Below are 113109 nucleotides of genomic sequence, written 5' to 3'. Positions count from 1 at the left end.
CGAAGTTCCTGGCAGGCCAGGGCTACGACGTCGCCAACCTCGACGGGGGCATGACGCAGTGGATCGCCGAGGGTCGCCCCACCGCCTGACGTCGTCTCCTATTTGCCACGCAGATACCCCTGCCCCGTACCGTACTGAGGAGCCTTCCGTGCAGATCGACATCATCGAGACCACCGGCCTCGGCGACCGCAGCTACCTGATCAGCGACGGCGGGATCGGCGTCGTGATCGACCCCCAGCGCGACATCGACCGCGTGCTGGCCCTGGCCGAGAAGCGGGCCGTCCGCATCGCGCTGGTCCTGGAGACCCACCTGCACAACGACTACCTGACCGGTGGCCTCGAGCTCTCCGGCCGCGTGGGCGCCGACTACGTCGTCCCGGCCGGTGACACCGTCGCCTACGACCGGGTGCCGGCCGCCGACGGGGACGTCCTCGATGCCGGCCCGATGCGGCTGCGCGTGCTGCACACTCCCGGGCACACGCACCACCACGTCAGCTACGTCGTCGCGGACGCCGACGGTCAGGTGCAGGCCGTGTTCACCGGCGGTTCCATGCTGTACGGCGCCACCGGCCGCACCGACCTGGTCGGTCCGGAGCACACCGATGAGCTCACCCACGCCCAGTACCACTCGGTGCGCCGGCTCGTCGACGAGCTGCCCGCCGGCACTCCGGTCTTCCCCAGCCACGGCTTCGGCTCGTTCTGTGCGGCCACCCCGACCAGCGGCGACTCCTCCACCGTCGGCGAGCAGGCCAAGGTCAACCCGGCCCTGACCCGGGACGAGCAGACCTTCGTCGACGAGCTGATCGCCGGCCTGACGGCGATTCCTGCTTGGTACAGCCACATGGGGCCGGGCAACGCCGCCGGCCCGGCGCCCGTGGACCTCTCCGCGCCGCGACAGGTCGACCCCGCCGAGCTGGCCGGACGGCTGGCCGCCGGCGAGTGGGTGATCGACCTGCGTACCCGCACCGCGTTCGCCGCCGGCCACCTGCCCGGGGCCCTGAACTTCGAGCTGGCCATCGCCAACTTCGTCACCTACGTCGGCTGGCTCATCCCATGGGGCGGACCGATCACCCTGATCGGCGAGACCGAGCAGCAGGTCGCCGAGGCCCGCCGCGAGCTCGTCCGCATCGGCATCGACCGGCTCGCGGGTGCTGCGATCGGCAGCCCCGAGGCCCTGGCCGCCGGCCGCGAGCTTGCCTCCTACCCGGTCAGCGACTTCTCCGGCTTGGCCGCGGCGCTGGGTTCTGACCCGAACCTTGTCGTCCTCGACGCGCGCCGCGACGACGAGCGCGCCGGAGGCGGCGTGCGCGGCTCCCGGCACATCCCGATCCACGACCTGCCCGGCCGCCTCGACGAGGTTCCCGACGGCGACGTGTGGGTGTACTGCGGCTCGGGCTACCGCGCCTCCATCGCCGCCTCGATGCTCGCTCGCGCAGGCCGCCGGCCCGTGCTGGTCAACGGCGGCTACGGCGATCCCGACGTCGGTGCGGCCGCCGTGGGTCTGCACGACGACTCCGCCGCTCGCTGACTCGGCGGCCGTCGCCGGCCGCCACCCACTCCCCTTCTGACGAAAGCGACTCATCCGTGACCACGACGGCGACCAGCCGCCAGCCCGACTCCGTATCCACGTCATTCCGCCCTGGCCCGCTCGGCCGGCTTGGGGTCTGGGTCACCGCCCACGCCAGGACGACGACCGTCGTCTGGCTGCTGCTCATCGTCGGCCTGGGCTTCTTCGCCCCCCGCGTCGAGGCCGCACTGTCCGGAGCCGGCTGGCAGGCCGACGGCTCCGAATCCGTCGCCGCCCGCGAACTCGCCGTCGACCACTTCGGCGGCAACGCCAGCTCGGCCATCCAGGTCGTCGTCCACAGCTCCGACGGCCCGGTGACCGAGGGCGCCGGGGCGGACGTCCTCGCCCGCGCCACCGAGCTCCTCGCCGGCGAGGATCGCATCGGCGAGGTCCTCCAGCCGCAACCCGGCGCGACACTCAGCCCGGACGGCAGCACCGCCGTCCTGCTCGCGGGCGCAGGCGCCGACACGAACGAGATGGTCCGGGCCGCCGACGACCTCAAGGGACCTCTGGAGGCGATGTCCACCGGGTCGGTGGAGGTCAACCCGACCGGCGCTTCGCTGCTGTGGTCGGACTTCAACGAGGCCAACCTCGACGCGATGCTCAAGTCGGAGATGCTGTCCTGGCCGGTGACCCTGGGCATCCTGGTGCTGGCCTTCGGCGCGCTGGTCGCCGCCGGGCTGCCCCTGCTGCTCACGCTCGCCGGACTGGTCGCCTCCGCGGGCTCGCTGGTCCTGATCAACGAGCTCGTGCCGGTCTCCATCTGGGCCATGAACTTCGCGATGATGTTCGCCCTGGCCCTCGGGATCGACTACGCGCTCTTCCTCGTGGTCCGCTACCGCGCGGCACGGATGGGCGCGGGCGCACCACCGGTGCGCGCGATCGCCGAGACCATGGACACCGCCGGCAAGGCCGTCCTGCTCTCCGGCGCGACGGTGCTCGTCTCCTTGTCGGCGGTGATGCTGGTCCCCTCGCCGTCGTTCCGGTCGATGGCCGGCGGCATCATGCTCGCCGTCGTCTTCGTCCTGGCCGCCACCCTGACGCTGCTCCCCCTGGTCCTGTTCAAGCTGGACCTGAAGATCAACCGGATCGCGCTTCCCTGGGTCCGCGCCGGAGAGCACCGCTCCCCGCGCTTCGCCGCGTGGGGTGAGCGCCTGTGGAAGCGACCGATGGTCTACGGCATCGGCTCGCTGCTCGTCCTGCTCGCCCTCGCCGCCCCGATCATCGGACTGAAGACGGCGATGCCCTCGATCAAGGTGCTCCCGGAGGACGCCAGCGCCCGGATCGGCTACGACCAGGTGCAGGAGGCCTTCGGCGAGGGGGCGCCCGGGACCCTGCAGGTCGTCGTGGACACCGCTGACGCCCCGACCGCTGCCGCCGTCCTCGGGGATGACCCCGCCGTCGCGGGTGTGATGCCCCCCATGCCGGCGTCGGACGGCACCGATCTGGCGATGATCCAGGCCGTCCCCACCGTGGACCCCTCGGACCCCGAGCTGTCCACGCTGGTCGACCGGCTGCGCGCCGACCTCCCCGACTCCGCCCTGGTCGGCGGCGCGCCGGTGGAGAACCTCGACCTCAAGACGCAACTGGACGAGTCCACGCCCCTGGTCATCGGGGTCGTTCTCGTGCTGGGCTTCCTGCTCCTGCTGGTCGCACTGCAGGCGCCGTTGATCTCGCTGCTGGGCACCCTGGCCAGCCTGCTGTCCACCGCCGCCGCGTTCGGCGTCGCCCGCCTGGTCTTCCAGGAGGGCATCGGGGCTGGCTTCTTCGGCTTCGAGAGCCAGGGCTTCCTCGACGCCTGGGCCCCGGTGTTCTTCTTCGCGATGATCTTCGCCATCGCCATGGACTACACGGTCTTCCTCCTGGCCAGCGCCAAGGAGCACTACGAGCGGACCGGTGACCCGCGAGAGGCGATGATCGGCGCCCTTGCACACTCCGGCCGGGTCATCTTCGCTGCAGGCGCCGTCATGGTCGCGGTGTTCTTCACCTTCGCCCTGTCCGGCCCCTTGCCGCCCAAGGAGATGGGGATCATCCTCGGCGTCGCGGTCCTGCTCGACGCCTTCCTCGTCCGACTCGTGCTGCTGCCGGTGATGCTCCGGCTCACCGGCGCAGCCGCCTGGTGGAGCCCGGCATGGCTCACCCGGGTCCTGCCGAACATCCGCTTCGCCCACGACTGATCCGGTGGCCGACGGCCGCCCCACTCACCGACAACGAGGAGATCCACCATGTGCCGAGCAGCCACCTGCAAGACCTGCGGCAGGACCACCTGGGCCGGATGCGGCCAACACGTCGACCAGGTCATGGCCGGCATCCCCAGCGCCGAGCGCTGCCCGGGCCACCCTCGCCCCGAGCGGTCCGGCGGCTGGCTGAGCAGGTTGATCGGGCGCTGACTCCACCCGCCTCCGCGCTCACCCACCGGGCGCAGTGCAGGTCTGTCCCTGACGGGCTGGGCGGTCTCCGGACCGTCCAGCCCGTTCCGCATGTCCTGCCACTCGGGCGGTCCGGTGCCCACGCCCTCGAACCTCGTCCGCGCAGCCCCCTGCGGCACGCCCTCGCCGAGGCAACGAGATGGTCGGGAGGGAGTCGGCTGACTGGTACCCCCACCGTCAGACCTGGGCCGTTCGACAGGTATGCCCGGGACCGCTCCTGCCAGGCCTGTTGCACTCGTCGGCGCCTTCTGCCTATTCTCGATCTGTGTACTGGGGATTTGCACCGGGTCGGCCCGCGTTCTGCGTGTGCCTTCTCGCGGTGACCCCGCTTTCGGTCGACGACCGGCTCTGTCCGGGCGGCACGCACTCCCGCTGAGGAAGCCACCCAGCGGCCTACCGCGCCCGCCCGCACTGCCCTGAAGGATTCTCGTTGACCCAGATCGCCGCGCCCCTGCCCTCACCCGCGCCGCTGCAGCCCGGCCTCACCGCGGAGCCGGCCTTGACGACCACGCCGGTTGCGAACACCCCCGTTCCGGCCGGCGAGTCACGCTGGCGGCGCCTTGTCGCTGCCGTCGCCGACACGCATCGGGCAGCCGTCCCCTTCTGACGACACGCGCTCCGCCGCGGCGAGGAGCCGCAGACTCACACAGCAGCGGGGGTGCTGGGGGCCGAGGTCGCTTCGCGCGCCAGAGAGCGTCCGGTGCGCCGATACCAGGCGGCGAACAGGGCGACGAGCAGCAGCAGGTCAGCGACGTGGCCCCCGTAGTACATGACCTGGGCCGCAGCCTCCACCTCCGCAGCGTCGTGCCCTCCGCCCACCGGGAGCACAGGAGCACGGGAGTACAGCAGCTTGGCCAGGAAGGCATGCAGGCCGCCGGCGACGACGACGACGGCCAGGCGTACCGCCATGCCTGGTCGGCGCGGAGCGGGATCGGGGCCGGCCACCGCCCAGGCGAACAGGTACCCGGCCAGCAGGAAGTGCAGGTGCACCAAGTGGTGCACCACCTCCGAGCGCGCGCTGAGGGCGTACAGCGGCGTCAGGTAGAGCAGGTACAGCCCGCCGACGCTCAGCACGGCGGCGGTGGCCACGTGGGACAGCGCGTGCAGCGCCCGGGATCGCAGCAGCACGGCCACCGGGCGCCGAGCGGACACGGGCAGCCCGGCGAGCAGCAGGGTCACCGGGGCGCCCAGCACCAGTGCGATCGGCGCGAACATCCCCAGCAACAGGTGCTGCGCCATGTGCCCGCCGGCCGTGCCGGCGTCGACCGCTGGAGACAGCGCGGCGCTGATCAGGCCGGTACCCAGCAGGAAGCTCGCCGTCCGTCCGCGGCTCCAACCGCGTCCGCTCCCCCGCAGCCGGACGACGCCGGCCAGGTAGCCGGCGGCGAGCACGGCGGCGACCAGCACTGGCAGGAGCCACGTGGCGGCGGCCGCGCCTGTCCCATGCGAGCCGCCGTGGGCGAGCACGGCGAGGGCTCCACTCGGCGTGCTCACCGCCGATCGGCCCCGGCCGGCCCCTCGTCCCGGGACCGCCACAGCATGATCGCGCCCACCGCCAGCAGCACCAGCGCAACGCCGTTCCAGGCCAGGTCGTACGGCAGCACATCAACCCCGTAGCGGATCTCGTGGAGGTCCAGGAGCTTGTGGTCGACGATCCCGTCGAACAGATGGAAGATGCCCAGGCCGAGCACGAAGCCGCCCCACGCCGAACGCCGCGCCAGCGTTCCGCGGCGGCGCAGGTCGGCGAACCAGAAGAATCCGGCGACCAGCAGCACGAGGTAGGCCGTCTGCAGCAATCCGTCCGACAGCAGGCTGATGTCAGGGGTGGACCGGTCGTAGAAGTGGTGCCAGCTCAGGATCTGGTGGAACACGATTTCATCGGCGGCGGCCATGATGGCGATGCCGAGCATGGTGCCGGTCCACACCGATCGGCGGCGGTCCGCCGCGACTTGTCGCGGGGCGGTGTCCGTCATACCCGTCCTCCTGCGTCAGTGGCTGGTCAGCCCACGCCGGGACTGCAGGGAGGGCTGGATCCACCGCTCCGCAATCAGCCCGGTCGTGACCGAGTAGATGGCCTTGTGCAGGATGTCGACGACGTGCTCGTTGCGGGGCCAGACCATCGGCGGGGCCCCCACCCCGGTGGTGTTCTCCAGCGTCTGGTCGGTCGACAGCCGCACGATGGTGTGCGCCGCGTGCGCCTGCGGGCCACGAAGCCCGACCGCAGCCCACACACCGCGCAAGGCCCCCAGCACGGCCCCGGTCCCGTAGTGCATCGCCCAGTTCCAGCCCGTCGGACGGTCGGCGTCGGTCGGATGGCGGCCCAGCAGCGTGAGCAGCGTCCGGGCGGGGATGTAGGAGTTCGGCCGGTGGGTGACGGCCTGTTCCAGCTTCTCAGCCGCCGTCATCACAGCCACCCCGAGCACGCCCGCGGCCGCGCCGCGGCCTGCTGCCGAAAGCAGTGCTCGGGCACGACTCGACTCGCTAGCAGTCACCATGGGGCTTCCTCCTGATCGGTCATCGCGGTCTTAGCCCCTCGGCGCGGATCTACACCGTCGTCAGGGACGCCGTCCGTACACGAGCGTGTCCACCGCGGTGCGGGAGTCGGTTGCCCGGTCGATGCGCTCGAGGCGCGATGCTCCAGCTCGCGACCGCTCCGCGCAGCAGCTCGCGGTGGTGGAGCACTCGGGTTCCTGCGGGCCACCGATGCCGCGGGCCAGGTTCTGCCCGGTCGTGCCCGAGGACCAGCAGGTGCCGGCCGGGCGGACGACGTCGGCCACCGTGCGAGGACGTCGACCAGCTGGGGGCGCGGAAGGTGCAGGTCCAGCACCAGGTCGAACTCCGCGGAGCCCAGATCGGCGGTCAGCACTTCCTCGACCCGCCACGTGAAGCGCCCCCTGGCGGCGCGCTCTCCTGCTCCCGCGCGAGCCGACGGCCGAGAAGCCGATCGCATCGACGCCCCCATCCCGCACCGGCCAGCCACAGCACCACCACGTTCCGGCAGCGCGTCGATGGGAATCACCTCGACCTGCACCGTGACTCGACCTGCGGATTGCACCTGTCCGGACAATTGGTGTAGACATGACCGTACACGTTCCGATGTGACGCGCACCCCCACGTCGGAGCCGGATCAGGAGACTTCTCGGCGGCACGGCAGGGAGCTTCATGACGGTCGATTCGGCGTCAGGCAGAAACGGAGCGGGGCGCCTGACGCGCACGCCGGGAATGCCGCTGTGGCATCAACTGCTCACCGACCTGCGCGCTCGGCTGGACCGCGGGGACTTCGCCGGCAGCTTCCCCGGCGAACTGGACCTGGTCGAGCAGTACGGCGTGAGCCGGCACACCGTCCGCGAAGCGCTCCGCCACCTACGGGCCGAGGGCGTGCTGAAGGTCTCCCGCGGCCGACGCGCACGCGTGGCAACGCCCGACACGGTGATCGAACAGCCGACGGGGATCGTCTACTCGCTCTTCGCGTCCGTCGAGGACACCGGGCTCGAGCAGCTGTCCGAGGTCCGCGCCCTCGACATCCGGGCCGACGGCGTCATCGCGCCGCGGCTCGGCCTCGAGGAGTCCACCCCACTGCTGTACCTGGAGCGACTTCGCCTGGCCGGCGGATCGCCGCTCGCGCTGGACCGTGTATGGCTGCCGGCCTCGGTGGGCGAACCTCTGCTCGGGGTCGACTTCCGCCACACCAGCCTCTACGACCAACTCCTGGCGACGACGGGCATCCCGGTCACCGCCGGCGAGGAGACGGTGCGCGCGATCATCCCCACCCCGGCCGAGCACCGGACACTGCACCTGCAGCCACCGTCGGCTGCGTTCGCCGTCGAGCGGGTCGGCATCAGTTCCGGCGTGCCCATCGAGTGGCGGCACACCGTGATCCGCGCCGACCGCTTTGCGCTCACCAGCGCGCTGACATCCGCCCACGGGACACCCGGCGGGCACGGAAGCCTGATGTTGACGCCTACGTACAGCTGACCTCCGCACCGGAAAGGACGCCGGACATGACAACTGCGAACCATCAGGACCGGCTCCCCGACGTCGACGCGCAGCGGGCCGAGGAGATGCTCGACCGCGGCGAGGCGCTACTCCTCGACGTCCGTGAGCCGCAGGAGTGGGCCGCAGGCCACGCCCCTCGAGCCCAGCACGTGCCGCTGGGCGAGCTGCGGCCCGAGTCCATCCCCGCCGGCCGGCCGGCCATCGCGGTCTGTCGGTCCGGCAACCGTTCGGAGACGGCCGCCGATCTGCTGGCCGCCTCCGGGGTGCCCGTGCACAACCTCGCCGGCGGGATGAAGGGGTGGGCCGAGGCCGGTCTGCCGGTGGTCACCGACAGCGGGCAGCCGGGCACGGTCGCGTGATCGCCGCCACGGCGATCGGGCTGGGACTGCTGATCGGGCTCAGCCTCGGCGCCCTCGGCGGCGGAGGCTCCATCCTGGCCGTGCCCGTGCTCGTCTACGTCATCGGGCAGGATGCCCGCACGGCCACGACCAGCAGCCTGTTCATCGTCGGCATCGCCGCCGTCACCGGGGCCCTCGGGCACGTGCGCAGCGGGCGGGTGCGATGGGGCGTCGGCCTCGCCTTCGGGATCGTCGGCGTCGCCGCCAGCCTCGCCGGCACCGCGGCCAACCGCCTCGTCGACGCGGACGTACTGCTGCTCGTGTTCGCCGGGGTCATCCTCCTGGCCGCTGCCGGGATGCTGGCCCAGAGCCGCAGCTCCACGAACTCCCCTCCGGAACGGCGGCTCGTGCACTCCGGCGTCGGCGCCGTCGAGGCCGCGCCGCGCGCGGGGGCCGAGGCCGAGCCCGAGGCCGCATCATCCGTCACCGGGGGCAGGCACACGGGTCGGCGGTGGACCGGCGCACAGGCCGGAAAAATCGTTGCCACCGGCCTGCTGGTCGGCTTCATGACGGGCTTCTTCGGCGTCGGCGGCGGCTTCGTCGTCGTGCCGGCCCTGGTCCTCGCCCTGCGCATGCCCATGCAGCAGGCGGTCGCCACGTCGCTGATGATCATCGCCCTCAACTCGGCCAGCTCCCTGCTGGCGCGAACCGGGTCCGCAGACTTCGACTGGTCCGTGATCGTGCCCTTCACGTTGGCGGCGGTCGCCGGCTCGCTGGCCGGAAAGAAGGTCGCCGACCGCCTGTCGGGTACCACCCTCACCCAGGCCTTCGCCGTGCTCCTCATCGCTGTCGCCGTCTACACGGGTACCGACAGCATCCTGGGCCTGGCCGGCTGATCGACCTGTCAGCGGTTGAACCCTTCCGGCGGCACTTCGGCTGGGGACCGAGTCGGATGGGCTCGCTTCTGCTCCGCCGTCAATGTTCACCGTGGCAGGGCGACCGGACGACCTGACCTACGACCCGGCGATCCCCCGGGAGAGGCGGTGGAGGCGGGTAGCAGTCAGTGGGCGCCGAGCCCGTCCAGCAGGACCGCGACGAGGGTGCCTGTGGCGTCGTCGACCCCAATTCTGCCGCCGGCAATGAGGTGCGACAGCCCAGTGACAGTCACAGCACCGAAGATCATCAGGGCGGCGGCGTCGGCGTCGGCGACCTGCGCAAGAGAGCCGTCAGTGGCGCCTTGGTGCAAGAGTTCGACCACGGGAGCGTGGTAGGCCGCCCGGATCGCGGCGGCCAGCGCAGGCACCCGACCGGCCCGGCCCAACTCTCCGGTCAGCGCGCGACAGACCGCCGGCTGCTCGGCCATCACCGCGAGTTGGGCACGAACGACGCCGACGAGCCTGTCGCGGGCGCTGCCCTCCCCCATCGCCGCGATGGCGACCTGATCCGCAATGTGACGGAGGACGTCCTGGAACAGGAACGCCAGGATCTCCTCCTTACCACTGAAGTAGTAGTAGAGGGTCGCCTTCGGCACGCCTGTGGCGGCCGCGACATCCTCGATCTTCGTGCTCTCGACACCCCGGTCGGCGAACAGCTCGGCGGCCGCAGGCAGCCGGGCGGCGATCTGGACCGGCACCGCACGCATTGACACTCCTCCCGATCTGCTGTTTAGACTGCGAGTACAAACTCCCGACGCAAGGGGTCACCATGCCAGAGACAGACCTCCGGTACGACCCCTTCGACCCGGCCATGCAGGACGACCCGTACCCCGTCTACGCGGACTTGCGCGCCACCCGCCCTGTCTACTGGTGCGCGCCACGGAACTGCTGGGTACTCAGTCGCTACGAGGATGTCAGCGCAGCCCTCCAGGACCCGACGACATTCTCTTCCGCTCGAGGCATCTTCCCGGCACAGGGCTTCGACCTGGCGGGCGCGTTCCTGCCGATGATGATCATGATGGACCCACCGCGGCACGACCTCCTGCGGCGTGTGGTCGCCAAGGCCTTCACGCCGCGCCGGATCGCCCTGCTCGAGACACCGGTGCAGCAGATGGCTGCGGAGCTCACCGAGCGTCTGGTCACCGCCGGCGGTGGCGACGTGGTGCGCGAGTTGTCCGGCCCGCTGCCGGCGATGGTCATCGCCGACCTGCTCGGCGTGCCGCGTGAGGACCGGGACCAGTTCAAGGCCTGGTCGACGGCGCTGGTGACCACCGACATCTCCGCGCCCGATCCGATGAGGTCGAACCTCGACGCCGCGGCTGCGCTCTACGAGTACTTCCGCCAGTTCCTCGACGAGCGCCGGGCGCGGCCACGACCGGACCTCATGTCGGCGCTGGTGACCGCGGAGGTGGAGGGCCGACGGCTCTCCGAGGACGAGCTGCTCGGCTTCTGCCTCCTGCTGCTGGTGGCCGGCCACGAAACCACCACGAACCTCATCTCCAACACCATCGCCGTCCTGGCCGAGCGGCCCGAGGTCATCGACCGGCTCGCGCGCGACCGCAGTCTTCTTCCGTCGGCCGTGGGAGAGATGCTCCGCTACGACTCCCCCGTCCAGGGCCTGTCGCGCACTCTCACGCGAGACGTGCTCCTGCACGACGTCCAGATGAGGTCCGGCGACACGGTCCTGCTGCTGTTCGGCTCCGCCAACCGGGACGACAGCGCGTTCCCGGACGCCGACCACTTCCACATCGACCGGGTCGTCGACAGGCAGCTCGCGTTCGGCCGCGGCATCCACTTCTGCCTCGGCGCCGCGCTCGCCCAACTCGAGACCCGATTGGTGTTCGACGAGCTGCTCAGCCGGACCCATGCCTGGCGGCTCGACACCGGCGCCGCGCCGGTCAGGTTGCGGTCAGGCCCCATCCGTGGCTACGGGTCGCTGACCATCACCATCTGACTCTCCCAGGCCGGGACGCTGCGGTGCTCGGCGGCGCCTCGACCGACATCCTGCTGTTCATCGGCCGGCGAAGGCGAGAGCGTCCTGCCAGGCGGTTCGCCAGCCGATCATCGCCCGGTACTTCATGATCTTGCCCGGCATGTTGAGCCCCAAGGTGCCGACGAGCAGGTCGTCCTGGCGGTAGAGGGCGAGCCATCGAGCGTCGTCGAGGTCCCCGATCACCGTGACCTCGTCGGCGGCGGTGATACCGACCATCTGGAGCTTGTCGCGGTACCAGTCCGACCAGAAGTAGGGGACGGCGCTGTACGGGGTGGCCCGAGCGGGAGCCAGAGCGTTGCGGGCGGCAGCGGCGCCCTGCTCGGCGGCCGACGTCCAGTGCTCGAGGCGCATCGTCCGGCCGAAGAGTGCGTTGTGCCAGCGCGCGACGTCACCCGCGGCGTACACCTCGGGGCCGGCACGCAAGGTCTCGTCGCAGACGACGCCGTCCTCCACGTGCAGTCCTGAAGCGATGAGCCAGTCGGTGACGGGGTCGGCACCGATGCCGACGACGACGAGATCGGCGGGCAGGACCGAGCCGTCGGACAGCGCGACACCTTCCACTCGACCCTCGCCTTCGAGCCCGGTGACGGAGACACCGCACCGCAGCTCGGTGCCGTTGCGGGCGTGCAGGTCTGCGCAGGCGGCTGCCATCTGCTCGCCGACGGCACGAACGAGCGGCAGAGGGGCCGCCTCGAGGATGGTGACGTCGACGTTCCGTTTGCGGGCGGCCGAGGCGACCTCGGACCCGATGAAGCCACCACCGACGACGACCATGCGGCGTCCGGCGTCCAGTGCCCCCCGGATGCTGCGGGCGTCCTCGACCGTGCGCAGGGTGTGCACACCGTCGAGCTGCTCGCCGGGCAGCTGCCGGGCCCGCGCACCCGTCGCGATGACCAGCCGCTCGTAACGCAGCTGCTCCTCACCACCCAGGACGATTTCCCGGGCATCGGTGTCGAGCGCGGTCGCGGGCACGCCGAGGCGCAGCTCGACGTCCAGGGCTCGCAGCTCGTCGTCGGTGCGGTGGTGCGGCATCGCCGGGTCGTCGCCCGGGTCGAGGAATGCCTTGGACAGCGGTGGCCGGTCGTAGGGCAGGTGCTCCTCCGCCCCGACGAGCAGCAGCCGACCCGAGTATCCGGCCTTGCGGGCCGACTCGACCGCACGCAGTCCCGCAAGCGAGGCGCCGACGACGACGAAAGGTGCTTCGGGCATGACTCTCCAGAGAACAGTCAGCGCTGGTGCGCCGAGACACAGCGCGCAGCAGCGGTCGGCGGTCACACGAGCCGGGAGCAGTGGAAGGCGCGACGGGCTGGTCGCCGCGCCCAGCGGTGGCCTGGAGCCCGCTCTCCCTTCAAGCCAGAGGGAGGCGGGATCAACCTGTGCGGTGATGGTCAGCGAGGCGTCGAGACCGAAGTCGGCCGAGATCGCCCAGCCGCCGGCTACGTGCAGGCCCGGGTTCCCGAAGACGTGGGACGTCGCGCTCCCGGCGATGGACCAACCTCACTCCTCGATGCTCAGCGCGCTGGTGGGACAGGCCGCGACGGCCTCCTCCATCAGCGCCCGCTGGTCCCCCGGGGGCGTGGGATTCAGCAGCTCGAGTGCGCCGTCGTCACGGACCTCGAAGAAGTCGGGGGCGACCGACTCGCACATCCCCAACGACGAGCACTTGCTCTCGTCCAGCACGATCCTCACGCGAGTGTCCTTTCCGATCGGGTGGGTCGGTCAGCGCTCTGGGGTGAAGCGCACGGGCAGGTGGTTGACGCCGTGGAAGAAGGTGCTGACCGTGTAGGAGGGCTCGCCGGCCACCTCGATGTCGGGCAGCCGGGTCAGCAGCTCCCGGTAGATGGCCGCCAGCTGCTGGCGGGCCAGCTGGTTGCCCAGGCAGTGGTGGATGCCGCCGCCGCCGAAGCTCACGTGCGGGTTCGGGTTCCGGGAGAGGTCGAAGCGCTCGGGCGCGTCGAACACCTCGGTGTCCCAGTTGGCCGAGGCGTAGAACATGACGACCTTGTCGCCCTGGGTGATCTGTTGCCCGTTCAGCTCGCAGTCGCGGGAGGCGGTGCGCCGGAAGGTCATGATCGGTGTGGCCCAGCGGACCATCTCCTCGACCGCCCCCTTGAGCCGGCCGTCGAGGTCCTCCATCAGCCAGGCCTTCTGCTGGGGGAAGTCGGTCAGGGCCTTCATGGCATGGCTGGTGCTCTGCCGGGTCGTGTCGTTGCCGGCAATGGTGAGCAGCCCGAAGAAGGACATGATCTCCTCGTCGGTCAGCCGCTCGCCGTCGACCTCCGCCTGCACGAGGTTGCTGAGCAGGTCGTCGCCCGGGTTGCGCCGGCGCTCGGCGATGTACCGTCCGGACAGCTCACCGAGGTGGAGCATGGCCTCGAACAGGCGGCCGAGGGGTTCCTGGTCACCCATCAGCTCCGGGTCGTTCCAGCCCCCGGCGAACTGCGACTCGTAGGCCATCCTCGCCCGGTCGGCCTCGTCGATGCCCATCATGTCGCAGATGTTGTGCATCGGGACGAGAGCCGCCACTTCGGGGACGAAGTCGACCTCGCCCCGGGTGGCGATGTCGTCCACGATGCGCCGTGCGTTGGCCTGGATCTGGTCATCGATGCGACGGATCTGCTTCGGGGTGAACGCCGAGCTCAGCAATCGCCGGATCTTGGTGTGCCGTGGCGGGTCCATCGCGATGAAGCCCTGCCCCGCGTCGAGCAACTCCTGCGGCATCGACTCCATCACGATGCCCTCGCCGGAGATGAAGTCCTCGTGCCGCTTGGTGACCTCGACCAGGTCGGCATGGCGCACGACGGCCCAGAACCCCTGGTCGTTCGGGTCCTTCATCAGCATGTCCTCGACCGGCTGGTGCCATGTCACCGGACGCTCGGCGCGCAGCACGGCGTAGGTCTTCTCCCGCTCGGCGGCCGTTTGCGACCAAAACGCTCGGGACGAAAGGTCCGCCTGGTCATAGGGGCGGGTGTCGCGTGGCTGGGCAACAGCGGTCATCACGGCTCCAAGGTCTGCTCCATACGGGTGACGCTTAGGTTGACACACGGCACGGTTTTGTCAAGTCTTGGACTCGATCACCGAATCTGTCACGGCTGGCCTCGCGAGCGGGGATTTCGGGCAGTGCGCCGTGACAGACTGTCGGCACTTGTCAAAGACTCAACAAGCACGAGGGGACGGAGACGGCCAGTGGCGGCAGAGCCTCTTCGTCTGACCTTCCGCCAGCACGTGCGCGACCGCGCACTGGACGCAGTGCGGGCCCTGACCGTGGAGAAGGGCTGGTCCGGCGTGCGCATGGGGGACGTCGCCGCGCTGACAGGGGTATCGCGCCCGACGCTGTACAAGGAGTTCGGCGACAAGCAGGGACTCGGCGAAGCGCTGATCATGCAGGAGACCGAGAGGTTCCTCGTCGGCATCTCCCGCACCCTCGACGCGCACCCTCAGGACGCCGCGGGGGGAATCTCCGCAGCAATCGAGTACGTGCTCGGCGAGGCCGACGCCAGCCCCTTGCTGTGCGCCATCCTCACCTCGGCACGTGACGCCGACAACGACCTGCTGCCCATGCTCACGACGCGTTCTGCGCCGGTGCTCGACGCCGCCACCCGAACCCTGATCAGCTGGTTCACGCAGCACTTCCCGCAGCTCGACCCACGAGACCTGGCCGACGGCGTGGACGCACTGGTCCGACTGGCCGTCAGCCATCTGGTACTCCCCGTCGATGACCGCACGACCACCGCGCACCGGCTGACTCGGATCGCCCTGCGCACCCTGCAACTCGACCAGGTCGTAGGGGACTCCCCCCGGCGATGAACCCGGGCGGCTTCAGCTGGCGCAGCCGTCCACGAGAGGCGATACGGCGGGCCGCTCGTGACGACGGGGCCCGACCGCCCTGCTTCATCGGGACGGACTCGACCACGCCTCCGCTCCGCCACGACCGTGGTGCTGATCGTGCGTGTCCGATCCCGCCACTCACGCCAGCGCGGGGTCGCAGGAGGGCCGCCCTGCCGTAGCACCGCTACCTAGGTGCTGTACGAATCGTTCGAGGTCGCGGGCAGGGCACGACCTCGCCGCGAGGACGAGCGCCGTCCCCCGCCCATCTCATAGCTCACGCCGGCGACCCGCCGGCGGACAGGCGTTCGCTCGTGCGTCGGCAAGCGCGAGTGCCCTTGCGCAGGTCACGGCCCTCAGCTCTGGGGCCATTGCCATGGTCCGGGACGCTGCGGCCCTGACCGGGCATTCCGACCGGCCCGGCGCTCGCGCGAGTCGGCCTCACGGCCGTGAGGCAGCTGTGGAAGGTGTGGAGGAAGCCGAGCTGAGTCAGGGTGCGGGCGGCTCGGGTGGGAGCAGGAGGTCCAACATCCGGACGAGCGCGTCATCCAGTCCGCTGGCCGGATGGGTGATCCAGTACTCGTGCGCGGCCAGGGTGCCCGCCAGCACCGCGTGCCCGACGACCACCGGGAACACGTCGTCGTCGGGTCGTCTGCCTCGCGCGAACTCGGCGGCCGCCTTTCGCCACTGCGCGTAGATCCGCGTCGCATGGGCCTGCAGGACAGGTACTTCCAGCACCAGCTGCGCCCGCTGCCACGCCCACTCCCGCTCCCCGGGCGGAAAGCGCAGGGCCGCCACCACCGCTCGGACGATGACGAGGCGGTAGGACTCATGCGGGTCCGCCGCCGACAACGCCTGCTGCAGCCGGACCAGCTCTGTCGGCGAGTCAGCGAAGCAGACGTCGGCCTTGACCGAGAAGTAGCGGAAGAAGGTGCGCCGACTGATACCGGCCGCCGTCGCGATGTCCTCCACGCTGGTCTCGTCGAACCCGTGGGCGACGAACAGCCGCTGCGCCACGGCCGCCAGCTCGTGGGCGCTCGTGATCGCCGGCCTGCCGCCGCGGTCGCCAGTCGCGACCCGCCCCTGCTCCATCCCCTCAGCAACCTCCCCTCCGGATCCAGGCATCGAGCGCCCTTCCATTTCTGACACACGGTGCCATAACCTGAGACGCAGGTCACAGTCGGCAATCGGCCGGCGCACGAAGGGAGATCGCCGTGGGACGAGTCGAAGGCAAGGTCGCCTTCATCACCGGGGCGGCTCGCGGCCAGGGCCGCAGCCACGCGGTGCGGCTGGCGCAGGAGGGCGCGGACATCATCGCCGTCGACCTGCTGGGGACGGTCGGGACGGTGGGGTACCCGCTGGCGACGCAGGAGGACCTGGACGAGACGGTCCGCCAGGTGGAGGCGCTGGACCGACGGATCATCGCCAGCAAGGCCGATGTCCGGGACAGCGCCGCGCTGAAGGCCGCGGTGGACGACGGTGTCGCCCAGCTCGGCCGGCTGGACATCGTGCTGGCCAATGCCGGGATCGCCAGTTTCGCACCGGTCGACGAGATGACCGACGAGATGTGGGACGACATGATCGACGTCAACCTCACCGGGGTCTTCAAGACGGTGCGAGCCGCTCTTCCCCACCTGAAGGCCGGGGGGAACGGCGGGGCCATCGTTCTGACCAGTTCGACCGCCGGGATCAAGGGTCTGGCCAACCTGGCGCACTACGTCGCGGCCAAGCACGGCGTCGTCGGACTGGTGAAGACACTGGCCAACGAACTGGCGCCGCACATGATCCGGGTGAACTCGGTGCACCCCACCGCGGTGGACACCACGATGATCCACAACGAGCAGACCTACACCCTCTTCCGGCCGGACAAGTCGCCGTCGGACGTCACCCGGGACGACGTCGGCGAGGCGTTCCAGAGCCTCAACGCACTCCCGATCGAGTGGGTCGAGCCGGTCGACATCAGCAACGCGATCCTGTGGCTGGTCAGCGACGAGGCCCGGTACGTCACCGGCGTCCAGCTGCCGGTCGACGCCGGGTCGGTGATCAAGTGATGGCCGGACGCGTCGAGGGCAAGGTCGCATTCATCACCGGCGCCGCCCGGAGCCAGGGCCGCAGCCACGCGCTGCGGCTGGCCCAGGAGGGCGCAGACATCATCGCCGTCGACATCGCCGGGCCGGTGCCGTCCATCCAGATGTACCCGCCGGCCACCGAGGACGACCTGGCCGAGACAGTGCGGCAGGTCGAGGCGCTGGACCGGCGGATCGTCGCCACCAAGGCCGACGTGCGCGACAGCGGGGCGCTCAAGGCCGCGGTGGACGAGGGGGTCGCCCAGCTGGGACGGCTGGACATCGTGCTGGCGAACGCCGGCGTCTTCGAGATCCAGCCGGCCCTCGAGGTCTCCGACGACGCCTGGCGGGAGATGATCGACATCAACCTGACCGGGGTGTGGAACACGTGCAAGGTCGCGCTCCCGCACCTCATCGAAGGCGGCCGGGGCGGGGCGATGGTCCTCACCAGCTCGACGGCCGGGCTCAAGGGGACGCCGAACACGATCCACTACACCGCGGCCAAGCACGGCGTCGTGGGGATCATGCGGACGCTGGCGAACGAGTTCGCCCAGCACTCGATCCGGGTCAACAGCGTTCACCCGACGGGGGTCGACACGGTGATGATCCAGAACGAGAAGACCTGGGGACTGTTCGCGCCCGACGATCCGGCACCCAGCCGGGAGAAGGCCGAGCCGATCTTCCAGTCCACCAATGCGCTGCCCGTCCCGTGGGTGGAGCCTGTCGACATCTCCAACGCCATCCTGTTCCTCGTCTCCGACGAGGCGCGATACATCACCGGGGTGACCCTCCCGGTGGACGCCGGGTACACCGTCAAGTAGCGCCCGCCGCCTTTCTCCGAGGAGCTCGTCCTGACCGAGCACATCCCGCACGCCACCGGCGACGACCCGGTCGTCACCGGCCACCGGGTCACCTTCGACGACGGCGCGCACGTCCGCACGATCCGCACCCGGGTCGCCCAGCACCTCGTCGGACGCACCAGGGAGCTGGACCTGCTGCTGGCCGCGGTCGCGGCCGGCCGGGACGTGCTGCTCGAGGGACCGCCGGGGACGTCGAAGTCGACGCTGCTGCGCTCGATCACGGCCGAGTGGGGCATCCCGCTGGTCTTCGTCGAGGGCAACGCCGACCTCACTCCCACCCGGCTCGTCGGGCACCACGACCCCGCCCGGGTGCTGCGCGAGGACTACTCCCCGGAGAACTTCGTGCCAGGCCCGCTGGTCGAGGCGATGCGCTCAGGCGGCTTCCTCTACGTGGAGGAGTTCAACCGGGCGCCGGAGGACACCCTCAACACGCTGCTCACAGCGATGGCCGAGCGGCGGATCGCGGTGCCCCGGGTCGGCACGGTCGAGGCGGAGGCCAGCTTCCGCGTCATCGCCTCGATGAACCCCTACGACACGATCGGCACCACCCGGCTGTCCACGTCCGTGCACGACCGGTTGTGCCGGCTGGTGATCGGTTACCAGGATGCCGAGGCCGAGCGGGGCATAGCCGGCCGCCGGACCGGGCTGGAGTCGCCGCGGCTCCTCGCGGACGCAGTGGCGCTCACCCGGGCGACCCGGGAGCGGGATGACCTGCGGCAGGGCAGCAGCGTGCGGGGCGCGATCGACCTCGCGCTGATCGCCGCCCAACTGGCCGCGATCCGCGACGTGCAGCTGCCGGCCGAACCGTCGGTCGCGCCGCCGCGTGGGCTGCCCGAGGAGTACACCGACATCGTCCTGGACGCGATGCTGCTGGCCCTGTCCGGGCGCGTGTTCCTCGACGAGACGCTGGAGACGACGCCGGAGACGGTGCTCCGGGAGATCTGGCAGGACCACTTCCTGCTCCACCCGGCGGCGGCGGAGCCTGGTTGAAGAGCCGTCGACGCCGACTCCCCGGTGACCCGCCGCGACCGCCCGGGCGCGAGCCGGACCCGGGGAATGCGACCACTCCGGCGCAGGCCCAAGCAGCTCACCGAGCAGCCGACGCTCTATGAGCCGTCCCGCGGCGAGGGCGGCATGGCGCTCGTCTCCGGCGACCGGCGGCGGACGCAGACGGCGGCGACCCGGGCCGGCGGGACCGCGTCCGGCACGACCGACGAACCGGCCGACCTCATCGCGCTGGCCGACCTGGCGACCGAGAGCGGGGCGGACCAGCTGACCCGGGCACGCGCGCGGCAGATCGCCCGCCGGCTCGCTGTGCCGCGCCCGCCGCGCGACCAGCGGTCCCGGCGCGGCGTGGGCGAGCTGGCCAGTCTGTCCTGGAGCGGGGGGTCCGACGAGCTGGACCTGGAGCGCACCCTCGAGGCGATCGTCGGCATCCCGTACCCGGAGGGCACCGACCTGGTGGTGCGCGAGCGGGTACGGCAGCGTCGCTCGGTCGTGCTCGTCGTGGACGTGTCGGGGTCGATGAAGGGCGAGCGGGTGCGGACGGCGGCGGCCACGGTGGGGGCGCTGGCCGGCGAGCTGGCCCGCGACTCGCTCGCCGTCGTCGCCTTCTGGTCCGACGCTGCGGTGTTGGTGCGGATGGGCGAGCAGGTCGCGCCGCTCGCCGTGCTCGACCTGTTGCTGCGGGTGCCGACCCAGGGGCTGACGAACGTGTCCTTCGCGCTGGATACCGCGGCCCATCAGCTGGAGGGCGTGCCGCCGCGTGACGCACGGGTGCTCCTGCTGTCGGACTGCGTGCACAACGCCGGACCCGACCCGCGGCTGACCGCTGCGCGGCTTCCGCGGCTGGACGTCCTGGTTGACACCTCCGGGGAGCAGGACGTCGAGCTCGGCCGCGACCTCGCCCGGCTGGGTCGCGGCCGGGCCAGGCTGGTCAGCGACCACCGGGACGTCGCTGCGGCGCTCTCCGCTGTCTTCAGTGATTGACCTGTGGGGATTCGTCACGCACTGCGCCCTCCCCCACCCTGTCCAGCAGTCTCCGCCTACGCCTCGAGGCGGCGTGGTCGAGCGGCATGCCCGCACCTTGCGCGTCCCGTCCGGAGGGACTGTCAGGCGCAGCCGCAGGAGCACGCGGCCACTGTGCAGGAAACGGCGACGGCGCGTGCTCCCCGGGCGGGGAACACGCGCCGTCGCCGGTCCTTCTCCTACTTAGGGTCGTGCTCCGTCGCCGCGGAGTCGAGCCCGACGACGTCGTCGGTCTTGGTGCCGACGTCGGCACCGGAGGCCGCGCCCTGGACGCCCGCCGCCACCGGCTGCATCGAGCGCAGCAGGATCTGGCTGACGTCGAGGACCTCGACGTGCTCGCCGGCCTCGCCGTTCTGCTTCTTCGACGTGAGGGCGTCGGAGAGCATCGTGATGCAGAACGGGCAGGCGGTGGAGATGACGTCGGGATCGAGCTCGAGCGCCTCCTCGGTGCGCTCGACGTTGATCCGCTTGCCGATCTTCTCCTCCATCCACATGCGCGCACCGCCGGCGCCGCAGCAGAAGCCGCGGTCCTTGCAGCGGTGCATCTCCTGCGTGGTGAGGCCCTCGACGGCGTCGAGGATCTCGCGCGGAGGCGTGTAGACCTTGTTGTGCCGGCCCAGGAAGCACGGGTCGTGGTAGGTCACCTTGCGGTCGATCGGGGTGACCGGGACGAGCCGGCCCTCCTCGATCAGCTGGCCGAGCAGCTGCGTGTGGTGGATGACCTCGTACTCGCCACCGACCTGCGGGTACTCCTTGCCCAGCGAGTTGAAGCAGTGCGGGCAGGTGGCCACGATCTTGCGGGTGCCGGGGACGCGGCCCTCGAAGACGCCGTTGAGGGTCTCGACGTTCTCCATGGCCAGCTGCTGGAAGACGAACTCGTTGCCCAGGCGGCGGGCCGGGTCCCCGGAGCAGGTCTCCCCGCTGCCCAGGACGGCGAACTCGACGCCCGCGGTGTGCAGGAGCTCCGCGACGGCCTTGGTGACCTTCTTGGCGCGGTCGTCGACGGCGCCGGCACAGCCGACCCAGAACAGGTACTCGACCTCGTGGGGCAGCGGGCCGTCGGCCATGCGCACCTCGAAGTCGAGCTCCTTGATCCAGTCCTCGCGGACGTTGCCGCCCATGCCCCACGGGTTCCCGCGCTTCTCCAGGTTGGTCAGCATCACGCCGGCCTCGGAGGGGAAGTTCGACTCGATGAGCACCTGGTAGCGCCGCATGTCCTCGATGTGGTCGATGTGCTCGATGTCCACCGGGCACTGTTCGACGCAGGCGCCGCAGTTCGTGCAGCTCCACAAGACGTCGGGGTCGATGACCCCGCCCTCCTCGAGGGTGCCGACCAGCGGGCGGTGCGCCTGCGCGTCGTTGGTGCCCTCGATGCGGGCGTAGCCGCTGGCCCAGACCTGCTCGTCGCTGGGCTTGAGGATGTCGTAGTCCGGCGCCGTCTCCGACGCGGTCTTCTCACCGAGGAGGTAGGGGGCCTTCGCGTAGAGGTGATCGCGGAGGTCCATGATCACCATCTTCGGGCTGAGCGGCTTGCCCGTGTTCCACGCCGGGCACTGGCTCTGGCACCGCCCGCACTCGGTGCAGGTCGTGAAGTCCAGCATGCCCTTCCACGTGAAGTCCTCGATCTTCCCGCGGCCGAACACCGCGTCCTCGTCGGGATCCTCGAAGTCGATCGGCTTCCCACCCGAGGTCATCGCCGGCAGCGGGCCCAGGGCCGGCGCGCCACTGGCACCCTCCCGCTTGGCGTAGATGTTGAGGAACGCGCTGAACCGGTGCCACGCCACACCCATGTTCAGCACCCGGCTGATCACCACCAGCCAGGTCAGGCTGACCACGACCTTCACGAACGCCACGACGGTCAGCAGGTCCGGGCTGTCGGGCATCACGTTCGCCAGCGCGCCGGAGATCGGATGCGACCAGCCAGGCGCATCGGTCAGGCCCGAGGACACCTTCAGCGCACGGATCAGCAGGATGCAGATCCCGATGGTCAGGATGACCGCCTCGACGAAGTAGCCCCGGCCCTCGTTCGACCCGGCGAAGCGGCTCTTGCGGCCCTGCCGGCGCGGGTGGTCCCGCTGGCGCCGGTAGATCAGGTAGCCGATCCCGAGGATCGTGCCGGTGCCGATGATGTCCGCGAACAGGTTCCAGACGCCCCACTCACCGATCAGCGGGATGTGGAAAGCGGGGTTCCACACCTCACCGAACGCCTCCACCAGCGTCAGCACGAGGCCGTAGAACCCCATGAAGACGAACCAGTGCGCGACCCCGATCGAGGACCACTTCAGCATCCGGGTGTGACCCAGCGACTCGACCAGCGTCGTCTTCAGGCGGGTCCTCACCGGCCCCCACCGGGTGCCGTCGGGCTGGCCGGTGCGGATGATCCGCACCATCGCGCGGACGGCCCGGTAGGCCATCACCACCGAAACGAACAGGAACAGGACGCTGATCGTCCCCAGGACGACCTGCAGCGGGCCCGTCATCAATTCCTCCCCCGCACGCCTGACGGCGTCGGTTGACTCCCGTGCGCCGATCGGCGACGGCGAAACTCTGTGCGGTGTGCGCCTGGGGGCTCATCGCTCCGCGCCCCGGAACTCGCGCGCGAGAACGCGGCCTCGGCGATCACCCGGCGTCCCCTTCCTGAGGGCTGGCGCCGTTCGGACGGCTGCTGTCCGGCTCGCGCGAGGAGCTGGCCATCCGGATTGCCATGAAGCCGCTTCGCATACCCTCCACGCCGTCCTTCTCGTCGAGGGGAGGCAGCGACTCAGCCTGGTCGGGTCCCATTGCATCGAAGACCAGGGACACGTACCGGCGCCGGTCTGCCGGCGAGGCCGGGGGCGTGGAGAGACCGACGACGAGGATGCTGAGCACACGCGGGATGTCGTAGGGCTGCAGGTCCGCCCGGATCTCGTTCCTCTCCTGCGCGTGCCGCAGCAGGACGGCGAAGGGCTCCAGGAACTCCCTCAGCAGGTCGTCGGTCAGCACCGCGAAGTCAGCGGACGAGGCGATCAGTCCGCGCTCCCGGTCGAGTAGCTCCAGCAGTCGCTCGACGATCAGCAGGAACGACTGCCGGGCGCTGCCTTGGGCGCACGACTGACGAAGCAGGGGCAGGAGCTCGTCCCGCATGATCGATCGGTACACCGCCCGGGTCAGGCTCTCCCGGCCGGAGAAGTGGCGGTACAGGGTGGCGATCCCGACTCCGGCTTCGCTCGCGATCTCCTCCAGCGAACCCTGACCACCGGAGGCGAACACCTTGCGGGCGGCCGCGATCAACCGTTCGCTGTTCGCGAGGGCGTCTCGCCGCCGTGTACTCGCCGGCGGTGTCATGGCAGGGGATCCTCTCAGCCGACGCGAGCGGCACCCGCAGTACCGCTGGAGACCACCGGCTGCAGCCAGGGCCTTCCGTGCATACGATAGCTCCCTATCACTTCTGGTCTTCCACGGTGCCCTCATGGGAGCCGTGACGCACTGACCGGCTCTGGGGGCTGCGGTGTCGACATTGCTGTACAGGGTGGGGCGGGCGACGTATCGGCACCCGTTCCGTGTGGTCGCGGTGTGGGTGGTGCTGCTGGTCGCGCTCGTCGGCGCACTGGCCCTCAATCCCCCCAAGCTGAGCACGGAGTTCCGCATCGACGGGACACCGGCCCAGGAGGTGATCGACGAACTGGCCCGGGAACTCCCGGAAGTGAGCGGCGGTCAGGGTTCGCTGGTGTTCCAGGCGTCGTCCGGCGAGCGTCTCGACTCGGACCGGCTCGCCCCGGTGGTCGCCGAGGCCGTTCAGGGCGTCTACGGGATCGATCCGGTCGTGGATCCGGCCGAACTGACCGGAGCCCGAGAGCCAGGGGGCCCGCCCGCAGCCGGTTCCCCGGGCGACGTACCGCAGCCTCCCGGCGCGGCGGCTGTCGCGCCGGGGGCATTGGTCGTGGACGGCCGGCCGATCCCGGGCGTGATGGTGTCCGAGGACGGCCGCGTCGCGCTGTTCCAGTTCCAGTTCGAGGACCAGCTGTTCGAGCTCCCCCAGGGCACCGTGGCCGACACCGTCGCAGCGGCGGAGGCACCGGCGGAAGAAGCGGGGGTGGCCGTGCTTCCGGGCGCCACCCTGCAGGAGATCCCCGAGATCATCGGCATCGGGGAGATCGTCGGCCTCGCCGTGGCGGCCCTGGTCCTCGTCGTCACGCTCGGCTCCGTGGTTGCCGCCGGGCTGCCGCTGCTCACCGCCCTGGCCGGGGTCGGCGCGGGCATCGGCGGCGCCTTCGCGCTGGCCCACCTGTTCGAACTGAACTCCTTGTCCGTGGTCCTGGCGCTGATGCTGGGGCTCGCCGTAGGCATCGACTACGCCCTGTTCATCGTCAACCGGCAGCGGTGGCTCATCCTGACCCGCGGTCTGGACGCAGGAGAAGCCGCGGCCCGAGCCGTGGGCACCGCCGGAAGCGCCGTGTTCTTCGCCGGAACGACTGTCGTCATCGCGCTCACCGGGCTGTTGGTCGTGGGTATCGAACTGCTGACGGTGATGGCGCTCATCGCCGCCGCGACAGTCGCCATCGCCGTCGTGGTCGCCCTGACCCTGCTTCCGGCCCTGCTCGGCCTGGTCAGGGAACGCATCTGCTCACCTCGCGCCCGGGCACACCAGGCCCGGCCCGGCGACCGCTCCCGGAGCCCGGCGCGTCGCTGGGTCGGGCTCGTCGTGCGACACCGCTGGGCGGCCGTCCTCCTGGTCACCGGGGTCACCGCGCTGCTCGCCCTGCCGCTGTCCAGCATGCGGCTCGGGATGCCCTCGGCCGAGAGCTACGGCAGCGGCAGCGCACAGCGCGAAGGTTATGACGTGGTCGCCGAGGGCTTCGGCGAAGGCTTCAACGGGCCGCTGACCGTGGCCGTGCGGACCGCCGAGCCGGGCGCACCGATCGAGCCGCCGACTCTGGAGCAACTGGCGGCAGACCTCGACGCGCTCGAGGGCGTCCAGACGACCATGCCCGCCGGCGCCAGCCAGGACGGCACCATCGCGGTTCTGCAGGTCGTTCCGACCACGGGTCCGACCGACGAGGCGACCGAGGACCTGGTCGCGGAGATCCGCGACCGCTCGACGCAGTACGCGGGCGACCTCGGGGTCACCCTCGGCGTCACCGGCCTGACAGCCATCGGCATCGACATGTCCGAGCGACTGTCCGAGGTGCTGCCCCTCTACCTGGCGGTCGTCCTCGGCCTGTCGCTGATCGTGCTGCTCCTGGTGTTCCGGTCCGTCCTCGTCCCGATCAAGGCGACAGTCGGGTTCCTGCTCAGCATCCTGGCGACGTTCGGGGCGACGACGGCCGTCTTCCAGTGGGGCTGGCTCAACCAGGTGTTCGGGCTCGACAGCACCACCGTGGTGATGAGCGTGATCCCGATCATCGCGACCGGCGTGCTCTACGGGCTGGCGATGGACTACCAGATCTTCCTGGTCTCCTCGATCCGCGAGTCCCACGTCCACGGAAGTCACGGAGCCGACAGCGTCACCGACGGGTTCACCCAGGCGAGCCGCGTGGTGGTCGCTGCGGCGATCATCATGACTGCGGTCTTCGCCGGCTTCATCTTCAACGCCGACCCGACGGTCAAGCAGGTCGGCTTCGCGCTCGCCGTCGGCATCCTGATCGATGCGTTCCTGATCCGGCTCACCCTGGTCCCGGCGGTCATGGCCATGTTCGGCGACCGGGCCTGGTGGCTGCCCGCATGGCTCGACCGGCTCCTCCCCGACCTCGACGTCGAAGGTGAGAAGCTCCTCCAGCGGCTCGACGAAGAGCGCGGGGAGGTTCCCGCCGCCACGGATCAGCCTGGTCGGGAGCCGGCGTCGATCCCCGCGGGGGGAGGATCCCGATGACCCTCGCGCGGTGGGGACGACGGTTGATCACCGGATCCGCCGTAGCGTCGGCGACCCTCCCCTGGCTCGCCGACTGGAACCACGGCCACACCTTCGGTCCCGAGTACGGTCCGCACGCCCGGTGGCACGGGACCTCCGAGGTCCTCGGTGCGACGGCGGAGGGAGTCCTCGCCCTCTGGCTGCTCCGTGCCGCCGGCGACGAGCATCGGCCCGACGAGCGTCTGCTCGTCGCCGCCGCACTGCTGCCCATCGTCCGCTGGGCGCCGTTCAACCTCACGCTGCTGGTGCCCGGGACGTCCCCCTACGACCAGCACCGCATCCCGCAACGGGTCCTGGGCATGCCGGCCGCCCTGCTCAGCCAGGACCTCATCGCGGCCACCGCCGCCGCCGGGCTGCTTCTACGCCGCCTCGCCCGCCGGCGCCCGTAGGGCCGCGGGCGGCCGGCCGTCCGGCCGCTCGGCGAGCGCTCTGCAGGTTCAGCCGGCAGCAGGGTCCCCGTCGTGGAGGTGGTGGGAGAAGAAGCCGAGGATCCGCCGCCAGGCGTCCTCCGCGGATGGATGGTGGTAGCCGAAGCCGGCCACCCGCTCGAGGACGGCGAGTGGCCCGGCGTTGTGCCGGTTCATGAAGGAGTGGCCGGCCTGTGGGTACTCCTTGACGTCGTGGTCGACCGCGAGGCCGGTCAAGGCCTCGTCCAATCGCTCGGCCGCACCGGGCAGGGTCCTGTCGCGACCCCCGTAGCTGGCCACCACGGGGCACGCGCCCTGCAGCACGCGCTCGAGGTCCGATGGGATCTGCCCGTAGTTCGGGGCCGAGGCGTCGAAGCCGCGGGTGGCTGCGAGCAGGGCGAAGCCGCCCCCCATGCAGAAGCCGAGGATTCCCACGCTCCCAGTGCAGTCGGAGCGCCCCGTGAGCCAGGAACGGGCAGCCGCCAGATCGTCGAAGGCCGGACCTTCTCCACGGGCCAGCGTCCGGAACGTCGAGCGAAGGCAGCGGACAGCTCCCCCGGCGCTGAACAGGTCCGGCGCCAGGGCCAGGTAGCCGCCGGCCGCCAGGCGGTCGGCCTGCTGCCGGGTGTCGTCGGTGAGTCCGAAGGCCTCGTGCACCACCACGACGCCGGGCCACGGGCCCGTGCCGACCGGCGGTACGGCGAGATAGGCCTTCAACTGCGAGGCGCTCGCGGCCCCGCCGATCGTCGTCTCGGGCATCACGGCCTCCGGGGTCAAGTACCAGTCGATGAGCTGTGGGGCAGGCCCGGCGTCACATGGACGCCCGCAGTTCCTCGGCGGCCGCCTCCAGGAACTCCACGGCCTCCTCCTCCAGGCCGGGCAACCGGTCGGCCACCTCCGCCACGGCAGCGACCCGGTCCGGCAGCGGGGTGTCGACTCTGGCAGACCGGCCCAGCCGGCTCCAGCCTTCGGCGCACCTGTCGTAGGCGAGGCCCGCCTGTTCGCTCGCCGCGCTCCCCGTCCGCCTGGCCACGTCATGGCAGCACTCGGCCTGCAGCCGACGGAACAGCCCACCCCCGGTGCCCGCCTTCTCGATGAACACGGGGAGGGCAGCCAGCGCGGACTCCAGGGTCACGTCGTCGAGGACCTGCGGCCAGCGGGCCAGGTCGTCGGCGAATCGGCGGATGCCGGCCAGCCCGGCTGCACTGATCGAGCCCGGCGGCAGGTCAGGGCGGTTCGCCAGCCCGGAACCCCCGCTGCGCATCCCGGCCCCCGCGGCGGCGAACGCGTCCGCAGCGGTGGAGCGCAGGTCCGGAAGCCGCTCCGGCCACTCCACGGCGAACGTCGCGTGCCGTGTGGGCGCCGGGAACCCCGTCGAGCGGCGCGCCCGGGCCAGCGCCGCGTAGGGCACCTCCTGGACGTCCTCGCGGTCGTTGTCGACGACGTAGGCGATCTCCCGCTCGTCGTCGTAGCCGACGATGACGACATCGTGCCGGCTCATCTGCAGCCGGACGCGGAGGTAAGGGAGCTCGGCGATGTCAGCCCACACCATGACGGGCCGGCCGGCGACCAGCTCGTCGCGGACCCACTGCCACCCCAGCGCCTCATCATCGGTACGCCGCAGGTCCACGCCGGCTCCGAGGCGACCGAGCAGGTCCACCTCCATGTCTCCTCCCCTGCCGACGAGGTAGACCGGCGGGGTCAGGCCCGGCACCCGCATGTACGAGAAGTGCAGTGCACCACCGAGGCCGAACACCAGGCCTTCCGCGGCCGCCTCCCCTCCCCAGGCAAGGCCGGCCCACTCCAGCAGATCCCGCAGGGCTCCGGATCCGCAGTGCCCGGCCATGCGGTGGGGGTAACCCTCCAGCAGCCGTCCCCCGGTCACGGTGCCACCCTCACCACGTCGCCGCCGCCACGAGCGAAGTGCTCCCGGCCGACGACGACGAAGACGGCGTTCGCTTCGACGACGAGCGCGCCCCCCTCGTCGGTGCCCTGCGCCCGGACGAACAGCTTCCTGCCCTCCCGGCGCTGTAGTCCGGCCTCGAGCAGATACGGGGTTCCGAGCAGCACCGGCGCCCGGTAACCGACCTCGAGATGGCGGGTGACAGCGGGCTCCCCGATCCGGTAGAGGAGGAAGCCGAACAGGTCGTCCAGCACCGTGGCGACCGCGCCACCGTGCGCGATGCCCGGCGCGCCGACATGCCGCTCGTCGAAGGCGTGCTCGGCGCGGACCGCGTCCCCTTCTCGCCAGACCTGCAGGTGGTGGCCGTGTGGGTTCTCCGGGCCACAGCCGAGGCAGCGTGGATGGTGCGGGGGCAGGTCTCGGGCATGGTCGTGCCCGGCGAACCCCCGCGCCCAGTCGCCGACCACCGAATTCACGTCGTCCACCACCACTGCCTCCTGTCGGACCCGTCTGATTGAGATTTCACGCGTGCACACTCCGGCCCGTGCGTCCCGGCGAGCCGGATGGGGGCAACTTCGGCGTCGCCGACCGGCGTGCTCAGCGGTGTACCGCCGCTTCTCCTCCGCCGTGCTGCTGCCGCAACACCGTCTTCAGCACCTTGCCGGTGGCGTTGCGCGGGAGCTCGGCGACGAACTCGACCCGCGTGGGGCACTTGAAGTGTGCGAGCCGTTCGCGGGCGTACGCGATCAGTTCCTCGGCCGTCGTCGCGGCGCCGTCCTGGAGCGCGACGACGGCCACCGGTGTCTCCCCCCAGCGGTCGTGGGGGACGCCGACGACAGCCACCTCGCGGACGGAATCATGCCGGTAGAGCACCTGCTCGGCCTCGATGGGGTACACGTTCTCGCCACCGGTGATGATCATGTCCTTCTTGCGGTCGACGAGCGTCATGAAGCCCTCGGGGTCCATGCGCCCGAGGTCGCCGGTGTGGAACCACCCACCGCGGAATGCCTCGGCCGTGGCCTCCGGTAGACCCCAGTAGCCGGCGAACACGTTGGGTCCGCGCAGCACGAGCTCTCCGACCTCCCCGGTGCGGACGTCCCTGTCGGCGTCATCGACGATGCGCGCCCGGACGTGGAACATCGGCCGGCCGATGGAACCCGCCTTCTCCTTGACGTGGTCGGCGTCCAGCACTGACACACCGGGCGCTGTCTCGGTCATCCCGAAGCCCTCCTGGAAGGGCAGTCCCTTCCCCTGGAAGAAGTCGATGACCGGCAGCGGGCACGGCGCTCCCCCGGACACTGCCAGCTCCAGCGACGACAGGTCGAAGTCGTCCAAACCGGGCACCGACATGAGCGCCGCCCACATCGCCGGGACCATGAACTGCACGGTGGTCCGCTCCCGGGACATGGCCTCCACGGTCCGGAGCGGATCGAACGACGGCAGCAGGACGTTGGTCCCGCCGACGTAGAGCAGCGGCAGCGTGTGGACACCCAGGCCACCGATGTGGAACATCGGCGCCACTGTCACCGTGACGTCGCTCTCGCGAAGCCCTCGGCCGAAGGAGAGACTGTTCACGACGTTCCACAGGTGGTTGTCGTGGGTCAGCATCGCCCCCTTGGGACGTCCCGTGGTCCCGGACGTGTACATCAGACAGGACAGGTCCCGACGGTCGACGTCGGTATCCACGGGCCGGGGATCGCCGCTGCTCAGCACCTGCTCGTAGTCGAGCTCCCCGTCCTCGGGCTCTCCGCCGACGACCAGGCGGGACCGGACCCGCACCCCGTCCGCGGTGACTGCTGCGCGCGCCACTGGCGCGAGGGGCGCCGAGTACACGAAGGTGTCCGACCCAGAGTCGACCAGGAGGTAGGCGACCTCCGCCGGCCCGAGCCGCACGTTCATGGGCACGAACACAGCCCCCAGCTTCGCGGTGGCCAGCATGGTCTCGAGGAACGCTGTGCTGTTGAGCAGGAGCCCGGCGACCCGGTCCCCTTGGCGGACCCCGAGCGCACGCAGCGCTCGGGCCAGCTGATCGATGTTCCTGTCCAGCTCGGCATAGGTGAGGCGCCGGTTTCCGTCCACCAGTGCGAGCCGGTCCCCGGACAGGAACGCCCTCGTGGCGACCCAGCCACCGATTCCCTCGTCCATGCGCCACCCTCTTCGTCGGGACAACAGTCCGTGACCCAGGTCACGGCAGCTTGGTCCAAACTTGACGGTGTCGTCAAGATGGAGCCCGCGGCCATCGGCGGAAGGGACGGAGCATGACCTCGGCAGGACCTGCGTCACCTCCGGCCACGGCGCGTGGCCGCCGCACCCGATCCGCACTGCTGACGGCCGGACGGCAGCTGTTCGAGGAGTGCGGGTTCTCCGCCGTGGGGATCGATGACATCGCCTTACGCGCGGGGGTCTCCCACGGCACGTTCTACACGTGGTTCGACTCCAAGGAGACGTTGCTCCGCGAGATCGTCAGCGAGGTCGCCGCAGAGGTCTTCTCGGCGACCTCGATCGGTACCCGCCTGCCGGCCAAAGCTGCGTACGCGCGCATCGAGGCCGCCAACCGGTCCTTCCTGCGTGCTGTCACCCGGCACTCCCGCATCCTCCGAGTGCTGGACTCGCTGGCGGACACCCAGGAGGACTTCCGACAGCTCCGCTCGGAGATGCGTGAGTCGTTCGTCCAGCGTGGGATGGAGGGCCTGATCCGGCTGCAGGAGCTGGGCCTGGCCGACCCGCTGCTGCCACCGCGGGCGACGGCCAGCGCGCTGGGCGCGATGGTGGAGTCCTTCGCCCACGTGTGGCAGGACCCGGTGGAAGAACTCGACGAAGCCGCCGCCGTCGACGTCCTCACCCGGTTGTGGGCGGGGGCGATAGGTCTGGCGCCGCCGGCCCGACCCGCCGGTGAAGGCACCGCCGAGAGCCCCGGCGCGGGCTGACCCTGCTGGGACCGCCGAGGGACCGCGCGGGGCGGCCCGGCCGGTCAGTGCTGCACCCAATGCCACGGCGTCTCGCGGCTGCGCCGCACCCGACCCCTGCTCTCCAGGAGAACCAGGTGCGCCAGGGTCTCGGCAACAGCCGCTCTGCGCATGAAACCCGAGATCTGCTGCCATGGCCGCGACCAGCTCAGCGCGGCGGTCAGCTCCCAGGTCGTGGGCGCCGTCGTCACAGCAGCGTGGATCTCCTGCAGTCGGGCGTCGTGGTGGCCCACCAGCGCCGACACGCGCGCCGCCAGACCGGCGAAGCGGTACTCGTGCCCGGGCAGCACCTCGTCCAGGTGGGAGTCCAGCGCCCCGACACGCGCCACGGAATCGATGAAGTCGGCCAGCGGGTTGCCGCCCGACTGCGCGTGCACCCCGATGTTGGGTGTGATGCGGGGCAGGACGTGGTCGCCGGAGAAGAGGAGGCGACGACGGTGCTCGTGGAAGCACAGGTGCCCGGGCGAATGGCCGGGAGTGTGCACGGCACGCAGATCCCATCCAGGCAAGGGCAGCCGGTCACCGTCGCGGATGAGGCGGTCCGGTTCGGCCTGGCGGACGTAGTCGGCGATCTGCAGCGAGGCCCCGGACAGGACCCGGAGCTCGTCCTCGGGCACTCCGCAGTTCCGCAGCAGTGCGACCATGCCCTCCAGCAGGTCGGTGATGCCGGCCCCGTACCGGGCCGGCAGCAGCGCAGCGTCGTCGGGATGCAGCCCCACCCAGGCCCCTGACGCCTCACGGACCCGGCCCGCCAGGCCGTAGTGATCGGGATGGATGTGCGTCACCATGACGCCGCGGACGTCGGCGACCACGTACCCCGCCGTCGCCAGGCCCTGGGTGAGGGCTTGCCAGGCGTCGTCGGTGTCCCACCCGGCGTCGATCAGTGCCACCCCGTCATCGAGCTCGAGGGCGTAGACGAGGACGTAGCGCAGGGGGCTGTCGGGAATGGGCACCGGGATCGACCACAGCCCCTGCTGGACCCGCTCCACCGGCGGCAGTACGTTTTCGACCCACGCCCGTTGCTGCTTGACGCCGGTGACCCACAACGGGCCGGCGGACCCCGCGGTCACAGACCCATCCGCTTGCTGATGACCTCGTTCATGATCTCGTTCGCCCCGCCGCCGATGCCGAGTATCCGGGCGTCCCGGTAGTGCCGTTCGACCTCCGACTCCCGCATGTATCCCATGCCGCCGAAGATCTGCACCGCCTCGTCAACCACGAAGTCACAGGCGTAGACGGCGGTGTTCTTCGCCATCGACACCTCGGTGACGACGTCCTCCCCGGCCAGGTAGCGCTGCGCCACAGCTCGCGTGTAGGTGCGGGCGACGTCGACCTGACGCGCCATCTCGGCGAGCTTGTGCCGGATCACCTGTCGAGAGGAGAGCGGCCGCCCGAAGGTCTCCCGGTCCCGCGCCCACCCGAGGGCCAGGTCCAGGGCGCGGGCCGCGGTGGCGTAGGCCTGGACTGCCAGGCCGATCCGCTCGCTCTGGAACTGCTGCATGATCTGCACGAAGCCGGAGTTCTCTGTGCCCACCAGCTGCGCGGCCGGCACGCGGACGTCGGTGAAGGCCAGCTCGGCTGTGTCGCTGCACCGCCAGCCCATCTTGTCCAGCCGCCGGGAGACGCTGAACCCGGGCGTGTTCGTGTCGATGACGAGCAGCGAGACACCGCCGTGACCCGGTCCGCCGGTGCGCACAGCGGTGGTCACGAAGTCGGCGCGGACCCCGCTGGTGATGAAGGTCTTGGCTCCGTTGACCACGTACTCGTCGCCTTCGCGCACGGCCCGGGTGCGCAGATTTGCGACATCCGAGCCCCCGCCGGGCTCGGTCACCGCGAGCGAACCGATCAGCTCCCCGGCCAGCGTGGGTCGGACGTAGCGGTCGACCAGCTCGGCGCTGCCGTGGGCGGCGATGTGCGGCACGGCGATGCCGTGGGTGAACAGCGAGGCACAGACACCTGTGGACCCACCCCCGTGCAGGATCTCCTCGGTCATGACCGCCGAGTCGATCGCGTTGCCGCCGCTGCCGCCCACCTCTTCGGCGAACCCGACGCCGAGCAGGCCCGCGCCGGCCGCCTTACGGTGCAGATCGCGCGGCAGCTCGCCATCCCGTTCCCACTCGGCCATGTTCGGAGCGATCTCCCGGGCCACGAAGTCGCGGGCGAGCCGGCGGAGGGCCACCCGCTCGGGCGTGCTCCATGGGTCGGGGGCGTGCGCGGTGACGTCGGTAGGGCTCATGACTGCTCTCCTCCGGTCGGTCCTCCCGCAGCTGGTACACAGGCGGCCGCGTGCATGTCGAGCAGGGCCGCGATGCACCCTCCGCGCCTCGAACGACGTGAGCCACTACGACACCTCAAGCAGGTCGTAGGGACGGCCACGGAGGACTTGACGTCACCGTCAGGTTAGTCGTCCGTGGATGTGGCGCACAACACCCGCATCGTTCGCGCCGGCCATTCCGACAGCGGACTCGCAGCGCCGAGAGGCTCCGGTTGCGCTGGCTGCAGCGGTGGCGGATGTCGGCTCCACTACGCGCGATCCACCACGTCCTGCGGGAGCGGGAGTACCGCCAGATCGCCCACCAGTGCGGTAGGGAGAACGCATGACGCACAGATTGCTCGTCCAGTACGGCCGTCCGACGGACCCTTCTGCGTTCGACCAGCACTACCGCGACGTCCACGTCCCGCTCGCACGGAAGATCCCCGGCGTGGTGCGCTTCGACATCGGCCACGCCAACGCTCTGGACGGCGACACCGCGCCGTACCTGGTTGCCGTGCTCGACTTCGCCTCCGCCGAGGCGTTCGCTTCCGGCATGGGGTCCCCCGAGGGCACGGCCGCCGCCGGCGACGTGCCGAACTTCGCCACCGGCGGCGCGAGCATGAGCCACTACGACATAGAGGACTTCACTCCCTGAGCTGCCGGGTGCCGTCCTCCGGTGCGACGGGGGACGGCACCCGCGTCGGTCCAGGGGACTGCGCTCCCTCGACCGATTTCCCATTGCCGGCGGGCGCGGGAGGCGGCGGCGGCTCTACCGTCGCACCGGTGGGGGGGCTCCGGTGCCGGGTCCCGGGGGCGAGCGGGGCCGCGACGCGGGCCCCTGCTCGTCGCCACCGCCTCCGGCACGGTGCTGAACCCGCTCAATTCCTCGCTGATCGCCGTCGCCCTGATCCAGCTGGCGGAGGACTTCGAGCTGTTGTTCGCCTGCGTCTCCTGGATGATCTCGCTGTTCCACCTGACCAGCGCGGTGGCCCAGCCGGTCTCCGGCCGGCTCGGAGACGTGTTCGGGCCACGCCGACTGTTCCTCGCGGGGCTCGCGCTGGTCGGCCTGGCCAGCCCGCGGCGCCGCTCTCCCCCGAACTTCGCCACGCTCCTGGCCATCCGGGCGGTCCAGGCGCTGGGCAGCTCCGCGATCTACCCCCTCCGGCATGGCGATCATCCGCCGGCTGGTCGTGGAGGGCCGGGCCCGCGCGCTGGCCGTCGATCAGCCCGGCGTTGGGGCGGTCGTGCAGGTCGCGGGTCGCCGTCCACGGTGACCGGGCCGTCGGCGAGGGCGGCCACCGGGGGGAGGAACCGCAGCACCGTGCCGGCCAGCCCGGCGTCGACCGTGACCGGACCGCTGAGCGTTCCGGGTGCGACCAGCCAGTCGCTGCCGTCGACGTCGTCGATGCCGACTCAGAGTGCGCCCAGGCCTGCGGCCATGAGGTCGGTGTCGCGCGCCCTGAGGGGGTGCACGAGCCGACTGGGGCCGTCCGCCAGCGCGGCGAGCACGAGTGCCCGGGCGGTCAGCGACTTCGACCCGGGCAGGGACACGACGGCGTCGACCGGAGCAGGGTGGTGCGGCGCGGGCCAGACGTCTCTCACGAGGTCAGTCTGCCCGCCCGCGCCGCACCTCCCCGCACGTGCTCAGCCGGCCTGCGGCTTCTCGGTCTTCTTGACCGGGACCGTGCGGAGCAGCCGCCGGTTGGCGAACTCGAACATGGCCAGCTCGGAGAGCTCGCGGCCGTAGCCGGACCGCTTGACGCCACCGAAGGGCAGCTCCGGGGAGGAGCCGGTGGGCTGGTTGATCCAGACCATGCCTGCCTCCAGCCGCTCGGCCACCGACCGCGCCTCCTCGGGGTTGCTGCCCATGACGGTTGCACCCAGGCCGAAGTCGCTGTCGTTGGCCAGCGCGACCGCCTCGTCGGCGTTCTTCACCTTGTAGACGACGGCCGCGGGACCGAAGAGCTCCTCGCGGTAGGCCCGCATGTCGGGAGTGACGTCGGTGAGGATCGTCGCCGACACGAACGCGCCGGCGTGATCGGGGCGCTGGCCGCCCGCGACGACGGTGGCGCCCTTGTCGATGGCGTCCTGGATCTGCGCCTGCAGGTCCGCGGCCGCCTTCTCGCTCGACAGTGGCGCGAGCGACGTCGCCGGGTCGGCCGGGTCGCCGGGGGCGAAGATGCCGAATGCCTGCTTCAGGCCCTCGACGAAGGGCTCGTAGGCGTCCTCGGTGACGATCAGCCGCTTGGAGGCGGTGCAGGCCTGCCCGGTGTTACCCATGCGCCCGGCGGTGGCCGCCTTGACGGTCGCCTCCAGGTTCTCACCGTCGAGGACGATGAACGGGTCGCTGCCGCCGAGCTCCAGCACGGACTTCTTGAGGTGCTTGCCGGCCAGGGCGGCGACCGACGAGCCGGCCCGCTCGCTGCCGGTCAGCGTCACGCCCTGGATGCGGGGGTCGGCGATGACCTGCTCGACGTCCTCGATCTTGAGGAAGGTGTTGATGAGCGCGCCCTCGGGGGCGCCGGCGTCACGGAACAGCTGCTCGATCGCCACGGCGCACTGCGGGGTGATCTCCGAGTGCTTGAGGATGACGGTGTTGCCCAGCACCAGGTTCGGGCCGGCGACGCGGACGACCTGGTAGAAGGGGAAGTTCCACGGCTCGATGGCCAGGAGCACGCCGACGGGGCGCGTCTCGATGACGGCCTCTCCGCCGCCCATCATCGGCTCGATCGAGGTCGGCTCGAGGAACTTCGGGCCGTTGCCGGCGTAGTACTTCAGGATCATCGAGCAGAGGAAGAGCTCGCCGACGGCCTCGTCCCGGCGCTTGCCCATCTCCTTGGTGATGAGGGCGGCGAAGTCCATGATCCGCTCGTCGAGCAGCTCGGCGGCCTTCTGGACAACGGCCGCGCGCTCCTCGACCGAGCGGTCGCGCCACTCCAGGTACGCGGTGTGCGCCTGGCCGATGATGCCGTCGATCTCCGACGTCTCGGTGAAGGGGTACTCCTTCTCCGTCTCGCCGGTGAACGGGTTGACGGTCGCGTAGCGCCGCTCGGCGCTGTCGCTGGCGGTGGTGGGGGCGTTCTGCGTAGCGGTCACGCGGTGATCCTCGTCTCTGGGGGGCTTGTTCCGCCTAGGCCTACCCCACGAGTGCCCGGCTGTCACGGGGCGGCCCGCTGTCAGCGGGCGCACCTACAGGGCGAGAGGTCAGCCGAACCTGTGCCAGGAGGCGCCCATGTGCGGTTGCTACGCCGCCAGCCGCAAACCCGAGGACCTGGCGCTGGAGTTCGAGGCCGTACCGGCCGGCGGGCAGTCCCCGGTGCCGGCCGACTACAACGTCGCCCCGACCAAGGACGTGCACGTCGTCCGCTGGAAGAAGGAGCGCGACGCCGAGGGCGCGCTGACCCGCGGCGTGCACCGCGAGCTCCGGGCGGTGCGCTGGGGCCTGGTGCCCTCGTGGAGCTGTCGAACGCGGCGACGGCGGGGCTGCTCGCGGTGATCGGCGTGAGCGTCGGATCCACCAACCTGGGGCTGCAGACGGCGTTGTACGACACGGTCCCGCCTGACGAGGTCGGGGCGGCAGCCGGCCTCTTCCAGACCTCGCGCTACCTCGGGGACCATCCTCTCGGCCAGCCTGCTGGGACTGCTGTTCGGCGACCAGATCGACACCGGGAACCTGCACCGACTGGCCTGGTGCCTGTTCGCCGTCAGCGCGCTCGTCCTGGTCCTGCACCTGCGTCTCCCGGGACGGCCACCCGCTGCGTCCTCGACCTGATCGCCCGTCCGTCATCGCCCGGCGAGGGCCCCGGCGTCATGGCAGGGTTCTGGGGGACGCGGAACCCGGCGGTGGAGGATCGGATGCCCGATCAGGCGATCGAGAGCCAAGCGCGGGAGACCGATGTCAGCGGCGTGCGGGTGCTGCTGACCGGCGGCACCAGCGGGCTGGGGCTGGGCATGGTGCGGGCTCTGGTGGCCGATGGGGCCTCAGTGGTCCTGACCGGCCGGGACGCCGACCGCGCGCGCCGGGTCGCCGAGCAGGAGACTGCCGCCGGGCCCGGATCGGCGACCGGAATTGCGATGGACGTGCGGGACGAGGCCTCCGTCGCCGATGGCGTGGCGGCGGCGCGCGCTGCCCTGGGTGGCATCGACGTCCTGGTGAACAACGCCGGCATCGGCATGCGGACTGTCAATCCGCGGTTCCTGACCGAGCCGCGACGGTTCTACGAGGTCGCCCCGGCGGGCTTCGCCGACCTCATTGCCACCAACGTCACCGGCTACTTCCTGGTGGCCCGCGCGGTCGTACCCGACATGGTCGCGGCGGGACACGGCACCGTGGTCAACGTCAGCATCAACGAGGAGACGATGCGTCGCCGAGGGTTCGTGCCCTACGGCCCGTCCAGGGCCGCCACCGACGCGATGTCCCGCGTCATGGCCGCCGACCTTGCCGGCACGGGCGTCCACGTCCACCTGCTGCTGCCCGGTGGCGCCACGGTCACCGGCATGATCCCCGACGACCTGCCGGATGAGGCCCGGGGCGGCCTGCTGGAGCCTGCGGTGATGGGCCCGGCCATCCGGTGGTTGTGCTCTCCAGCGGCGAGAGAGCACAACGATCTCCGCGTCGTGGCCCGGGAATTCGTCCCGCCGGTGGACACGTCCCCCGCGTGACCGACCCGCGGTTCGTCGCACCCACGGCTCGAGCGCCGGGCAGCCGGCCCCCCCGTGGCGGGTCGGCTGCCCGGACCCCTCAGCCGCGCAGCAGCTCGCCGAACCGGGCGCTGCTCTCGTCGATCGCGCTCTGCGCTGCCGGCGAGATGGCGCCCATGTCGAAGAACCCGTGGATCATGCCGCCGTAGCGACGGACGTCCGCGGCGACGCCCGCGGCACGCAGCGCCTCGCCGTAGGCCTCGCCCTCGTCCCGGAGCGGGTCGAACTCCGCCGTCACGACGACCGCAGGAGGCAGCCCCGACAGGTCGGCGCCGTGCAGCGGCGACAGTCGGGCGTCCTTGGCGTCGTCCCAGGCGCCTGCGTAGTGGCCGTAGAACCAGTCCATGGTGTCCTTCTCGAGGAAGTAGCCCTTGGCGTTCTCCACGCGGGAGGGGTACTCCCCCTCCGCGTCCACGGCCGGGTAGATCAGGAACTGGCCGGCCAGCGGCGTCCCGTCGGCGTGCAGTACCTGCGCCACGACCGCGGCGAGGTTGCCGCCGGCGCTGTCCCCGGCGAGGCCCAGCCGCTGGTCCCCGCCGAACTCGTCGAGGTGCCCGGCGATCCAGCGGGCGGAGGCCACCGCGTCGTCCGCTGCGGCCGGGAACGGGTGCTCCGGGGCCAGCCGGTAGTCCACGGCCACCACGACGGCGTTGCTGCCCTTGCAGACGTTGCGCGCCATGTTGTCGTGGGTGTCGAGATCGCCGATGACCCAGCCTCCGCCGTGGAAGAAGATCACCGTGGGGAAAGGGCCCTCGCCTTCCGGGCGGTAGACGCGCGCCTCGAGGTCACCCTCGGCACCGGGCACCGTCCGGTCCTCACTGCTCCCGACCTGGACGACGTGTTCGGGCGCCCGGGAGCCGTGGGTGAGCGCGAGGTACTGGGCGCGCCCGGCCTCGGCGCTCCCCTCGTACATGGGCGGCATGCCTGCCTGGTCGATCATGCTGAGGACGGCGGCGATGTGCGGGTCAACCGGCACAGGGTTCTCCTTGTGGGGGACGGCTGGGGACGTGCGGGAAGGGACTCCGGAAGCGGTGCGGCGCGACGGCCGGTCAGCCGTACACCAGCGAGCTGTCGTCGAGGTCGAGCGCAGGCAACGAGTCGCGCTCCTCGGCGTACTCGCGCAGGTGGACCCAGGGCTCCTGGTCCCCCTGCTTGAACATCAGGTGCATGGTGCGCATGACGTAGCCGGCGTTGAAGTTCTCCGGGTCGCCCCAGGGCCGCAGCTGCATACCGTCGTCCTCCCGGCGCAGCGTGGGGACGACGGTCGCCACACCCCGCTCCTCCATGTGAGCGAGCAACCGGCAGACGAACTCGCTGACCAGGTCGGCACGCAGGGTCCAGCTGGCGCGGAAGTACCCGAACACGTAGGCCATGTTGGGAACGCCGCTGATCATCATGCCGCGCCACGTGACCCGCTCGGTGAAGTCGACCGGCTCTCCGTCGACTGTGAAGGCAACTCCCCCGAACAGGCTCAGGTCGAATCCGGTGGCGGTGACGACGACGTCGGCCTCGATCTCCTCACCCGAGGACGTGCGGATCCCGGTCGCGGTGAACGTCTCGATGGTGTCGGTGACCACCGATGCCTTGCCCTCCCGGATGGCGGTGAACAGGTCGCCGTCCGGGAGTAGGGCGAGCCGCTGCTGCCACGGCCGGTAGGTGGGGTTGAAGTGCTTGTCGATGTCGAAGCCTTCGGGTAGCAGCGGACGCATCGATTCGATGATGAAGGCCCGCAGTTCGTCGGGCGCCTCCTTGGACATCCGGGTGATCTCGTCCCCCTCGGCGATGTACGCGCGCCGGAGGATCTCGTGGGTCCACTCGTCAGGGACGTCCAGGGCGCGGAGTGTGTTCGCCAGCTCGTGGGTCCTGGGGCGGGCGAAGAAGAACGTCGGCGAGCGCTGCAGCATCGTCACGTGCGCCGCCTCCTGCGCCATGGCCGGCACGAGGGTGGCCGCGGTGGCTCCGGATCCGATGACGACGACGCGCTTGCCGGCGTAGTCGAGGTCCGCGGGCCACTGCTGCGGGTGCACGACATGACCGCGGAACCGGTCCAGCCCCTCCCACTGCGGCTGGTGGGGCCGGGAGTGGTCGTAGTAGCCCTGGCACATCCAGAGGAAGTCGGTGGTGAACCGCAGCGACTCGCCGGTGTCCTCACGGGTCACCTGCACAGTCCAGCGCTTCTCCTCCGAGGACCAGCTGGCCGCGCTCACCCGGTGCCGGTAGCGGATCCGGTCGCCCAGGTCGTTCTCCTGGATGACCTCGTCCAGGTAGGACAGGATCTCGTCCGAGGTGGCGATCGACGCCCCCCGCCAGGGCTTGAACTTGTACCCGAAGGTGAACAGGTCGCTGTCGGACCGGACGCCGGGGTAGCGGTGGGTCCACCAGGTGCCGCCTCGGGCGTCCAGCGCGTCGAGGATGACGAAGCTCTTGTCCGGGAACTGCTGCTTCAGGTGATAGGCGGCGCCGATCCCGGAGATCCCCGCCCCGACCACGAGCACGTCGACGTGCTGGGTCTCCGCCGCGGTGCCGGTTGCTGCTTCTGCCGTCAAGGTCATGCTTCATTGCCCATCTGCCTGGTGATGTCGGTCACGACGGAAGCTAGCCGTGCGAGGCGGAGGTGAGCCATGCCACAATCGGCCGTGAGTTGAGTATTCCGGCCAACCCCCAACACCCCTTCGACGCGCCCGTCCGCGGCACGGGCAGCGTGGCACTTCTGTGTGGGCTGGCCGTGGAGCACGGCCTCCCCCGCCGTGACGTGCTGGCCGGCGGGGGGATACCGGAAGAAGCCCTCGAGGACCCGGCTGCCGAGATCACCGGCGAGCAGGAGATGCGTGCAATCGCTGCCATCGCCGGCTCGCTGCCCGAGGACGCAGGCCTGACCGCCGGAGCGCGATACCGGCTGGCGAGCTACGGCATCTGGGGCTTCGCCCTGCTCTCGAGCCGCACCCTCCGCGAGGGGACCGAGGTCGCGATGCGATTCGTGGACCTCACGTACGCGCTGACGCGCGTCAGCGCCCGGGAGGACGACGGCGAGGTCCGGCTGTTCTTCGACGACCTGGACGTCCCGGAACACGTCCGGCGCTTCGTCCTGCTCCGCGACAGCTCGGCGGCCCTGCAGCTGTGGCGGGAGACACTGGGGCGCCCTGTCGTGCCGCTGCGCGTGGCGCTGCGACTGCCGCAGCCCGCCGATCCGACGCCGTACGAGACCGCGTTCGGAGTGCCGCCGCGGTTCGGCGCCGCACGGTCGGTCCTGGTCTTCGACGCTGCCCTCCTCGACCAGCCGTTGCCGCAGGCAGCCCCCCTGACCGCCGCACTCTGCGAGGCCCAGTGCCGGGACCTCCTCCAGCGCCGCCACTCACGGCGAGGGACGAGCGGGCGGGTGCGTGACCTCCTGGTGCACACCGGGGGCCGGATCCTCGGACAGGAGGAGGTCGCCGCGGAGATGCACGTCAGCGTGCGGACCTTGCGCCGGATGCTCCGCGACGAGGCAACCACGTTCCGCGCGATCGTGGAGCAGACACGTGAACACCTGGCGGAGGAGTTGCTCGTGACCGCCGGTCTGAACGTCGAGCAGGTCGCTCGACGCCTCGGCTACACGGATGCCTCCACCTTCGTCCATGCCTTCCGGCGGTGGAAGGGAGTCAGCCCCGGCCGCTGGAGGGAGGGGGAAACCCGGCCGTCCACGAGCGGTGACACGTCCCGGCCTGCGGCCGGGCCGGAGTGACGGCGGCGCGGGCTGAGCTGCGCATCGAACCCCGGTGTCGCATCGGAGGGTCGAGAAGCGACGCGCCGGGCCCTCCAGGGCTGCACCGACCCCAGGACTGAGCCTTTCCCTGAGGCCGCTCAGTCAGAGGTCTTCGGCGGCCCTGTGCGGTCCCGCTCCGGCCGAACAGCCCGTGGCGGACAGCCGGCCCGCATCCAGGACTCCAGCTCGGCGAACCCCCGCGCCGCCTCCAGCGCGATCATGACCTGTCGGCGACACGGCCCCTGCCAGGTCGGGGGCCCGGCCGCCAGCCAGTTGGTCAGTACCGCCGGACGCCCTGCCCACGACGTGCCCATGGCCAGGCCGCCAGTCATGAGGCACCACAGCAGGAACCGCGCCACGGCCCGAAGCCACATCGCAGCGGCCTGGAGATACAGGGTGCCTCTGAGATAGCAGTCCACCGCGCACCCCACTCCGTAGGGGTCCAGCGCCGTCAGGGGGTGAGACAGCACCGCCGGTCGGCGCTTCTCCCGGCGTTGCACGCAGCAACCATCGTCGCCCCGTGGCGCCGCAATAGGAAGGGTTTCGGCCCCCGCTGTCCCACGCGACCGGGTGGGGTTGCGACCCGAATGACCCCTCGGGCCTCCGCGTTTCGGAGGTCGGCGGAGGCGGTCGTGTCGCGGCCGCCGCGGGCGTACAACGCTACGGCCGGGCCTTCGGTGGTTGCGTGCCTGCCGTGCCGTGAGTGTCGGAATGAGGAGGGCGAGCGACGTCGTCGGTTCCGCGCCGGAGATCGGAGTCCGGAACGACCGCCGTCTCGAAGGCCTCGGCGAGGTCTTCACCGCTTGTCTGCTCCTGCGGGTGACGGCGCAGCGGGGTCTCCCGCAGGAACAGCAGAACGAGAAAACCGACCAAGGCGAACGGGACGGCGGCGAGGAAGGTGGTCTGCAGCGCATCGGCGAAGCCTGTGATGACCGCGGTGTACACCGGCTCGGGCAGCGCGCCGATCTCTTCAGGGCTGCCGAGCGTCGGAGCCCCTCCCCCGAGCCTGTCGGCCGGGACGCCGGCCTCGGCGAGCCGGGACGGGATGGTGTCGGCGAGGCGATGCGTGAGCAGGGCGCCGAACACGGCCACCCCCAGCGCGCCACCGAGCGAGCGGAAGAACGTGGCACCAGAGGTCGCGACGCCGAGATCTTTCCGCTCCACGGCGTTCTGGGTGGCAAGAACGAGGACCTGCATGACCAGCCCGATCCCGGCACCGGTGACGAACATGTACCCCCCGGCCACGACCAGCGAGGTGTCGGCGGCCAGCCGGCTCATGAGTCCCAGCCCGGCGGCGGCCAGCAGCAGGCCGACGACCGGGAACATCTTGTACCGGCCGGTGGCGGTGATGGCTCGCCCGGACCCGATCGAGGCGCCGAGCAGGCCCACCATCAAGGGGAGCGTGAGCAGCCCGGAGGCGGTCGGCGACTGCCCCTTGACGATCTGCAGATACTGCGGCAGGAAGACGATCGCCCCGAACATGGCGACGCCGACGACGAAGCCCGCCAGACTTGTGATGACGAACGTGTGGTTCGCGAACAGGTGCGGCGGCATGATCGGCTCGCGAGCGCGACGCTCCTGCCACACGGCGAGGGCCAGCAGGACGGCCGCCGCGGCGGCGAGCGCGTAGGTCCACGCGGAGTTCCAGGCGAACTCCTTGCCGCCCAGCGACAGCACCAGCAGCAGAGCGCTGACCGAGCCCACGATGAAGAACGCGCCCAGCCAGTCGATCGAGCGCTTGCTGCGCGGGAACGGCAGTCGCAGCACCCGCTCGGTGACCAGCAGGGCGGCCACGCCGATCGGGATGCCTACCCAGAAGGTCCATCGCCAGGACAGGTGCTCGACGAGGAACCCGCCGAGCAAGGGCCCCGCAACGGTGGCAATGCCGAACACCGATCCGATGTAGCCCTGGTAGCGACCACGCTCCCGCGGACTGACGATGTCGCCGAGGATCGCCTGCGACAACGCCATCAGCCCACCGGCGCCGATGCCCTGGACCGCGCGGAATGCAATCAACTGGGCCATGTCCTGGGCGAAGCCACAGGCGAGAGAGGCGAGCAGGAAGATCCCGATGGCGGACTGGAACATGATCTTCCGCCCGTAGAGGTCGGACAACTTGCCCCAGATCGGCGTGGATGCAGTCGAAGTCAGCAGCGTCGCCGACACCACCCAGGCGAGCTGTTCCTGCCCACCGAGCTCCCCCACGATGGTCGGCAACGCCGTCGCCACGATCGTCTGCGACAGCGCCGCGACGAGCATGCCCAGCATGAGGCCGACCAGCACTGTCACGATCTGCCGGTGCCCCAGCGGCGGCAGACCCTCGCCGCCGGCGGAGTCCGGAGGCGGGTTACGGGGAGCAGGAGAACTCACGCGCGCACGACCTCTTCCGCACGAGTCGTGTCGGCAGGCTGTCCGCCAGGCGCTGCGTCGCTGGCCAGGCCGTCGAGATCCGCGTTCAACCGTTCCAGCAGCGCCGCGAACATGTCCTGTTCGTCGGTCGGCCAGGAGCCGACCAGCTCGCGGACGGCATTCCGGCGGAGCTGGCGTGTCTCCGCGACTGCACTCTGCCCGGCGGACGTCAGTCGCAGCCGGCAGGCCCGTCCGTCGTCCGGATCCGCCTCCCGCGTGGTAAGCCCGGCCTGCTGCAGGGCGGCCACGTGCCGGCTCACCGTCGAGGCGTCGAGGTGCAGGCGGGCCGCCAACGCCCCGTTGCGCATGGGTCCCGCGTCGTTCAGGAGGCCGAGGATCGTGTACGCGCTCCGGTCCAGCAGCTGTACGGGCCCATCGGTATGAAGCCGGACGCGCTGTGCTCGGTGGACGAGGTGGGTCAGCGCCTGTTCAATGCGCTCCAGCGACTCGAGGGCAACCCCACCCTGATCCGGTTGCATGTCCCAACCATACTCGGCTGCTGTACGGCGTCCAGCCGCACAGAGCTGGTCCGCCGCAGCCTCCCCGGCCGCGATCAGGCATCGTCGTCGCCCACCGATCCCGGTGACGCCTGGGCGAGCCAGGACTCCAAGGCAGCAATACCCCGCACCGCCTCACGGTGCACGACCTGATCGTCGACTCCCGATGGAGGCAAGCTGTCGACGAGCTCGGTCGGCCCGAGGCGACGGCCGAGCAGGTGTCCGGCGGCGGCGTAGATGCCGTAGCAGGACAAGGCCGCGGCCCCCAGACATGATGCGGCTGCCGCCGTCCAGGTGAAGACGGACAGGGTCTCCTCCAGCAGACGCCAGAGCGCTGCATCCAGCGCTTGCCAGGCCGAGAACGAGACACCGTCCATGTCGCCGCCGATCAACCGGTGGCGCCGCGGTCCCCGGGGGCCACGGCGCCCGTACGGAAGAAGGGGATCCTAGTCGCCCGAGGGGGTCATACCGACCTTTGTCAGTCCTGACTCCTGGAAGGCGCGGTGGTTCGCCACCCGTCACATCTCACGGCATGGAGTGCGGACACGAGGCGGGCGGACTCAGCGGGTGACCCCGCACGTGGGCTGTTCCGCGGTCCGGCTCACCCGACGGAGAGCATGGCTCCCCGGCGACGGACTGCCTTGCGGTAGCCGGCGAGCATCTGCGCGGTGATCTCGGTGAGCTCTTCGCGGAGCCAGTCCTCGGTGACGTCGGCCGGCGCGGCGAGCAAGGCCCCGGTGAGCGCCTGCAGCGTCGCGCCTCCCCACACCGCGCCCAGATCATCTGCCCCGTCCCCCAGGAGCATCGACTCCACCTTGCCCCGGAGCCGCGTCGTGAGTTCCAGGACGGCAGGTCTGGACATGGCGGCGGCGTCGCGGACGAGGTACCCGGCCAGCCGACGGTGCCGCAGCAGGTAGTCGACGTAGCCGGCCACCTCGATACCCCGGCTCCGGTGCCGGCTCTCCCTCGAGCTGTTGGCCTCGACCAGTCGGATCAACTCGTCCAGTGCCGGCCTGACCAGTGCGAGGAGCAATTCGTCCTTGGTCCGGAAGTGGTAGTACACGGCCGCCTTCGTCACGCCGAGCCGATCCGCGATCTCCTGCAACGAGGTGCCGTCGAACCCCTGGGCGGCGAACAGGTCGAGGGCGGCCTCCAGCACGCGCTGCGCCCCAGGAGTGCGGGGAGCCGATGTCGGGCTACCTGCTGCCGACGTCGCGAGCTGCGGGCTGGTCACCACGTCAGGGTAGCCATCAGCCCGTGTGCCCCACGGCCCACGGCGCTACTAGCCGCATGGCTAGTAGCCTCTAGCCGATTAGCTAGTCACCGATGCCGGTCCCCCTCACCGCCCCCCCTGACCTCCGGAGCACCACACGTGGCCGTCTTCCTCCACCGTCTCGGACGCTGGGCCTTCCACCGTCGCAAGACAGTCCTCATGGCCTGGGTGCTCGCCCTGGTCGCGCTCGGCAGCCTGGCCGGCGCTGTCGGAAAGGATGCCGACGCTCAGCTCTCCATCCCCGGCGTCGAGTCGGTCACCGCGTTGGAGACGCTGCAGGAGCGCTTCCCCGACGGCGCGGCGGGTGGCGCCACCGCCCGCATCGTCTTCCGCGCTCCCGAAGGTCGGACGGTGAGCGATCCGGAGATCGGCGCCGCCATCCAGGAGACGCTCGCCGCCGCGGCGGAGGCGAAGCAGGTGACCGAGGTCAGCGACCCCTTCCAGGACCGCGGCGTCTCGGCGGACCAGACCACCGCCTACGCCACGGTCGTCTACGAGGTGCAGCCCAACAACATCACCGACGAGGCGCGAGCCGACCTTCTCGACGTGGGAGAGGGCGCCCGGGGCGCCGGGCTCCAGGTGGAGTTCGGCGGCGAGGCCACCCAGGCCGCACCCGAGCAGGGCATCGCCGAGGCGGCCGGGGTCGTCGTCGCCCTCGTCGTCCTCGCGATCACCTTCGGCACGCTGCTCGCCGCGGGCCTGCCGCTCCTGACCGCCCTGATCGGCGTGGCCACCGGCATGGCCGCGGTCCAAGCCCTCTCGGCCGTCGTCGACTTGGACAGCGCCACACCGACCCTCGGTCTGATGATCGGGCTTGCGGTCGGGATCGACTACGCGCTCTTCATCATCATCCGGCACAAGGAGCTGCTGGCGACGGGCACGCCGGCCCGCGAGGCGGCGGGGCGAGCGGTCGGCACCGCCGGCAGTGCGGTCGTCTTCGCCGGGCTGACCGTCATGATCGCCCTGGCCGGGCTGGCCGTCATCGGCATCCCGTTCCTGACCACGATGGGTCTCGTGGCGGCCGGCATGGTCGGCGTGGCGGTCCTGGTCGCGCTGACCCTGGTGCCGGCCATGCTGGGCTTCGCCGGCGATCGGTTCAGCCGCTGGCCGGTGCCTGGTCTGCGGCGCCGTCAGGCAGCACTGGCCACGACGGAGTCCTGGGGCACGCGGTGGGCGCGCTTCGTCACCCGCCGACCGGTACCCGTCGTCCTCGCTGCCGTCATCGGCCTCGGGGTCATCGCCTTGCCGGCCCTGGACCTGCGGTTGGGGCTGCCCACCGACGGGGACCTGTCGGAGGAGGCCACTCAGCGGCAGGCCTACGACCTGCTGGCCGAGGGCTTCGGGCCCGGCTTCAACGGTCCGCTCACCGTGGTCGTGGACGCTACGGACGCCGAGGCGCCGGACACTGCCTTCGTCGCCACTGCTGAGGCGATCGCCGCGCTCGACGGCGTGGCGACCACGGCACCGCCGCGGCCGAACCCGGCCGGCGATACGGCAACCATCACTGTCATCCCGAGCGAGGGGCCGTCCGCGGCCGCGACCGAGGATCTGGTCGGCGACATCCGCGACCTCCGTCCCGGCCTGAGGGAGCAGACCGGCTCCGAGCTCGCCGTCACGGGCAACACCGCGCTCGGCATCGACATCTCCGAGAAGCTGGCCGATGCACTCCCGCTGTTCCTCGCGGTGGTCGTCGGCCTGGCGATGCTGCTGCTGATGGTGGCATTCCGCTCCATCCTGGTGCCGCTCAAGGCAACGCTCGGCTTCCTCCTGAGCGTTGCGGCCACCTTCGGTGCCCTCGTCGCCGTGTTCCAGTGGGGCTGGCTGGCCGAACTGCTCGGCGTCGCCTCGACAGGGCCGATCGTGAGCTTCCTGCCCATCCTGCTCATCGGACTGCTGTTCGGCCTGGCGATGGACTACGAGGTGTTCCTGGTCAGCCGGATGAGGGAGGAGCACGTGCACGGCGCCGAGCCGCGTGAGGCCGTCATCGGCGGCTTCCGTCACGGCGCGCGGGTCGTGACGGCCGCAGCCTTGATCATGGCGTCGGTGTTCGCGGGATTCGTCCTCGGCCCGGACGCCACCATCAAGAGCATCGGGTTCGCCCTCGCCTTCGGCGTCCTCGTCGACGCCTTCGTCGTCCGGATGGCGCTCGTCCCTGCGGTCATGACACTGCTGGGTCGCAGCGCCTGGTATCTGCCCCGTTGGCTGGACCGCGGGCTGCCGAACGTGGACATCGAAGGCTCGACCCTGGAACGCCACACCCCGGCGCCTGACCGCGAGCTCGCCGACGCCCGTCGCTGAGCTCACTGAGCGACAGCTGGGAGGGCCGCTTCCGGAGATGGAGGAGCAGCCCTCCCAGCGTCGCCATACCGCGTTTCGCTCCACCAGCCGGTCCAGCAGGGGCCACGAGTCGGGGAAGGAGTTCCGGGAGGCCACCGACGCCTCACGCTCATCCCGTTGGCCGAACTGCCGTCGGTTCGGCGTACGGACCGGCCCGGTGAGCGTCGCCCGTGATCGTTGCCGCCCCGGTACGCCGTCCATTCGGCAATGAGGGACGCAGAAGGGACATGGGACCTTCGCAAGATCGGTGCGGCGTCAGCACCCACACCTTCGCTCGGAGGTCTCCCCATTGGTCCAGCCCCCGACGCCGTCAACAACCCTCATGGGCACTACAACCAGTCCCCGACCTCGCCGACGGGGACCCGGTAGAGGGTGGACGGAGGCGGAGTCCGACGATCGGCCAGGGGCACCGGACACCTCGCCCCGGCAGCACTGCTCCGGGTGGTGCGCCGCTGAGAGCGGCGGCCGATCTCAGCGGGCCGCTGCGGTCCAGGACGTGAGAAGGGTGCGTAGGGCTGCGACCAACGGCAACGGCTGGTCGAGCATCGGGTGATGTCCCGCGTCGGGCAGCTCGATCACCGGAACCCCCACGGGTAGCAACTGTTCCATCCGCACCGCCATCGCCGGCGGGACCAACCCGAACTCGGACCGGAGGAGTGCGGCCCGGCAGCGTAGGGCGGGCAGCAGTTCCCGCATCAACGCGCGCTGGCCGAACATCGCGGGGTCGAACTTCCAGGTCCAGCCACCCTCCACCTGCCGGAGTGATTGCTCCGCGATGTGCCGGGCGATGAAGGGGAGCATCACGTCCTGGCGCGGCAGCGTGGTGAAGCGGGCCACCGCCTCCTCCAGGGTCGGGTAGACCCGCCGCGGCCGCATCCGGTGGCGGATTCCCTTCTCCTCCGGGGGCTGGTCGTTCAAGGGCGAGTCGATGATGACGACGCCGGCGAGTCGCTCGCCGTGCTGGACACCTGTGGTTGCCGCCGCCCAGCCGCCCATGCTGTGGCCGACCACCACAGGTGGCCGGGTGATCCCACCGGCGGCCGCCGCAGCCATCACCTCGGTCGCCCACAGAGTCATGTCGTAGTGCTCACGGTGACCACTGTCGCCGTGCCCGCTCAGATCGAGCGCCACCACCCGCTGTTCGCCGGCGAAGAAGGGAGCTACGTGATCCCACCACCCGGAGTGAGCGGCGCCGCCATGCACCAGCACCAGGCCCGGGAGCGCCGGGTCCCCCCAGCAGCGGAGGTGGATCGCGCAGCCGTCCACGTCCACGTCCACGTGGTCCGGGCGCGAGGCCAGCGCCGCCGAGAACCAGCGGGGGGTGGTTGCCGTCTCCGGCGATGGATCGTGGTGCTCCAATGGATCCTCCTCCGATGCGCCACGGCAGGCTATCCCCGCTAAACCGGTCATCCGGCGGCGGGTGCCTCGCTGCGACGACCAGCCGAACTCCGTCAAGCGGAGGCCGCGAACCGGTGAGTAGCGACGCCCACCTCTCGTCACCGACCGTGCCGCAGGACGAGCTAGCGACGGATGCGGCCTGTCACGGTGGACGTCACGACAGCAAGGACCTGAGCTGCGGCGATGTAGTCGGCCCCGGCAATCGGGGCCGACGGAGCGCATTCCTCGGGGGCAGCCGGTCGGTGATGTCGTGGATCGTTCCGCCGGTGTCCAGGTTGGCGGTGCGGCGCACGTGGATCCGGTTCCCGGCCGGGGTACGTCGTCCATCAGCCAGCCGGCCTCGGCGCCGACGGCGCGGGTTGTGTCGTCCAGCGGGATGCAGGACTCGCCACCGGTGGCCCTTTCCCGGCGGCGGCGCGACCCATTGACCCTCACCTGGCCGTCGGCCTGCCCCAGCTGGTCCGCACGTTCCGGCCGCCCTGTGAGTGCCCTACTTGCATCGGCGACGGCCCGCTGGCCGGGGGGTCATGCGGGCGGGACCGCACGGTCGAGCTCGGTGCGCCGTCCGTAAGGGCGCCCCACTACTGACGCGCCCGGGCAGTAGCCGATGTCCCGTACTCAAGGCTGACCTCCGGTACTTCTCCGGGGGGATCCTCCGGTAGCAGAAGACGGATCCGAGGCGCCGGCCTGTCGGATGACGGCGGGCGGGCGGTGCTGCCGTGCACTGGAACGAGAGAACTTCTGGAGCCTCGTTCGCGATCGTTGGACGGCAGGCAGCAGGCAGCAGGCAGCAACCGCTCCAGCACGGTTCGGGCCGTGGCAGCGGAGCGGGACAGTTCCGGAGGATAGCGACATGGGCGATGCGCAACTGCTCCGCGACGTGCTGGGCGCCGGTCCCTTGCTGCTGACGCCGGAGGAGGCGGTGTGCCTGCTCGGGGCCGGCTGTAAGACGACCATCCGTCGGGCCTCCGGCACGGACGGGTGCGGTCCTAAGGCGCTCCCGATCCAGCCCGACGTCATCGCTCGTAGGGAGGGACCGCGGTGAACCTTGAGGACCTCAGGGCCAGCGGCTCCGCCGTTGTGACGATCGCGCAGGCGGCCTCGGTATTCGGTGTCGACGTCCGCACGGTTACCCGGGCCATCGAGAACGGCGAGCTGCCGGTGGTCCGGTTGGGTCGACGACTACTGATCCCACGCCTACCCCTGCTGGCCGTCCTCGGCGTGGCAGTCGACGACGCTGTCGGAGGCCCGAACGACACCACTGCTGGTAGTCGTTAGCCGCGCACTCCACAACGACCCAGCTGATCGCAACGAGGACGCCTAGCGGCCCCGTACCGACAAGTCGCCGCCCAGCTGACAGCGCATCGTCTGCGTGGGATGGCGTACTCGTTGACCTGAGCTGGCCGACCGATCGGAAGTCGGGTCCGCGAAGGATCGCCTCGTGATACTCCGCGTGATACTGCTGCCCGTGGATTTAGGGGTATCTGGATGCGAACCTGGGTCGTCTGGGCGTCTCTGACGCAAGGCAAAAGCCCAGTTCAGAGCATCGTGACGTACCTAGATGCTGAACCGAGGACAGGAGTTCAAGTCCCCCCTCGGACACCGAGTTGAACCCCCACGGCCGACAGGCCGGTGGGGGTTCACGTGTCTTACCTGCCGGCACGCTCGTCTGATGCCTGAACACCGGCACCGGCGAGCCTGCTCGCCGGGCGGATGGGGTGTTTCGAAGCGCCTGCCCTGCATGTAGCGCCTGGTGCATGGCACGGTCGCGGTCATGATGTGTCCTGCCACCTCACCGAGCGCCATGCTCACCTTCCGCGCCCATGCTCGACCCGCACCGCGCCCTGAGGTCGTGCAGGTCTCGATCGAGGTCCCTGTTGCCCGCACGGTCCCGCCGCTGCGGGCGGACGTCTGGACGGTTTCACCATGACGTCCCCGCTCGGCCCGACCCTCGAGCACCGGGTGAGCCGTGCGACCCGCTACATCGAGCAGCAGCTCGACGCCGCGGGCACCGCCACCTGGGAGGACACCCGGGAGCACCTCGCCAAGACCCTCGGTATCGCGCCGGCGCTCACCATCGATCCCGTCCTGCGGGCCGTGATCGACCTTGAGTCGACTGGCGCGCTCGCCCACGACCTCGAGACCGAGGAGTACCGGCGGGCTCGACCGACCGACCCGCGGGAGGCGCCGCTCGCCGAGGTCGCCGATGCTGTGCTTGCACTCGGCTGGCCGACCAAGGCCGACGGTGGGCACCGGACGATCTACCAGACCTTCGTGGCGCTCGACGGCAGGTACCGGCACGCCGACGTCTACCGGGCGATGCACGAGCGGCTCAAGGGGCGCGAGCTTGAGCTGTACGCCATGAAGTGCTGGCGCGCCCGCGGCGAACTGGCACTCGCAGCGACCCGGCTTGCCGATCCGCACACCACGGTCGCGCAGGCTCTCGCCGACGAGAGACGGCTCGAGGCCCACCTCGTCGCCTCCTATATCGCGACGCTCGGCTACAGGCCGCGGCTTGAGTATCGGATCGGGAGGGTCGGGGGCACGGACCTCGTCGCAGACATCTACGACGAGCGCCGTCGCCTGATCGTCGAGGCGAAGGCCACCGTCGACGGACTGTTCCCGGCGATCGGGCAGGTGCACCGGTACCGATACCTCGTGAACCTCGCCGCCGACCGGACGCTCGTCGACCGAGTAGCTGTACTGCTGCCCGGCGAACCGTCCCAGGACGACCTCTCATGCGCCGCATCGATGTACCTGGATCTCGACGTGATCTGGCAGGACGGTGACGAGTTCGAGCACCGAGTGCTCAGGTGACCACGGCGGCACGGGCTTCGTTGCCACATAGATCTCTCGGGGGGACTGCTGACCGAGATTCCGCCTGGTCGTGCCCGCTTACCGGACCGCCGGGCCGCGACACCCGACCCCGCCAAAGGGCGGGACTGCCCATGGTTCGGTTGACTCAGACCGGGCGCAGGCGTGTGCGTATGTAGCGTGTCGCCCCTCGGACACACATTGACGTCACGGCTGTCGAGCCGTGGGGGTTCTCTCGTCGGGATCGCCCCGCGGACGGGCCGCCTACGACTTCCTCCTGCAGGAACGAGCAGGACGACCGACGTGCCGAGACGGCGCCCCGGACGCGGCTCCGACGCAGCCGTCCACGTCTGGCCGTGGCCCCGGTTCATCGGGCAGGCTGGCGTCGACCCGTCCGGTGGCGGGCACCAGCAGGACGGAGATCTGCCATGTGGGCGCAGGCGCTCAGCGGCCCCTTCCGGTTCGAGCAGGTCGAGGTCCCGGCCCCCGACCCCGCGGCCCTGGCCCCCCGCCACGTGCTGCTGGCCACCCGTGCCGGGGCCATCTGCGGCAGCGACCTGCCCAACTTCCGGGGCGGGCTGTGGCCGCACCCGGCCGCCGAGGACGGCTGGGGCGCGACCCGGGCTCCGGGCTTCCCGCTGCACGAGATCGTCGGCGAGGTCGTGGCCAGCCGGCACCCCGACCACTCCCCCGGTGACCTCGTCGTCGGCTGGGCCTCGATGTTCGACGGCATCGCCGAGCTCGTGGCCACCGACGGCGACGGCCTGGCCGGCTACGACCCCGGCCTCCCGCCCACCACCGCCGTCCTCCTGCAGCCCCTGGCGTGCGTGCTCTACGCCGTCGAGCAGCTCGGCGACGTCTCCGGGACGTCGGTGGCGGTGATCGGCCAGGGCCCGATCGGCCTGCTCTTCAGCCACGTCCTCAAGGCCCGGGGCGCCCGCCGGGTGACCGGCATCGACCCGGTCGACCGCACCGACGTCGCCTCGATGTTCGGCGTGGACGACATGGTCACCGCCCGCGCCGAGCGGTGGGCGGAGCGCCTGTCCGACGCCGACCGGCCGTCGGTGGTCGTGGAGGCGGTGGGCCACCAGATCTCCACGCTCGCGCCGGCCCTGGACGCCGTGTCGTTCGGCGGCCAGGTCTTCTACTTCGGCGTTCCCGACGACCCGGTCTACCCCTTCGACATGATGACCTTCCTGCGGAAGAACCTGACGCTCCGCTCGGGAGTCGCCCTGGACCGACGCCGGGTGCTGGCGGACGCCGACGCCTACCTGGCCGCGCACCCGGAACTGCGGGAGGGCTACATCAGCTCCGTCCACCCGGTTGCCGACGTGCAGGCGGCCTTCAGCGCCGCGGCCTCTCCACGCCCCGGGCAGCTGAAGATCGCGGTGGACATGGCCTGACCGGACGTCGCCCGATGACGTCGTGGGGTCCCGCACCGGCGCGGTGACCGCGCTCGGCGGTCCCCTGACCAGGAGCCTTCCGGGCCGGTGGCGCCGACGGTGGCTAGCCTGCGCGGGTGGAAGACGCGGCTACCGATTCCTTCGTGCACGTCCGCGGCGCCTCCGAGCACAACCTGCGCAACGTCGACGTCGACATCCCGCGGAACGCGATGGTCGCCTTCACCGGCGTCTCCGGTTCCGGGAAGTCCTCGCTCGCGTTCGGCACGCTCTACGCCGAGGCGCAGCGGCGGTACTTCGAGTCGGTGGCACCGTATGCCCGCCGGCTGGTGCAGCAGGTGGGCGCACCGCACGTCCGGGAGATCACCGGGCTGCCACCGGCCGTGGCCCTCCAGCAGCGTCGCGGAGCGCCGAGCTCGAGGTCGACGGTCGGCACCCTGACCACGCTGTCCAACCTGCTGCGGATGCTCTACTCGCGCGCCGGCACCTACCCGCCGGGAGCCGGCCGCCTGGCCGCCGACGCCTTCTCCCCCAACACCGCGGCCGGCGCCTGCCCACGCTGCCAGGGGCTCGGTGAGGTGCACGACGTCACCGAGGACCTCCTGGTCCCCGACCCGTCGCTGAGCATCCGCGACGGCGCCATCGCGGCGTGGCCCGGCGCCTGGCAGGGCGCCAACCTGCGCAGCATCGTGACCGGGCTCGGCATCGACGTCGACACCCCGTGGCGCGACCTCGCCCGCAAGGACCGGACCTGGCTGCTGTTCACCGACGAGCAGCCCTCCGTCCTCATCAAGCCCGAGCGCGACCGCATCGACCACAGCTACCACGGCAAGTTCTGGAGCGCCCGCAAGCACGTCATGCACGTGCTCGCCGACTCCCCGAGTCAGCGGATGCGGGACCGGGCGATGCGGTTCGTCGAGAGCATCGCCTGCCCCGAGTGCTCCGGCAGCCGGCTGCGGCCCGAAGCGCTCGCGGTGACCTTCGCCGGCCACTCGATCGCCGAGGTCAACGCGATGTCGCTCGTCGAGGTCGCGGCGCTGCTGCGGCCCGTGGCGCTGCTCGCCGAGCCCGGTGCCGCCACGTCGAGCGCGGAGTCCGGCGAGTCGACCGAGGTCGCCGTGCGGATCAGCGCCGACCTGGTCACCCGCATCGACGTGCTGCTCGACCTCGGCCTCGGGTACCTCGGACTCGGCCGGCCCTCGACCACCCTGTCGCCGGGCGAGGCCCAGCGGCTGCGGATCGCCACCCAGTTGCGGTCCGGGTTGTTCGGCGTCGTCTACGTGCTCGACGAGCCCTCGGCGGGCCTGCACCCCGCGGACGCGGAGCCGCTGCTGGACGTGCTCGACCAGCTCAAGGCGTCGGGCAACTCGCTCTTCGTCGTCGAGCACGACATGGACGTCGTCCGCCGGGCCGACTGGGTCATCGACATCGGCCCCGCGGCGGGCGCCGGCGGCGGGCGGGTGCTCTACAGCGGACCGGTCGCCGGCCTGGAGTCGGTGGAGGACTCCCCCACCGGCCGGTACCTCTTCGGCCGCTCCGAGCCGATCGAGCACTCCGCCCGGGTGCCGCGGGGCTGGCTGCACCTGCGCGGCATCTCCCGGCACAACCTGCAGGACGTCTCCGTCGACGTGCCGCTCGGGGTGCTGACGGCGGTGACCGGGGTCTCGGGCTCCGGCAAGTCGACGCTGGTCACGCAGGTGCTCGCCGAGGTCGTGCGACGGCACCTCGGCCCGCGGTCGGAGGACCCGGACGACGAGGACCTCGACATCGACCTGCGGGACGCGACCGGGCTGGAGGCGTTCGACCGGCTCGTCCGGGTCGACCAGCGGCCCATCGGCCGCACGCCCCGGTCCAACCTGGCCACGTACACCGGCCTGTTCGACGCCGTGCGCAAGCTGTACGCCTCGACCGACGAGGCGCGGGCCCGCGGCTACACGGCCGGGCGGTTCTCCTTCAACGTCGCCGAGGGCCGCTGCGAGACCTGCCAGGGGGAAGGCTTCGTCTCCGTCGAACTGCTCTTCCTGCCCGGCACCTACGCGCCCTGCCCGACCTGCTCCGGCGCCCGCTACAACGCCGAGACCCTCGAGGTGCTCCACCACGGCAAGAGCATCGCCGACGTCCTGGCTCTGTCGGTCGACGACGCCGTCGCGTTCCTGGCCGATGTCCCGGCCGCGACGCGGAGCCTGCAGACGCTGCAGGACGTCGGACTGGGATACCTGCGGCTGGGCCAGCCGGCGACCGAGCTCAGCGGTGGCGAGGCCCAGCGCATCAAGCTCGCCACCGAGCTGCAGCGTGCCAGCAGGGGCCATGCCCTCTACCTGCTCGACGAGCCGACGGCGGGCCTGCACCCGGCCGACATCCGGCTGTTGCTGCAGCAGCTGCACCGGCTCGTCGACGCCGGCAACACCGTCGTCCTGGTCGAGCACGACCTGGACACGATCGTCTCCGCGGACTGGGTCATCGACCTGGGCCCGGGCGGCGGGAATGCGGGCGGGCGCGTGGTCGCCTCCGGCACCCCGGCCCAGATCGCCGCGGCCGCGGGCAGCGCCACCGCGCCCTACCTCGCGCGGCGGCTCGCCGGCTCCTGATGCGCCCACAGCCGGTCACCCGGACCGCCTAGGAACGGCCGACGCTGAGCACGACCAGGTAGGCGGCCAACCCGAGGGCGAGGCATCCGGCGATGGCCGGGGTGTAGGAACCGAAGCCGTCGACAGCAGCGCCGGCCAGCGGGGAGCCGATCGCCGAACCGATCCCGGCGCTGGTGTAGAGGAACCCCAGCAGCCCGCCCAGGCGTGTCGTGCCGAAGCGCTCGGCCACGACCGCCGGACCGATCGCGACGAACCCCCCGTATCCGACACCCAGCACGACGGCGAAGACGACCAGCACGCCGTAACCGCCACCGAGGCTCCACAGCGCGAAGCTCGCGCCCATGGCCAGGAAGCACCCCTGGAAGGCACGCAGCGCACCGGTTCGTGCCGCGACCAGCCCGAGCAGCAGTCGGCCGGCGATGCTCGCGGCGCCGATGACCCCGACCAGCGCCGCCGCCGCGACCCGGCCCACGCCGGCGGCCTCGGCGTACCCGGGGAGATGCACGAACGGCACGAAGAGCGCGACGGACAGCAGGCCCGACGCCAGGTACAACCGCCGGTAGTCGCGGTTCCGCACGGCCTCGCGCAGGGTCAGCGCCGCCGGGCCGGCCTGCACCGGCGGGCGTTCGACGACCAGGGCGCAGGCGATGAGGACGATCGTGCCGGCCAGGCCCAGCACGAGGTGCGTGTTCCGCCATCCGAGGTCGCCGATCAGTGCGGCGGCCAGCGGCGCGACGGTGAGGGTGCCCAGGCCGATCCCGGTCACTGCCACCCCGATGGCCAGCGTGCGCCGTCGCTCGAACCACCCACTGACGACGGCGACCATCGGAACGTAGGCACAGGCGACTCCGATGCCGACCCCCAGGCCGTAGGTGGCCAGGCCGATCCACAGCTCTCCTGCCACCGATGTCGCGGCGAGCCCGGCACCCAGGGCGAGCGCACCGACGAGCAGCACCCGCCGAGGGCCGTAGCGGTCCACCGCGATGCCGCTCAGGGCGCCGAGGCCGAAGTATGTGAGGGACGTCAGGGCGAAGAAGGCCGACGTGATGCCACGACCCGACCCGAACTCTTCCGACATCGGCTCGAGGAACGCGCCGAAGGAGTAGGCGATCCCGAACGAGACGAACATCGCGGCGAACGCGGCGGCCACCATGACCCAGCCGCGCACGGAGTCGACCGATGCTGGGGCCCGCATGCCTGAGGAACATACGAGACCGCCGCACGACTCCTGGCACGCCGCGACGGATCAGCCGTCCGTGCCGCTCGCCTCCGTCGGGTCAGAAACCCCCGAAGAAGGTGCCGAGCGCGATCACCACGATCAGGGCCAGCACCGGGACGGCGACGGCCACCACGAAGATGTCCTTGTAGGACTGCCGATGGGTCAGCCCGCAGATGGCCAGCAGAGTGATGACGGCGCCGTTGTGCGGCAGGGCGTCGAACCCACCGGAGGCGATAGCGGTCACCCGGTGCATGAGCTCCAGGCTGATGCCCTGGTCCTCGGCGAGGGCGCGGAAGTCGTCACCGAGCGTCTGCAGCGCGATGCTCATGCCGCCGGACGCCGAACCGGTGATGCCGGCGAGCACGTTGACTGCGACGGCCAGGGAGATCAGCGGGTTGCCCGAGACTCCCAGCACGGCGTCGCGCACCATGCGGAAGGCCGGCAGAGAGGCGATGACCGCGCCGTAGCCGACCTCGCTGGCGGTGTTGAAGATGGGCAGCAGCGAGCCCATCGTGCCGGCGTTGATCGACTGCTTCGCACTCGGCAACCGCCTCCAGTTGAGGGCGAGGATGAGCGCGCAGGAGGCGACCAGCGCGACGATGATCGCCCAGATGCCGCCGACCGTCTGGATGTCGGTGGCGCCGTAGGCGTCCTCGGCCAGGTAGTCGGTGTTCATGGCGGGGAAGACCCACGTCACCAATACGTAGTTGGTCGCGATGACCACGAGGATCGGCAGGTAGGACACGGCCACCGACGGCCGGTTCGCCGGCCGCTCGGTCTGCTCGTCGACGACGGAGCCACCGGCCGTGGAGCTGCCGGAGGGCTGGTCGAGCTCTCCGGTGGGGTCGGCCGCCCCGGTGCCGGGTCCGGCCGCACCCCCACCCGGGCCGGACGCCAGCGGGCGCGCTCCCCCGGAGCCGGCGCCTCCGGGTGGGGTGTCACCACGGTCGTCCGGGTTGCCCGAGGGGTCGTCGAGGTACCCCTCGCCGGCCGCCGCGGCCCGTCGCGCCCGCCAGGTCAGCCAGGCCATGCCGCCACCGAACATGACCAACCCGGCGATGATGCCCAGAACGGGCGCGGCGAAGGCGTTGGTGCCGAAGAAGGGCGCCGGGATGGCGTTCTGGATGGCCGGGGTGCCGGGCAGCGCGGTCATCGTGAAGGTGGACGAACCCAGTGCGATCGCGGCCGGGATCAGCCGCTTGGGGACGGCGGCTTCGCGGAACAGCGCTGCGGCGATGGGGAACACCGCGAAGGCGACGACGAACAGGGACACGCCGCCGTAGGTGAGGATGCCGACGGCCAGGACGATCGCGAGAATCGCGCGCTTGCCGCCGAGCTTGTCGACCAGGGAGTGCGCGATGACTCTGGCCGCTCCGGAGTCGTCCATCAGCTTGCCGAAGATGGCCCCGAGCAGGAACAGCGGGAAGTACGTGATGACGTAGTTGCCGAGGGCCGGCATGAAGACCTGGGTGTACGTGGCCAGCAGCGGCAGGCCCCCGGCGAAGGCGGTGGCGAGCAGCGCCATCAGCGGCGCGAGGATCAGCACGTTGATCCCGCGGTAGGCCAGCACCATGAGCAGCACCAGCGACAGGATGATGCCGAACAGTCCGAGCATGGAACGCCCCCTCGTGCCCAGGAACCCCGCAGGACCGCAGCCGACGCGGTGTGCTGTGGATCACATCACGGCGCAGGGTCGACGGCGAACTCGATGCGCACCCCGTGACGGCACGGCCGCCGATGCCATCCACGGGAGCGGCATGCAGGCGCCCACGTCAGACGGCGCACGCCCGCCGACTCCGTGGGAGGGTGCGGGACGTGACGTCGACCGCCTCTTCCCGGTGGACGATCCGGACGTTGTACCAACCGATCGTCGACCTCCGGGACGGCTCGCTCGTCGCGGTGGAGGCGCTGTCGCGAGGGGAACCGGGGCCGCGGGAGTCGGCGCAGGCGCTCTTCGCCTCTGCACGCGCCTCCGGAACGCTGACCGAGCTCGACGAGGGCTGCCTGCACGCCGCGCTGCACGGTGCCGGGCGGAGCCCTGGGCCCGTCACGCTGTTCGTCAACATCGAAGCGGTCACGCTGTCGGCACTGACCCCGAGACGACTGGCGGAGTGGGCGGACCTGGCGGCGGAGCACGTGCGCGTCGTCGTCGAGGTCACCGAACGCGACCTCCTGGAGAATGCCGCGGAACTCGTCCGCGGCGTCCATGCCGTTCGCGACCTGGGATGGGACGTCGCCCTGGACGACGCCGGCGCCGAGCCCAAGGGGCTCGCGCTCATGCCGTTCCTCCGGCCCGACGTGATCAAGCTCGACCTCGCCCTGGTCCGCGGCCACACGACCCTGCAGACCGCCGCGGTGGTCAACGCCGTGCGCGCCGAGGCCGAGCGTTCCGGCGCGATCCTCCTCGCCGAGGGGATCGAGAACGAGCAGCATCTCGAACGCGCCCTGGCGATGGGCGCTCGACTGGGTCAGGGATGGATGTTCGGACGTCCCGGTCCGTTGGCGACCGAGGGCATGTCCGCCCTGCCCGTCCCGCCGCCCCCGCCCGCTCGGGGCGGACATGCAGGCGCAGGCGCCCGGACGCCGTACGAGATGCTCACCGCCACCTCAGCCGCACAACGTGCCACCGTGCCGCTGGTCGCCTCGATGACCCGGCAACTGGAACGGCAGGCACTGCTCCTCGACGACCAGACCGTGGTGCTCGCGAACTTCCAGGACGCAGCGGCCATGACCCCGGCGACCCGCCGGAGGTACGAGTCCCTGGCCAGCCTCTCCGCGCTGACCGCCGTCACCGGCGCGGGTATGCCCGACGAGCCGGCCCCCGGGGTGCACGGCACGGCACTCGAGTCCGGCGACCCGCTCACCGAACAGTGGGTGATCACCGTCGTCAGCCCGCACTTCGCCGCTGCCCTCGTCGCTCGGGACGTGACGGCCGAGTGCGGCGACGAACCCGTCCGCGCGCACGGTCCGGTCGGCCACTCGACGCGCCGCCTGGACTACGTCCTGACCTACGACCGGCAACGGGTCCTCGAGGTGGCGGGACTGGTGCTGTCGAAGGTCCGCGCGATGTCCGCCGCTGCGCCCGCGAGGCCGCCTGCACGCAGCACACAGACCCCGCGCGCCGTGGGCGTGCCCCCCGCTGTCCTCCCGGATCTCCTGCTCCGGGCCATCTCGACCGCCAGCAACGGCATCGTCATCGCGGACGCCACGCAGCCGGATCTCCCGCTGGTCTACGTCAACGCAGCGTTCCTGCGCCTGACGGGCTATTCCGCGGACGAGGTGCTGGGCCGCAACTGCCGCTTCCTGCAGGGCCCGGCCACCGACCCGACCCAGGTGCAGCCAATCAGCCGCCGGCTGCTCGCCGGGCGCGACGTCCACACCGTCCTGCTCAACTACCGGCGCGACGGGTCGGCCTTCTGGAACGAGCTCCACATCAGCCCGGTCACGGATGCCGCCGGCGACATCACGCACTACATCGGCAACCAGCTCGACGTCTCGAGCCGGGTGGAGCGCGAGCGACGGACGACCTACCTGGCCCACCACGACGAGCTGACCGCGCTCCCCAACCGGGCACACACCCTCGACCACCTCCGCCTGGAACTGCGACGCGCGCGGCGGAACGGCGGGAGCGTCGCCGTCGTCATGCTGGATCTGGACCAGTTCAAGGAGATCAACGACCGGTTCGGCCATGCTGCCGGGGACAGCGCGCTGCGCTGGGCAGCGCGCCGTCTCCGATCGGCAATCCGCGCTGGTGACCTGCTCGGACGCCTCGGCGGCGACGAGTTCCTCGTGGTACTCGCCGGCCTGCCCCCGACGACGGGCCCGCTGGAGAGCCCGGGGCCGTCGGCCGACGAGACGCTCCGTCGGGTCCAGGAGCACATCCACGCCGCCCTCGATCGCCCACTGGCGCTGGCCCACGCCGAGGTCCGCCTCAGCGCAAGTAGCGGAGCCGCTCTGTTCCCCCGCGACGCCGCAGAGGCAGCGGAGCTGATCGCCCACGCAGACGCCGCCATGTACCTCGACAAGAGTGGCGGCTGACGAGTCGGGTCCCGGCAGGCGGGCCAGCACCGGGGGTTCGCCCCGGTCCGAGCAGGTGGACGCCCGCTGTGCAGACTCTCGGTGACGACCGTCACCGCATGGACCAGCTGAGAGGAAGACCGGATGCAGACCGCCGAGCCAACGGAGCTGTTCGACCTGCGCATGAGCGAGGGGGCCAGGCCGCTCTACGACCGCGTCGTCCGTTTCCTCGAGGACGTCGTGGCACCGATGCAGGAGGAGTACTTCCGGCTCGGCGAGGGACGCAGCGACCGGTGGTCGTACGCACCGGGTCAGCTCGAGGCGCTCGAGGGGGCCAAGACCAAGGCCAAGGAGGCCGGTCTCTGGAACTTCTTCCTCCCCAACTCCGAGGTCGGCGGTCTGACCAACCTCGACTACGCCTACATCGCCGTCGAGCTCGGCAAGTACCCGCTCGGCTCCGAGTCGCTCAACTGCTCGGCCCCCGACACCGGCAACATGGAGGTGCTCGAGCGCGTCGGCACACCGGAGCAGAAGGCCCGGTGGCTCGAGCCGCTCCTCAACGGCGAGATCCGCTCCGCCTACGCCATGACCGAGCCCGACGTCGGCAGCTCCGACGCCAAGAACATCCAGCTCCAGGCCGTGCGCGACGGGGACGAGTACGTCCTCAACGGCGAGAAGTACTACATCTCCGGGGCCGGCGACCCGCGCTGCAAGATCATGATCGTCATGTGCCAGACGAACCCCGCGGCGCCGGCACACGCCCAGCAGTCCCAGATCCTCGTGCCGATGGACACCCCCGGCGTCGACGTGCTCGGCCCCATGAACGTGTTCGGCCGCGACGACGCCCCGCACGGCCACATGCACATCCGGTTCACCGACGTGCGCGTGCCCGCCGCGAACATGCTCCTCGGCGAGGGCCGCGGCTTCGAGATCAGCCAGGTCCGCCTGGGTCCTGGACGGATCCACCACTGCATGCGTGCCATCGGCCAAGGTGAGAAGGCCCTGGAGCTGATGATCCGCCGCGGCAAGTTCCGCGAGGCGTTCGGCAAGCCGATCCTGAACCTCGGCAAGAACATGGAGACGGTGTCGCGGGCGCGCATCGAGCTCGACGCCTGCCGCCTCATGGTGCTGAAGGCCGCCAAGGCGATGGACGTGCTCGGCAACTCCGAGGCCCGCGTCTACGTCTCCGCCGTGAAGGCGATGGTGCCGGAGAAGGTCTGCCAGATCATCGACCAGGCCATCCAGATCCACGGCGCCACCGGGGTCTCGCAGTGGACGCCGCTGGCCGACATGTACACCAGCCAGCGCACCCTCCGCCTGGCCGACGGGCCCGACGAGGTGCACCACTTCGTCGTCGCCCGCGCGGAGGCCGGTCGCTACGACGAGCCGGCCCCCGGGCGCTCCGATGCCCGGGGCGAGGGCGTCTTCGCCGGCCCCTGAGCACGCAGGGTCCCGCGAGCGGATCACCCCGAGTCCACGACGAAAGGGCCCGGTCACCGTGATGACCGGGCCCTTTCGTGACCGTGGAACACAGGATGCGCAGAAGCGGGTGCCGACACCGAAGTCGGCCTGTTCCTGGCAGGCGGAGGGACCACGGGAGATGGGCCCGCCCACCCGAGCACCGGGACAGTCGCCGGACGACCGGGAGCGTGGGACCGTCCGCCTGACGACCCGGCCATCACCGAAAGGCAGACGATCATGAACCTGGTCATGTCTCACAACGCCGTCGACAAGCGATTCGAGGCTCATGACGACGGAACGCTGGCCGGTTTCGCCGCGTACATGCTCGCCGGCGACCTCATCATCTTCTCGCACACGGAGGTCGATCCGAGTTACGAAGGACGCGGTGTGGGCGGAAGCCTGGCGCGAGAAGGACTGGACGACGCCCGAGGACGCGGGCTCAAGGTGATGCCCCTGTGCCCCTTCATCAAAGCCTGGATCGAGCGGCACGGGGAGTACGGGGACCTCTTGTTCAACGCGCCTCCGAGTCGGGTGACCGACTAGCTGGTGCACCCCGGGAGGTCCAGGCGGTCAGCCGACGTGCCAGTAGCGCCGGACGAGTTCCTCGCGAGCAGCGTCGTCGCCCGAGAGGTCGACGTCCTGCACGGCCTCGTCGGCCTCGCGCAGGCTCTCGATGACGGCGTCGACGAGCGCGGCCGGGAACACCCCGTCGGCCTCGAACATCTCGCGGGCGGACTCGAGGGCGTCGGCCGCTCCGGCGCACGAGGTCGGCAGCTGCTCGAAGTCGTCGTGGTCGGCCGTGCTGAGCTTCGCGGCCAGCTCCAGGCTCGTGGGATCGCTCAGCCCACGCCGTGCCGCGACGGCCATGCCGGCCAGCAGCAGGTGCACGTCGGCCGAGCCGTCGCCGACCCGGAGCTCGACCGTCTGCGGATGGATGGCGGGCTCCGGGACGGGTTCGGCGCTGCCGGGATTGGCGTGCGCGAGCATCCCGGGCAGTACGTCGCCGTTCCAGGCCAGGGGCACCCGGACCAGCCCGGTGCGGTCCTTCTCGCCCCAGCAGATGTCGCCCGGTGACTCGTCACCGTCGGCGAACCGCAGGTAGGACGTCGGGACAGTGTTGCCGAAGGCGGTGAGCGCCTTCGCCGCCGAGAGGTAGCCGGCGACCAGCCGTCGCCCGGTGTCGTTGATCCCGTCCTTCCGCACGATGGTGCTCGCGCCGTTGCGCACCAGCCGGCTGTGGATGTGCAGGCCGTTCCCTGCCCCCTCGCTGCTCACCGAGGGGGCGAACGTCGCCTCCAGTCCGGCTGCTGCGGCGACCTCGCGCACCACCCACTTCGCCAGGACGAGGTTGTCGGCCGCCTGCTCCAGGGGCACGGGCTGGAGCTCGATCTCGTGCTGCACCAGTTGCCGGTCGTCCTCGAGGATGTTGCCGACCTCGCCGTGGGCGTACTTCAGCGGCACGCCCATGGCGCTGAGGTGCCCCAGCACCTGCTCACGGACCCGCTGCCCCTTCGAGAACGGGGCTGACTCCTGGTAGCCGCGCTCCTCTTCGACGGGGTAGATCCGGTCGGGCTCGTCGACCAGGTAGTACTCCAGCTCGCCGAACGCCTCGAGGACCATGCCGGTCTCCTGGGTCAGCGCCTCCGCGGCCCGGCGCACGATCTGCTCGCGCGCGTAGGAGAGCGGCTGCCCGTCCTCGTCGTAGAAGGAGCACAGCACGTCGAGCGAGGGCCGCTCGCCGAAGGGGTTGACGAACGCGGTGCGGTGACGCGGTACGACGTACACGTCGCTGGCGTCGGTGTCCGTGCCGGCGAAGACGCTCGAGCCGTCCACGCGCTCACCACGGGTCAGCACCTCCAGGAGGTGGTCACGCGAGTTGATGGCGAAGGCAAGCGTCTTCAGCCGACCGTCACCGCCGACGTAGCGCAGGTTCACCTGGCGCAGTCCGAGCTCTTCGACCGCCCGCACGAGATCGCCGGCCGTGAAGTGAGCCGAGGGCTTGCCGAGCAGGCGGACGACGGGATGGGGCTCGAACGCGTCGATGGGCATTGGGTGTTCGTACCAGTGTTGAGCCGGAACGGTCCGGTGAAAGCGACACCGCATCGGCCCGCACGGAGGCACCGGAACCGCGTCCGGGCGACAGAATGACCGCATGCCTACGCGTCCGCCGTCCTCGCGAGTGCTGGCAGCTGTGGTCACCGGAGCGGCCACGACCTTGCACTACGCCTCCCCCGACGTCATCACCGATCGCCGGACCCGCGGCTGGGCGAAGGTGGCGATCACCGGCGTCGCCCTCATCGCGTCGGTGCCGGAAGTGCGGGCCACCTGGTCCAGCGACCGCCAGGCGCCCGACGGCGAGGCCTCCCTCGCGGAGCTGTTCCGCTCCATGCCGACCTCGCGGAAGGCCGTCGCCCTCACCCCGGTGGTCGCCGTCGTCGGCGCCATGGTCGGCTGGCTGGCCTTCATGGAACGGCTGATCTTCCGCCGCGGGCAGCGGCGAGCGGCTGCGGGCAAGCGGCTGCCGCACACCGGGCCGGCGCTGGTCTACGGCTTCCTGGCGGGACTGCTCTGGTTCCTCAGCCCCCCGGATGACCGCCGATGACCCCCGCCTCGGCCAGCCGGCCGAGCTCCTCGTCCGGCACGCCGAGCTCGCTCAGCACCGCGGTCGTGTGCTCTCCGACTGCCGGCGCGGGGCCGCGGGGCGCGATGTCGGCGCCCTGCACGCGGAACGGGGCACGGACGGTCCGATAGCGGCGTCCGGACGGTTCGCTGATCTCCGGGAACAGACCGTCGGCGGCGGCCTGCTCGTCGGCGGCGAACTCCGACACCGTGGACGCCGGCCCCCAGATGAAGCCGTGCTGGTCGAACAGCGCGCACCACTCCTTGAGCGGCCGGGTGGCGAACAGCTCGTCCAGCAGCCGGGTCAGCTCCGGCATGTTCGCCGACCGCGCGGCCCGGTCGGCGAACCGGTCGTCGTCGGCCCACTCCGGGCGGCCGACCGCGGCGCAGAACGCCGGCCACCAGTGCGGCTCCGGCATGAACAGCAGGATCCACCGGGAGTCCGCGCAGCGGAACCCGCCGTGCAGCGCGTGCGGCCGGGCGATCCGGCCCTGCGGCGTCGGCGTCACCCCGTCGATCAGGGTGGCGGACAGGTCGCTGGACATGCTCCAGGCGGCGGCGCCGAGCAGGCTGACGTCGACCACCTGGCCCTCCCCGGTGGCCTCGGCCAGCCGCAGGGCGGCGAGGACGGAGCCGAACAGCGCCAGCGCGGCGGTGTGGTCACCCTGCGCCGGCCGGAGCCGCGGTGGCGCCGGGTTGTCCGGCTCGCTCATGGCGGCGAGGACCGCCCCCCGCCCGAAGAACGCCGTGAGGTCGTAGCCCGGACGCGCCACGTCCGGGCCGACGGTGCCGTAACCGGTGAGCGTGGCGTGCACCAGCCGTGGATTGACGCCGAACAGGGTGGCGGGGTCGAGCCCGTACTTCGCCTGCCGGGCGGGCAGCAGATTGCACAGGAACACGTCGGCACCGGCGGCCAGCCGGCGGACCAGGTCGGTCCCCTCGGCTCGGTTGAGGGCGACGGCGATGCTCCGTTTGCCCCGGTTGTCCATCGCGAAGGCGGCGTCGACCGGCGCCTCGCCCTCGGGCACGGCCGGCTGGCGCGTGGCACCGCGCATCGCGTCGCCACGCAGCGGCTCCACCTTGACGACGTCGGCGCCCATGTCGGCCAGCAGCGCGGCGGCGCCCGGCGCAGCCATCCAGTTGGCCACCTCGACGACGCGCACGCCGTCCAGCGGAGCAACCACGGTTCCCTCCTCGTCGATGAGAAGTGCAGGTGGTGGCCCCCTGCAGGGGCCCGTTGCGAGCGTGCGAGCGGCGGGGGGCAGGGGGTCCTTCTTCAGTCCGCGAGGTAGTCGAAGACGCAGCTGGCCCGGCCCAGGGTGAGGTCGACCAGGATGTGGCTCGCCGACACGATCTCCCGGACCGGCAGGTCGGCCAGCGGCGCCAGCACGTGCTCGAACAGCTGGAGCCGGGCGGGACCGGTCCAGGCCCCCTTGATCGTCATGTCGGTGATCTGGCTGCGGGCCAGCTCCAGGACGCGCGGCCGCCGGTCGTAGCCGGGCAGCATCTTGAGCCCGTAGGTCGGGCGCCCGATCTCCGCGCGCGCGGCCTCCTCCGACATCGGGGCGTGCTTGTAGCCCATCGTCGCGGTGGCCACCCGCAGCGTGCCGTAGTCCAGGGTGCCGACGAGGGTGTCGGTGTCCACGTACAGCTGGGGCGCCCCCATCTTCTTCGGAAAGGCGCTGATCTCCCGGCCGCTGGCGATGGACGCGAGGCTGTCGACGTACATGGCGTGCAGGTAGTCGGCGGGTTCGCCGTCGTACTCGACCTGCAGCACTTGGCCCGACTCGGTGAAGGAGCCCAGACCGGTGACGTCGGGCATCCGCATGACCTCGAACCGCACGAGCGGCTCGGTCACCTGCAGCGGCTCCGGGACGAGCCGCCGCATCGCGTCGACGTCGGTCCGGTAGAGGATGTTCAGGTACTCGCGGTCGGTGAAGCGGTAGCGCCCCGACGGGTAGGCAGGCGCGCCCAGCGGCGTCGTCGACTGCCGGCGGACCTCCTCGATGTTCACCGCGTCTCCTCCGCACGGGCCGCGTCGCGCGCCTCGATGACCGCCAGCTGGGCCCGGTCGCGCGTCTCGATGTGCTGCTCGTACCCGCGGTCGCCGAACCGGCTCTCCATCTGGCTGCTGATCAGCTCCACGGTCGCCTCGTCCAGCTCGGGCTGCTCGACCTTCTTCCACCGCCGGGCCATGCCTGGGCCGAGGTGCTCGAGGAAGTGCCGCATGCCGCCCGGCCCGCCGCCGAGGTGGAAGCTCTCGAAGGGTCCGGCGGTCGCCCATCGCACGCCGATGGACTCGGTGACGATCTCGTCGAGCTCGGCGGCGCTCACCACCCCTTGGCTGACCAGCCACACGCACTCGCGGAACAGCGTCGACTGCAGCCGGTTGGCGACGAAGCCGTTCAGCTCCTTGTGCAGGACGACGGGCTTCTTGCCGACCGACCGGTAGAAGTCGACCGCGCGCTGCACCGTCTCCGGCGAGGTCCGCTCCCCCGGCACGACCTCGACCAGCGGCAGGACCTCGGGCGGGTTGAACGGGTGTCCGACCACGAGCCGCTCCGGAGTGCGCATCTCGCGCGCCAGGTCGCTGGGCATCAGCGCCGACGTCGACGACGCGATGAGCGCCTGCTCGGGCGCCGCCGCCTCGATCCGGGCGAACAGCTCCTGCTTGAGCTGCAGCCGCTCCGGCGCGTTCTCCTGGACGACGTCGACGCCGGTGACCGCGGTCTCGACGTCGTCGACCACCCCGATGGCCGCCAGCACGCGCTCGGCATCGCCGGCCAGCTGCGGCTGCAGCGCCGCCAGGTGCCGCACCGCCCGCTCGACCTCCGGGCCGACGTCCGGACGGGGATCCTGCACGCGGACGGACAACCCGTGCGCGGCGAACAGGGCCGCCCACGACAAGCCGATCGTGCCCGCGCCGATCACCGCGACGCTGCGTTGGACCTCGGTCACCGCGCCCCCCTCGGCGCTCGAATCTCGTCCCGGATCTGACCACACCGGGCGGCCGACGGCGAGCCGAGCCGAGTGGACCGGACCGGCGACTCGGTCAGGACCGCGCCGTCAGGCCCCGTCGGAGCTCGTCCATGGCCTGCGCCAGGTTCACCTTCGGCGCCCAGCCCCACGCCTTCGCGCGATGGGCGGGCATACGCCCGGTCCAGACCGACTCGTCGGTCCACTCGGGCGCGACGCCCAGCGCCTCGGTGACCGTGCCCAGGTAGTCGCGCCACGTCGCGGGCTCGCCCGCGACGATGACCGGGGTGGTGCTGCCGGCCACGGGGCCGCGCTCGGGGTCGTCGGCGTCCGCGACGGCGCCGATGGCGACGTCGGCGAGAAAGGCCGCCAGGTCCTCGACGTGCACCCAGGCCCAGGTCTGCTCCGGGTTGGCCCGTCGCTCGCCGTCGCGGGCCGCCTGCGGTCGCAGCGTGTTCCAGACCGAGGTCTCGCCCTCGCCCAGGATCGCGGGCGGGCGGACCAGGACCGTCGTCAGGCCCTCGACCTGCGCCAGCGCGACGTCGGTGGCGTTCTTGGTGTCGGGGTAGGCGCCGCTGCCCTCGGGCAGGAGCGCGCTGTCCTCGACGACGTCGCCGATCCCGGCCGAGCGGTCGTAGACCCCGGCCGTGGAGACGTGCACCAGCCGCGAGACGCCCGCGTCCCGTGCGGCCCGGGCGAGGACCGGCGTGCCCTCGGCGCCCACCTGGTGCTGGACCTCCCGGGACGAGCCCATCGGGTGCACTGTCGTGACGACGGCGTCGGCGCCCTCGGTCACCGTGCGGGCGAAGGACTCGTCGGCGAAGTCGCCGACGTGCTCGGTGAGCCCGTCGAGCGCGGGCGCGCTGCCGGCGCGGCGGACGACGGCGCGCACCGTCGCCGACCGCTCCGCGAGCGCTCGGCACACCGCGCTGCCCACCAGCCCGTTCGCACCGGTCACCACGACGACGGGAGAGGAGTCAGCCATGGTGACCACCCTGCCAGCGACTGCTCGATCGCGCCCGGCCCGGTCGGGCCTAGATTCCTGGGCGTGGACGTCGTCGTGGAGGTCGGGGGTTGGGAGCACGAGTGCTGCGGGGACGCCATCGAGCGGAACGAGCTCGTGGATTTCCAGTGCATCCGGTTCACGGCGCCCGACGGTCGGCTGCAGCTCATCGAGAGCCACCACGGCGGACTCGGCGTCGCAGCCGACGAGCGGGTCCACGGGCGCGTGACCGAGATCGAGGTGGTCGACGGCGCCGGGGGCAGGCAGGCCGTCCACCGCGTGCCCAGCGGTCGGGCGCTGCGGGGCTTCGACCCGGACGACGACGGCCACCTCGAGGCGCCGTGGACAGGGGAACCCGTCACCGCGCCCGGCCTCGACTTCCTCGTGACGGTTCGGACGTCCCGCTGACGCCCGCTGCTACGGAGCCGAGGGGCCCGACCGCTCGGCGCCGCCGTGGATGAGGCGGAGGTCCGGCCGGGTCGTGATGCTCTCCCGCTGGTCCGGCACCGCCGGCAGTCCGGCCGCGCGGCGGACCCGGTTCTCCGGGACGTCGAGAGCGCGCGCGAGGACCCCGGCGAGCCCCTCGCTGATGAAGCTCCTGCCGCCGCTGCGGGCCATGAGGGCGAGCGTCTCGGCGGGGATGACCCACCGCGAGCGACGTGCCGCCTCGTCGGTGGACCGGGCGAGCTCCCAGAGACGACGGCGGACGAGCGCCTGCAGCTCATCTCCGGCCATGCCTGCAGGCTAGGTGGAACGGCCGCGGGCCGCATCCGAAGACGAGTCGCTGCGCCGCCGGCCGGCCGTCAGCCGGCGCCAGATCCAGCCCGCCGGCACGCGGTGGCCGGTGAGGACGTACTCGAGGACCCCCTCGACCAGCAGGACCGTCGACAGCGCACGGCGGGCCGCCGCCCACCCCGCGATCAGGAGCTCGTCGCCCGGACGCAGCACGAACTCCTCACCGGGCGCCAGCGTCGTCCCACCGTCGCGGAGGATCGCGAGCACCACCGCGTGCAGCGGGTCCGACCGGTCCTCGGGATTGCGCATCAGGGCGCCGAGGGTCGCCTCGCCCGTCGCCAGCCAGCTCTCCACCGCGGGAGCGTCCTGCGCGGTGAGCCGCACCTTCCACAGCGTCTGCACGCGGGTTCCGCAGACGTCGGTCAGCCGGTCGACCATCTGCTGCGCCCACTCCTCGCCCATCCCCGGCATCTCGCGCAGGAACCGCCACAGCAGCGGCGTCGACAGCTGCGCGTAGACCTCGTGCGCGACCACCTCGGTCGGCACGAGCAGCGCGTCGATGTCCATCGCGGCGAACAGCGGCGCGCTCGCGGGCCGGTTCTGCCGGGCGACGACGAACAGCGACGGGTTGCTGCGCCGGGCCGCCGCGACCAGGGAGAGGTTGGTGGTGTCGTTGTCCGTGCCCGCGACCAGTCCCACCGCCCGGTCCAGGTCGGTCTGCGCGAGCACCCATGGATCGGAGCCGTCGCCGACCAGCAGGTCGGCGCCGTCGGCATCGGTCGGCGCCAGCTCGACGACCGTGGCGTCCAGCCCCTCGGCGCGCAGGTCGGAGGTGAGCTCCCGGCCCAGCCGCCCGTACCCGAAGACCACCCAGCGTCCGCTGGCCGGCGGCGTCCCGCGCTCGGGCAGCTCCGCTCCCGGCCCGCTCTCCAGCCAGGTCTTCAGCTGGTAGGCGGCGGGCGACCGGAGCGCGAGCCGCATGTGGTCGCCGAAGCGGTCGAACGCGTTGACCAGGCTCGGGTTGCCGAAGGCCTGCATGCGCTCGGCGACCGTGCGGGAGGTGACCCTGGCGATGACCGGCAACTCCGGGCGGAGCAGCGCGGCCGCCATGACGACGGTCAGGTTCGCCTCCTCGTCGTTCGTCAGCGCGACGACGGCCTCGCAGCAGGGATGGCCCAGTCCCGCGACCGCCAGGTGACCGGCGTCGCGGGCGTCCGCCGCCAGGCCGGGCACGTCGGAGACGTACGACCCCAGTTCCAGGCGGTCGATGCGCTCCTGGTCGACGTCGAGGACGACGAAGCGGCGGCCCAGCTTGTCGAAGGACCGCCCGACCAGCTCGCCGGTGCGGCCGTGACCGGTGATGAGCAGGAAGGGCTCACGCAGCCGCGCCACCTTCCGGCTGAAGTGCTGCAGCGCAAGCGCCGAGCGGAACGCGCGGTCCTGGAGGAGGGCCAGCAGCGAGCCGATCGCGTAGGCCCAGCCGATCACGGTCAGGTAGATCGAGACCGTCACCCACATCCGCTGGTTGTAGGTGAAGGGCTCCGGGATCTCGCCGAATCCGATGGTCGTCGCGGTGTAGCTCATGACGTAGAAGGCGTCGAAGAAGCTCATCCGCAGGGGCTCGCCGTCCGCGGTCTGGCCCGGGATCAGGGTCAGACCGAGCACGCTGACGGCGAAGATGACGATCAGGACGATCAGCGGCGCCCGCATGCGGCGCATGATCAGGAAGACCGTGGCCGACGCCTGCGCGGCCGAGGCCGCGGCGACGCGGACGGTTCCGCGGCGGACCCGGCGGTCGCCCTCGGAGTGCCGGCCGGCGAGCCTCCGCACCAGCGCCGCGACGGGGTTGCCCATCGTCAGCCGCGGTGGAAGGAGACCGTCTCCACGACGAGCAGGACGATCGAGATGATGTTGGCCAGGAGCGCACCGCCCGACAGGGAGACCACGCTCGCCGTCCACGACTCGTTCATCCCCGCCGACGAGATGTGCGTCGCGTAGCCGAACAGCAGCGTCGCGGCGATGAGCTGCAGCACCGCCACCAGGCTCGTCGCGAGGTGCACCGCCCCGATCTGCGTCCGGTCGCCGAACTTCAGCACCGTGGCGATCAGGTTGACGACGACGGCGGCGAAGAGCTCGTAGGGGTTGTGCAGGGCGGGGTCGTCGATGTCACCGAGGAAGAACCCGAAGTTGAGGGTCGCAGCCAGGACGACGAAGAACCCGAAGACGACCTTCTCCAGGTTCACGGCGCCTCCTCTCGGCGCCTGCCACTGCCCTGGTGCTGCGGATCCGAAACCCCGAGGTCAGCGGAACGTCGTCAGGCGGACCGTCTCCGGCAGCTCCCGCAGCGCCGCCAGCAGTTCGGCCGGCAGGACCGCGTTGACGTCGGTGACCACGTACCCGATCTGGCCGCGGGTGCCGAGGACCTGCCCGTCCACGTTCAGCCCGTGGTCGCCGACGAGCGCGTCGACACGGGCCAGCACGCCGGGGATGTTGTGGTGCAGCAGGCCGAACCGGTCCGCGGACGAGCCGTGCAGCGCCACCGCGGGAAGGTTGACGCTCAGCGTCGTCGTGCCGGTGCGGGTGTAGTCGGCCAGCTTCCCGGCGACGAACCGCCCGATGTCGTACTGCGCCTCCTGGGTCGAGCCACCGACGTGCGGGGTGAGGATGACGTTGGGCAGCCCGCGCAGGGCCGAGACGAACTCGTCGCCCTGCTCCCGCGGCTCCTCGGGGAAGACGTCGACGGCCGCGCCGGCGATGTGCCCGCTGAGGATGTTGTCGCGCAGCGCCTCGTGGTCGACGACGAAGCCGCGCGAGAGGTTGAGGAACAGGCTGCGCGGCCGCATCTTGGCGAACTGCTCGGCGCCGAACATGCCGGCGTTGCCGCCTCGACCGTCGACGTGCAGCGTCACGGTCTCCGCGCGCTCCAGCAGCTCGTCGAGGCTGTTGCAGCGCTCGGCGTTGCCCAGCGCCAGCTTGTCCTCGAGGTCGTAGTAGACGACGCGCATGCCCAGGGCCTCGGCCAGCACCGACAGCTGGCTGCCGATGTTGCCGTAGCCGATGATGCCGAGCGTCCGTCCGCGGATCTCGTGGCTGCCGGACGCCGACTTGTCCCAGGTGCCGGCGTGCAGCGCCCGGTCCCGGTCGATCAGCCGCCGGGCCAGGCTGATGATCTCCGCGATCGCCAGCTCCACGACGCTGCGGGTGTTGGAGTAGGGCGCGTTGAACACCGCCACCCCGGCCGCCGCGGCGGCGGTCAGGTCGATCTGGTTCGTGCCGATGCAGAAAGCTCCGATGGCGCCCAGGCCCGGGTGGCGGGCGAGGACGTCAGCGTCCACCTGCGTCTTCGACCGGATGCCCAGCACGTCGACGCCGTCCAGCGCGGCGGACAGGTCAGCGGGGTCCAGCGCCCCCCGGACGGTCTCCACCTCGTAGCCGGCGGCGGACAGCAGGTCCACGGCGACCGGGTCGATGTTCTCCAGCAGCAGTGCTCTGGGCATGTCCGGGGCCTCCTGGGGCAGCAGCCATCGCTGCGGGTCGAGGAGCCACGACTATCTCGCACGCCCATCAGGCGCCCCGCACGTGCCCCTCCCTGGCGACCTGCGCGGAAGGTACGGGAGGCTCGGCGAGAACCCCGCTCAGCGTCGTCATGAGCACGCGGAGCCGGGCGACGTCCTCGGCGTCCAGCCCGTCGAAGACCACCCGGCGCACCTCTGCCACGTGACCCGGAGCGATCCCGGCGAGGAGCGCGAACCCCCCGTCGGTGAGGCAGGCGTACTGGATGCGCCGGTCGGTCGGGCACGGTCGGCGGGACACCCAGCCACGCTCCTCCAACGCGGCGACGGCATGGCTGAGCCGGGACGGGCTGGTGGCGGTCAGCCGCGCGAGCTCGCCCATGGCGAGGGCGCGCTCCGGCTGGGCGGAGAGCGTGGCCAGCACCTGGTCATAGGCGTGGCCGATGCCGGCCTCCGAGCGCAGCCGGCGGTCCAGCGCCTGCGGCAGCAGCTGGACCACCCGGAGCAGCGGCAGCCAGGCGGCCATCTCCTGCTCGTCGAGCCAGCGCGGCGTCGTCGCCCCGTCCTGCGCAGTCACGGCCGCGGCCTCAGGCGACCTGGAAGGAGCGCTTGGACAGGCCCAGGGTGAAGCCCTCGATGGCCGTGGTGACCGGTGCGCCCGGATCGGTCGCGGCGCCGAGGGTGACGAACAGCGGCGTGAAGTGCTCGACGGTCGGGTGGGCATAGCGCAGGCCCGGCGCCCGGAGCCGGAACCGGGCGAGCTCCTCGACGTCGCCGCGGTGCAGCGCGTCGGCGGCCCAGAGGTCGAAGTCCGACGACCACCCGGGGACGACGTCGGGCCGCGACCAGTCGATGAAGGGCAGGCCGTGGGTCATGAACCCGGAGCCGATCACCAGCACGCCCTGCTCCCGCAGCGTGCGCAGCCGCTCCCCCAGGCCGAGCAGCGTGGTCGTGTCGTGGGTGGGCAGGCTCAGCTGCAGCACCGGGATGTCGGCGTCGGGGTACATGACCTTGAGCGGCAGCCAGGCCCCGTGGTCCAGACCCCGGTTGCGGTGCTCGTACACGTGCTGGTCGGCCGGCAGCACCGACAGCACCTGCTGCGCCAGCGCCGAGGGGTCCGGGGTGTCGTAGCGCATCCGGTAGTACATCGGGGCGAAGCCGCCGAAGTCGTAGACCAGCTCCGTCGGCACCGTGCTGGTGATGCCCAGGCCGTCGGACTCCCAGTGCGCGCTGACGATGAGCACCGCCGTCGGCCGGGGCAGCGCCCGGGCCCAGTCGTGCAGCTGCCGCATCCACGGCCCGTCCTCGAAGGTCGGCGGAGCGCCGTGGGACAGGTACAGCGCCGGCAGCGGACCGTCGTCGGCCGTCCAGGACCGGTGCGGCCCGGCCGCCTCGACGGCGGCGACGTGCCGGAGGTGCGCGGCGAACGGATGGCGCGGATCGATGAGCGCGTCAGCGGCAGCGGTGCTGCTCAGCGGTGTGGTCGTCACGGCGCCGTCCTTCCTGGTCAGACTGCGGTGGGGACGCCGAGCGGAACCTGCAGCGCCTCCAGCGGCAGTCGGTCGCGTGCCGCCGCCTCCCGGCCGGCGAGCACCTCCGGCAGTTCCGCGGTCTCGTCCCGGCGGCCGATGGCCAGGACGACGAGCGGAATGACGCCGTCGGGCAGCAGGGCGGCGATCCGGCCGCTGTCGAAGCCACCCATCTGGTGCACCGCCAGCCCCTCGACCTCGGCCTGCACCGACAGGTGGGCCACGGCCTGACCGGTGTCGTAGACCGCCCAGGGCCGCTCCTTGCCCTCGGAGGTGTGCGTCTCGGCGGCGACGACGACGAGGGTGGACGCGGCGTGCGCCCAGATCCGGTTGCCTCCGGCGAGCGCATCGAGGACGGCGGCGTGCTCCGGAGTGCCTCGGTGCGTGACGGCGAACCGCCAGGGCTGGGTGTTCGACGCGCTGGGCGCCCAGCGGGCCGCCTCGAGCAGCGCGGTCACCTGCTCGTCGGTGAGCTCGTGCCGGGGATCCAGGCCGCGGGGGCTCCAGCGGCCGGCCAGCAGCGGGTGCAGCGGAACGGCGGTGGCAGCGGTCTTGTGCGGGGTGCTCACAGATCCTCCGAGAAGTTGCTTGAACCTTCAACTGTCACGGTACGCCGAGGCATGTGGGACTTCGAGCTTCCAAGCGGAGCCGGTTCGGATCTCGCCGCCGGCGAGGGTTCGGCCCAGCTTTTGCCGTCCGGGCTCTGCGGTCCTACCGTCCCAGCAAGGTCAATGGCGACCCTGCGACGGCGACGGGCACAGCGATGACGAACCCGCAGAACGAAGCGTCTCCCCTCGACCGTCGCTCGCTGCGCAAACTCATGGCCGCGGGACTCATCGGCAGTTCGATCGAGTGGTACGACTTCTTCATCTACGCCACTGCGGCGGCGCTGGTGTTCGGCGAGCTCTTCTTCCCGAACGCCTCTCCGCTCGTCGGCACCCTGCTGTCCTTCAGCACCTTCTGGGCCGGCTTCATCGCGCGCCCGATCGGCGGCCTGGTCTTCGGCCACTTCGGGGACAAGGTCGGCCGCAAGCCGGCCCTGGTCACCTGCCTGATCCTGATGGGCTCCGCCACCTTCCTCATCGGCCTCCTGCCGACGGCCGACTCGATCGGCGTGCTCGCGCCGATCGCGCTGGTCCTGCTGCGGTTCCTGCAGGGCATCGCGGTCGGCGGCCAGTGGGGCGGAGTGATCCTGCTGCTCACCGAGAACGCCGGCCGGGACCGCCAGGGCCGTGCGGGCACCTTCGGGCAGATGGGCGTCCCCATCGGCGTCATCCTGGGCAACGTCGTCTTCCTGACCGTGAGCGCCACCACGAGCGCGGAGGCCTTCGTCTCCTGGGGATGGCGCATCCCGTTCCTGGCCAGCGCCGTGCTGCTCCCGGTGGTCATGTTCATCCAGCTGCGGGTCGAGGACACGCCGGTCTTCCGTCAGCTGCAGGGGCACCACGAGGAGGCCGCCGACGAGAAGGTGGCGCAGGCGCCGCTCAAGGAGGTCGTGCGCAAGCACCGGCGGCCGGTGCTGCTGGGCGCGGGCCTGCTGTTCGGCACCAACGCGATCTTCTACATCAGCATCGCCGGGGTCCTGGACTACGCCACCCGCGACCTCGGCGTCGACCGCGACGAACTGCTCGCCGTCACGCTCGCGGCCTCGGCGATCTCGGTGTTCATCATCTACTTCAGCGGCAGCGTGTCGGACCGCATCGGCCGGCGGCCACCCATCCTGGTGGGCGCGGCAGTCATCTCGCTGTGGGCGTTCCCGTTCTTCTGGCTGATCGACACGGCGTCGCTGCCGTGGATCTTCGTGGCGCTCGTCGGCGGGCTGATCGGCTCCTCGCTCACCTACGGGCCGCTGGCCGCCTTCCTGGCCGAGATGTTCGAGCCGCGGATCCGCTACTCCGGTGCGTCCCTGGCCTATCAGCTGGCGGCCATCCTGGTGAGCGGTGCGACGCCGTTCATCATGACCGCGTTGCTGGCGGCCACGGACTCCTCCGCCTCGGTGTCGGCCTACATCTGCGTCATGGGCGTGATCACGTTCATCTCGGCGCTCGTCCTGCGCGAGACCCGCACCAAGGAGGAGATCCGCGGCGAGCGGGCACCCGAGAACGTGTGACGACCGCCCGGCCGGGCGTCAGTGCGGCATGGTCAGGATCGGCTTGACGACGGCGCCGCTGTAGGAGGCCTCGACGGCGTCCTCGATGCGGTCCAGCGAGAAGTACTGCACCAGCTGGTCGAACGGGAACCGACCCTGCAGGTGGAGGTCCATCAGGGCGGCGATCAGCTGCTGGCCATGGCCACTGCCGCCGAGGGTGCCGCGGATCGTCTTGCCCCACAGGGTGGTCAGGTGGTCGGCGCTGAACTCCGCTCCGGCGGGAGCGCCGCCGATGAGCAGCGCCGTTCCGAGCATGCCCACCGAGTCGATCGCCTGCCGGATCACCGCGAGGTTGCCGGTGCAGTCCAGCGACGCGTCGGCGGGACCTCCGCAGATGTCGGTCACCGCCGCCACCGGGTCGGTGTCGGTCGCGTCGATCGTGTGCGTGGCGCCCAGGCCCTCGGCCAGCCGCAGCCGGCCGGCGTGCCGGTCGACGGCGATGATCGTCGTCGCCGCGGAGTTGCGGGCGGCCATCACCGCGGCCAGGCCGACGGTGCCGGTGCCGTAGACGACGATCGAGCTGCCCGGCTGGGGCCTCAGCGTGTTGAACACCGCCCCGGCGCCGGTGGCCAGCCCGCAGGCGAGCGGGCCCAGGAGCTCCACGGGCAGGCCGTCCGGAACGGGGACCAGCGACGACGCCGTGGTGATCGCGTAGGTCCCGAAGGAGGACTGCCCGAAGAAGTGGCTGGCCAGCGGGGACCCGTCGGTTCCGCGCAGGGCAGAGGCGCCGTCGAGCCGGTGGCCGCCGCCGACCAGCTCGCCCATGCGCAGGCAGTAGCGCGGCTCCCCGGCTCCGCAGTTACGGCAGGCTCCGCACGACGGCCAGCCGAGGACGACGTCCTGGCCCTCGCGGACGCCGGTCACCCCGTCCCCCACCGCGACCACCGTCCCGGCGCCCTCGTGGCCGAGCACGCCGGGCAGCGGAAAGGGCAGGTCGCCGTCGCGCGCGATGCCGTCGGTGTGGCAGAACCCGGTGGCGGCCACTTTGACCAGGACGTCCCCGGGGCCCGGCTCGTCCAGCTCGACCTCCCGCACGACGAACGGGCCGTGCAGCTCCTCCACGACGGCAGCGGTGATCCTCATGCCCGTCCTCCTCGCTCGTGCGTCCGGCCGCTCCGATCGGACACCCGGAAGGCGCCCGGCGCCACCCCAGGACGCGCCGTCACGGGGTGTCGGTAGGTTCCGTTCCACCGCGCACCGGGGCCGGCAGCTAAGGGGATGCGATGTCAGCGCAGCAGGCCGGGAACGACGTCCGGGACGACCTCGAGTTCGGCTTGTTCGACTGGGTGGACGCCGTGCCCGGGTCGTCCACGGCCGAGATCTACGACGCCCGGCTCCGCGTGCTCGCCGAGGCCGACCAGGGCGGGTTCACCACTTACCACCTGGCCGAGCACCACGGCACGCCGCTGGGCCTGTCGCCCTCCCCCGCCGTGTTCATCGCCGCGGCCGCCCGGGTGACCGAGCGCATCCGGCTGGCGCCCACCACCTTCATCGTGCCGCTCTACGACCCGCTGCGGCTCGTGCAGGAGATCTGCATGCTCGACCAGCTCAGCCACGGCCGGCTGGACATCGGCGTCGGAAAGGGCTCGTCCCCCATCGAGGCGGCGATGTACGGCCTCGGTCCCGCCGAGACCGCGGCGCGCTTCGAGACGTCGTTCCCCGCCATCGTCGAGGCCTTGGAGACCGGCCGCTTCCGCTGGCCCGGCCTCGACGGGCAGCCGGGCGAGGAGGTGCCGCTGCACGTCCTCCCCCATCAGCGCCCGCACCCGCCGCTCTGGTACCCGACGTCCAACGCGGCCTCGATCCCGCGGCTGGGCGACGAGGGCTACAACGTGCTGTTCGGCTTCGGTTTCGCCTCGCCGCCGTTGGAGGCCGTCCGCGAGCAGAGCCGGATCTTCTTCGACTCCTTCCAGCGGTCCGCGGCCCGGGGCGGGGTCCGGTACAGCCTGCCGGGCGCCCCGCCGCGGTTCGGCATGCTGCGCCACGTCCTGGTCGCCGAGACCGACGAGGCCGCCGTCGCGCTCGCCCGCCCGGCGTTCGAGGCGCACTACGAGAGCTTCACCCACCTCTGGCGGGCCCACGGCAGCGACCGGTTCACCGGCCCGGTCGACTTCGACGCGCTCGTGGCCGGGGAGAAGCTGTTCGTCGGTTCGCCGGAGACCGTCGCGGCGCAGGTGGCGCGCGCCCGGGAGATCGGCGAGATCAACTACTTCGCCGGCGCCTTCGCCTGGGGCTCGCTCGACGTGGACACGGTCCTGACGTCGGTGCGGCTCTTCCGCGACCAGGTCGTCCCCGCCGTCCGGGCCGCGGCGCGGCCGTGACCGCGACGACGGTGCACCGCGACCTCGTCTACGCGGCCGTCGACGGCGTCGAGCTGCGGCTGGACCTGTACCTGCCCGACGTCCGGCCCGCTCCGCTGTGCGTCTGGCTGCACGGGGGCGGTTGGCTGCGTGGATCGCGCACCGACCGCGCGGACCAGCGCCTCGCCCCGCTGACCGCGAGCGGGGTGGCGGTCGCCGCGGTGCAGTACCGGCTCAGCGACCAGGCCTCCTTCCCGGCGCCGCTGGACGACGCGCGGGCGGCGATCCGCTGGCTGCGGGCGCACGCCGCCGACCACGGCCTGGACGCCGACCGGATCGGCGCGTGGGGAGCGTCGGCCGGCGGCCACCTCGCCGCGCTCCTGGGGCTCACCGACGACGAGGCGGACGCGCAGCTGGGCGACTCGTCGGTGCAGGCCGTCGTCGCCTGGTTCCCCACGACCGATCTGCTGCGCCGGGGCTCCGACGTCCCCGAGGGGCCGCTTCCGCCGTTCGTCACCGGGCCGTTGCCCGAGCCGTCGTTCGAGGCCCGGCTGCTCGGTGTCGAGGACGTGCGGGACGCCCGCGAGGCGGCGGTGGCGGCCAGTCCGGTGGCGCACGCCCGTCCGGACGCTCCGCCCTTCCTCCTCGTGCACGGCGACCGTGACGGGCTCGTCCCCTCGACGCACAGCCGCGACCTGCACCGCGCGCTGCGGGCGGAGGGCGCCGACTCGACGTTGTGGCTGCTGTCCGGCGCGAACCACGAGGATCCCGCCTTCGACTCCCCGGCCTCACTCGCAGCGGTCGGTGCGTTCCTCCGCTCCTCCCTGCTCTGACGACCTCCGCGGTACGGGCGCGCTGACCGCTCGGTCAGCGACGGCGGCGGAAGAGGCGAGCGAACAGCCCGCCGGGCCGGGGCGCCGGGGCGGCCGGCTCCTCCGGCGGCGGTGCGGGCCGGGTGACCGCGGCACCGGCGGCCGGCGTGCCGCCACCCCGGTGAACGGTGCGCCGCTCGCCGCCATGGGTGAGCCGCTCGTGCGCCAGGTAGTGCTGGAGGCTCTCCTGGGCAGGGCGGCGACCACGGGCGACGACGTCGTGCCGTGCCTCGCGCTCGGCGGCGAGCTTCTCCGCCTCGGTCATCCCGATCGGGTCCCACAGACCCGACCCGGCACCGGGGCCGCGGGGAACCTTCGCCGAACCGCTGACGGTGGACATGACGACTCCTCTCGTCGATGACCCGACCAGCCTGATCCGCTCGCCCGCCCGGGAACAGGGCCGCACGTCACCGCTGCGATCGACATCGGGACCGGCAGGTTCCCGTCGTCAGGGGGCGATGACGAGTTCGGCGATGCGCTCGCCGTCCATCGTGAAGCGGTACCGGAGCTCGACGACGCTCCCCGGGAAGTCGCCCTCCAGGCGGTTGACGGCGACCCAGCGCGCGTCGTCGACGCGCTCGGCACCGACGAGCTCGGTGGTGTAGCTGAACTCGGCGCCCGCGCGGGACAGGAAGAGGCGAATCTCCTCGGTCCCGCGATAGGTGGTGCCGTCGTCCACGACGACGGCGGTGCCGGTGAAGGACCGGAGCGCGGTGTCGGTATCGCGGGCCAGGTGCGCGGCGAGGTAGCCGCGGATCGTCGGCGGGAGCTGGTCGGGTGCAATGGCGGTCGGTGCGGACATGCGCCCAGCGTGCAGGCTCCCGGGGCGGGAAGGTCCAGCGCTGGACCCTCTCTCGGGGGGAGGGTGCAGAGTGCACCCGTGCTGGCGATCGGCGAGTTCTCCCGGCTGACCCACCTGAGCGTGCGCACCCTGCGCCGCTACCACGACGCGGGGTTGCTCGAGCCCTCGACGGTGGACCCCGTGACCGGCTACCGCTCCTACTCCCCCGACCAGATCCCCGCCGCGCAGGTCATCCATCGCCTGCGCGAGCTCGACGTCCCGCTGCCCGACGTCCAGCGCATCCTCCGCTCCCCCGACCCCGCGGCCCGGGCCGCGCTCGTCACCGACCACCTCCAGCGCCTCGAGTCGGAGCTGGAGCGGACCCGGGCGGCGGTGGCGTCGCTGCGCCGACTGCTCCGGCCCGAGCCGGCCGCGCTGGACGTCGAGCTGCGCGCGGTCCCCTCGACGACGGTCGCCGCGGTCGAGGACGACGTGACGCTCGACGACGTCCTCACCTGGTACAGCGGCGCCATGGCCGAACTCGACGCCGTCGTCGGCGAGCCGGTCGGCGCCCCGGGCGGGCTCTTCGACAACGCGCTGTTCGAGGTCGGGCGCGGACACGCGATCGTGTACCGGACGACGGCCCGACCGCCGCGCAGCGGGCGGGTACGGCCGGTGACGCTGCCGGCCGTGGAGCTGGCCGTCACGACCCACGTCGGCGCGCACGACGACATCGACGTGACCTACGGGGAGCTGGGCGCGTGGACCGTGGCCAACGCGCTGGCCGTGGCCGGCCCGGTCCGCGAGTCCTACCTGGTCGGCCCGCGGGACACCGCGGATCCCGCGGCCTGGCGGACGGAGATCGGCTGGCCCGTCTTCCGGGTGGCGCCGGTCGGGCGCGCCCCGCGGTAGGGCCTTCCTCGCAGGGTCCCGCGGCGGTCAGCGCGCGAGGTCGTCCAGCGCCTCCAGCACCGCCGGCCAGGCGGCGCTCAGCGGATCGATGACCGGGAAGTGGCCGCCGTCGACCCGGACCAGCACCGCTGCGGGATGTGCGCGCACGTAGGACTCGCCGACCTCGATCGGCACGATCCCGTCGTCGACCCCGTGCACGATGCGGACCGCTCCCCCGGGCGTCGGCAGCCGGACCGGGTCCAGGTCGGGACGATCGGCAGCGGCCTCCCCCAGGAACGCCGACACCGCGCCGTCCCCCAGGTCCAGTTCCTCGGCCAGCCGGAGGTCGGCCGCCGGGGCGAGGGCCAGGACGCCGTGCGGCGCGAGCCGTGGTTCCGACGTCGCGGCCGCCTGCAGGGCCAGGTGCCCGCCGGCGGAGTGCCCGCCCAGGACGACGGGCCGGCCGGGGAACTGCTCCCCCACCGCGCGTACGGCGGCGTGCACGTCGTCGATCATCAGGTCCGGGCTGCCGGGCACCCGCCGGTACTCCGGCGCCACCGTCGTCCAGCCGGCGGCGGCGAGCGCCTCGGTCATCGGCCGGATGTTCGTCCGGTCGATCGCGGGGCGCCAGAAGCCGCCGTGCAGGAACACCAGCACCGGGCGGTCAGTCGACGGATCCCGGGCGTACCGGACGTCGGCGACGTGGTCGGCGTCCGGCCCGTAGGTCAGGACGGCGTCGAGCGGCGCCGACGGCCGGCTCAGCACCGAGCGGTCCTCGTCGGCCATCAGGGCACCGTCGTTCGGGTGGTGTGCATGCCCCAGTCCTACTCGACCGGCGGGCAGCGCACCGGCCGGCGCTACGGTCGGCCCCGTGACCGAGGACCCGACCCTCCCCCAGGAGCTCGTCGATCGCGCGGCCGCACTGGACGCCTCCGACCCGCTGGCCGGCTTCCGGTCGGAGTTCGTGCTCCCCGCCGGCGTGCTCGCCTACCTCGACGGCAACTCGCTCGGCCGGCCGCTGGCGGTCACCGCCGGCCGGCTGACGCGGTTCGTCGAGGACGAGTGGGGCGAGCGGCTGATCCGCGCCTGGGACGAGCAGTGGCTCGATCGCCCCACCGTCGTCGGCGACCTGATCGGGCGCACCGTGCTGGGCGCGGCGCCGGGTCAGACCGTGGTCGGTGACTCGACGTCGGTGCTGCTCTACAAACTCGTCCGGGCGGCGGTCGACGCGCGTCCCGACCGCACCGAGATCGTCGCCGACACCGAGAACTTCCCCACCGACCGGTACATCCTCACCGCCGTCGCCACCGAGACCGGCCGGACCGTCCGCTGGATCGAGCCCGACCCGGCCACCGGCGTCGAGCTCGCGGAGGTCGAAGAAGTGCTGAGCGACCGGACGGCGCTGGTCGTGCTCAGCCACGTCGCCTACAAGTCGGCCCACCTCGCCGACCTGCCCGGCATCACGGCCGCCGCCCACCGCGCCGGCGCGCTGGTCCTCTGGGACCTCTGCCACTCCGCCGGCGTCGTCGACGTGCAGCTCGACGCCGCCGACGTCGACCTCGCCGTGGGCTGCGGCTACAAGTTCCTGAACGGCGGACCGGGCGCCCCCGCGTTCGGCTACGTCGCCCGGCGGCTGCAGGACGAGCTGGTGCAGCCGATCCCGGGCTGGATGGGGCACGCGGAGCCGTTCGCGATGGGCCCCGACTACGTCCCGGCGAGCGGCATCCGGCGGTTCCTGAGCGGGACGCCGCCGATCCTGTCGATGATCCCGGTCGAGGACATGCTGACGCTGACCGAGCGGGCGGGGATGCCCGCCGTACGCCAGAAGTCGGTGCTGCTCACGGAATTCGCGATCGCCGTCGCCGACGAGGTCCTCGGCCCCCTCGGGGTCACCGTCGCCTCCCCGCGGAACCCCGCACGCCGGGCGGGGCACGTCACGCTCGAGCACGACGCGATGCGCGACGTCGTCGACGAGCTGTGGCGCCGCGGCGTCATCCCCGACTTCCGGCGCCCCCGCGGCCTGCGGATCGGGCTCTCCCCGCTCAGCACGAGCTTCACCGAACTGGCGACGGCGCTGGCGCACGTCGAGCAGCTCATTCGGTCGCGGAGCGGCTGACCTCCTGGACACCGGCGGCCAGTCGGCGGCCCATCTCCTCGTGCACCACCTGGATCGCCTGGAGCGGGCGCATCATCACGCGGAACTCCACGATCCGGCCGGCGTCGTCGCAGCGGATGATGTCGACGCCGTTGACGTACTTGCCGGCCACGCTCGTCTCGAACTCCAGCACCGCGGTGTCGCCGGCGAGCACCTCCTTCACGTAGGTGAAGACGCCGCCGGGGTCGCCGCCGGCCAGGCTCTTCGTGGCCGCCTCGAGATAGCCCGTGGTGATCTCCTTGCCCCGCTGCGGGGTGTACACCACCGGTGAGTAGAAGACGACGTCGTCGGCGAGCAGCTCGTCGAGCCCGCCCGGCAGCTCCCCCGCCATGTACCGGTGCCAGCGGGCGATCACGTCGTCGATCACGGGGTTCCTCCTCCTGCGGCGCGGTCGCGCCCCGCGTGGATCCTGGCCGCGCGGCGCGGTCCGCGCCAGCGCCCCCACCACTGTGGCCGACATCACGATCAGGCTACGACGTGGCGCGCCTCGTCGGGTGGCACCTGGCGGTGCCGGAACTTCTCCGCCCAAGCCCCGCTCACGGATGAGGTCGGGGCCCGGCTCTGAGGAGGAGTTGGGCGATGCTCGAAACTGCTGTGTGCTCCGGCGGCCGGCACCTGGCGCCCCGGTCCGGAGGATCGTGCCCCTGCGGCATGGTCACCCGGATCCCCGCTCCCCGGAAGCCCTCCACCGGTCACCCTCCCGAGGTCGCGGCGCTGCTCGCCCGTTTCCTGAGCAGCGGCCCGGACGCCCTCGAGGCGGCGGGCGCGGGACTGCTCGCCGACCGGGTCGACCGGCTGCTGACCGCCCTGGGCCGGGCGGGACTCGTGCTCAGTCCGGACGCGGACCGACTCTCCGCCTGACCCGTCCGGCACCTGGCCCCGCCGGGCGCGGACCTCAGCCCGTCGGGTCCTCCGCGGGGTCCGGGAAGTCGAAGGGGACACTCGGCGTCTGGCCCTCTGCGGCGACGACGGCGTCGACCGTGACCTCCCCGGCCTCCTCGAAGACGAAGGTCACCGGGATGGACTGCGACGACCGCAGTGAGGTCTGCAGATCCTCGAGCACGATGGACGGCGCTCCCTCGGCACCGACGTAGACGTTGTCGTTCTCCGCCACGCGGATCGGTCCCGATGCGCCGTCGACGGTGAGGGCGGCGTCGGTGAAGTCAGGTCCGCGGACGTCGAGCAGGTCGTCCTCCACCGTGCCGGTGTTCGCGATACCCAGGTAGAGCGGCACGTCCTCGCCCACGTCGTAGGCGCCGTCCAGCGGATAGGCCAGCTGCACCTGCAGGACCTTGATCTCCTCGGTGACTGCCTCGTCGGGGCCCACTGCTCCGCTGTCGTCCGGGGCCGGCGTCTCGTCGCCGCAGCCGGCGACCGCCAGCACCCCGACCACGGCCAGGACGGATCTGCGGCCGGCCGCTCTCGTGCTCCGCATCGTCGCTCTCCCTCTCGTTCCCGCGTGGCCGGCGGCCTCGCGCCGGCAACCTCCGTGCGGGATCCGTGCCCGGTCGGTCCGCCCGGTAACGACGCTCCGTGGCTCTGTCATGAAACCGACACGAGCCCGGCGGCCAGGGTGCTCGTCGGTGCGAACAGCGCGTCCAGGCCCCAGACCTCCGGGCGGCGTGCGGAGCCGCGCCCACGTGTGACAGCTCCGTGACGATCGGCCGGCGACCGCGGAGCGGCCTCGATGAGGCGTGCAGAGTGCGGTCATGGAGCGCGCCGCAGCCGTGGACGCGGGCACACTGCTGGATGTGCCCCGGTCAGTACTGGTCGTCGAGGACGACGCCCGCATCCGCCGGATGGTCCAGCTGACCCTGCGGCGGGAAGGCTTCGACGTCGCCGAGGCGTCCTCCGGGGAGGAGGCCCTCCTCCACCTCGCCGGCCGCGCCTTCGACGTCGTCCTCCTGGACCTCCGGCTGCCCGGGCTGGACGGCTTCCAGGTGTGCCGGGAGATCCGCCGCACCAGCACGACGCCGGTGATCATGGTGACCGCCCGCTCGGACAGCGACGACGTCGTCGCCGGGCTGGAGGCCGGAGCCGACGACTACGTCACCAAGCCCTTCGTCCCCAAGGAGCTGCTCGCCCGCGTCCGCGCGATCACCCGGCGGGCCCGCGACGGCGACGAGCACCCGGTGCTCACCGTCGGCGACCTGGAGATCTCTCCACTGGCGGCGAGCGTCACCCGGGCCGGCAGCCCCCTGGACCTGACGAAGACCGAGTTCCGCCTCCTCGTCGAGCTGGCCGCCGACCGGGGCCGGGCGCTGAGCCGTGAGGAGCTCCTCCAGCGCGTGTGGGGCTACGACTACTTCGGTGACTCCCGGCTGGTCGACGTGCACATCCGGCGGCTGCGCAAGAAGGTCGAGCTGGACCCCGCCAACCCCGTGGTGGTCACGACGGTGCGGGGCATGGGGTACCGCGTGCCGGCGTGAGGATTCCCTGGTGGCCCAGCAGTCTGCGGGGACGCGTCACGTCGGCCTTCACCGCCGTGGCGGTGGTGCTGAGCCTGGTCCTCGCCGTGGGTGTGTGGCTGGCGGTGTCGCGCTACCTCCTCCTGGGCCGCGAGCGCGCGACCCTCGCCCAGACGACGGCGAACGGCGCCCAGGTCCAGCGGGCCGCGGACTCCGCGGGGCTCTCCCCGGAACAGCTGCTCTCCCAGCTGCCCCGGGAGAACGGGTCCACGTCGCTGCTGGCCGACGACGACCGGTGGATCACCAGTTCCCTGGGCATCGGCCGCGACGACCTCCCCGCGGACCTGCGCCGGACCGTCCTCGACGGGACGCCCGCGCGCCAGCGGTTCGTCGTCGAGGGGCAGCCGGTCCTGGCCATCGGTCTGCCCCTGCAGCCGTCGGGGGCGGCCTACTTCGAGGTCTTCCCGCTGGAGGAGCTCGACCACACCTACCGCGTGCTGGCCGGCGTGCTGGCCGCGGCGGTGATCGCGGTGGTCCCCGTCTCGCTCCTGGTCGGCAGCTGGGCCACCCGCCCGACGCTCCGCCCGCTGGACCGCGTCGCCGGGGCGGCCACCGCCGTCGCCGGGGGCGACCTGACCGTCCGCATCGACCCGCACGGCGACCCGTCGCTGATCCCCATCGCCCGTTCGTTCAACGCGACGGTCGAGGCGCTGCAGGATCGGGTGCGGCGCGACGCCCGCTTCGCCGCCGACGTGAGCCACGAACTCCGCAGCCCGCTGACCACCATGCTGACGTCGCTGGCGTTCCTGGAGGCCTACGAGGAGGACCTCCCCGACGACGGCCGGGAGGGACTGGCGATGCTCCGGGCGGAGGTCACCCGGTTCGAGCGGCTGGTGGCCGACCTCCTGGAGATCTCCCGCGCCGACGCCGGCGGTGCCGACACCGTTCTCGAGGAGGTCAATCTGGCAGCCCTCGTGCGGGAGTCGCTCGACCGGCAGACCTCGGCACCGGGACGGCGCGGGCTGCTGACCGTCGCGCCGGAGGCGGACGTGACCGTCGTGCAGGCCGACAAGCGCCGCCTCGAACGGGTTCTCCGCAACCTCGTCGAGAACGCCGACAAGCACGGGGGTGGCGTGACGGCGGTGCGGGTCGAGGCCGGCCCGGACACCGCCTGCGTCCTCGTGGAGGACGCAGGCCCCGGGATCCCGGAGAGCGAAAGGTCCCGGATCTTCGAGCGGTTCGCCCGCGGCCGGGACATCAACCGTGCCCGCACCGACGGCGCCGGTCTCGGTCTGTCACTGGTGGCGCGGCACGTCGCAGCGATGGGAGGAACGGTGACCGTCTCCGACAGCCCCGCCGGTGGCGCCCGCTTCACCGTGCGCCTGCCCCTCCGGGAGTCGTCGTGCGGATGACCGCCCTCTGCTCCCTCGCGCTGATCACAGTGGCGGGGTGCGGAGTGCCGACCCAGGACCGCCCCGAGCCGCTCAGCGTCCCGGTGCCGGAACGGACCGGTACCGCGGATCCGACCCTCGGCGCGCAAGAGGTCCAGGTGTGGTTCGTCCGCGACGACCGCCTGGAACCGGTGTTCCGGCCCGTGACCCCGGCCGACCCCCGCACCGCCCTGGACGCGCTGGTGGCGGGGCCCACCACGGTCGAGGTCGACGGTGGACTGAGCACCGCGCTGACACCCGAGCCACTGCGCACCTCGGGGCCGAGTGAGGAGGACCCGACGGTGACGGTCTCGGTGACCCGGGGGTTCAGCGGGCTCGTGGGCGGCGGCCAGCAGCTCGCCGTCGCGCAGGTGGTGTGGACGGTGACGCAGTTCCCCGGCGTCGACGGCGTGCGGTTCACCGGCGACGGCCAGGCGCTGGAGGTACCGACCGACGACGGGCTGACGGCCGGACCGGTCGGCCGCGACGACTACCCGTCGATCACCCCTGAGCCGACGCCTCCCCCCGCCGAGGGTCCGCCGTCGGCCACCTCTCCTCCCGCGGTCACCTCGCCCAGCCGTCGGAGGCCGGGGTGAGCCGGCTCCGGGGACGGCTGCGCAGCTCGCTCTGGCCGCTGCCGGTGCTCGCCGTCGTCCTGGCCATCGGCCTCGGCATCGGCCTGCCGGCACTGGACCAGGCGCTCGAGCAGCCCGGCGGCGAGCACCCGCTGACCTTCGTCTTCGGCGGCGGGCCGACGGTGGCCCGCGACGTGCTCGCGGCCATCGCCGGCTCGCTGATCTCGGTGACCGGCCTGACCTTCTCCTTCACCGTCGTGGCCCTGCAGCTGAGCAGCAGCCAGCACTCGCCGCGGCTGCTGCAGACGTTCGTCACCGACCGGGTCGTCCAGACCACGCTGGCGAGCCTCGTGGGCACCTTCGTCTACGCCCTCACGGTGCTCCGGACGGTGCGCACCGAGCAGTCGGAGGGTTCCGCGTTCGTCCCGCGGCTGGCGGTGACCGTCGGTTTCGTCCTCGCCGTCCTCAGCGTGGTCGGCCTGATCCTCTTCCTCGGCCATCTGGCCCGGTCCCTGCGGGTCGAGAGCATGCTCCGGGACGTCTCGGTCGAGGCGCACGCCACGTTCGAGCGGGAGCTCCCGCACGACTCCCCGGACACCGCGGAGCCGCCGTTCCCCCTCCCCGCCACCCCTGGCACCGTCGTCCCGGCGAGCGGCAGCGGGTTCGTCGTGGACGCCGACGGCCCCGGGATCGCCCGGGCGGCGGAGCAGGCCGGCGCCCTCGTGGTCCTGGCCCGGCGGATCGGCGACTCCGTGGTCGCGGGCACGCCGCTGGCCCACGTCTGGGCGCACCCTCCCGGGACCTCCGTGGACCTGGCCGCGGTCGAGGAGGCGCTGCGGGAAGGGGTGCGCCTGGGCTTCGAGCGGACGCCCGAGCGCGACGTGGCCTACAGCCTGCGGAAATCGGTGGACATCACCGTCCGCGCTCTCTCCCCCGGCACCAACGACCCCACGACGGCCGTGCACGGGCTGTCGCACATCTCGGCGCTGCTCGGCGAGCTCGTCACGCGCCCGCTGCGGCCCGCCGTTCAGCGGGACGCGGCCGGCGCGGCGCGGTTCGTCCTCCCGCAGTGGAACGCCTCCGGGCTGGTGCAGCAGGGCCTCGAGGAGCCGCTCCAGTTCGCCGGCGGGCAGCCCGCCGTGCTCCGCCGGCTGGCCGCCCTGCTGCGCGAGCTGGCGTACCGCGCGCCCGACGGCCTGCTGGACGGAGAGCTGCTGCGGCACGCCCAGCGGGTCGTCGACCTCGCCGGGGACAGCACCGCGATCGAGTCGGCGGAGACCGAGCAGTGGATGGTCACGCTCCACGAGGCGCTGGCCGGCCGGTGGCCGGCCGGTACCTGAGCCTCAACCGTCCGCGGTCCCCGCCGGGGCGTGCTGCACCCCCTCGAGGCTCGACCCGTCCCCCAGCGAGCTCGCGGGGACGACGCTCAGCGAGCCGTCGCTCTCCAGGACGACGGCGGCGATCGAGGACAGGTCACCGGAGCCGCTGGCGCGGACTGCCTGGCGCAGCTCGTCCATCGACACCCGCTGCTCCCGGAGCGCGCCCTCCAGCGCCCGTCCGTCCCGGAGCAGGAGGGTCGGGCGGGCGGTCACCACGGCCCGCAACCCCGGTCGCCGCACCGTCACCCAGGCGACCAGGTACTGCGCCGACGCGAGCAGGCCGAGTGCGACGACGCCCTCGGACCAGGAGACGTCACTGCTGAGCAGGATGGTGGCCAGCGTGGAACCGAGCGCCACGGTGACCACCAGGTCGAAGGCGTTCAGCTTGGCCAGCGTGCGCTTCCCCGACAGCCGGAGCACGAGCAGGACGCTCACGTAGGCGCTCGCCCCCACCGCGAGGATGCGGCCCAGGTCGGACCACGAGTCGAACCACATGCGGTACCCCTCCTCCTCAGACGCCGGACCGTTCGTCGACCGGCGCGGTGGCCCGGCGGTAGAGCACCCGTCCAGGGGCAGAGGTGATCCCGTGGACCACCGTGCTCGCGGCGACGACGAGGGTGCCGGCGGCCAGGACCACCGGATCCACGGCGAGCCGCTCGGCCTCCATGGCCAGGTAGAACATCGCCGACACCCCGATCGGGCCGAACCACCCCACGAAGGCGGCGTCCGGTCGCCCGAGTCCCAGGGGGCGCCGCAGCAGCCAGATCACCGGCAGCCGCCGGAACAGGAGCACCCCGGCCACCAGGCCGACGCCGCCCCAGCCGAGCTCCGCCCAGGCCGACCAGGGCAGGACCAGCCCGAAGGCGAGGAACAACGGCAGGACCAGGAAGCGGTTGACCGCCTCGTCGATCGGGGCGTCCTCGGTCCGCTCCGGCCCGGTCGCGACGTGGTTGAAGGCCAGACCGGCGACGAACACCGCCAGGATCCCGTCCACGTGGATCAGCCCGGCAGCACCGAGCACGGCGAAGGCGAGGACGACGGTGAACAGCATCCGCGGCGCGGGATCGGTGGAGCCGTGCTCCTCGCCGGCGCGCAGGGCCCGGGCTCCGAGCCAGCCCGCGGGGACGCCGAGCAGCACCGCGCCGGCGACCTGCCACAGCGACTCCGCGAGCGCCGCACCGACGCTGTCCGCTCCCGCCAGCGCGAGGGCCACCAGCACCAGCGGCAGCGCCAGCCCGTCGTTGGCGCCGGACTCCAGCGAGAGGATCTGCCGGTCCCGGGCCGGGAGATCCTTCTCGGCGGGCCCGCCGGTGACCACGCTGGACGCGAGTACCGGATCGGTGGGGCAGAGCGCCGCCCCCAGCAGCGCGGCCGCGCCGAGGCCGACGCCCAGGGTGAGCGCAGCCAGGCCCGCGGTCACCAGCGCCATGGCGGGCAGAGCGATCGCCAGCAGCAGCAGGACCGGACGCAGCCGGGTCCGCGCGTCACGCACGGGATAGCGCAGCGCCACCGACATCACCGAGATGGCCAGCAGCAGCCGGGCCGCGGTGTGCACCCAGGCGGTGTCCTCGGTGACCGGCGGGATCACCAGGACCCCGGTGACCTCGGGCCCCAGCAGGATGCCGCAGGCCAGGCCCATGACGGGGGCCGACACCGGCCACCGCCGCAATCGGTCCGACAGCGCCGCGACCGCGAGACCGAGCAGCCCCGAGACGGCGAGCACGACGTCGATCAGCATCACCGGACAGCACCTCCCCGCTCGACGGTCACAGCTGCGGACGGAGCCCGGCCTCCGCGGCCAGGTCGCCTCGAGCGCCCGTCGCCCCTTACCCGGGAACCGGCCAGGCATGGATGCATCACATGACGGTCCTGTGACAACGGGATCGCCCTCCGGACCTGGGGGTACGCCCCGGCCCCGTCCGGCCCGGTGCGCCCTCCGCGGTCCACCGGCACCCCGCGTGCGGCAGGCGTCCACCGGGGACCGGCGCGACAGAACGGAGACACCCCGTGCCCACCGAGCCCCACACACACCCCGAGGACGACTCCTCCGGGGACGGCCAGCAGAAGGGCATGTCCCACCAGACGGCGATGTACCTGCGCTTCGGCGCCATGATCCTGACCGGCATGGTCGTGATGTACGCGGTCATGTACGCCGGAACCTACGTGTGGGACCACGTGCGCTGGAGCGAGAGCCGCCTCTTCATGGCGCTGACCATGGGCGGCACCATGGGCCTGGTCATGCTCGGCTGGATGCTCACCATGTACAGGAACCTGAAGGCCAACATCGCCATCGTGGCGGCGAGCCTCCTGCTGATCGGTGGCGGCGTGTTCCTCGACCGCAGCCAGGTGACGGTGAACGGCAGCAACTGGATGAGCGCGATGATCCCGCACCACTCGCTGGCCATCACCCGGTCGGAGCGGGCGACCATCGACGACGTCCGCGTCTGCCGGCTGGCCGTGGAGATCAGCGAGGCGCAGCGGCGGGAGATCCGCGAGATGGAGTGGCTCCTCGCGGACATCGAGCGCAACGGTCCGGCCACCACCGCCGGGGAAGCAGCCGCACGGCCGGTGCCGGAGTTCCCGGCCGAGGCCCTCCGCGACTGCCCCGGCGGCTGAGGCCGGAACGACGCGGAGGACGTGACAGTCCTGTGACATCAGCCCTCCACAGGCCCTTTCCGCGGTGGATCTGCAGGCATCAGCGGTACGAAGAGTGCTGTCCGTACGCCGTACCGAGGAGGACCAGTGACCGTTGCCGGACAGATGCTCGAGACCTATCCGCAGGACCTCGGCGGTATCGACCGCGAGAAGCTCCGCGCCTGCATCGAGGCGTGCGTGGAGTGCGCCCAGGCGTGCACGGCCTGCGCCGACGCCTGCCTGAGCGAGGACATGGTCGCTGAGCTCCGGACGTGCATCCGCACCAACCTCGACTGCGCCGACGTCTGCGAGGCCACCGGCCGGGTCCTGTCCCGGCGCACGGGCTACGACGCCACCCTCACCCGGGCCGTCCTCGAGGCCTGCGCCGCGGCCTGCAGGGCCTGCGGCGACGAGTGCTCGGGCCACGCGCAGATGCACGAGCACTGCCGGGTCTGCGCGGAGAGCTGCCGCGCGTGCGAGCAGGCCTGCCTCGAGCTGCTCAGCTCGCTCGGCTGACCCGGACGACCCCTGACGAGATGAGAACAGTGACCCACGAGAAGTCGGCGTTCAGCGAGCAGGTGGACGGCCGGTCAGGAGTGGTCCGGGCCCGGGGACACCTGAGCGTCCAGGCCGCGGACCTGCTGTCCGGGACCGTCGCGACGCTGCACCGCGACGGCCACGAGCGCGTCGTCCTCGACCTGCAGGCCGTGCACGGGACCGACGACGCCGGGCTGCTGGCCCTCGACCAGCTGCAGTCGGTCATCGCCGCGCGGGGCGGCAAGGTCGTCGTCCTGGCTCCTCGGGGGCCTGCGGAGGGCTGAGCCACGAGGGTCAGCGGCCGGCGGTCGTGGCGATCCAGGTGTCGATCGTCTCCCACCAGCGGTACAGCCACTCGGTCTGCTCGTCCCGGTCGCGCGGCACCTCGTCGGCCGGGACGAACCACCACCGCAGGTGCAGGGTCTTGTCCATGGGCAGGCCGCGCCAGAGGTCCCGCACCGTGCTCAGGTGCTCCAGCCCGGTGTGCGCCACGAAGACGACGTCGGCGTGCGGCGCGGCGCCCAGCGCCGCGGACACGCCAGCAGGCCTCGGCGGCAGGACGTGCCGCATCGCCTCGGCCCGGCGCACGGCGGCGGCCAGCCCCCGGTCGCGCAGCCGCTCGATCGCCCGGACCTTGCGCCGCGGGGTGAAGTTCGCGCCCTCGGGGAAGATCAGCAGCGCGTCCTCCTCGCCCAGCCCGCGGGCCAGGTCGGCGATCGCGCCCTCGGAGCTGTACCCGTCGGCGCGCTCGGACGGGACGAAGTGGTTGGGCAGCCGGTTGAGGTAGACGTCGAGCAGCGGGTCCAGCTGCAGCACGTCCTTGAGCACGATCCGCGGCTGCCGCAGGTGGTCGCGGTTCATCAGCGTGTGCACCAGCAGGAACGAGTCGCCCGGGCCTGCGTGCCGGGAGAGCACGACCATGGCGTTGGTCGATCCGGGCACCCCGTCGTCCAGTGGTGACCACGAGGCGCCGTCGGTGACCAGCCGCAGCGCGAAGAGCCGTTGTGCCGCGCGCATCATCACGTCCAGCAGCCGGCGCAGCACGGTGTAGTGCACCCGCCGGGACGCCGGGGTGCGCAGCCGGCGCCCGAAGCCCGCTCGCAGCCAGAGGACCCCCGCGGCCACCAGCCCGACCACCTCGAGCGCGAGATACACGAACGCGAAGGCCAGCAGCCGCAGCGCGCGCCAGCGGCCCGGCAGGAACACCGAGACGATCGCGCCCACGACGACGAGCGCGGGCAGCAGCAGCACGCCCGCGCCCAGCGCGGCGATCAGCAGCGGGCCGGTCACCCGTCGGACGGGTCGGGACGGCAGCACGTCAGATCACTCCGTCCAGGTAGCTGCGGGCCGCGTCGTACGCGCGATCGATCCGCTCCGCGGCACCGGAGAAGTCGCGGTAGCGCAGGGAGCCCGCCCCCACCAGGTTCCCCGAGGGCAGCACGTGCACGGTCACGTCCGCGGGCAGCGCGGCCAGGTCCGCGGCCAGCCGGTGCCGGCGGGCGATCTCGAACGCGACCACCCCGACCTCCCAGGGCCGCGTCGGCGGGCGCAGCGGACGATCGATCCGGCCGACGTGCAGCACGTAGATCGTGCCGGCTCCGAGCGCCACCGCCCGGCCGACCGGGATGCTGTGCACCAGCCCGCCGTCCAGGTAGTGCTCGCCGTCGATCTCGACCGGCGGCAGCAGCCCGGGGACGGCGGAGGAGGCGAGCACGGCGTCGATCAGGCTCCCCTCGGTGAACCAGTGCTCCGCGGCGCGCTCGATGCTGGCGGCCACGCACTGGAACGGAACCTGCAGCTCGGCGAAGCTCCGCACCGGCAGGTGATCGGCGAGCAGCTCGCGCAAGGGCTCGCGCGGGTGCAGGTGCGTGCGGGTGCGCGCCAGCGTCCGTGCCCGGGCGAGCACGGATCCGGCGAAGACGCCCCGGGACCCCAGCTCCTGCCACACCTCGCGCAACCGCTCGACCGCGACCGGCGTGGGATCGGCAGCGACCAGCGCGCCGTTGATCGCGCCCACCGACGTGCCGACGACGAGATCGGGTCGGACGCCGCGCTCGAACAGGGCCCGGAGCATGCCGACCTCCGCCGCGCCGAGCACTCCCCCACCGCCCAGGACGAAGGCAGTGCCGCTGTCGGTGGCCGGTACCGGTGGCGACGACATGGCCGCATCGTGTCATCCAGCGCGGTGAGGGACCCGGCGACGACGTGGTCGAGGTGGCCGGGCACGATCGGGGGTCGTGCGCCAAGAACCGCCGGACGGCCTTCCCCGCGAGGTCCGCGTCCTCGCGGTCGTCGCCTTCGTCGTGGCGCTGGGCTTCGGCATCGTCGCCCCGGCCATCCCGCTGTTCGCCCGGGACTTCGGCGTCGGCCGGACCGCGGTCGGGCTGGCGGTCAGCGCCTTCGCCTTCTTCCGCTTCGTCTCGGCGTTCGGCGGCGGCTCGCTGGTCGAGCGGTTCGGCGAGCGGGTGGTGCTCGCCGCAGGCCTCGGGCTGGTCGCCGTCACCACGGGTCTGGCGGGGCTGGCCGGCTCGTTCCCGCTCTTCCTGGCGCTGCGCGCAGCCGGCGGCGTGGGCAGCGCGATGTTCACGGTCGCGGCGCTGTCGCTGCTCTTCCGGGTGGCGCCGCCGACCCATCGAGGCCGCGCCGCCGCGACCTGGCAGGGCGGGTTCATCCTCGGCGGCATCGCCGGGCCGGCAGCCGGCGGACTCCTGGCCGAGCTCTCGCCGCGGCTGCCGTTCTTCCTCTACGCCGGCTTCCTGCTCGTGGCGGGCGCCGTGGCCCTCGTCCTGCTGCGGGCCGCACCGGCCGGGCCGGAGGGCGCCTCTCCCACCGCCGGCCCCGACCTCGATCCCGGGCCGGTGCGGCTGGCCACCGCGATGCGGAACCGCGCCTACCTCGCCGCGCTGATCGCCAACCTGGGCACCGGCTGGTTCCTCTTCGGCGTGCGCAACTCCCTGGTTCCTCTCTACGTCACCGAGGAGCTCGGCCGGACCGTCGCCTGGGCCGGCGCCGGACTCCTCGCCGGGTCGCTGGCGCAGGCGCTGGGCCTGCTCCGCGCGGGTCGGCTGGTCGACCAGTGGGGACGGCGGCCCTCGCTGGTGCTCGGCTCGGCGCTGGCCACCGTCTCGGTCGTGGCGCTGGTGTTCCCTCCGCAGCTGATCGTCTTCCTCGCGTCCATGGCCCTCTTCGGGCTGGCCGCCTCGCTGCTCTCCGCCGCGCCCGCCGCGCTGGTCGCCGACGTCAGCCCGGCGCGCGGCGGCCGGCTGGTCGCGGTGTTCCAGATGTCTGCGGACCTCGGGGCGGTCGCCGGGCCGCTGATCGCCGGGTGGCTCGCCGACGTCGCCTCGTTCCAGTGGGCGTTCGCCGTCACCGCCGTCGTCATCGGCGCCGGTCTGCTGGCCGCCCTGTCACTGCCCCGGACGGCGCCGGCAGGTGGGTGACGTCAGCGCTTCACCTGCTGCCGCCACCGGGTGAGCACCCGCTCGGTGTAGCCGTTCGGCTCCCGCCGTCCGGTGAGGACCAGGTCGAGGGCGGCCTGGAACGAGGGGCTGCCGTCCAGGTCCGCGGCCATCGGCCGGTAGCCCGGCTCGCGGGCGTTCTGCGCGTCCACGAGCACCGCCATCCGGGCGAAGGTCTCGCGCAGCTGTGCCTCGTCGACCAGGCCGTGGTGCAGCCAGTTGGCGAGCTGCTGGCTGGAGATCCGCAGCGTCGCCCGGTCCTCCATCAGCCCCACCCCGTCGAGGTCGGGCACCGTCGAGCAGCCGATGCCGAGCCCGATCCAGCGGACGACGTAGCCGAGGATCGACTGCGCGTTCGTCTCCAGCTCGTGCCGGACCTGCTCCGCCGTCAGCTCCGCGCCCCCGCCCGGCAGCACCGGCGGGGGCAGCAGCCGTCGCCGGTCGGTCAGCGGCCGCCGGGACAGCTCCTCCTGGACGGCGAGCACGTCGGTCTCCAGGTAGTGCAGCGCGTGCAGCGTGGCGGCGGTCGGTGACGGCACCCAGGCGGTGGTGGCCCCCGCGCGGGGATGGGCACCCTTGGTGTCGAGCATCTCCCGCATCGCGGCCGGCTTGGCCCACATCCCCTTGCCGATCTGGGCCCGTCCGCGGAACCCGGCCCGCAGCGCCACCTCGACGTTGCGGTCCTCGTAGGCGGCGAACCACGGCTGCGACCGCTGCTCGCCCTTGCCGACGACGGGCCCGGCCTCGACGTGCGTGTGGATCTCGTCGCCGGTGCGGTCCAGGAAGCCTGTGTTGACGAAGACGACGCGGTCGGCCGCGCGGGCGATGCAGGCCTCGAGGTTGGCCGAGGTGCGCTTCTCCTCGTCCATGATCCCGAGCTTGAGCGTGGCCGGCGCCAGCCCCAGCGCCTGCTCCACCGCCGCCAGCAACTCGACGGTGAGCGCCACCTCGTCGGGCCCGTGCATCTTCGGCTTGACCACGTAGACGCTGCCGGTCCGCGTGTGGCTGTGCCGCCCCCGACCTCGCAGGTCGTGCAGCGCGGCCACCGCCGACACCATCGCGTCGAGCACTCCTTCGAGCAGCGGCTCACCCGCCGCGGTGCGGACCGCGTCCAGCCGCAGGTGGTGCCCGACGTGCCGCACCAGCAGCAGCGAGCGCCCGGGCAGGACGAACTCCGCGCCGTCGCGGCCGACGTAGACGCGGTCCCCGGCGATCGTGCGGGTCACGGTGCCGCCGTCCTTGGCGAAGGTGGCGGTCAGCTCGCCGGTCCGGAGCCCCAGCCACGTCCGGTAGGCGCCCACCTTGTCCGGGCCGTCGACCGTGGCGACGGAGTCCTCCAGGTCGACGATCGTGCTGACCGCGGACTCCACCAGGACGTCGGCGAGCCCGGCCGGGTGCTGAGCGCCCACCGTCGTCGCCGGGTCGAGAACCAGCTCGACGTGCAGGCCGTGCCGGCGCAGCAGCACCCCGGCGAGGCGGCCGTCGTCGTCCCGGTGCCCGGCGAACTGCGCCGGATCGGCGAGCGCGGTCGTGCCCGCCGTCGTCTCCAGGACGAGTGCGCCGTCCGCCACGCGGTGGGCGACGACGTCGGCGTGGCTGCCCTCGGCGAGCGGGAAGAAGCGGTCGAGCAGCCGCGCCGCCTCCGCGACCACCTGCGTGCCGCGGCGTTCGTCGTAGCCCGGGGCCACGGGGCCGTCGTGGGGCAGCGCGTCGGTTCCGTAGAGGGCGTCGTACAGCGAGCCCCACCGCGCGTTGACGGCGTTGAGCGCGTACCGCGGCACCGTCGCCGGAACCACCAACTGGGGCCCGGGCACCGTCGCCAGCTCAGGATCGACGTCCCGGACGTCCAGCACCGGCTCCTCGACGGGCACCAGGTAGCCGATCCCGGTGAGGAACTCCTCGAGCGTGTCGGCGTCGCCCGGGCCGTGCTCCCGGTGCCAGGCGTCGATCTGCTCCTGCAGCTCGTCGCGACGGCGCAGCAGCTCCTCGACCCGGCCGGCGAAGCGCTCCTGCAGGCCGGCCACTGTGGACCAGAACTGCTCCGGCGTCAGGTCGAGGCCGGGGAGCAGCTCCTCGGCCACGAAGCTCCGCAGCGCGGGGTCGGTCCGCAGGCCGGTTGCCTCGGTCATGGTGGTCTCCCTGTCAGGTCGCGGTGAGCAGCCGGTCGAGCGTGGCCCGGTCGGGTCCGCCGGCCGCGACGACCTCGGCGGCGTCGAGCGCTCCGCTGTCCAGGCCGCGGACCAGGTAGCCGGCCAGCGCACGGGCGGTGGCCGGCTCGTCGAGCACGCCGGAGTCGGCGCGGTCGAGCCAGCGCACCAGCCGGTCGGCGGCGACCTGCATCCCGTCCCGGAAGAACCGGAAGGTGGCGGCGTACCGGGTGGGCAGCTGGCCGGGATGCAGGTCCCAGCCCTGGTAGAAGCCACGGCGCAGCGACCGGGTGACCAGGTCGGCGTGCAGCCGGCGGGCCGCCTCCACGGCGGCGGCGTCCCCGACGGGCAACACGTTGGTCGAGCCGTCGCAGACCGGGACGCCGGTGCCGGCGGCGGCCACCTGCATCACCGCCTTCGCGTGGTCGGCGACCGGGTGCTCCAGGCTCTGCTCCGAGGCGGCCACGCCGAGCGCGGCGCTGTAGTCGTAGGTGCCGTAGTGCAGTCCGGCGCAGCGGCCGGACGCGGCGGTGATCATCGGGGCCACCAGCGCGCGGCCGTCGGCTCCGAGCACCGCCTGCGGCGTCTCGACCTGGATCTCGAAGCGCAGGCCGGACACGCCGAAGCCCTGCTCCAGGGCCTCGCAGACGGCGGCCATCGCCTCGACCTGGGCCACCGAGGTGACCTTGGGCAGGGTGAACCGGAACCCGGGCGGCAGCGGCCCGGCCGCGAGCAGCGTGTCCAGGAACAGCTCCGCGCTGCGCAGGCCCCGGCGCCGGGTCGCGGCCTCCAGCGACTTGAGCCGCAGCCCGACGAACGGCGGCGCGGCCGGTCCGGAAAGCATCGCGCCGACGGCCTGCGCCGCGGCCCGGACGTCGCGGTCCTCGTCGTCGTCGGACCGGACGCCGTAGCCGTCCTCCGCGTCGACGCGGAGGTCCTCGATCGGCTCGGTGGCGAGCTTCGCGCGGATCCGCTCCTCCAGCGGCGCGAACTCCGCCAGAGGGCCGTGCTCGTCCAGCACCGCGACGGCGGCCGCGCCCCAGACCTGAGGCGTGTCCGCGGTGATCCGGTCGGCGGGCACGTAGACGGTGTGCACCGGCTGGCGGCCGATCGCCGGTCCGGGATAGCGGGCGGTCCGGGCCGCGTCGTCGGCGGCGAGCGCGGTGTCCAGGGAGGCGAGCAGGGCGTCGGTTCGCATCGGCTCAGCCTCGGAGCTCGTCCGGGTGCACCCGGGCGGCCTCGTCGGGCGGCAGCAGCGACAGCCAGCGGTCGGCGGCCGCGGCGCGGACCTCCGGCGCCACCTCGCCGTGCACGTGGAAGCGGGAGACCCCGCCGTCGGGATAGATGTCCAGCCGGACGGCGCTCACCGGCTCGCCGGGCAGCAGCCGGAACCGGTGCACGGTGTCGGGGACCAGCGCCGTGCGGGGCAGCAGCTCGCGGCCGGTGCCGGCGTCGGAGAGCCGGGCCCAGCCCGGTGCGTTGCCGACGAACCGGGTGGTGTCGACGACCACGTCGTGCAGCAGACCGGGAACGGCGAGCGCGACCTCGAGCCAGTCGTTGCCCGGCCCCCGGCGGCGAGCGGTCTCCCAGCCGTCGCTCATCACGGTGGCCCGCCCGGGAGCCAGCACGTTCGCCGGCGACGAATAGAACATGTTGCTGCAGTCGAGCACCCGACCGCCGGTGAGCGTGGCGGCGAGATCCGGCCGGCCACCGAGCCAGCGCGGATCGGACACCACCTCGCCGAGCACCCGCAGCCGCGCGACGCCGCCGTCGGGGCGGATCCGCAGCCGGACGTGCGTGACCAGCCGCTCTGGCCCGTCGACCGGCAGCACGTTCAGGGCGTCGCCCTGCAGCGGGGTCCAGTCGACGAGCGGTTGCCAGGCGGCGTTCCGGAGCTGGTCGGCGCCGGGATGGCCGAGCAGCGCCACGCCGTCGATCGCGGCGGCCTCCGGGAAGTTGCCCCGGAAGAACGCGGTGTCCACGACCACCGAGCGCACCAGGGCGGGAGCGGCGAGCCGGACGATGGCCTCGTCGTCGCCGGGTGTGCGCCGGCGTCGGGTCTCCCAGCCGTCGTAGACCTTGCCGCGCGCGGCGTAGGCCGACAGGTCGTGCGTCGGCGGCGCCGCGGTGATCAGCGCGTGCACGTCGGCGAAGAACTCGTCGTTGCACCACACCACGCTGCCGCCCAGCGCCCGGCCGGCCACGTCCGGCAGCGACCTCAGCGACTCGTCCACCCTGACCTCGTCTCCTCCGGCGTTCACGCCGGCACCACGGTCCGCCCGGTCCGGGGCACCCGGCCGGGGTCGCTCACGTCGTACACCGGCTCGCCGCGCAGCCAGGTGCTGCGGACGACGCCGCGCAGCTCCCGCCCCGCGTACGGCGTCACCGGGTTCCGGTGCCGCAGCGCCGCCACGTCCACCACGAAGCTCTCGTCCGGCGCGAGCACGCAGAAGTCCGCCTGCCGCCCCACCTCGATCGCCCCCCGGTCGGTCAGGCCGGTGAGTGCCGCCGGCGCGCCCGCCATCCAGCGGACGACGTCGGCAGGGGCGAACCCGCGCCGCGCGGCCTCGGTCCACACCAGCGGCAGGCCGAGCTGGAGCGAGGCGATGCCGCCCCAGGCGAGGTCGAAGTCGCCGACGTCGAGCCGCTTGGCCTCCGCGGTGCACGGCGAGTGGTCGGACACCACGCAGCCGATCGTCCCGTCGGCCAGGCCCTGCCAGAGCCGGTCGCGGTTCGCCGCTCCGCGGATCGGCGGGCAGCACTTGAACTGGGTGGCCCCGTCGGGCACCTCCTCCGCCGTGAGCACCAGGTAGTGCGGGCAGGTCTCCGCGGTGACCGGCAGCCCCTCGGCCTTGGCCGCCGCGATCAGGTCCAGGCCCTCGCCGGCCGACACGTGCACCACGTGGACCCGGCAGCCGGTCTCCCGCGCGGTCGCGATCAGCAGTTCCAGCGCCCGGGTCTCGGCCACCGGCGGCCGGGAGCGGAGGAAGGAGCCGTAGGTCCGGTCCGGCGCCGGCGCGGTGTCGATGACGTCGGGGTCCTCGGCATGCGCGATGAGCAGCCCGCCGACCGCCGCGACCGCCGTCATGGCTGCCCGGAGCTCCGCGGGGCCCAGCGGCGGGAACTCGTCGACCCCCGACGGCAGCAGGAAGCACTTCACGCCCACGACCCCGGCGGCGTGCAGCGGGCCGAGGTCGCCGGCGTTGCCGGGCACGGCGCCGCCCCAGAACGCGACGTCGACGCCGAGCTTGCCCGCGGTCGCCGCCCGCTTGGTCTCCAGCGCCGCGACGTCGACGGTCGCCGGAATGCTGTTGAGCGGCATGTCGACGATCGTCGTGACGCCGCCCGCGGCGGCCGCGGCGGTCGCCGTCGCGAACCCCTCCCACTCCGTCCGGCCCGGCTCGTTGACGTGCACGTGGCTGTCGACCAGGCCGGGCAGCAGCACGCAGTCGGGGTCGAGGCGCACGGTGCGCACCCCGGCCGGAGGCTCGTCGGAGATCGCGGTGATCCGGCCGCCGGAGACGGTCACGGCTCCGGACCGCTCACCTCCGGGGACGACGATGCGGCGCGCCTCCAGGGCGAACTCGGCGTCGGGCACGGCACTCCTTCCAGGGGGTCAGGGCGGTCATCCTGGCATCCCGGCCGACGCCGTCCCGCCGCGCCGGGGCGGCGAAACGCGGCGGAAACGTGAGCAACCAACCGGCAACGAATCGGCGTTAGCGTCCCCGCCGATGAGCGAGATCGGAATGACCGCATCCCTCCCCCTGGAGGCGCTGGACTCCGCGCCGGAGGCCGACGCCGCCGCGGTGCTGCGCGCCTGCTGTGCCAGCGACCGCTGGGTGGCCCAGCTGCTGGCCGGCCGTCCCTACGGCGACCTCGCGCGGCTCACCGCCGTCGGCCGCGACGCCGTCCTGGCGCTGCCCTGGCCCGACGTCGAGCAGGCGCTCGCCGCGCACCCCCGGATCGGCGAGCGCGCGGCGGGCGCCGACCGCGAGGCGGCCTGGTCCCGCCAGGAGCAGTCGGGCGCGTCGGCCGCACCGGCGGGAACGCAGGATGCGCTGCGCCGGGCCAACGTCGCCTACGAGGAGCGGTTCGGGCACGTCTACCTGGTCTGCGCCACCGGTCGCACCGCCGAGGAGCTGCTCGCGGACGCGACCGCCCGGCTGGCGCACGACCCCGACACCGAGCACGACGTCGTCCGCCGCGAGCTGGCCGCGATCGTGGAACTCCGACTGGCGAAGGCACTGGTATGAGCATCTCCACGCACGTCCTCGACACCGCTGTCGGCCGTCCGGTCCGGGGCATGGCCGTCCGGCTGGCGTCCGGGGACGGCGACGTGGTCGCCGACCGCGTCACCGACGCCGACGGCCGGGTGCCCGACCTCGCCGGCGACCTCCCGGCCGGCGTCTATCGCCTGACCTTCGACGTCGCCGGATCCGCCGGGGAGGACGCCTTCTACCCGGAGGTCGTCGTCGCCTTCCGCATCACCGACCCGGCGGCGCACGTCCACGTGCCGCTGGCGCTCAGCCCCTTCGCCTACTCGACCTACCGGGGCAGCTGATGATCATCCTGGAGAACGCCGCGATCGCGACCGTGGACGCCGCGGGCACCGAGCACGCGAGCGGACACGTCGTCCTCGACGCCGGGCGCATCGTCGCCGTCGGCCCGGGCTCGGCCCCGCCGCAGTACGCCGCACCCGACGCCACCCGGGTCGACGCCGCCGGCTGCCTGGTCACCCCGGGCCTGGTCAACACCCATCACCACCTCTACCAGTGGCTGACCCGCGGCTACGCCCCCGACGCCACGCTCTTCGGCTGGCTCACCGAGCTCTATCCGGTGTGGGCGCGGCTGGACGCCGAGCGGCTGTACGACGGCGCCTCGGGCAACCTGGCCTGGCTGGCGCTGTCGGGCTGCACCACCTCCACCGACCACCAGTACGTCTTCCCCACCGACGGCGGCGACCTGCTCGAGGCGGAGATCTCGGCCGCGACGCGGATCGGGCTGCGCTTCCATCCGTGCCGCGGCTCGATGGACCTCGGGCAGTCGGCCGGAGGTCTGCCGCCGGACTCCGTCGTGGAGGACCTGGACACGATCCTGGCCGCGACCGAGGCGGCGATCGACCGCTGGCACGACCCGGCGTCCGACGCGATGGTGCGGATCGCGGTGGCACCGTGCTCCCCGTTCTCCGTCACCGAGCAGCTGATGCGCGAGTCCGCCGCGCTCGCCCGCCGGCGCGGCGTCCGGCTGCACACCCACCTCGCCGAGACGACCGACGAGGACGACTTCTGCCGGGAGACCTACGGCCGCACTCCCGCGGAGTACGCCGAGGACCTGGGCTGGCTCGGCCCCGACGTCTGGCTCGCCCACGGCGTGCACCTCTCCCCCGACGCCGTCGCCCGGCTGGCCACGACCGGCACCGGCGTGGCGCACTGCCCGACGTCGAACGGCCGGCTCGGCGCGGGCATCGCCCCGGTCCGACGGCTGCTGGACGCCGGCGCGCCGGTGGGCCTGGGCGTCGACGGCTCGGCGTCCAACGAGTCCGGCCGGATGGTGGACGAGCTGCACCAGTCGCTGCTGGTAGCCCGCGCCGCCGGTGGCCCGCAGGCGCTGACCGCCCGGGAGTCGCTGCGGATGGCGACGATGGGCGGCGCGCAGTGCCTGGGCCGCCAGGACGAGATCGGCTCGCTGGAGCCGGGCAAGCTCGCCGACCTCGCCGTCTGGCGGGTCGACGGGCTGGCCGGCGCCGGGATCGCCGACCCGGTCGCGACGCTGGTCCTCGGCGCCCCGGCGCTGGACCGGCTGTACGTCGGCGGCCGGGAGGTCGTCGCCGGGGGCCGGCTGTGCACCGCCGACCCCGACGAGCTCGCCGCCGGCGTCGCCCGCTCGGCGGCCGCGATGCGGGGCGAGCGCTGATGGACCTCGGCACCGTCGAGGAGTTCGCGCCCGCCGCCCTCGGCGAGTGGCAGCCCGGCGACGCCTGGCTGGCCGGCGGCACCTGGCTCTTCTCCGAGCCGCAGCCGCAGCTGCGCCGGCTGCTGGACCTGCAGGCCTTCGGCTGGCCGCCGCTCACCGCCGGCGACGACGGCCTGGAGATCGCCGCCACCTGCACGCTGACCGAGCTCGCCCGGTACGCAGCTCCCGCGGAGTGGCCGGCCGCCGCCCTGTTCCGTCGGTGCTGCGAGGCCCTGCTCGGCTCGTTCAAGGTGCGCTCGCTGGCCACCGTCGGCGGCAACCTCTGCCTCGCGCTGCCGGCCGGCCCGATGACGGCGCTGGCCGCCGCGCTCGACGGCGTCTGCACGCTGTGGGCCGCCGACGGCACGCAGCGGTCGGTCCGGGCGTCGGAATTCGTCACCGGCAACGGCACGAACGTGCTGCGCCCCGGTGAGCTGCTGCGCTCGGTGCACCTGCCGGCGTCCGCGCTGCGCAGCGAAATGGCGTTCCGCCGCACCTCGCTGAGCCCGCACGGCCGCTCCGCCGCACTGGTGATCGGCCGCCGCGACGGCGCCGGCGCGGTGCTCACCGTGACCGCCGCGACCGTGCGGCCGGTGCAGCTGCGCTTCGACCGGCTGCCGGACGCCGAGGAGCTCGCCGCCGCGCTCGACGCCGCCGCCCTCCCGTGGCACGACGACGTGCACGGACTGCCGGCCTGGCGGGCGCACATGACCGGGCTGCTCGCCGAGGACGTGCGCGCGGAGCTGGCCCGATGAACGTCAACGGACGCCCCGCCGAGCACGAGCCCGCCCCCGGCCAGTGCCTGCGCACCCACCTGCGCGAGCAGGGCTGGTTCGGCGTGAAGAAGGGCTGCGACACCGGGGACTGCGGCGCCTGCACCGTGCACGTCGACGGGCAGCCGGTGCACAGCTGCATCTATCCAGCCCGCCGCGCCGTCGGCCACGAGGTCACCACGATCGAGGGGCTCTCGGGGTCGGAGGCGGCGGCCGGAGACGACCTCCATCCCGTGCAGCGCTGCTTCCTGCAGGGCCAGGCGTTCCAGTGCGGGTTCTGCACCGCCGGGATGGTCATGACCGCCGCCGCGCTGCCCGAGGAGCACGCGCACGACCTGCCCGAGGCGCTCAAGGGCAACCTGTGCCGGTGCACCGGCTACCGGCCGATCGCCGACGCCCTCCGCGGCACCGTCCCTCCGGTGCAGTCGGCCGAGGGCCCCGTCGGGACCGACGTCCCCGCACCCGCCGGCCCCGACGTCGTCACCGGCCGGGCCCGCTACACCCTGGACGTCGAGGTGCCCGGCGCCCTGCACGCGGTGCTGGCCCGCTCGCCGCACCCCTCGGCCTGGATCCGGTCGGTCGACGCAGCCCCGGCCCTCGCCGTCCCCGGCGTCGTCACCGTGCTGACCTGGCAGGACTCCCCCGACGTCGCCTACTCCACCGCGCGGCACGAGAACCGCGAGGACGACCCGGACGACACGCTCCTGTTCGACCGGACCGTGCGCTTCGCCGGACAACGGGTGGCCGCGGTGGTCGCGGAGACCCGGGCCGCGGCCGAGGAGGGCTGCCGCCGTCTGGTCGTGGACTACGACGTGCTGCCCGCCGTGTTCGACCCGCGGGCGGCGATCGCCCCGGGTGCGCCCCTCGTGCACGGCGACAAGGCCGACGTCGCCGAGGCGCTGGCCCGCCGCATCCACGACCCCGCGCAGAACATGGCCGCGCACATCTCCAGCCGGATCGGCGACCTCGACGCCGGCCTCGCCCGGGCCGCGGAGACCGTCGAGCTCTCCTTCGGCGTCCAGCGGGTCCAGCACGTGGCGCTGGAGACGCACGCCGCGATCGCCTGGCCCGAGGGCGAGGGCGTCGTCGTCCGGAGCAGCACCCAGGTGCCCTTCCTGACCCGGGACGCGCTGTGCCGGCTCTTCGACCTCCCCCGCGACGCCGTCCGGGTGGTCAGCGGCCGGGTCGGTGGCGGGTTCGGCGGCAAGCAGGAGATGTTCACCGAGGACGTCGTCACCCTCGCCGCGCTGCGCACCGGCCGCCCGGTCCAGCTCGAGTTCACCCGCGAGGAGCAGTTCATCGCGACCTCCACCCGGCACCCCATGGAGATCACCGTGCGGGCCGGGGCCGACGCGGACGGGGCCCTGACCGCGCTCGAGGTGCGGGTGCTGTCGAACACCGGCGCCTACGGCAACCACGGCGCCGGCGTCCTCTTCCACTCCTGCGGCGAGTCGATCGCCCTGTACAACTGCCCGGTCAAGCACGTCGAGGCGGTCGCCGCCTACACGCACACGGTGCCGGCCGGGGCGTTCCGCGGCTACGGCATGAGCCAGACGGCGTTCGCCATCGAGTCGACGCTGGACGAGCTGGCCCGCCGCCTCGGCCTGGACCCGGTGGAGCTGCGCCGGCGCAACGTCGTCCACCCCGGCGACCCGATGATCTCCATCGCCGGCAGCCATCCGGACGTCGACCTGCACAGCTACGGGCTGACCGAGTGCCTCGACCTGGTCGAGGCGGCCCTGGACAGCGGCCGCGGCGAGCCCGTGCCGACCGGGCCCGGCTGGTCGACCGGCCGCGGGGTCGGGATCACCATGCTCGACAGCTCGCCGCCGCGCGGCCACGTCGCCACCGCCCGCCTCGTCCGGGGCGAGGACGGCGGGTACACGCTGTTCGTCGGCACCGCCGAGTTCGGCAACGGCACGACCACCGTGCACGCCCAGCTAGCCGCCGCGGGGCTCGGCACGACGGCCGACGCGATCCGCGTCGTCTCCTCCGACACCGCGCTGACCGGGCACGACACCGGTGCCTTCGGCTCCACCGGCACGATGGTCGCGGGGGCGGCGACCCTGCGCGCCGCCCAGGCGATGGCCGCGCTCGTCGAGAGCGGCGCCGAGGGGCGGCTGGAGACCGAGGGCCGGGCCGACGGCACCCCCCGCACGGTCGCCTTCGCCGTCCACGGCCTGCGGGTGGCGGTGCGCGCGGAGACCGGCGAGATCCGGGTGCTGCAGAGCGTGCAGGCGGTCGACGCCGGAACCGTTCTCAACCCGCGGCAGCTGCGCGGGCAGGTGGAGGGCGGCGCGACGCAGGCGTTGGGGGCTGCTCTGCACGAGCACGTGGACGTCGACGGCACCGGGCAGGTCACCACCCGCACGCTGCGGAACTACCACGTCCCCGCGCTCGGCGACGTGCCGGCGACGGAGGTCTTCTTCGCCCGCACCGACGACCCGCTCGGGCCGCTGGGCGCCAAGCCGATGAGCGAGGCGCCGTTCAACCCGGTGGCCCCGGCGCTGGGCAACGCGGTCCGCGACGCCACCGGTGTCCGGCTCACCCGGCTGCCGTTCACCGCCGACCGGGTGCACGCCGCGCTGCGGGCCGAACGGCTCCAGCACCAGACGCACTGACCCACCGCCGGCGACGAACGGCCGGCACCACCGCCAGGAGAGGACACGCGACATGCCCCGACTCGGGACCAACCGGTACGGCAAGGCAGAGGTCCGGCTGCTCCGGGTCACCCGCGGCGGCGCCGACGGCGACGCGCTGCGCGACTGGAACGTGTCGAGCAGCCTCTCCGGGGAGCTCGAGGCGGTGCACCTCTCCGGCGACAACGGCAACGTGCTGCCCACGGACTCGCAGAAGAACACCGCCTACGCCTTCGCCCAGCGGCTCGGCGGGGTCGAGCCCGAGGCCTTCGCCCTGGCGCTGGCCGAGCACTTCGTGAGCAGCCAGCCGGCGATCACCCGCGCCCGGCTGGCCGTCGAGGAGTACGGCTGGAGCCGGGGTGCGGCCGGGCATGCGTTCGTGCGCGACGGCGGAGAGGTGCGGACCACCACCGTCGTCCACGACGCGAGCGAGGGGACGCACGTGGTCTCGGGCATCCGCGACCTGGTCCTGCTCAACACGACCAACTCGGAGTTCTGGGGCTTCGCCAAGGACGAGTACACGACCCTGGCCGAGACGAAGGACCGCATCCTGGCCACCCAGGTCACCGCCCAGTGGCGGTTCCGCGGCACCGACGTGGACTGGGCCGCCGCACGCACGGGAGCCCGCGAGGCGCTGCTGACCGCCTTCGCCGACACCTACAGCTACTCGCTGCAGCAGACGCTCTTCGCGATGGGCGCCCGCATCCTCGACGCGGTCGACGCGATCTGCGAGGTCCGCCTCGTGCTGCCGAACAAGCACCACTTCCTCGTCGACCTGACGCCGTTCGACCTGCCGAACGACGACGAGGTCTACCTCGCCGCCGACCGCCCCTACGGGCTCATCGAGGGCACGGTGCTGGCGGACGACGCCGACGAGGCGCCGCTCGCCTGGACCTGAACGGCGGGATCAGCGCTGGTCGGGGTCCTCACGCGCAGCCGAGCGGGACGAGAGGAAGTCCTCCCAGTCCGGGCGGCTGCGCCTGCCCAGGCCGGCCACGAGGAGCAGGGCCGCGACCAGGGCGACGACGACCGCGAGAGCCACGACGGCAGCGACGGTCTCCCACTCGAAGAGCGGCGAGACCGTCAGGCTGCCCGGCAGGGGCGCGGTCGGAGTCGGTTCCACGTCCCCAGGATGCGCCCGGGCACCCGCCGGGAAACGCCCCTGGCGGCGTCCTCACCCCGTGGGGTCAGGAGCTCCCCGCGACGCGCCGCACCGCCCGCCCCGTCGGGGTGAGGAGGTCCCGCCGACCGGCCGTTCCGGCGGTCCGGCGGCCGTAGCGTCGCCCTCTCGTGGACGGGACTGCGCGGGGAGACATCCGGATGAACACCCAGACATCGACACGGGACGACGTCGTCCCGGGCATGGACGCGGCCGAGCCGGACGCGCCCCGCGAGAGCCCGAAGGTCTCCGGTGACCTGACGAGCGTGCTGCAGTCCGCGCCCATGTTCCGCCGGGCGCTGGCCGGCTACGACCGCTTCGAGGTCGACACCTACGTCCGCTGGTCGGAGGAGGAGCTGGCGACCGCGGAGCGGGAGCGCGAGCACCTCATGGTGCGGCACCTCAACACCGTGACCGCCCTCGACGACGCCCGCCGTCTGCTGGACCACTCCAGCGGCGGCCGGGAGTTCCTCGGGACCTCCCAGCGGATCGGCACCCTGCTCGCCGCCGCGGCCGACGAGGCCGACGGCATCCGGGCCGACGCCGAGGCCGAGCGCGCCGCGGCCGCCGAGGCGGCTGCCCGGCTCGCCGAGCAGGCGGAGCAGGCACTCGCCGCCGCGGACGACGAGGCAGCCCGGCGGATGGCCGCGGCGTCCACCGAGGCCGCGGCGCTGCTCGCCGACGCGCGACGCGCCACGGCCGAGGCCGAGCAGGCCTGTGCGGCGCTGCGGGAGGAGTCCGAGCGCCACCTGACCGCGGCGCGGCTGACCGCCCGCACGGCCGAGGAGGACGCCGACCTGCTCCGCAGGCAGGCCGCCGAGCAGGTGCTCGCCGCGCACCTGCAGGCCCGGGACGAGACCCTCCGGATGCTGTCCACCGGTCGTGACGAGCGGCGCCGCGCCGACGACGAGGCCGCCGCCGAGCGGACGCGCCTGGACTCCGCCGCGACGACCCGTCGCAGCGCGGTGCTCGCCGACGTCGAGGCCCTGGAGGCACGGCTGACCGCTCTCCGCGCACAGGCAGGCCCGACCGCCGCGCAGCCGTCCGTCACCGGATCCCGGCTGGACCGGTTCGCCGCGTGGCTGGGCGTTCCGCGCGCCGGCTGAGCTCAGCCGCCAGCGGTCACTCGAGGGCTCACTCGAAGACGACGGTCCGGCTGCCGTGGATCACGATGCGGTTCTCGGTGTGCCAGCGGACCGCGTGCGCGAGCGCGCGGGTCTCGGCCTCCCGGCCACGGGCGGCGAGCTGGTCGGGGTCCAGGCCGTGGTCGACCCGGAGCATCTCCTGCTCGATGATCGGGCCCTCGTCCAGGTCCGCCGTCACGTAGTGCGCGGTGGCGCCGATGAACTTCACGCCGCGGGCGTGCGCCTGGTGGTAGGGGCGGGCGCCCTTGAAGCTCGGCAGCATCGAGTGGTGGATGTTGATCGCGCGGCCGGCGAGCTGGCGGCACAGGTTGTCGCTGAGGATCTGCATGTAGCGGGCGAGGACCACCAGCTGCACGTCCTCCTCGCGCACGATCTCCAGCAGCGCCGCCTCGGCCTCGGCCTTCGTCTCGCGCGTCACCGGGATGTGCCGGAACGGGATGCCGTAGAAGTCCGCGATGTTCTGCAGGTCCGGGTGGTTGGAGACGACGGCGACGACGTCGAGGTTCAGCTCGCCGATCGAGTTGCGGAACAGCAGGTCGTTGAGGCAGTGCGCGTACTTGCTGACCATGATCAGCACCCGCTGCCGCTCGGCGGAGTCGGCCAGCCGCCAGTTCATGCCGAACCCGGTGGCGGTCTCCTCGAACGCGGCGCAGAGGGCCGGGAAGTCCAGCGGGCCGCCGTCGAGATCGGCGAACTCGACCCGCATGTAGAACATGCCGCTGGTCGGGCTGTCGAACTGGTGGCTCTCCAGGATGGTGCAGTGCTCGCGCATCAGGAATCCCGACACCGCGTGCACGATCCCGGGGGCGTCCTGGCAGGAGAGCACCAGGACACCGTGCTGTGCGCCGGCGAGCCGCGTCATCGCGTCTCCTCCTGAGGGTCACGCGGTCGTCCACCGGCCGCTTCGAGTGGTCCGTGCGAAACGTATGCAGCGAACGAGTGTGACGGATGCCGCAGATGACGTCTCGCGGACAGCAGGACCTGCCACCCGGTCCGCGACAATCGACGTAGGCGGCAGCAGCGCTCGTCTCCTCTCCTCCGCGGACGGTGGTCCGGCTCTTGCCGCGGGCACCGCCGACGCGCACCCTGTGCCGCACCGCCCCGCCGCACCCGGAGGACCCATGGCCCGCATGCACGCCCGCTCCACGACTCTCTCCGCCGACCCTGCGTCGATGGACGCCGGCATCGCCTACGTGCGCGACGAGGTCATGCCGCGGATGCGCGCGATGGACGGCTGCGTCGGCCTGTCCATGCTCGCCGACCGGACGTCGGGCTCCTGCCTCGTCACGACGTCGTGGGCCGACGAGGCAGCGCTGCGCGCGAGCGAGGCCGGCGTCCGGGAGCTCGCCGAGCGCACCGTGCAGACCCTCGGCGGCACCCCGGAGCTGCAGGAGTGGGAGATCGCCGCGATGCACCGGGTGCACGAGCCGCACCCGGCCACCGCCTGCCGGGTCACCTGGCTGCGCAGCGATCCGGGCTCGGTGGACCGGGCGGTGGACGCCGTCCGGCTCTCCCTCATGCCCAAGCTCGACGACCTGCCCGGCTTCTGCAGCGTCAGCGTGATGGTCCGCCGCGAGGACGGGCTGACCGTCGCGGCGGTCTCCTACGACACCGCCGACGACCTGGCCGCCTCAGCCGAGGGAGCCCGCGAGTTCCGGGAGGAGTTCGCGCCGACCATGGGCATCGAGGCCCTGGAGACCGCGGAGTTCGAGGTGGCGATCGCCCACCTGCGGGTGCCCGAGACGCTCTGAGCAGTCCCGGGCACCCTGCCTAGGCGAGCGCGGCGGCCAGCCGGGGGTAGACCCGCTTGACGTTGTGCTCGAAGACGTCGGCGCGGGCCGCGTCGTCGATGGTTCCCTTCTCGAACGCTGCCTCGATGTAGCGGCGGGTGTCGTCGTAGTGGTGCCCGGTCCGCTCGTCGATGCCGCGGACCGCACCCACCATCTCCGAGCCGAAGAGCACGTTCGGGGTGTCGACGACGTCGAGCAGCAGGTCGATCCCCGGCTGGTGGTAGACGCAGGTGTCGAAGAAGACGTTGCCC

At 72.2% G+C, this 113109-nt stretch carries 107 protein-coding genes and 1 pseudogene (2 of these 108 only partly in view); 52 read left to right on the top strand and 56 right to left on the bottom strand.

Annotation, left to right across the window (positions count from 1 at the left end; genetic code table 11):
- The 3 genes in view from LBW97_RS10905 to LBW97_RS10895 are tightly spaced (at most 59 nt apart) and all read left to right on the top strand, a layout consistent with a single transcriptional unit that may run on beyond the window.
- Positions 1 to 89, top strand: partial view of a rhodanese-like domain-containing protein gene (locus LBW97_RS10905; RefSeq protein WP_040339423.1) — the end only. 217 nt of this gene lie to the left of the window's left edge; only the last 89 of its 306 coding nucleotides appear in the window; its start codon lies off the left edge, out of view; the stop codon is at positions 87 to 89.
- Between the two features lie 59 nt (positions 90 to 148).
- Positions 149 to 1528 (top strand): MBL fold metallo-hydrolase, encoded by a 1380-nt coding sequence (locus LBW97_RS10900; protein ID WP_200491651.1) that lies wholly within the window; start codon positions 149 to 151, stop codon positions 1526 to 1528.
- A gap of 56 nt (positions 1529 to 1584) precedes the next feature.
- Positions 1585 to 3744 (top strand): MMPL family transporter, encoded by a 2160-nt coding sequence (locus LBW97_RS10895; RefSeq protein WP_200491650.1) that lies wholly within the window; start codon positions 1585 to 1587, stop codon positions 3742 to 3744.
- Positions 3745 to 4638: 894 nt separating this feature from the next.
- Here the strand turns inward: LBW97_RS10895 and LBW97_RS10890 are convergent.
- The 3 genes from LBW97_RS10890 to LBW97_RS10880 form a co-directional block, all read right to left on the bottom strand.
- Complete coding sequence (locus tag LBW97_RS10890) at positions 4639 to 5490, bottom strand: cytochrome c oxidase assembly protein (protein WP_166518253.1); 852 nt, start codon at positions 5488 to 5490, stop codon at positions 4639 to 4641.
- Positions 5487 to 5906 (bottom strand): DUF2243 domain-containing protein, encoded by a 420-nt coding sequence (locus tag LBW97_RS10885; RefSeq protein WP_224499414.1) that lies wholly within the window; start codon positions 5904 to 5906, stop codon positions 5487 to 5489. The genes LBW97_RS10890 and LBW97_RS10885 overlap by 4 nt, the downstream gene beginning before the upstream one ends.
- 78 nt (positions 5907 to 5984) lie before the next feature.
- Complete coding sequence (locus LBW97_RS10880) at positions 5985 to 6401, bottom strand: hypothetical protein (protein ID WP_200491647.1); 417 nt, start codon at positions 6399 to 6401, stop codon at positions 5985 to 5987.
- An 817-nt stretch (positions 6402 to 7218) separates the two neighbouring features.
- On the opposite strand from LBW97_RS10880, the gene LBW97_RS10875 reads away from it, so the two are divergent.
- The 3 genes from LBW97_RS10875 to LBW97_RS10865 are packed head-to-tail and all read left to right on the top strand — an operon-like array spanning position 7219 to position 9226.
- On the top strand, positions 7219 to 7971 hold the full coding sequence (locus LBW97_RS10875; protein WP_051515985.1) for a GntR family transcriptional regulator: 753 nt from the start codon (positions 7219 to 7221) through the stop codon (positions 7969 to 7971).
- 26 nt (positions 7972 to 7997) lie between these two features.
- Complete coding sequence (locus LBW97_RS10870; RefSeq protein WP_200493006.1) at positions 7998 to 8351, top strand: rhodanese-like domain-containing protein; 354 nt, start codon at positions 7998 to 8000, stop codon at positions 8349 to 8351.
- A complete protein-coding gene (locus LBW97_RS10865) occupies positions 8348 to 9226 on the top strand; it encodes a sulfite exporter TauE/SafE family protein (RefSeq protein WP_224499413.1) in 879 nt (292 codons plus the stop codon). Before LBW97_RS10870 ends, LBW97_RS10865 begins: the two co-directional genes overlap by 4 nt.
- 164 nt (positions 9227 to 9390) lie before the next feature.
- Here the strand turns inward: LBW97_RS10865 and LBW97_RS10860 are convergent, their stop codons facing one another.
- Positions 9391 to 9972: a TetR/AcrR family transcriptional regulator gene (locus LBW97_RS10860; RefSeq protein WP_040339429.1), complete on the bottom strand. Its 582-nt coding sequence runs from the start codon at positions 9970 to 9972 to the stop codon at positions 9391 to 9393.
- A gap of 62 nt (positions 9973 to 10034) precedes the next feature.
- On the opposite strand from LBW97_RS10860, the gene LBW97_RS10855 reads away from it, so the two are divergent.
- Positions 10035 to 11219: a cytochrome P450 gene (locus LBW97_RS10855; RefSeq protein WP_200491641.1), complete on the top strand. Its 1185-nt coding sequence runs from the start codon at positions 10035 to 10037 to the stop codon at positions 11217 to 11219.
- Positions 11220 to 11276: 57 nt separating this feature from the next.
- Here the strand turns inward: LBW97_RS10855 and LBW97_RS10850 are convergent, their stop codons facing one another.
- From LBW97_RS10850 to LBW97_RS10840, 3 genes are all read right to left on the bottom strand, one after another.
- The gene (locus tag LBW97_RS10850) at positions 11277 to 12467 is read right to left on the bottom strand and encodes an NAD(P)/FAD-dependent oxidoreductase (protein ID WP_200491640.1); all 1191 of its coding nucleotides are present in this window, start codon (positions 12465 to 12467) and stop codon (positions 11277 to 11279) included.
- Between the two features lie 288 nt (positions 12468 to 12755).
- Complete coding sequence (locus LBW97_RS10845; protein WP_200491639.1) at positions 12756 to 12947, bottom strand: ferredoxin; 192 nt, start codon at positions 12945 to 12947, stop codon at positions 12756 to 12758.
- 30 nt (positions 12948 to 12977) lie between these two features.
- Positions 12978 to 14255, bottom strand: a complete 1278-nt coding sequence (locus LBW97_RS10840) for a cytochrome P450 (protein WP_200491638.1) — start codon at positions 14253 to 14255, stop codon at positions 12978 to 12980.
- A 252-nt stretch (positions 14256 to 14507) separates the two neighbouring features.
- On the opposite strand from LBW97_RS10840, the gene LBW97_RS20445 reads away from it, so the two are divergent.
- The gene (locus tag LBW97_RS20445) at positions 14508 to 15065 is read left to right on the top strand and encodes a TetR family transcriptional regulator (protein WP_308010454.1); all 558 of its coding nucleotides are present in this window, start codon (positions 14508 to 14510) and stop codon (positions 15063 to 15065) included.
- Positions 15066 to 15572: 507 nt separating this feature from the next.
- Here LBW97_RS20445 and LBW97_RS10830 read toward each other — a convergent pair.
- Positions 15573 to 16175, bottom strand: a complete 603-nt coding sequence (locus LBW97_RS10830) for a TetR family transcriptional regulator (protein WP_040339433.1) — start codon at positions 16173 to 16175, stop codon at positions 15573 to 15575.
- A 122-nt stretch (positions 16176 to 16297) separates the two neighbouring features.
- On the opposite strand from LBW97_RS10830, the gene LBW97_RS10825 reads away from it, so the two are divergent.
- The 4 genes from LBW97_RS10825 to LBW97_RS10810 all read left to right on the top strand — a co-directional run bounded on the left by LBW97_RS10825 (position 16298) and on the right by LBW97_RS10810 (position 19998).
- Complete coding sequence (locus LBW97_RS10825) at positions 16298 to 17134, top strand: mycofactocin-coupled SDR family oxidoreductase (protein WP_040339434.1); 837 nt, start codon at positions 16298 to 16300, stop codon at positions 17132 to 17134.
- A complete protein-coding gene (locus LBW97_RS10820; protein WP_040339435.1) occupies positions 17134 to 17970 on the top strand; it encodes a mycofactocin-coupled SDR family oxidoreductase in 837 nt (278 codons plus the stop codon). The genes LBW97_RS10825 and LBW97_RS10820 overlap by 1 nt, the downstream gene beginning before the upstream one ends.
- 42 nt (positions 17971 to 18012) lie before the next feature.
- Entirely contained in the window at positions 18013 to 18999 is a 987-nt protein-coding gene (locus LBW97_RS10815) for an AAA family ATPase (RefSeq protein ID WP_374489839.1), read from the top strand.
- A 66-nt stretch (positions 19000 to 19065) separates the two neighbouring features.
- On the top strand, positions 19066 to 19998 hold the full coding sequence (locus tag LBW97_RS10810) for a VWA domain-containing protein (RefSeq protein ID WP_051515986.1): 933 nt from the start codon (positions 19066 to 19068) through the stop codon (positions 19996 to 19998).
- 218 nt (positions 19999 to 20216) lie between these two features.
- Here the strand turns inward: LBW97_RS10810 and LBW97_RS10805 are convergent, their stop codons facing one another.
- Positions 20217 to 22517 carry a (Fe-S)-binding protein gene (locus LBW97_RS10805; protein WP_224499411.1) on the bottom strand — a complete coding sequence of 767 codons (2301 nt, stop codon included), beginning with the start codon at positions 22515 to 22517 and terminating at the stop codon, positions 20217 to 20219.
- A gap of 139 nt (positions 22518 to 22656) precedes the next feature.
- A complete protein-coding gene (locus tag LBW97_RS10800) occupies positions 22657 to 23361 on the bottom strand; it encodes a TetR/AcrR family transcriptional regulator (RefSeq protein WP_051515987.1) in 705 nt (234 codons plus the stop codon).
- A gap of 217 nt (positions 23362 to 23578) precedes the next feature.
- On the opposite strand from LBW97_RS10800, the gene LBW97_RS10795 reads away from it, so the two are divergent.
- Positions 23579 to 25885, top strand: coding sequence for an MMPL family transporter (locus tag LBW97_RS10795; protein ID WP_212719481.1), 2307 nt, complete (start codon positions 23579 to 23581; stop codon positions 25883 to 25885).
- A complete protein-coding gene (locus tag LBW97_RS10790; RefSeq protein ID WP_137161230.1) occupies positions 25882 to 26313 on the top strand; it encodes a hypothetical protein in 432 nt (143 codons plus the stop codon). Before LBW97_RS10795 ends, LBW97_RS10790 begins: the two co-directional genes overlap by 4 nt.
- A 48-nt stretch (positions 26314 to 26361) precedes the next feature.
- Here the strand turns inward: LBW97_RS10790 and LBW97_RS10785 are convergent, their stop codons facing one another.
- The 4 genes from LBW97_RS10785 to LBW97_RS10770 form a co-directional block, all read right to left on the bottom strand.
- Entirely contained in the window at positions 26362 to 27090 is a 729-nt protein-coding gene (locus LBW97_RS10785) for a dienelactone hydrolase family protein (RefSeq protein WP_051515988.1), read from the bottom strand.
- Between the two features lie 52 nt (positions 27091 to 27142).
- A complete protein-coding gene (locus LBW97_RS10780) occupies positions 27143 to 28216 on the bottom strand; it encodes a BtrH N-terminal domain-containing protein (RefSeq protein ID WP_224499410.1) in 1074 nt (357 codons plus the stop codon).
- Positions 28213 to 28719 (bottom strand): PaaI family thioesterase, encoded by a 507-nt coding sequence (locus LBW97_RS10775; RefSeq protein ID WP_170977905.1) that lies wholly within the window; start codon positions 28717 to 28719, stop codon positions 28213 to 28215. The genes LBW97_RS10780 and LBW97_RS10775 overlap by 4 nt, the downstream gene beginning before the upstream one ends.
- Positions 28720 to 28831: 112 nt before the next feature.
- On the bottom strand, positions 28832 to 30379 hold the full coding sequence (locus LBW97_RS10770; RefSeq protein WP_040339443.1) for a long-chain fatty acid--CoA ligase: 1548 nt from the start codon (positions 30377 to 30379) through the stop codon (positions 28832 to 28834).
- Positions 30380 to 30492: 113 nt separating this feature from the next.
- Between LBW97_RS10770 and LBW97_RS10765 the strand changes: the two genes are divergently transcribed.
- A complete protein-coding gene (locus LBW97_RS10765; protein ID WP_081788669.1) occupies positions 30493 to 31161 on the top strand; it encodes a TetR/AcrR family transcriptional regulator in 669 nt (222 codons plus the stop codon).
- 44 nt (positions 31162 to 31205) lie between these two features.
- Here LBW97_RS10765 and LBW97_RS10760 read toward each other — a convergent pair whose 3' ends face one another.
- Together LBW97_RS10760 and LBW97_RS10755 are read right to left on the bottom strand one after the other, a co-directional pair.
- Positions 31206 to 32270 (bottom strand): MBL fold metallo-hydrolase, encoded by a 1065-nt coding sequence (locus LBW97_RS10760; RefSeq protein WP_200491631.1) that lies wholly within the window; start codon positions 32268 to 32270, stop codon positions 31206 to 31208.
- Complete coding sequence (locus tag LBW97_RS10755) at positions 32267 to 33436, bottom strand: acyl-CoA dehydrogenase family protein (RefSeq protein ID WP_040339444.1); 1170 nt, start codon at positions 33434 to 33436, stop codon at positions 32267 to 32269. The genes LBW97_RS10760 and LBW97_RS10755 overlap by 4 nt, the downstream gene beginning before the upstream one ends.
- A 361-nt stretch (positions 33437 to 33797) precedes the next feature.
- Between LBW97_RS10755 and LBW97_RS10750 the strand changes: the two genes are divergently transcribed.
- Positions 33798 to 34109 (top strand): EthD family reductase, encoded by a 312-nt coding sequence (locus LBW97_RS10750; RefSeq protein ID WP_040339445.1) that lies wholly within the window; start codon positions 33798 to 33800, stop codon positions 34107 to 34109.
- Between the two features lie 21 nt (positions 34110 to 34130).
- Positions 34131 to 34556: pseudogene (locus tag LBW97_RS20610) on the top strand (MFS transporter); the annotation flags it as partial.
- Between the two features lie 311 nt (positions 34557 to 34867).
- On the opposite strand, the gene LBW97_RS20440 reads toward LBW97_RS20610, so the two are convergent.
- Positions 34868 to 35056: a hypothetical protein gene (locus LBW97_RS20440; protein WP_040339447.1), complete on the bottom strand. Its 189-nt coding sequence runs from the start codon at positions 35054 to 35056 to the stop codon at positions 34868 to 34870.
- A gap of 42 nt (positions 35057 to 35098) precedes the next feature.
- Entirely contained in the window at positions 35099 to 36550 is a 1452-nt protein-coding gene (locus LBW97_RS10735; protein ID WP_200491630.1) for an NAD-dependent succinate-semialdehyde dehydrogenase, read from the bottom strand.
- A 136-nt stretch (positions 36551 to 36686) separates the two neighbouring features.
- On the opposite strand from LBW97_RS10735, the gene LBW97_RS10730 reads away from it, so the two are divergent.
- Together LBW97_RS10730 and LBW97_RS10725 are read left to right on the top strand one after the other, a co-directional pair.
- Positions 36687 to 36950: an SOS response-associated peptidase family protein gene (locus LBW97_RS10730; protein ID WP_040339449.1), complete on the top strand. Its 264-nt coding sequence runs from the start codon at positions 36687 to 36689 to the stop codon at positions 36948 to 36950.
- 359 nt (positions 36951 to 37309) lie between these two features.
- Positions 37310 to 38116 carry an SDR family oxidoreductase gene (locus LBW97_RS10725; RefSeq protein ID WP_051515990.1) on the top strand — a complete coding sequence of 269 codons (807 nt, stop codon included), beginning with the start codon at positions 37310 to 37312 and terminating at the stop codon, positions 38114 to 38116.
- A 79-nt stretch (positions 38117 to 38195) separates the two neighbouring features.
- Here LBW97_RS10725 and LBW97_RS10720 read toward each other — a convergent pair whose 3' ends face one another.
- Together LBW97_RS10720 and LBW97_RS10715 are read right to left on the bottom strand one after the other, a co-directional pair.
- On the bottom strand, positions 38196 to 39131 hold the full coding sequence (locus tag LBW97_RS10720) for an alpha/beta hydrolase (RefSeq protein WP_137161232.1): 936 nt from the start codon (positions 39129 to 39131) through the stop codon (positions 38196 to 38198).
- 73 nt (positions 39132 to 39204) lie between these two features.
- Positions 39205 to 40707 carry an NAD(P)/FAD-dependent oxidoreductase gene (locus LBW97_RS10715; RefSeq protein ID WP_040339451.1) on the bottom strand — a complete coding sequence of 501 codons (1503 nt, stop codon included), beginning with the start codon at positions 40705 to 40707 and terminating at the stop codon, positions 39205 to 39207.
- 149 nt (positions 40708 to 40856) lie between these two features.
- On the opposite strand from LBW97_RS10715, the gene LBW97_RS10710 reads away from it, so the two are divergent.
- Positions 40857 to 41876 (top strand): AraC family transcriptional regulator, encoded by a 1020-nt coding sequence (locus LBW97_RS10710; RefSeq protein ID WP_166518254.1) that lies wholly within the window; start codon positions 40857 to 40859, stop codon positions 41874 to 41876.
- Positions 41877 to 42557: 681 nt separating this feature from the next.
- Here LBW97_RS10710 and LBW97_RS10705 read toward each other — a convergent pair.
- The 4 genes from LBW97_RS10705 to LBW97_RS10690 form a co-directional block, all read right to left on the bottom strand.
- The gene (locus LBW97_RS10705) at positions 42558 to 44267 is read right to left on the bottom strand and encodes an MDR family MFS transporter (RefSeq protein ID WP_051515992.1); all 1710 of its coding nucleotides are present in this window, start codon (positions 44265 to 44267) and stop codon (positions 42558 to 42560) included.
- A complete protein-coding gene (locus LBW97_RS10700) occupies positions 44264 to 44785 on the bottom strand; it encodes a MarR family winged helix-turn-helix transcriptional regulator (RefSeq protein ID WP_051515993.1) in 522 nt (173 codons plus the stop codon). The genes LBW97_RS10705 and LBW97_RS10700 overlap by 4 nt, the downstream gene beginning before the upstream one ends.
- 74 nt (positions 44786 to 44859) lie before the next feature.
- Positions 44860 to 45180, bottom strand: a complete 321-nt coding sequence (locus LBW97_RS10695) for a hypothetical protein (protein ID WP_224499409.1) — start codon at positions 45178 to 45180, stop codon at positions 44860 to 44862.
- Positions 45181 to 45404: 224 nt separating this feature from the next.
- Complete coding sequence (locus LBW97_RS10690) at positions 45405 to 46037, bottom strand: TetR/AcrR family transcriptional regulator (RefSeq protein WP_166518255.1); 633 nt, start codon at positions 46035 to 46037, stop codon at positions 45405 to 45407.
- A 138-nt stretch (positions 46038 to 46175) separates the two neighbouring features.
- Here LBW97_RS10690 and LBW97_RS10685 point away from each other — a divergent pair, with 138 nt between their 5' ends.
- The gene (locus LBW97_RS10685; protein ID WP_040339454.1) at positions 46176 to 48374 is read left to right on the top strand and encodes an MMPL family transporter; all 2199 of its coding nucleotides are present in this window, start codon (positions 46176 to 46178) and stop codon (positions 48372 to 48374) included.
- A 510-nt stretch (positions 48375 to 48884) separates the two neighbouring features.
- Here LBW97_RS10685 and LBW97_RS10680 read toward each other — a convergent pair.
- Positions 48885 to 49685 (bottom strand): alpha/beta fold hydrolase, encoded by an 801-nt coding sequence (locus tag LBW97_RS10680; RefSeq protein WP_224499408.1) that lies wholly within the window; start codon positions 49683 to 49685, stop codon positions 48885 to 48887.
- 1167 nt (positions 49686 to 50852) lie between these two features.
- On the opposite strand from LBW97_RS10680, the gene LBW97_RS20605 reads away from it, so the two are divergent.
- The 4 genes from LBW97_RS20605 to uvrA all read left to right on the top strand — a co-directional run bounded on the left by LBW97_RS20605 (position 50853) and on the right by uvrA (position 56613).
- Positions 50853 to 51089, top strand: a complete 237-nt coding sequence (locus LBW97_RS20605; protein WP_051515995.1) for a helix-turn-helix domain-containing protein — start codon at positions 50853 to 50855, stop codon at positions 51087 to 51089.
- Between the two features lie 684 nt (positions 51090 to 51773).
- Positions 51774 to 52628, top strand: a complete 855-nt coding sequence (locus LBW97_RS10670; protein ID WP_224499407.1) for a hypothetical protein — start codon at positions 51774 to 51776, stop codon at positions 52626 to 52628.
- A gap of 425 nt (positions 52629 to 53053) precedes the next feature.
- The gene (locus LBW97_RS10665; protein ID WP_224499406.1) at positions 53054 to 54028 is read left to right on the top strand and encodes a zinc-binding dehydrogenase; all 975 of its coding nucleotides are present in this window, start codon (positions 53054 to 53056) and stop codon (positions 54026 to 54028) included.
- 116 nt (positions 54029 to 54144) lie between these two features.
- On the top strand, positions 54145 to 56613 hold the full coding sequence (uvrA, locus tag LBW97_RS10660) for an excinuclease ABC subunit UvrA (protein WP_224499405.1): 2469 nt from the start codon (positions 54145 to 54147) through the stop codon (positions 56611 to 56613).
- A 28-nt stretch (positions 56614 to 56641) separates the two neighbouring features.
- Here the strand turns inward: uvrA and LBW97_RS10655 are convergent, their stop codons facing one another.
- Both LBW97_RS10655 and LBW97_RS10650 read right to left on the bottom strand, forming a co-directional pair.
- A complete protein-coding gene (locus LBW97_RS10655; protein ID WP_224499404.1) occupies positions 56642 to 57808 on the bottom strand; it encodes an MFS transporter in 1167 nt (388 codons plus the stop codon).
- A gap of 82 nt (positions 57809 to 57890) precedes the next feature.
- Positions 57891 to 59447, bottom strand: coding sequence for a GntP family permease (locus tag LBW97_RS10650; protein ID WP_224499403.1), 1557 nt, complete (start codon positions 59445 to 59447; stop codon positions 57891 to 57893).
- Between the two features lie 122 nt (positions 59448 to 59569).
- Here LBW97_RS10650 and LBW97_RS10645 point away from each other — a divergent pair, with 122 nt between their 5' ends.
- The 3 genes from LBW97_RS10645 (at position 59570) to LBW97_RS10635 (ending at position 63853) form a co-directional block, all read left to right on the top strand.
- Positions 59570 to 61870 carry a diguanylate cyclase domain-containing protein gene (locus tag LBW97_RS10645; protein ID WP_224499402.1) on the top strand — a complete coding sequence of 767 codons (2301 nt, stop codon included), beginning with the start codon at positions 59570 to 59572 and terminating at the stop codon, positions 61868 to 61870.
- Between the two features lie 123 nt (positions 61871 to 61993).
- Positions 61994 to 63289 (top strand): acyl-CoA dehydrogenase family protein, encoded by a 1296-nt coding sequence (locus tag LBW97_RS10640; RefSeq protein WP_224499401.1) that lies wholly within the window; start codon positions 61994 to 61996, stop codon positions 63287 to 63289.
- A gap of 258 nt (positions 63290 to 63547) precedes the next feature.
- Positions 63548 to 63853 (top strand): GNAT family N-acetyltransferase, encoded by a 306-nt coding sequence (locus LBW97_RS10635; protein ID WP_224499400.1) that lies wholly within the window; start codon positions 63548 to 63550, stop codon positions 63851 to 63853.
- A gap of 27 nt (positions 63854 to 63880) precedes the next feature.
- Here the strand turns inward: LBW97_RS10635 and LBW97_RS10630 are convergent, their stop codons facing one another.
- Positions 63881 to 65359: a glutamine synthetase beta-grasp domain-containing protein gene (locus tag LBW97_RS10630; RefSeq protein ID WP_224499399.1), complete on the bottom strand. Its 1479-nt coding sequence runs from the start codon at positions 65357 to 65359 to the stop codon at positions 63881 to 63883.
- 103 nt (positions 65360 to 65462) lie between these two features.
- On the opposite strand from LBW97_RS10630, the gene LBW97_RS10625 reads away from it, so the two are divergent.
- Positions 65463 to 65912: a hypothetical protein gene (locus LBW97_RS10625; RefSeq protein ID WP_224499398.1), complete on the top strand. Its 450-nt coding sequence runs from the start codon at positions 65463 to 65465 to the stop codon at positions 65910 to 65912.
- Here the strand turns inward: LBW97_RS10625 and LBW97_RS10620 are convergent.
- The 4 genes from LBW97_RS10620 to LBW97_RS10605 form a co-directional block, all read right to left on the bottom strand.
- On the bottom strand, positions 65887 to 67113 hold the full coding sequence (locus tag LBW97_RS10620) for a CaiB/BaiF CoA-transferase family protein (protein ID WP_224499397.1): 1227 nt from the start codon (positions 67111 to 67113) through the stop codon (positions 65887 to 65889). The two genes, LBW97_RS10625 and LBW97_RS10620, sit on opposite strands and share 26 nt — an antisense overlap.
- 92 nt (positions 67114 to 67205) lie before the next feature.
- Positions 67206 to 67943 carry an acetoacetate decarboxylase gene (locus LBW97_RS10615; RefSeq protein ID WP_224499396.1) on the bottom strand — a complete coding sequence of 246 codons (738 nt, stop codon included), beginning with the start codon at positions 67941 to 67943 and terminating at the stop codon, positions 67206 to 67208.
- Positions 67940 to 68887, bottom strand: a complete 948-nt coding sequence (locus LBW97_RS10610) for a 3-hydroxyacyl-CoA dehydrogenase NAD-binding domain-containing protein (RefSeq protein ID WP_224499395.1) — start codon at positions 68885 to 68887, stop codon at positions 67940 to 67942. The genes LBW97_RS10615 and LBW97_RS10610 overlap by 4 nt, the downstream gene beginning before the upstream one ends.
- Positions 68888 to 68981: 94 nt before the next feature.
- Entirely contained in the window at positions 68982 to 69890 is a 909-nt protein-coding gene (locus LBW97_RS10605; protein WP_224499394.1) for an NAD(P)-dependent oxidoreductase, read from the bottom strand.
- Positions 69891 to 69953: 63 nt separating this feature from the next.
- On the opposite strand from LBW97_RS10605, the gene LBW97_RS10600 reads away from it, so the two are divergent.
- Complete coding sequence (locus tag LBW97_RS10600; protein WP_224499393.1) at positions 69954 to 70316, top strand: DUF6578 domain-containing protein; 363 nt, start codon at positions 69954 to 69956, stop codon at positions 70314 to 70316.
- A 9-nt stretch (positions 70317 to 70325) separates the two neighbouring features.
- On the opposite strand, the gene LBW97_RS10595 is transcribed toward LBW97_RS10600, so the two are convergent.
- The 7 genes from LBW97_RS10595 to LBW97_RS10565 form a co-directional block, all read right to left on the bottom strand.
- Positions 70326 to 70643, bottom strand: coding sequence for a hypothetical protein (locus LBW97_RS10595; protein WP_224499392.1), 318 nt, complete (start codon positions 70641 to 70643; stop codon positions 70326 to 70328).
- 9 nt (positions 70644 to 70652) lie between these two features.
- Positions 70653 to 72497 carry an NAD-binding protein gene (locus LBW97_RS10590; protein WP_224499391.1) on the bottom strand — a complete coding sequence of 615 codons (1845 nt, stop codon included), beginning with the start codon at positions 72495 to 72497 and terminating at the stop codon, positions 70653 to 70655.
- A gap of 2 nt (positions 72498 to 72499) precedes the next feature.
- Complete coding sequence (locus LBW97_RS10585; protein ID WP_224499390.1) at positions 72500 to 72886, bottom strand: DUF6394 family protein; 387 nt, start codon at positions 72884 to 72886, stop codon at positions 72500 to 72502.
- A 57-nt stretch (positions 72887 to 72943) separates the two neighbouring features.
- Entirely contained in the window at positions 72944 to 74140 is a 1197-nt protein-coding gene (serA, locus tag LBW97_RS10580) for a phosphoglycerate dehydrogenase (RefSeq protein WP_224499389.1), read from the bottom strand.
- A gap of 67 nt (positions 74141 to 74207) precedes the next feature.
- On the bottom strand, positions 74208 to 74732 hold the full coding sequence (locus tag LBW97_RS10575; RefSeq protein WP_224499388.1) for a MarR family winged helix-turn-helix transcriptional regulator: 525 nt from the start codon (positions 74730 to 74732) through the stop codon (positions 74208 to 74210).
- A gap of 10 nt (positions 74733 to 74742) precedes the next feature.
- Positions 74743 to 75645, bottom strand: coding sequence for a dioxygenase (locus tag LBW97_RS10570; RefSeq protein ID WP_224499387.1), 903 nt, complete (start codon positions 75643 to 75645; stop codon positions 74743 to 74745).
- A 17-nt stretch (positions 75646 to 75662) separates the two neighbouring features.
- Entirely contained in the window at positions 75663 to 76253 is a 591-nt protein-coding gene (locus LBW97_RS10565) for a nitroreductase family protein (protein ID WP_224499386.1), read from the bottom strand.
- A gap of 194 nt (positions 76254 to 76447) precedes the next feature.
- Between LBW97_RS10565 and LBW97_RS10560 the strand changes: the two genes are divergently transcribed.
- Entirely contained in the window at positions 76448 to 77794 is a 1347-nt protein-coding gene (locus LBW97_RS10560) for an MFS transporter (protein ID WP_224499385.1), read from the top strand.
- A gap of 18 nt (positions 77795 to 77812) precedes the next feature.
- On the opposite strand, the gene LBW97_RS10555 is transcribed toward LBW97_RS10560, so the two are convergent.
- Positions 77813 to 78916 (bottom strand): NAD(P)-dependent alcohol dehydrogenase, encoded by a 1104-nt coding sequence (locus LBW97_RS10555; protein WP_224499384.1) that lies wholly within the window; start codon positions 78914 to 78916, stop codon positions 77813 to 77815.
- 140 nt (positions 78917 to 79056) lie between these two features.
- On the opposite strand from LBW97_RS10555, the gene LBW97_RS10550 reads away from it, so the two are divergent.
- Entirely contained in the window at positions 79057 to 80154 is a 1098-nt protein-coding gene (locus LBW97_RS10550; RefSeq protein ID WP_224499383.1) for an LLM class flavin-dependent oxidoreductase, read from the top strand.
- Positions 80151 to 80966, top strand: coding sequence for an alpha/beta hydrolase (locus LBW97_RS10545; RefSeq protein ID WP_224499382.1), 816 nt, complete (start codon positions 80151 to 80153; stop codon positions 80964 to 80966). Before LBW97_RS10550 ends, LBW97_RS10545 begins: the two co-directional genes overlap by 4 nt.
- Positions 80967 to 81000: 34 nt before the next feature.
- On the opposite strand, the gene LBW97_RS10540 is transcribed toward LBW97_RS10545, so the two are convergent.
- Together LBW97_RS10540 and LBW97_RS10535 are read right to left on the bottom strand one after the other, a co-directional pair.
- A complete protein-coding gene (locus tag LBW97_RS10540) occupies positions 81001 to 81345 on the bottom strand; it encodes a hypothetical protein (RefSeq protein ID WP_224499381.1) in 345 nt (114 codons plus the stop codon).
- A gap of 108 nt (positions 81346 to 81453) precedes the next feature.
- The gene (locus LBW97_RS10535; RefSeq protein ID WP_224499380.1) at positions 81454 to 81807 is read right to left on the bottom strand and encodes a nuclear transport factor 2 family protein; all 354 of its coding nucleotides are present in this window, start codon (positions 81805 to 81807) and stop codon (positions 81454 to 81456) included.
- A gap of 78 nt (positions 81808 to 81885) precedes the next feature.
- Here LBW97_RS10535 and LBW97_RS10530 point away from each other — a divergent pair, with 78 nt between their 5' ends.
- Positions 81886 to 82698 (top strand): MerR family transcriptional regulator, encoded by an 813-nt coding sequence (locus tag LBW97_RS10530; protein WP_224499379.1) that lies wholly within the window; start codon positions 81886 to 81888, stop codon positions 82696 to 82698.
- A gap of 27 nt (positions 82699 to 82725) precedes the next feature.
- On the opposite strand, the gene LBW97_RS10525 is transcribed toward LBW97_RS10530, so the two are convergent.
- Positions 82726 to 83463, bottom strand: coding sequence for an alpha/beta hydrolase (locus tag LBW97_RS10525; protein WP_224499378.1), 738 nt, complete (start codon positions 83461 to 83463; stop codon positions 82726 to 82728).
- A gap of 85 nt (positions 83464 to 83548) precedes the next feature.
- Between LBW97_RS10525 and kynU the strand changes: the two genes are divergently transcribed.
- A complete protein-coding gene (gene kynU / locus LBW97_RS10520) occupies positions 83549 to 84793 on the top strand; it encodes a kynureninase (RefSeq protein WP_224499377.1) in 1245 nt (414 codons plus the stop codon).
- On the opposite strand, the gene LBW97_RS10515 is transcribed toward kynU, so the two are convergent.
- Positions 84771 to 85199, bottom strand: a complete 429-nt coding sequence (locus LBW97_RS10515) for a nuclear transport factor 2 family protein (protein ID WP_224499376.1) — start codon at positions 85197 to 85199, stop codon at positions 84771 to 84773. The two genes, kynU and LBW97_RS10515, sit on opposite strands and share 23 nt — an antisense overlap.
- 284 nt (positions 85200 to 85483) lie before the next feature.
- On the opposite strand from LBW97_RS10515, the gene LBW97_RS10510 reads away from it, so the two are divergent.
- Complete coding sequence (locus LBW97_RS10510; RefSeq protein ID WP_224499375.1) at positions 85484 to 85693, top strand: hypothetical protein; 210 nt, start codon at positions 85484 to 85486, stop codon at positions 85691 to 85693.
- Positions 85694 to 85727: 34 nt separating this feature from the next.
- Here the strand turns inward: LBW97_RS10510 and LBW97_RS10505 are convergent, their stop codons facing one another.
- Positions 85728 to 86267 carry a copper chaperone PCu(A)C gene (locus LBW97_RS10505; protein WP_224499374.1) on the bottom strand — a complete coding sequence of 180 codons (540 nt, stop codon included), beginning with the start codon at positions 86265 to 86267 and terminating at the stop codon, positions 85728 to 85730.
- Between the two features lie 274 nt (positions 86268 to 86541).
- Here LBW97_RS10505 and LBW97_RS10500 point away from each other — a divergent pair, with 274 nt between their 5' ends.
- The 4 genes from LBW97_RS10500 to LBW97_RS10485 are packed head-to-tail and all read left to right on the top strand — an operon-like array spanning position 86542 to position 90585.
- Entirely contained in the window at positions 86542 to 87261 is a 720-nt protein-coding gene (locus LBW97_RS10500; RefSeq protein ID WP_224499373.1) for a response regulator transcription factor, read from the top strand.
- Positions 87258 to 88652 (top strand): sensor histidine kinase KdpD, encoded by a 1395-nt coding sequence (locus LBW97_RS20435; RefSeq protein ID WP_224499372.1) that lies wholly within the window; start codon positions 87258 to 87260, stop codon positions 88650 to 88652. The genes LBW97_RS10500 and LBW97_RS20435 overlap by 4 nt, the downstream gene beginning before the upstream one ends.
- A complete protein-coding gene (locus LBW97_RS10490) occupies positions 88649 to 89266 on the top strand; it encodes a GerMN domain-containing protein (protein ID WP_304505427.1) in 618 nt (205 codons plus the stop codon). Before LBW97_RS20435 ends, LBW97_RS10490 begins: the two co-directional genes overlap by 4 nt.
- Complete coding sequence (locus tag LBW97_RS10485; RefSeq protein WP_224499370.1) at positions 89263 to 90585, top strand: DUF2254 domain-containing protein; 1323 nt, start codon at positions 89263 to 89265, stop codon at positions 90583 to 90585. The genes LBW97_RS10490 and LBW97_RS10485 overlap by 4 nt, the downstream gene beginning before the upstream one ends.
- Positions 90586 to 90588: 3 nt before the next feature.
- Here the strand turns inward: LBW97_RS10485 and LBW97_RS10480 are convergent, their stop codons facing one another.
- Together LBW97_RS10480 and LBW97_RS10475 are read right to left on the bottom strand one after the other, a co-directional pair.
- Positions 90589 to 91119, bottom strand: coding sequence for a DUF421 domain-containing protein (locus tag LBW97_RS10480; RefSeq protein WP_224499369.1), 531 nt, complete (start codon positions 91117 to 91119; stop codon positions 90589 to 90591).
- 16 nt (positions 91120 to 91135) lie between these two features.
- Positions 91136 to 92362 (bottom strand): cation:proton antiporter, encoded by a 1227-nt coding sequence (locus LBW97_RS10475; RefSeq protein ID WP_224499577.1) that lies wholly within the window; start codon positions 92360 to 92362, stop codon positions 91136 to 91138.
- 269 nt (positions 92363 to 92631) lie between these two features.
- Between LBW97_RS10475 and LBW97_RS10470 the strand changes: the two genes are divergently transcribed.
- The 3 genes from LBW97_RS10470 to LBW97_RS10460 all read left to right on the top strand — a co-directional run bounded on the left by LBW97_RS10470 (position 92632) and on the right by LBW97_RS10460 (position 94079).
- The gene (locus tag LBW97_RS10470; RefSeq protein WP_224499368.1) at positions 92632 to 93240 is read left to right on the top strand and encodes a DUF305 domain-containing protein; all 609 of its coding nucleotides are present in this window, start codon (positions 92632 to 92634) and stop codon (positions 93238 to 93240) included.
- Positions 93241 to 93366: 126 nt separating this feature from the next.
- Positions 93367 to 93774, top strand: coding sequence for a four-helix bundle copper-binding protein (locus LBW97_RS10465; RefSeq protein ID WP_224499367.1), 408 nt, complete (start codon positions 93367 to 93369; stop codon positions 93772 to 93774).
- 29 nt (positions 93775 to 93803) lie between these two features.
- A complete protein-coding gene (locus tag LBW97_RS10460; RefSeq protein WP_224499366.1) occupies positions 93804 to 94079 on the top strand; it encodes an STAS domain-containing protein in 276 nt (91 codons plus the stop codon).
- 10 nt (positions 94080 to 94089) lie between these two features.
- Here the strand turns inward: LBW97_RS10460 and LBW97_RS10455 are convergent, their stop codons facing one another.
- The gene (locus LBW97_RS10455) at positions 94090 to 95112 is read right to left on the bottom strand and encodes a lysophospholipid acyltransferase family protein (protein WP_224499365.1); all 1023 of its coding nucleotides are present in this window, start codon (positions 95110 to 95112) and stop codon (positions 94090 to 94092) included.
- 1 nt (position 95113) lies between these two features.
- The gene (locus LBW97_RS10450) at positions 95114 to 95956 is read right to left on the bottom strand and encodes a patatin-like phospholipase family protein (protein ID WP_224499364.1); all 843 of its coding nucleotides are present in this window, start codon (positions 95954 to 95956) and stop codon (positions 95114 to 95116) included.
- 76 nt (positions 95957 to 96032) lie between these two features.
- On the opposite strand from LBW97_RS10450, the gene LBW97_RS10445 reads away from it, so the two are divergent.
- Positions 96033 to 97235 (top strand): MFS transporter, encoded by a 1203-nt coding sequence (locus LBW97_RS10445; protein WP_224499363.1) that lies wholly within the window; start codon positions 96033 to 96035, stop codon positions 97233 to 97235.
- A gap of 2 nt (positions 97236 to 97237) precedes the next feature.
- Here the strand turns inward: LBW97_RS10445 and LBW97_RS10440 are convergent, their stop codons facing one another.
- The 4 genes from LBW97_RS10440 to allB are packed head-to-tail and all read right to left on the bottom strand — an operon-like array spanning position 97238 to position 102998.
- A complete protein-coding gene (locus LBW97_RS10440; protein ID WP_224499362.1) occupies positions 97238 to 99382 on the bottom strand; it encodes a malate synthase G in 2145 nt (714 codons plus the stop codon).
- A 13-nt stretch (positions 99383 to 99395) separates the two neighbouring features.
- Positions 99396 to 100598, bottom strand: a complete 1203-nt coding sequence (locus LBW97_RS10435; protein ID WP_224499361.1) for an aldolase/citrate lyase family protein — start codon at positions 100596 to 100598, stop codon at positions 99396 to 99398.
- A 4-nt stretch (positions 100599 to 100602) separates the two neighbouring features.
- Positions 100603 to 101661 (bottom strand): allantoicase, encoded by a 1059-nt coding sequence (gene alc, locus LBW97_RS10430; RefSeq protein ID WP_224499360.1) that lies wholly within the window; start codon positions 101659 to 101661, stop codon positions 100603 to 100605.
- Complete coding sequence (allB, locus tag LBW97_RS10425) at positions 101658 to 102998, bottom strand: allantoinase AllB (protein WP_224499359.1); 1341 nt, start codon at positions 102996 to 102998, stop codon at positions 101658 to 101660. The genes alc and allB overlap by 4 nt, the downstream gene beginning before the upstream one ends.
- 133 nt (positions 102999 to 103131) lie before the next feature.
- On the opposite strand from allB, the gene uraD reads away from it, so the two are divergent.
- From uraD to pucL, 6 genes are read left to right on the top strand one after another with little or no spacing between them, the layout of a single operon-like run.
- A complete protein-coding gene (uraD, locus tag LBW97_RS10420) occupies positions 103132 to 103653 on the top strand; it encodes a 2-oxo-4-hydroxy-4-carboxy-5-ureidoimidazoline decarboxylase (protein WP_224499358.1) in 522 nt (173 codons plus the stop codon).
- Complete coding sequence (uraH, locus tag LBW97_RS10415; protein WP_224499357.1) at positions 103650 to 103961, top strand: hydroxyisourate hydrolase; 312 nt, start codon at positions 103650 to 103652, stop codon at positions 103959 to 103961. Before uraD ends, uraH begins: the two co-directional genes overlap by 4 nt.
- Positions 103961 to 105313, top strand: coding sequence for an 8-oxoguanine deaminase (locus LBW97_RS10410; RefSeq protein ID WP_224499356.1), 1353 nt, complete (start codon positions 103961 to 103963; stop codon positions 105311 to 105313). The genes uraH and LBW97_RS10410 overlap by 1 nt, the downstream gene beginning before the upstream one ends.
- Positions 105313 to 106107 (top strand): xanthine dehydrogenase family protein subunit M, encoded by a 795-nt coding sequence (locus tag LBW97_RS10405; protein ID WP_224499355.1) that lies wholly within the window; start codon positions 105313 to 105315, stop codon positions 106105 to 106107. The genes LBW97_RS10410 and LBW97_RS10405 overlap by 1 nt, the downstream gene beginning before the upstream one ends.
- Positions 106104 to 108746 (top strand): molybdopterin-dependent oxidoreductase, encoded by a 2643-nt coding sequence (locus tag LBW97_RS10400; RefSeq protein ID WP_224499354.1) that lies wholly within the window; start codon positions 106104 to 106106, stop codon positions 108744 to 108746. The genes LBW97_RS10405 and LBW97_RS10400 overlap by 4 nt, the downstream gene beginning before the upstream one ends.
- 52 nt (positions 108747 to 108798) lie before the next feature.
- On the top strand, positions 108799 to 109662 hold the full coding sequence (gene pucL / locus LBW97_RS10395) for a factor-independent urate hydroxylase (RefSeq protein ID WP_224499353.1): 864 nt from the start codon (positions 108799 to 108801) through the stop codon (positions 109660 to 109662).
- A 9-nt stretch (positions 109663 to 109671) separates the two neighbouring features.
- Here pucL and LBW97_RS10390 read toward each other — a convergent pair whose 3' ends face one another.
- Entirely contained in the window at positions 109672 to 109887 is a 216-nt protein-coding gene (locus LBW97_RS10390) for a hypothetical protein (protein WP_224499352.1), read from the bottom strand.
- A 197-nt stretch (positions 109888 to 110084) separates the two neighbouring features.
- Here LBW97_RS10390 and LBW97_RS10385 point away from each other — a divergent pair, with 197 nt between their 5' ends.
- On the top strand, positions 110085 to 111029 hold the full coding sequence (locus LBW97_RS10385) for a hypothetical protein (RefSeq protein WP_224499351.1): 945 nt from the start codon (positions 110085 to 110087) through the stop codon (positions 111027 to 111029).
- 28 nt (positions 111030 to 111057) lie between these two features.
- On the opposite strand, the gene purU is transcribed toward LBW97_RS10385, so the two are convergent.
- A complete protein-coding gene (gene purU / locus LBW97_RS10380) occupies positions 111058 to 111930 on the bottom strand; it encodes a formyltetrahydrofolate deformylase (RefSeq protein WP_224499350.1) in 873 nt (290 codons plus the stop codon).
- A 259-nt stretch (positions 111931 to 112189) separates the two neighbouring features.
- Between purU and LBW97_RS10375 the strand changes: the two genes are divergently transcribed.
- Positions 112190 to 112819, top strand: coding sequence for an antibiotic biosynthesis monooxygenase (locus tag LBW97_RS10375; protein ID WP_224499349.1), 630 nt, complete (start codon positions 112190 to 112192; stop codon positions 112817 to 112819).
- A 19-nt stretch (positions 112820 to 112838) separates the two neighbouring features.
- Here LBW97_RS10375 and LBW97_RS10370 read toward each other — a convergent pair whose 3' ends face one another.
- A protein-coding gene (locus LBW97_RS10370; protein WP_224499348.1) for an amidohydrolase family protein crosses the window boundary here: on the bottom strand, positions 112839 to 113109 show its final stretch. Its footprint extends 749 nt past the window's final position; 271 of the gene's 1020 nt are visible here — the last part of the coding sequence; the start codon falls outside the window, past its right edge; it ends in the stop codon at positions 112839 to 112841.

Source organism: Blastococcus sp. LR1 (genome assembly GCF_020166105.1).
Lineage (GTDB): Bacteria > Actinomycetota > Actinomycetes > Mycobacteriales > Geodermatophilaceae > Blastococcus.
Note: the sequence above shows the minus strand (reverse complement) of the source record. Positions and strands in the feature narration are given on the sequence as shown.

Coding starts and splice junctions, on each gene's coding strand:
- LBW97_RS10885 (WP_224499414.1), bottom strand. CDS start 5,906: ATGCTCGGCATCGCCATCATGGCCGCCGCCGATGAAATCGTGTTCCAC.
- LBW97_RS10880 (WP_200491647.1), bottom strand. CDS start 6,401: ATGACGGCGGCTGAGAAGCTGGAACAGGCCGTCACCCACCGGCCGAAC.
- LBW97_RS10875 (WP_051515985.1), top strand. CDS start 7,219: ATGCCGCTGTGGCATCAACTGCTCACCGACCTGCGCGCTCGGCTGGAC.
- LBW97_RS10870 (WP_200493006.1), top strand. CDS start 7,998: ATGACAACTGCGAACCATCAGGACCGGCTCCCCGACGTCGACGCGCAG.
- LBW97_RS10860 (WP_040339429.1), bottom strand. CDS start 9,972: ATGCGTGCGGTGCCGGTCCAGATCGCCGCCCGGCTGCCTGCGGCCGCC.
- LBW97_RS10855 (WP_200491641.1), top strand. CDS start 10,035: ATGCCAGAGACAGACCTCCGGTACGACCCCTTCGACCCGGCCATGCAG.
- LBW97_RS10850 (WP_200491640.1), bottom strand. CDS start 12,467: ATGCCCGAAGCACCTTTCGTCGTCGTCGGCGCCTCGCTTGCGGGACTG.
- LBW97_RS10840 (WP_200491638.1), bottom strand. CDS start 14,255: ATGACCGCTGTTGCCCAGCCACGCGACACCCGCCCCTATGACCAGGCG.
- LBW97_RS10830 (WP_040339433.1), bottom strand. CDS start 16,175: ATGGAGCAGGGGCGGGTCGCGACTGGCGACCGCGGCGGCAGGCCGGCG.
- LBW97_RS10820 (WP_040339435.1), top strand. CDS start 17,134: ATGGCCGGACGCGTCGAGGGCAAGGTCGCATTCATCACCGGCGCCGCC.
- LBW97_RS10810 (WP_051515986.1), top strand. CDS start 19,066: ATGCGACCACTCCGGCGCAGGCCCAAGCAGCTCACCGAGCAGCCGACG.
- LBW97_RS10805 (WP_224499411.1), bottom strand. CDS start 22,517: ATGACGGGCCCGCTGCAGGTCGTCCTGGGGACGATCAGCGTCCTGTTC.
- LBW97_RS10800 (WP_051515987.1), bottom strand. CDS start 23,361: ATGACACCGCCGGCGAGTACACGGCGGCGAGACGCCCTCGCGAACAGC.
- LBW97_RS10790 (WP_137161230.1), top strand. CDS start 25,882: ATGACCCTCGCGCGGTGGGGACGACGGTTGATCACCGGATCCGCCGTA.
- LBW97_RS10785 (WP_051515988.1), bottom strand. CDS start 27,090: ATGCCCGAGACGACGATCGGCGGGGCCGCGAGCGCCTCGCAGTTGAAG.
- LBW97_RS10770 (WP_040339443.1), bottom strand. CDS start 30,379: ATGGACGAGGGAATCGGTGGCTGGGTCGCCACGAGGGCGTTCCTGTCC.
- LBW97_RS10765 (WP_081788669.1), top strand. CDS start 30,493: ATGACCTCGGCAGGACCTGCGTCACCTCCGGCCACGGCGCGTGGCCGC.
- LBW97_RS10755 (WP_040339444.1), bottom strand. CDS start 33,436: ATGAGCCCTACCGACGTCACCGCGCACGCCCCCGACCCATGGAGCACG.
- LBW97_RS10750 (WP_040339445.1), top strand. CDS start 33,798: ATGACGCACAGATTGCTCGTCCAGTACGGCCGTCCGACGGACCCTTCT.
- LBW97_RS10730 (WP_040339449.1), top strand. CDS start 36,687: ATGTGCGGTTGCTACGCCGCCAGCCGCAAACCCGAGGACCTGGCGCTG.
- LBW97_RS10725 (WP_051515990.1), top strand. CDS start 37,310: ATGCCCGATCAGGCGATCGAGAGCCAAGCGCGGGAGACCGATGTCAGC.
- LBW97_RS10715 (WP_040339451.1), bottom strand. CDS start 40,707: ATGACCTTGACGGCAGAAGCAGCAACCGGCACCGCGGCGGAGACCCAG.
- LBW97_RS10700 (WP_051515993.1), bottom strand. CDS start 44,785: ATGCAACCGGATCAGGGTGGGGTTGCCCTCGAGTCGCTGGAGCGCATT.
- LBW97_RS10695 (WP_224499409.1), bottom strand. CDS start 45,180: ATGGACGGTGTCTCGTTCTCGGCCTGGCAAGCGCTGGATGCAGCGCTC.
- LBW97_RS10665 (WP_224499406.1), top strand. CDS start 53,054: ATGTGGGCGCAGGCGCTCAGCGGCCCCTTCCGGTTCGAGCAGGTCGAG.
- LBW97_RS10655 (WP_224499404.1), bottom strand. CDS start 57,808: ATGCGGGCCCCAGCATCGGTCGACTCCGTGCGCGGCTGGGTCATGGTG.
- LBW97_RS10650 (WP_224499403.1), bottom strand. CDS start 59,447: ATGCTCGGACTGTTCGGCATCATCCTGTCGCTGGTGCTGCTCATGGTG.
- LBW97_RS10645 (WP_224499402.1), top strand. CDS start 59,570: ATGCCATCCACGGGAGCGGCATGCAGGCGCCCACGTCAGACGGCGCAC.
- LBW97_RS10640 (WP_224499401.1), top strand. CDS start 61,994: ATGCAGACCGCCGAGCCAACGGAGCTGTTCGACCTGCGCATGAGCGAG.
- LBW97_RS10635 (WP_224499400.1), top strand. CDS start 63,548: ATGAACCTGGTCATGTCTCACAACGCCGTCGACAAGCGATTCGAGGCT.
- LBW97_RS10630 (WP_224499399.1), bottom strand. CDS start 65,359: ATGCCCATCGACGCGTTCGAGCCCCATCCCGTCGTCCGCCTGCTCGGC.
- LBW97_RS10625 (WP_224499398.1), top strand. CDS start 65,463: ATGCCTACGCGTCCGCCGTCCTCGCGAGTGCTGGCAGCTGTGGTCACC.
- LBW97_RS10605 (WP_224499394.1), bottom strand. CDS start 69,890: ATGGCTGACTCCTCTCCCGTCGTCGTGGTGACCGGTGCGAACGGGCTG.
- LBW97_RS10595 (WP_224499392.1), bottom strand. CDS start 70,643: ATGGCCGGAGATGAGCTGCAGGCGCTCGTCCGCCGTCGTCTCTGGGAG.
- LBW97_RS10590 (WP_224499391.1), bottom strand. CDS start 72,497: ATGGGCAACCCCGTCGCGGCGCTGGTGCGGAGGCTCGCCGGCCGGCAC.
- serA (WP_224499389.1), bottom strand. CDS start 74,140: ATGCCCAGAGCACTGCTGCTGGAGAACATCGACCCGGTCGCCGTGGAC.
- LBW97_RS10560 (WP_224499385.1), top strand. CDS start 76,448: ATGACGAACCCGCAGAACGAAGCGTCTCCCCTCGACCGTCGCTCGCTG.
- LBW97_RS10555 (WP_224499384.1), bottom strand. CDS start 78,916: ATGAGGATCACCGCTGCCGTCGTGGAGGAGCTGCACGGCCCGTTCGTC.
- LBW97_RS10550 (WP_224499383.1), top strand. CDS start 79,057: ATGTCAGCGCAGCAGGCCGGGAACGACGTCCGGGACGACCTCGAGTTC.
- LBW97_RS10540 (WP_224499381.1), bottom strand. CDS start 81,345: ATGTCCACCGTCAGCGGTTCGGCGAAGGTTCCCCGCGGCCCCGGTGCC.
- LBW97_RS10535 (WP_224499380.1), bottom strand. CDS start 81,807: ATGTCCGCACCGACCGCCATTGCACCCGACCAGCTCCCGCCGACGATC.
- LBW97_RS10525 (WP_224499378.1), bottom strand. CDS start 83,463: ATGGCCGACGAGGACCGCTCGGTGCTGAGCCGGCCGTCGGCGCCGCTC.
- LBW97_RS10510 (WP_224499375.1), top strand. CDS start 85,484: ATGGTCACCCGGATCCCCGCTCCCCGGAAGCCCTCCACCGGTCACCCT.
- LBW97_RS10505 (WP_224499374.1), bottom strand. CDS start 86,267: ATGCGGAGCACGAGAGCGGCCGGCCGCAGATCCGTCCTGGCCGTGGTC.
- LBW97_RS10500 (WP_224499373.1), top strand. CDS start 86,542: ATGGAGCGCGCCGCAGCCGTGGACGCGGGCACACTGCTGGATGTGCCC.
- LBW97_RS10490 (WP_304505427.1), top strand. CDS start 88,649: ATGACCGCCCTCTGCTCCCTCGCGCTGATCACAGTGGCGGGGTGCGGA.
- LBW97_RS10480 (WP_224499369.1), bottom strand. CDS start 91,119: ATGTGGTTCGACTCGTGGTCCGACCTGGGCCGCATCCTCGCGGTGGGG.
- LBW97_RS10475 (WP_224499577.1), bottom strand. CDS start 92,362: ATGCTGATCGACGTCGTGCTCGCCGTCTCGGGGCTGCTCGGTCTCGCG.
- LBW97_RS10450 (WP_224499364.1), bottom strand. CDS start 95,956: ATGTCGTCGCCACCGGTACCGGCCACCGACAGCGGCACTGCCTTCGTC.
- LBW97_RS10440 (WP_224499362.1), bottom strand. CDS start 99,382: ATGACCGAGGCAACCGGCCTGCGGACCGACCCCGCGCTGCGGAGCTTC.
- LBW97_RS10435 (WP_224499361.1), bottom strand. CDS start 100,598: ATGCGAACCGACGCCCTGCTCGCCTCCCTGGACACCGCGCTCGCCGCC.
- uraD (WP_224499358.1), top strand. CDS start 103,132: ATGAGCGAGATCGGAATGACCGCATCCCTCCCCCTGGAGGCGCTGGAC.
- uraH (WP_224499357.1), top strand. CDS start 103,650: ATGAGCATCTCCACGCACGTCCTCGACACCGCTGTCGGCCGTCCGGTC.
- LBW97_RS10410 (WP_224499356.1), top strand. CDS start 103,961: ATGATCATCCTGGAGAACGCCGCGATCGCGACCGTGGACGCCGCGGGC.
- LBW97_RS10405 (WP_224499355.1), top strand. CDS start 105,313: ATGGACCTCGGCACCGTCGAGGAGTTCGCGCCCGCCGCCCTCGGCGAG.
- LBW97_RS10400 (WP_224499354.1), top strand. CDS start 106,104: ATGAACGTCAACGGACGCCCCGCCGAGCACGAGCCCGCCCCCGGCCAG.
- pucL (WP_224499353.1), top strand. CDS start 108,799: ATGCCCCGACTCGGGACCAACCGGTACGGCAAGGCAGAGGTCCGGCTG.
- LBW97_RS10385 (WP_224499351.1), top strand. CDS start 110,085: ATGAACACCCAGACATCGACACGGGACGACGTCGTCCCGGGCATGGAC.
- purU (WP_224499350.1), bottom strand. CDS start 111,930: ATGACGCGGCTCGCCGGCGCACAGCACGGTGTCCTGGTGCTCTCCTGC.
- LBW97_RS10375 (WP_224499349.1), top strand. CDS start 112,190: ATGGCCCGCATGCACGCCCGCTCCACGACTCTCTCCGCCGACCCTGCG.